Raw genomic sequence first — 114,588 nt, 5'->3', positions numbered from 1 at the left:
AGCAGGTCTTCATCGCGGAAGCCACGGATATCCTCGCGCGGCCGGCCGAACAGCTCGGCACAGGCTTGGTTGACGCCGACATAGCGGCCCTCGGTGTCCTTGAACCAGATCGGGTCGGGAATCGCGTTGATCAGCGCCTCAAGGGTGCTTCGCTGGCGCTGTGCCTCGGCCTCTGCGCGCTGGCGCTCGGCGATCTGTACCGCCAGGCGGCGATTCCACAGCAGTACGAAAGTGATCAGCGCCAGCAGACCAAGCAGGTACGGCCAGCCCACCTCGAGCAGACGCCGCCAGTTGAAGGCGGTGAGCGGCGGCAACCAACGCTCCTGGATCGCCTCCTGCTCCTGGCCGCTCAGGTCGAGCAGTGCAGCATTCAGCAGGTCGACCAGCTGCGCCTCGTCGCGGCGGACGGCAAAGTGGAATTCGCTGTTGGCCAGGCCTGTTTCACCGCGCAATTCCAGGTTGGTCAGGTTGAGTTCACGGATCAGGTAGCTGGCCACGATCATGTCGCCGACATAGGCATCGGCGCGCCCGGAAGATACCGCGCGCAACGCCGCCTCGGTGTCGCGCACCTCCAGCAGGCGCACATCCGGTACCTTCTCGCGCAGCGCCTGCTGGAGCACGTAACCGCGCTCGATGGCCACCCTCTTGCCCGCCAGGTCTCCCGGACGCTGCACTGACACATCGGCGCGGGTGAAGATCAGGCTGCTACTGACCAGGTATGGGTCGCTGAACGCCATGGTCGTCTCACGCTCGGCCGTACGCGCCACAGAGGGCAGCAAGTCGACTCTGCCTTCATGCAAGGCGAGCAGTGCAGTGTTCCAATCATCTAGCAGCACCGGCTCGAGCCGCAGGCCGAGGCGCTGGGCCAATAGCCCCAGATAGTCTCCGCTGAGCCCCCGGTGTTGACCTTGCTCGTCGATCACGTCGAACGGCGGCCAGCCGTTGCGCTCGACACCCACTCGCAGCACCGGGTGCTCGCGCAGCCATTGCCGATCGGCGTCGCTCAGGCGCAGGTCTGCCAATGCGTGCAGCGACAACAGGCAGAGCAGGAGCAGGCTGCACAGGCGCAACATGGAGGCGTCTTCCGTGGCGGGTGGACTTTCAGCATAGGCTTTGAAAGTCAGATGCGGATTGGCAGCGCCGCCACGGGGATCGACAATCGACGCATGCACATTTTCAGGACCGCCCTGTCGGGAGATCTGTCATGTTCGACCAGGACCAATGCTGGCAAGCCGTATGCGACCGAGATGCCGAGCAGGACGGCCAGTTCGTCTTCGCCGTGCGCAGCACTGGCATCTACTGCCGTCCCAGTTGCCCGGCGCGTCGGCCGCGCCGTGACAACGTCAGCTTCCATGTCGACCCGGTCAGCGCCGAAGCCGCTGGCTATCGCCCATGCAAACGCTGCTCGCCACAAGGCAAGAGCACGGCCGAACAGCTCGACGAACTGGTGGTGGCCGCCTGCCGTATGCTGGAAAACAGCGAGCGAGCGCCGACGTTGGATCAGTTGGCCGCCCGCATCGGCCTGTCCGCCTCGCACCTGGCCCGAGCCTTCAAGGTTCGCACCGGCATGACGCCCAAGGCCTGGTTCGAAGCCCACCGCCGCCAGCGTCTGGACAGCGCCCTACCCCGCTCAGACTCGGTGCTGCAGGCGGCGCTCGACGCCGGCTACTCCGGCACCCGCGCCCTGTACGAACAGCCCGCCGCGTTGAGCCCGGCACAACGGCGACAGAAAGGCGCCGGAGAGGTGCTGCGCTACGCCATCACCCTCTGCCCGCTCGGCTTGCTGCTGCTCGCCGCCAGCGACAGGGGCGCCTGCGCCGTGCTGTTCGGTGACGACGAGTACGAACTGGAGACCGAACTGCAGCAGCGCTTCGCCGCCGCAGAGCTGCGCCGCGACCAACGCGGGCTCCGCGACTGGCTGCGCGAAGTGGTCGTACAGATCGAGGAACCGGCGCGCGCCGCCCATCTACCGTTGGACATGCGTGGCACTGCCTTCCAGCAGCAGGTCTGGCAGGCCCTGCGCGAGATTCCACCGGGGCAGACGCGGCGCTATGGCGAGTTGGCCGAACATCTCGGCAGCCACGCCCGCGCCGTGGCCCGCGCCTGTGCCAGCAATCCGCTGGGCCTGCTGGTGCCATGTCATCGGGTGATAGGGGCCAGCGGTGCGCTCACCGGCTATCGTTGGGGCGTGCCGCGCAAACAGGCGTTGCTGCAGAAGGAAGGCGTCATAGTCGAGTAACGGGCTTGCGACGCGGCGCCTTCGGGCTGAAGCTATGCGGCCCGAAGGAGAGCCCATGGATATCGTCGAACTCACCCGCCGCCTGCACGCCATCCGCGACCACAATGACTGGCGCCGTTTCCACAGCCCGAAGAACCTGGCCATGGCTGCCAGCGTCGAGATGGCCGAACTGGTGGAAATCTTCCAGTGGCAGACCGAGGACGAGTCGCGTCAGCTCTCCGACGAACAACGCGAACACGCCGGCCAGGAGGTCGGCGACATCGTGCTCTACCTCCTGCTGCTGTGCGCCGAGGCCGGCATCAACATGGAACAGGCGGTACGCGCCAAGCTGGCCGACAGCGAGAGGCGCTTCAAGTGACCGACAGACACTTTGACGAATTGGCGACCCGCTTCGCCGAAAAGATCTACGGCGGCGCCAAGGGTGCCATCCGCCTGGCCGTGCTGCAGGCCGATCTCAAGGAAGCGCTGCCGGAACGCCCGTTGCGTGTACTCGATGTCGGTGCCGGCCTTGGCCACATGAGCCTGTGGCTGGCCCAGCGTGGCCACAGCGTGACCCTGGCCGAACCGGCCGAACCGATGCTCGAAGGCGCGCGCCAGCGCTTTGCCGAAGCGGGAGTGGAGGCGCGCTTCATCCAGGCGCCCTGGCAGGATCTGCTCGGCCAGCTGACAGAGCCCTACGACCTGGTGCTGTGCCACGCGGTGCTGGAGTGGCTGGCAGAACCGCATGCGATTCTGCCGGTGCTGCACCAACTGGTCGCACCCGACGGCTGGCTGTCGCTGGCCTTTTACAACAAGGATGCGCTGGTCTATCGCAACCTACTCAAGGGCCACTTCCGCAAGCTGCGCAAGGAACGCTTCGCCGGCGAAGGGCAGAGCCTGACCCCGCAAAAGCCGCTCGATCCGCGCGAGCTGGCGGCGCAACTCGACAACCACTGGCGGGTCGAAAGCCAGAGCGGCGTGCGGGTGTTCCACGACTACATGCCGAGTGACTTCCAGGCCAAGGCCGAACTAGCCGATCTGCTGGAGATGGAGCTGGCACACCGCCGCCACCCGACCTTCGGCGGCCTTGGTCGCTACCTGCATTGGCTGTGCCGGCCGCTCTAGATCGCCTATCCGAGCTATGCTGAGGAGAATGCCGAACGCATTCCACGGACCGTCATGAAACGCCTTTCGCTCCTATCCGCCCTGATCCTGCTGAGCGCCTGCCAGGGCAGCAATCCCTACATCGCCGATGGCAAGCCGCTGCCAGCTGCGCCACCGGACGCCGCTGGGCATTTCGACAGCAGCGCCTATCCGGCACCCCCACGCGACTACGGCCGCTACCGCGACTGGCGCTGGCGCCAACAACCGGCCGGCAGCGCCTGGGCAGACGGCGCCCTGGTGGCCGAAGCGGTAGGCGGAGGCCTGGACCAGCGCGGCCTGCGGCCTGTGCGTGAGGGCAAGGCGGCCGATCTGGAAGTGAGCGCCGCACTGCACCTGGAAAAGCGCCAGTACCAGGTGCGCGACGACTACGGCAGCTACTACGGCAATGGCCCCTACGGCGACCACTACGGCATGTACGGCAGCGTGCCGCTGGTGCGCACCTACGAGGTGGAGGTCGCAGTGGTGCAGATTGAGATGTTCGACGGTGTCAGCGGCCAGGCGGTCTGGAGCGGCAGCGCCGAGGCGCGCAGCCAGGGCAGCCAGAGCGAGCGCGCCGATGCCCTGCGCCGGGCGGTGACGGATGCCCTCGGCGCCTATCCGCCAGAATGACATGAGCTTGCCGAACCACTCGGCATGCAGTTCGATACGGGTTCAACCCTTGGAGGTTTTCATCATGTTCCCCCGCCTGCTGCTGATACCGCTGATGCTGTTCCTGGCTGCTTGCCAGAGCGTCAACGTCGAACGCGATTTCGACGCCAGCCGCGACTTCGGCGCCTACCGCAGCTGGAGTTGGCAGGAGCCGGCACTGCAGTACCGCCCGGATGATCCTCGGATCAAGAGCGACCTCACCGAGCAGCGCATTCGCGACGCCATCACTCAACAGCTCGACCAACGGGGCCTGCGTCCGGCCGCAGCCGGCGGCGCCGGGGACCTCAAGGTACAGGCCTGGCTGATCATCGACGAGCGCCAGGATCAGGTCAGCACCAACTATGGCGGCTACTGGGGTGGTTATTGGGGAGGCGGCTGGGGCGGCCCGGCGTACACCGAGACCCGCAATGTGGACTACAAGGTGGCCACCATCCAGGTCGACCTGTTCGACGGTAAGGACGGCAAGCTGGTCTGGCGCGGCAGCGCCGAGCAGGTCATGCGCCAGTCGCCGCCGACACCCCGCGAGCGCGAAGCCGCCATCCACACCACAGTAGCCAAGGTGCTGGGACAATACCCACCGCAATGAGCGACCAACTGCTTAGCCACCATCCAGCCAGCGACACCGATCTCGACGCCGTCGTGCGTTTCGTGCGCAACGCCGACGAGCTGTTCTATGCCTTTCCCAAGGCCCACTGGCCGCTGACCCGCGAACAGCTGGCGACCGCCTGCGCCGAACGCCGCGGCAGCACCCTGGCCCTGCTCGACGGGCGACCAGCCGGTTTCGCCAATTTCTATCAGAGCGAACCCGGCAAGTACTGCGCGCTGGGCAATCTGATGATCGCGCCCTGGGCCCGAAGCCAAGGCGTGGCGCGCTACCTGATCGGGGTGATGGAGCAGCTCGCGCGACGCGACTTTGCCGCTCGAGAACTGAAGGTCTCCTGTTTCAACGACAACACTGCCGGACTGCTGCTCTATGCGCGCCTGGGCTATCGCCTGATCGACCTGGTCGAACGCCCTCGGGGCGAACAGCGCGTGGCGCTGGTTCAGTTCTCCAAGGCACTTGGAAGCTGACCATCAGGACAGCAAGGCGCATACTACCCAGCCCATTTTTCGGAGACATCCATGCCCAACTGGTGGCTGCTCGCCCTGCCCCTGCTCGCCGGCGCCGTGATGCCGCTGCAGGCCGGTATCAACGGCCAACTGGCCAAGCACCTGTCCAGCGTCATGGCCGCCGCCCTGGTGTCTTTCCTGGTCGGCACCCTGGCCCTATTGATCATTGTCCTGTCGCAACGTGAAGTCTCCGGACTCGCGGCGTTCAAGGGGTTGTCCTGGTGGCACTGGAGTGGTGGCCTGATGGGCGCCTTCTTCATCGCCACTGCCGCCTTCGCCGGGCCGCGCATCGGCGCCCTGCTGTTCATGGTGCTGGTACTGGCCGGCCAGCTGGGCATGGCCCTGCTGCTCGACCACAACGGCTGGGCAGGCTTCCGTGAAGCTCCCATTACTGCCGGTAAGGCCGCGGGCCTTGCCCTGATCGTTGGCGGTGTCTGGCTCATTCGTCGCGGCTGACGACGAAATGCTGGCACTTTGCTTTCTTTGCCCGATTGCCAACGCTATGCTGCTGATATGCCGCATTTGTGATCACATCAGCACATGGCTCCCGACTCCCAGTTCCTCCGCAACACCTCCTTCATCCTTCTCCGGGAAAGCCAGGACACCCGCGTTCGCACGCGCCTGGGCGGTATCTACTACCTGCTCGCCTGGGTCCTGACCTGGAGTTTCAGCAGCGCACCGGGCGACATGCAAACCCTCGGGCTGACCGGCACCCTGTTCTTCGCCTTGATGATGGCCCTGCGCTGGCTGCACCGCCTGCCGGCCCAGCAGAGCGACGGCTGCCTGCGCCAATGGATCGACCGCCATTGGACACTGATTCTGATCACCAGCCTGGGCTGGGGCTTGGCCCATGCCTGGGCACTGCTGCGCCCCGAGTTCGAACCCTCGCGGATGATCGCCACCCTCAGCACCGTGGCCTTCAGCACTGCCATGGCCTTCAACTTCCCCATGCGCAAGGCCCGCTGCGTAGTGGCCATCCTGCTGCTGTACGCCCCAGGGCTGATTGCGCTGGCTACCCAGTGGGCCAGCCAGGAGGCGCTGGCGGTAACGCTTGGTTTCTACCTCAGCTACCTGCTGCTGGCGCTGAACCGCAGCCACCGCGAATACCATGCGACCCTGACCATGGAGCAGCAACTGGTCGACCAGCGTGAGCGCTACGATCAGCTCAGCCGTACCGACAGCCTGACCCAGTTGGGCAACCGTCTGCAGTTCAACAGCCTGTTCCCGGCCATGGTCGCCAACGCCCGGCGCCAAGGCTCACCGCTGTCACTGGTGTTGCTGGATATCGACTTCTTCAAGCGCATCAATGACGAACATGGCCACAGTAGCGGCGACGCCTGCCTGAGTGACTTTGCCGAGCACATGCGCCAGGTATTCCGCCGCGACAGTGATGCCCTGCTGCGCCTGGGCGGCGAGGAGTTCGGGGTATTGATGCCCGATACTTCCCTGGAAGAAGCCAGCAGTCTGGCCGAGCGCTTCCGCGTCGAACTGGCCACCGCTGGCTTCGAACTGAACGGGCAGTCCCTGCCGCTGACCACCAGCCTGGGTGCCGGCATCTTCGACCCGACCCGCGACGAGACCGCCGAAGCCTTCTTCAAGCGCGTCGACGACGCCCTCTACCGGGCCAAGGCCGAAGGCCGCGACCGCCTGGCGCTGGCCGACGTTTAGAGTCTGCCGCCCCGACTCATTCGCCGACCTGGAACTCCACCCGTGCCGTCGCCCCACTCTGGTCGAGCAGACTGAGCTGATACAGGCCGGCCGCCGACAGCTTCTGCTCGATACTTTCCCCCGGCTCGCTCTCGCCCACTGGCACGCCGTTGAGGAACCACCAACGCGTGCCGCTACCGCCCAGCGCCGAAAGCTTCAGCTGCAACGGCCCGACGCTGCTGGCCGGGCGGCGCAGACGATCACCCTCGCGCACCCCGACGATGGACAGCGGCGCCGTCGGCAACGGCAGTGCCGGCGGGCACTCGGCCGAGGCCACCGGCAGGCGTGCGGCACGCCGCTCGCGTCTTGGCAACCAGGGTTCCAGCGGTGCGGGCCATAAGGCGATCTGGGTCTCCCGCGCCCCCTCGCAGCTGGCCGCCACCTGACTGCCGCGCTCATCCAGCCAGACTCGCTGGCTCAATCCCAGCCCCAGCGGCTGGTCGGATGCCTGCAAGGTCGGCGGCGTGGTGCCATCCAGGGTCCAAGCGAAGCGCTGGCGCCGGCAGTTGGGGTCATTGCGTGGCAGTTCCTGGCCCAGCGGCCAGCAGATGGCCGCCACGCCGAGGCTCACCGGCACTTCCTGCACGGGCGGTACCAGGCCCCGCTGGCGGTCACGGTTGACCAGCAGATCGTGCACCTGCAGCAGCAACGGCGCGGCCGAAGCCAGGCCGAACTGGCCGGGCACCGGCGTGCCATCCGGCCGACCGATCCACACGCCGATCAGGTGCCGCGGGCCAACACCGATGGCCCAGGCATCACGGAAGCCATAGCTGGTGCCGGTCTTCCAGGCCAGCACCGGGCGCTGCACCAGTTCGGCCCGTGGGTCGCGATCCGGGCGCGCTTGCCCGGCGAGGATGCGCCGCACTATCCAGGCCGATCCCGGCGACAGCAGGCGCCGCTCATGCAAGGCGTCCTGCGGCTGCAACCGAGGCCGCGCAGCCAGACCAGCGCGAGCGAAGGCACTGTAGCCGGCCACCAGCTCCTCTAGCCGGCTGCCGGCGCCGCCGAGGATCAGTGCCAGGTTCGGCTCGGCGCCGACCGGCAGCGCCAGCGGCACGCCTGCTCCACGCAACTCGCCGGCGAAGCGCTTCGGCCCGTAGATCTCCAGCAGTTGCACCGCAGGCAGATTGAGCGAGGTGGCCAGCGCCTCACTGGCCGACACCGGGCCGATGAAGCCGGCGGCGAAGTTGCCCGGCCGGTAATCGCCATAGCGGCGCGGCACGTCCTGCAGCAGCGACTCGGAATGGATCAGCCCGGCGTCCATGGCCAGGCCGTAGAGGAACGGTTTGAGGGTGGAACCGGGCGAGCGCTGGGCGCGGATCATGTCGACATGGCCGAATCGGCGCTCGTCGCCGACATCCAGCGAGCCCAGGTAGGCGCGCACCGCCATGCTCTCGCTGTCCACCACCAGGATGGCCGCCGAGGTGCGCTCCGGCAGGCGCGCGCGCCAACCCAGCAGCAGATATTCCAAGCGTCGCTGCAGGTTGGCGTCGATTGTGGTGCGGATCAACGGCGGGCTGCCCGCCACGTTCAGCCGCCGCGCCAGCAGCGGCGCCAGATCGGGCTCGCGGCGCGGCGCCAACAGCACCGGCTCCTGCAGCGCCTCGTCCACCGCCGACTGCGGCCATTGCTGGAACTGCGCCAAGCGTCGCAGCACTTTGTCCCGTGCGGCCTGGGCGCGCTCGGGGTGGCGGTCCGGGCGCAGCCGACTGGGCGCCTGTGGCAGCACCGCGAGCAGCGCGGCCTCGGCGCGGGTCAGCTGGCTCGGCGACTTGCCCAGGTAGGCCCAGCTGGCCGCCGCCACACCCTGCAGCGTGCCGCCGAAGGGTGCGCGGTTCAGGTACAGGGCGAGAATCTCGTCCTTGGACAGGTGCCACTCCAGCTGCAGGGTGCGCCACAGTTGCTTGAGCTTGCCAGCCAGGGTCCGCTCGTGCGGATCGAGCAGGCGCGCCACCTGCATCGACAAGGTGCTGCCGCCGGACAGCACGCGCCCGCCACTGAGGTTCTGCCAGGCAGCGCGGCCCAGGGCCAGCGGGTTGACCCCGGGGTGCTCGTAGAACCAGCGGTCCTCGTAGGTCAGCAGCGCCTGCAGGTAATAGGGCGAGACCTGGTCCGGCGCCACCGGGTAGCGCCACACCCCATCGGCATCGGCGAAGCGCCACAGCGGCGTGCCGTCTTCGGCCAGCACCACACGGGCTAGGCCATCTTCCGGCAGCGGCAGGGGAAACAGCCAGTCGGCCGTCCACAACACTAGCAGCAGGGCGAGCGGCAACCCTAGCCAGGGTCGGCGCAGGAGCCACCAGAGGCGCGGAAGGGACGACATGTTCATCGGCTCGGGTACTTCGCCATGGACGGGCTCGGACGCAACGGGGGGAACTCGGCTCGGGCCCATGCAGCCCAAGCTTGAGGATCACCAGCAGAGTGTAAGGAAGGATCGATGGGAACCGAGAGCTTCTTCGAGCGACTGGGCGAGATACTGGGCAACTTCATTCGTGTCCTGGTCGAGGCTCTGACCGGCTTCTTCCGCATGATCGGTCAGGCCGGGGCCAACTTCATCGACGGGCTGTCCCGCTCGCTGGGCATGGACCCGAACTGGATCAGCATCCTGGTGCTGATCATCGGCCTGCTGTTGCTGGTCAGCGCGGTACGCGCCTTCCTGCGCGGCTCGATCATCTGGGGCCTGATCGTCCTGTTGCTGGCGCTCTGGGTGTTGAGCCTGCTGATCGGCTGAGTCTGCTGCTGGATTGGCGGCCCCGGCGCGTGCCGGGGCTGCCATCACTCAGCGCTCGCGCACCACCAGCTGCGCCGGTGCGGCGCCCACCGCGTTCCAGGCCGGGCGATACATCGACTCCACCTGGGGCGGCGGCACCCGGTAGGTGCCGGGGGTGACGGCGCGGGCCAGGTACAGCAGGTGGGTGGTGTCATAGCCGTTCACGTCCAGGGCGGCGACGAAGCGGTCATCGCGGAATTCCTGGTGCTTGATCGCGGCGTTCTGCATCGACTTCTGCCACTCCTTCACCGCACTGCTGGCGTCGTCCAGGCTGGCGGCGCTCTGCGCCAGATTCTGGTTCTCCAGCTCCAAGCCGGCCGGCAGCAGGTCCACCACCAGGGCGTCGGGCACCCGCTCCTCGGCGCGAACGGCCAAGTGCACCAGCACCAGCTGGCCGCTGGCCAGGTTGCCCAGGTCCAGCGGGCGACCGTCCAGGCCGTAGAAACCACGCTCGATGCTTAGGTTGTTGCCACGCGCGGCCGGTGCCGAAGTCGGATAACCGGAGATGGTCAGCTGCTGGTAGAGCTTGTCGGCGAAGCCGGTGCTCAGGCTCAGCGGCTCGCTCAGGCTGGCGCCCTCCAGCTTCAGCGCCGGCTGGCCGTTGCTCAGCTCACGCACCTGACCACCGGCTTCGAGCACGGCGTTCCAGCTCTTCTCCGGGGTCTTGATCAGGCCACGGCCGGCGAGGAACAGGGCGTTGCGCTCCTGGGTCGACAGGTAAGTCTGCAGGGCACGCTCCTCGGCCAGGCTGAACAACAGCTGGTCGCGGCTGCTGGCGCCCAGATCGTTCTCCTCCAGCAGGGCGTAGATCAACGCCTGGTCGCGCAGCGGGCTGCCGTAGTCGGCCAGCCACTCCTGGCGCTGGCGGCCGAGTCCCAGACCGAGGGCCAGGACTTCGTCGGCGCGCGGCTTGTCGCCCATCTTCTGCAGGGCCACGGCCAGCTGCACCAGCGGAAGGCCGGACTTGGCGTCGCCACGGCGGTCGTACAGCGCACGCAGGCTGCCCAGCGGCGCCTGCTGACTGCGCGCCAGCACCAGGCCGGCGTAGGCCTGCACGGCGAAGCGGGTGTGGTCGAGGTTGTCGCTGTAGCCGACGTCGACCAGCTGGCGATCCTGCAGGTAGCGCAGCAGGCGCTCGCTGGCCTTTTCCAGCGCCTCCGGCGGTACGGCGAAGCCTTGCTCGCGGGCGCGTAGGAGGAAGTCGGTGACGTAGGCGGTCAGCCAGAATTCCTCGTCGCTGTCCGAACCCCACAGGCCGAAGCTGCCGTTGTAGCGCTGCATGCCGAGCAGGCGCTCGATACCGATCTCAATGGAGTTGCGCCGTTTCTCTTCCGGCTCGCCTTCCAGACCAAGCTTCTTCAGCGTCGCGCCGTCCGCATAGAGCGACGGATACAGGCCGCTGGTGGTCTGCTCCAGACAACCGTAGGGGTAAGCCCTGAGCGCCTGAATCTGCTCGGCCAGGTTCAGCGGCGGACGGCTGGAGACGCTGAGCAGAGCCTCGCGCCCGGCCGGTTCGAAGGCCGCCAGGGTGCCGGCCGGCAGCTGCCAGCTGTCGCCCTGCAGCACGCTGCGCAGGTGCTTCTGCTGCGCCGGCCAGGCCGAACGCACGCCGATGCGCCACTCGCGGCTGAAGGCCGGCAGGTTCTCGCCCGGCAGGCTCAGGCCGTTGACCTTGACCCGCAGCACGCCGGTGCCATAACCGCCCACCGCACGCACCGGAATGCGCAGGGTGTGGCGCTGGGCCTGGTCGAGAGCCAGTGGCGCGCTGTGGCCGGCAGGGTCCGCCAGGCTGAGCTGGCCTTCGGCCTCGATCTGTACCTCGAGTTTCTGTGCGGCGCCGGACAGGTTGGTCAGGTCCAGGGCCACGCTGGTCTCATCGCCACCGGCGAGGAAGCGTGGCGCCGACAGCTCGGCCACCAGCGGCGCGGCAACCACCGTCTTGCCCTCGCCCATGCCATAGACCTCGTCGGTCCAGGCCTGAGCCATCAGGCGCAGTTCGCCGTTGAAGTCGGGGATGTCCAGGCTGACGTCGCCCTCGCCCTGGGCATTCAGCTCGATCGGCACGCTCTGCAAGGCGACTATGGTGACGCTGGTATCCGGGCGCTTGCCGCCCTTGGCCAGCGCCGCGTCGCCACCGAAGGCCAGCTTGGCCAGGCGGCCCTGGCCGGCCTCGATCAGCTGGCCGTAGACGTCGAGCTGGTCGACACCATAGGCCTTGCGACCGAACAGCTCGGCAAATGGATCAGGCGTCTTGTATTCGGTGATGTTGAGGATGCCGACGTCCGCCGCCGCCACCAGCACGTTGACCTTCTGCGGCACGCTGCCGTCGGCGTTCTTCGCCTGCACCTTGACCTTCAGCGGCTGCTGCGGGCGCATCTTCTCCGGCGCCGTCAGGCTGACCTGCAGCTGACGCGGCGCACGGTCGAACGGCAGGTGCAGCAGGCCCACGGCACGCTTGGGCGTGGCATTGGCCTTGCGCTCGCCGGGGCGGATGACCAGGGCGCTGACGTACAGGTCGTGCCGCGCCCAGTCCTTGGCCAGGGGGATGTCGAAGCTCTTGCCCTCGGCGGGCACCTCGATCTCTTCCCACCACAACGGACCATCGCTGGACTCGACCATCAGGTAGCCGCTGCCACCGGACGGCGGCGTGACGGTGACCTTGGCCGTGTCGCCGGCAGCATAGGCGGGCTTGTCCAGCGCCAACTTGACCTGGTCCGGGCGCACCGCGCCGCCTTCGGTGTTGTCCTGCCAGGAGTAACCGGCCCAGAAGCGCAGGCTGCTGGTGAGATCGGTCTCGGGGTCGGTCACTTCCACGCGGTATGGGCCCCACTCCACCGGGAAGCTGACCTTGGCGGTGCCGCCGGCGGCGACCTTGATGCCCTCCTCGCCCAGGTTGAGGAACTTCTCGTTGTAGTGGTAGTTCCAGCCCTCGCTCTCCGAGAAGCTCCAGTAGTAGTCGCGCCGCTCACGGATCAGGCGCACCTGCAGGTTGTCGCTGGCCAGCTTGTTGCCGGCCGGGTCGGCCAGCAGCACTTCGAATTCGGCCAGGCCGTCGCCATCCACGTTCTCGCCGTCGAACAGGCCGCGCAGGCCCGGCAGGCGCTCGGCCGGCCACACCGGCTGCACCAGGCGGCGGGTGATCGGGCGACCACCGGATTCCTGCAGGCTGGCCTGGAGGATCAGCTGCAGCGGCGACTTGGCCTCGGCCCAGCGGTTTTCCACTTTGAGCGTGGCCTTGCCCTGGGCGTCCAGGGTGGTCTCTTCCAATTCCAGGTCCTGGCTCAGCTCCTCCTCGGTGACCGAGCCGAACTGGTAGCCGGGCAGCGCCTTGACCGCCTCGCGCAGCGGGCGCACGTAGACCTGGCCGGTGAGGCGATTGCCGGAAGCCGGCGCGCCGTAGAGGTAGCGGCCTTCGACCTGGAAGCGTGCCTCGTCGCTCGGCTTGATCGGGTTGTCGCTGCCTTTCAGTTCCAGGGCCAGGCGCTCGGGGAGGAAGTCCTCGACGAGGAATTCATAGATCTGCTGGCGACCGCCGCCGAAGTCGAACAGCAGCTGCCAGCGCCCGGTCGGTGCCTCGCCGGCCAGTTGCAGTTTGTACTGGTACAGACCGTTGTCACCGGGCTCCCAGACGAACTTGCGGCTGACCTGCTCGTCCGGCCGGCGCACTTCCACGTTGACCGGCTGCGGCTTCACCGCGCGACCGTCGGCATCACGCAGCAGGGCGTTGAGCAGCACCAGCTCACCCGGGCGATACAGGTCGCGCGGGCCGAACACGAAGAACTGCAGCGGGTTGGCCACCGCACCGGCGATGTCGAACTCGGCCAGGTCCAGGGCTGGGCTGCCAAGGTTGAGCAGACTGGTCTGCTCGCCCTGGCGGGCGATCAGCACGGCGGCCTTGTCCGGCAGCGGCAGTTCGGCATGGCCGGCGCCGTCGGTCTTGGCGCTGGCCAGCACCTGGCCGTTACCGCCGAGCAGTTCGACCTCCACGTCGGCCAACGCCTTGCCGCCCTCCAGGGCCTGGGCAAAGGCGTCCAGGCGACCGTGGTAGCGGTGCACGGACAGGCCGATGTCGCTGAGGGTGAACAGGCTCGCCGGTTGCGAATAGTTGTAGGTGCCCGCCTGGCGCATCACCGCCAGGTACACGCCGGGCTGCTTGAACGGCTCCAGGCCGGCAATCGGCAGCAGCAGGGTCTCACGGGTGTTGCGCGCCGGGTTGAGGTCGAAGCGGCCGCTATAGACCAGCTCGGCCATCGGCAGCAGCTCGCGCGACTGCCAGGTGTCCAGGTTGGAGCTGCGGCCCCACTGGGCGAGGAAATTGGGCAGCGACTCCTGCTTGATGCGGAAGAACTCGACGTTGACCTTGTCGACGTTCAGCGCGATCACCGGCAGGCCTTCGGCCAGGCGAGTCGGCAACAGCGAGCCGCGGCTGGCGAAGCCGACGGTGGGCTGCAGGTCGCGGGTGTCGAGGGTGGCGCTGTACTCGGCGGCCAGTTCGCTGCCGTTGATCGCGCGCAGGCCGCGGTCAACCGACAGCACCAGGCTGCGCTGTGGCTCCAGGTGGCGTAGGCGCAGCTCCATCAGGTTGTCAGACAGCTCCCAGGCGCCGTCGACCTTGCCGGTCTTTTTATCCACCAGATGCAGCTTGGCAGCGAAGTCCTGCTCCGGGTCCAGCGGCACGCTGAAACTCACCGACAGGGTGCTGGCGCCGTCCAGCTGGATTTCCGAGGCATCCGCCACGCTCAGCTCGCGGCCGGCGTAGCGCTTGCTCAACTCGGCCTTGTCCAGCGCCGGGCGGGCGGCATCCTGCTGGGCGGCAGGTTTGTCAGGCTGAGGAGCGGCAGGAGTATCGGGGGTGGAGGAATCGCAGGCGCTCAACAGAGCAAATGCGGCGGCCAGAAACAATCCTTTGTACGACATGGCAGACTCTCGGAAGAGTGGCGAGGGAGGTTCAGCACTATAGCCGAGCAGCCCGCCCCCTTCGAGGAACGGGCACGCAGTTCGCCGCCGCTCGGCGACAGACCGGACGCCACCTATAATTCGGCCTTTTGCCGGGAGCGCCCATGTCCGCACTGCTCGACGCCTGGCGCCATGCACCGACCCATCGACGGGTCTGGGCGATGGCCGCGCCGATGATCCTGTCCAATCTCTCGGTGCCGCTGGTAACGCTGGTGGATACGGCAGTGATCGGCCACCTACCGCAGACCCAGCAGCTCGGCGCGGTGGTGGTCGGCGGCAGCCTGTACGCCATGCTGGTCGGCGTATTCGGCATCCTGCGCATGAGCGCCACCGGTTTCGCCGCCCAGGCGGTCGGCCGGGGCGACGGCGGTGCGTTGCGCCTGGTGCTGCTGCAGAGCCTGGTGCTAGCCGCCTTCATCGCCCTGATGATCGGAGCGCTGGCGATTCCGCTGAGCGACCTGGCGTTGCAACTGATGCGTCCTTCGGCCGAGCTGGACGCGCTGACCCGTGACTTCTTCCACGCCCGCCTGTTCGGCCTGCCCGCCACGCTGGCCTGCTCTGCCCTGGTCGGCTGGCTGCTCGGCACGCAGAACGCTCGCGCAGCGTTGGCCGTGATGCTGGCCACCAACCTGCTCAATATCGTGCTCAACCTGTGGTTCGTCCTTGGCTTGGAGTGGGGCGTGCTCGGCTCGGCGCGCGCCTCGGTGCTGGCCGAATGGTGCGGCGCACTGCTGGGCCTGCTGCTGGCCTGGCGCACTCTCGGCCGCCATCCGGGGCGGATGCAGATCGAGGCACTATGCCAATGGCGCGGCTGGCAAGCACTGCTGGCGGTGAACCGCGACATCCTGATCCGCACCCTGGCCCTGCATCTGGTGTTCTTCCTGATCACCGTGCAGGGCACGCGCCTGGGCGATGCCACCGTGGCTGCCAACGCCCTGCTGCTCAATGGCCTGCTGGTCGCCGCCTTCGCCCTGGATGGTCTGGCCCATGCGGTGGAGGCATTGTGCGGCCACGCCATCGGCGCCCGGGACCGCGTCACCCTGCGCCGCTCCCTGGTGGTGGCCGGTGGCTGGTCGTTGTTCGGCAGCCTGCTGTTCGCCCTGCTGTTTCTGATCGGCGGACGACTGTTTGTCGACCTGCAGAGTGACATCGCCGAAGTGCGCAGCGCCGCCTACCCTTATCTACCTTACTTGGCATTGTTGCCGCTGATCGCGGTGTGGAGCTACCTGCTCGACGGGCTGTTCATCGGCGCGACGCGAGCCAGGGAAATGCGCAATGCCATGCTGGTCAGCGTGGCCCTTGGCCTGCTGCTTGGCTGGCAGCTGCAGGGGTTGGGCAACCACGGCCTGTGGCTGGCTTTCCTATGCTTCATGTTGATGCGCAGTTTGACCCTGGCCATCCAGGCTTGGCATCTGCGCAGACGCGATGCCTGGTTCGGCACCGATCACTGAGCGGAGACGGATATGCTGCCTGCCCCCTGCCCTGTCGATGAAAGCCAGCGCCAGCAGGCGCTGGACAACCTGGATGTGCTCGACACTCCCGCCGAGATACATCTGGACACGCTAGTGCGCCTGACCCGCGAGCTGTTCGAGGTGGAAAGCGTGCTGATCAGCCTGGTCGACCACGATCGACAATGGTTCAAGGCACGCATCGGCCTGGATGCGGCGGAAACGCCACGCGATATCTCCTTCTGCGGCCACGCCGTGGCGGCTCGCAATCCGCTGATCGTGGAGGACGCATTGAAGGACCCGCGCTTCGCCGACAACCCGCTGGTCATCGGCGCTCCCTTTATCCGTTTTTACGCCGGCCAACCGCTGTACAGCAGCGACAACCAGCCCATCGGCACCCTGTGCATGCTGCACGCAGAACCCCGCAAGCTGAGCCAGTTGGAGCGCTTCCGCCTGCGCGACCTGGCCACCCTGGCGGAGGGCTACCTGCAGCTGCGCAGCGTCAGCCAGCAGGCCCACAAGCTGCGCCAGGCCGTCAACCGCGAACAGCGCAAGGCGCTGATCGACCCACTGACCCAGCTGTGGAACCGTACCGCCCTCAGCCAGCTCTTCCCACGCGAGCTCACCACTGCCCAGAGTGCCGGGCTGACGCTCGGCCTGATTTATGGCGACCTCGACCATTTCAAGCTGATCAACGATCAGTTCGGCCACGCTGGCGGCGATCAGGTGTTGTGGGAGAGCTCCCGGCGCATGAGCGCCGCACTGCGTCCGGACGATCTGCTGGTGCGTCTGGGTGGCGAGGAATTCGTCGCCCTGGTGTCGGTGCACCATGCCAAGGAGCTGGGCCACATCGCCGAACGCATGCGCAAGGCCATCGGCGATGCCCCCATGGCGGTGGCCAAACAGACGAAGCAGATGACCATCAGCCTGGGCACTGCCCTGCTGCTGGCCGGAGAGAGTCAGAGCGAACTGCTGGATCGCGCTGACCGCGCGCTATACCTTGCCAAGAACCAGGGCCGCAACAGAACGGTCCACGCCGAACCAGCCACCTGAGGAAAACCCATGGCCGATGCCATCGCCGCCAGCCTGCACTACCTGTCGATCTTCGTCCTGTTCTCCCTGCTCACCTGCGAGCACGTACTGTTCAAGGCCGACCTGGACCATGCCACGGCACAGCGCCTGCTGCGCATCGACATGATCTACGGCGTCACCGCCGGCCTGGTATTGGCCACTGGCGCGGCGCGGGTGATCTGCTTCGGCAAGGGGCTGGACTACTACCTGCACAACTGGATGTTCCATGCCAAGGTCAGCCTGTTCATCCTGATCGGCCTGCTGTCGATCCTGCCGACTCTGACCTTCTTCAACTGGCGCAACGACCTGTTGGCCGGCAAGGCGCCAACCATCACTCCGGCCCAGGCCAGTCGCACCATCTGGGTGATCCGCCTTGAGCTACTGCTGCTCGTCTGCCTCCCCTTCCTGGCCAGCCTGATGGCACGCGGGGTCGGCTTTTTCAGCTGATTCGCCGCCCATGAAAAAGCCCGGCGATTGCCGGGCTTTTTTGTTGCTCGGGCCAGTGAGAGGCGGCCACGCACTGCCTGCGTGCCCCTCACCCCAGCCCTAGAGCGCACCTCAGCGACCAGCCCTCAGGTCGCCAGGTACGAGGAGCGCGTCAGCCCCAAACGCAGCGCATCCAGGTACTGCGAACGCTCGTTGGCGGTGAGCTTGGCGCCGGCCACCTTGTCGCGGTAGTAGGTCATCAGCTCCTCCGGGGACAGGTGTACGTAGCGCAGCATGTCCTCGATGGTGTCGTGAGTCTCGATGCCGGTGTGGAACACACTGCCGTCCGGGCGCTGATAGATATTCACAGAATCGGTGTCGCCGAACAGGTTGTGCATGTCGCCGAGAATCTCCTGGTAGGCGCCGACCAGGAACACACCAAGCACGTAGTCCTCACCCTCGCGCACCTCGTGTACCGGCAGGCTGGTCTCGATCGACTGCTCGTCGACGTACTGGCGGATCTTGCCGTCGGAGTCGCAGGTCAGGTCCTGCAGCACGGCACGGCGCAGTGGCTCTTCTTCCAGGCGGGTCAGCGGCAGAATCGGCAGGATCTGGCCGATGGCCCAGGTGTCCGGCAGGCTCTGGAACACCGAGAAGTTGCAGATGTACTTGTCGGCCAGCTTGTCATTGAGCTCGTCGAGCACCGCGCGGTGCGAGCGCTGGCGCGCCTTGAGCTGATTGTGCAGGCGACGGCAGATGGCGAAGTAGCACTGCTCGGCCAGGGCCTTCTCGGTCAGATTGAGTTTGCCGGCGGAATACTGCGCAGCCACCTCTTCAATGTAATGAGTGGCACGCCAGTAGCTCTCGGCAACCATTTCCGGGTCACTGTCGGCCAGCAGGTCGATGAGGTTCTGCAGCACTTCCGGCTGCTCGATGGCCGGATCGATCTCCGGCACGTCGTCGTTGTGGCGTTCGACGTCGGTCACCTGCACCACCAGCACGGCGTGGTGCGCGGTCATGGCCCGGCCGCTCTCGGAGAAGATGTGCGGGTGCGGGATGTCCTGGCGGTCGCAGAATTCCTTGAGCATGTCGACCACAGTGGAGGCGTAGTCGTCCATGTCGTAGTTGATCGAGCTGGCGTTACGCGAATGGGTGCCGTCGTAGTCGACGCCCAGACCGCCACCAACGTCGATGTGGTCGACCGGCAGGCCCAGACCGCGCAGCTCGCCGTAGTAGCGGATGGCCTCGCGGAAGCCCTTGCGGTAGTCGGCGATGTTGGCGATCTGCGAACCCATGTGGAAGTGCAGCAGGCGGATACCCTGGTCCAGCTTGGCCGCCTTGAAGCGTTCGACCACCGAGAGGATCTGCGCGGCAGACAAACCGAACTTGGACTTCTCGCCGCCGGTGTCGGCCCACTTGGAGGACGCCAGCGAAGACAGGCGCACGCGCAGGCCGACCTGTGGAGTGACCTTGATCTTGGCCGCCTCCTCGATGACGAACTGCACCTCGGATTCCTTCTCGATCACGATGAACACGTTGTGGCCGAGCTTCTGGCCCATCAGCGCCAGGCGGATGAACTCGCGATCCTTGTAGCCGTTGCAGACGATGGTGCCGCCCTTCGGCGCCAGTGCCAGCACGGCCATCAGCTCAGGCTTGGAGCCCGCTTCCAGACCGATGGAAACGTCTTGGGTAGCGATGATGTTCTCCACCACCGCTTCCTGCTGGTTGACTTTGATCGGGTACAGGGCGGTGTAGCGGCTGCCGTATTCGAGGCGCTCGATGGCCGCGTCGAAGGCGCTGGTCAGCTGGCGCACGCGCGATTGCAGGATGTCCGGGAAGCGCACCAGCAACGGCAGCGACAGGCCGCTCTCACGCAGACCGTCAAGCTGGGCATACAGGTCGATCGGCGCGCTTTCCGGGCCGTTGGGACGCACTTCGACACGACCGGCATCGTTGATCGAGAAGAATCCGGCGCCCCAGTGGCGAATGCCATACACGCTGCGGCTATCCGCGACTGTCCATTGGCTGCCATCGTCTTTGCGGGTGCGTCTTGCGGCCATCGAGGTCTCCTGTAGGCGAGAAAAAGGGCTGCCGCCCGGCAGCTCTTGTACGGTACGAATATGAAGGTTGCAGGAGAGTGGACTCCCCCTCCTGCATGGAAGTTTAGGAAGTGGTGCGTCAGCCGCCGGACTTCTTGGCCTTGAATCCGCGCTTGGTCAGCTCTTCGAGCAGCAGCTCGACCATGTCGCCCTGGATTTCGATGACGCCATCTTTCAGGCCGCCGCCGCATCCACAGCGCTTCTTCAGCGCGCTGGCCAGCTCTTTCAGCTCGGCCTCGGCCAGCGGCACGCCAGTGACGGTGGTGACGGTCTTGCCGCCACGCCCCTTGGTCTCGCGACGTACGCGGGCGATGCCATCGCCTTCGGGGATCTGGCTCTGCTTGCAGATGCAGGCGGCCACGGGCTGACCACAGTCGGGACAGTGCCGACCGGCATCGGTGGAATAGACGAGACCGCTCAGGGCGGAGAACGACGAAGCTTTCTTGACCACCGGCTTTTCCTCATAGGGGTCAGGATAGCGACTGGCCGGCGAGTGCCGACCGCGGGGCCCCACTCAGGCAGGGGCAGCGCAACCAGGCATGGCGCCTGGCTTTGAAGGTGGCGCAGTGTAAGGGCAAAAGGCCGGGTTGCTAAGTGCGAAATTGCGCCATTGATCGACGGATTGGCGACCCTGTGCGGCATCATGCACAGTGCGCCGGGAAATACTGCACGAAACCACGTCCGGCGTGGCTTGCAGGGGGGCTCTCATTCGCGGCGATGGTAGGGAAAACTCGCCAAAGGCAATACACCGAACGAAGGTGGACTACCGCTGCGCGGCGAGGCCGCTCCAGCCGACTCAGACGCTGGCCAGGTAAAGCCGCAGGGCCTCCAGCGAGTCCGGGCAGCAGGGCTTCTCCAACGCATCGGCCAGGGCCTGGGCAGGAGGAACGAAGTGCGCCTCCATCACCTCCTCCGGCTGCAGCACCAGCGGTGCATCGGATACCGCGGAAAACACCGCGCCCCACAGGCGATTGCCCGGCTCATCGAAGTAGAAGCGGCCATGCTCGCGCAAACGCACGTCGGCGATGCCCAGTTCCTCGAACAACTCACGGGCGGCGGAATCGGCGTAGCTCTCGCCCTCACCAACCATGCCGCCAGCTGCCACGTCCCAGTAACCGGGGTACACGGCCTTGCTCAGGGTTCGGCGGTGCACGCACAGCTCGCCACGAGAGTTGAATAGCAGGATAAAGGTGCCACGACCGATCAATCCTTGCTCGCGCAACTCCGCTCGGGGCAAGCCGCCGAGCGGACAATCCTGCTCATCCACCCATGCGACCCGCTCTGCGTCTGAGGCAGCACGATGGGCCGCCTCACGCGGTGAAACCGCCATCAACCCTGGCTCAGCAAGGTACGCAGGTCGATGATCGCCGCGTTAGCGCGAGAGATGTAGTTGGCCATCACCAGTGAATGGTTGGCCAGCACGCCGTAGCCGCTGCCGTTGAGCACCATCGGACTCCACAGTGGCTCCTGGGCCGCCTCGAGCTCACGGATGATCTGGCGCACGCTGACAGTGGCATTCTTCTTCGCCAGCACGTCGGCGAAATCCACCTCGATGGCACGCAGCATGTGCGACAGTGCCCAGGCTTGACCGCGGGCCTCATAGAACACGTTGTCGATCTGCAGCCAGGGCGTTTTCACCTCTTCCTCACGCACCGGCACCACCTGACCCGCGGGCACAGGCTGGTTGGCCTCGACATCGGTGTCCAGACGCACCCGACCTACGCTGGCCGAGAGGCGCTGAGACAGCGAGCCCAGACGAGTGGCGACATCGCCCAGCCAGTTGTTCAGGTTGTCGGCGCGAGCATAGAACTGGGCCTTTGGCTGGCTCGGGTCGGACAGCGCCGCCAGGTAGCGGTCCAGCGACTTGATGCCCTCAGCATATTCCGCCTCCGAGGCTGGCAGTGCCCAACTCTTGTTGTCGAAGTTGAAGCGCGGCTCGGCCTTGGCCAGGTTGGGGTCCTCGGTGGACTGCGACTGGGAGCGGGCGAAGTCCTTGCGTAGCGCGCGCGACAGATCACGCACCTGCACCAGCACGCCGTATTCCCAAGCAGGCATGTTGTCCAGCCACAGGCCGGGCGGAGCAAGATCATTGGACAGGTAGCCACCTGGTTTGCTCAGCAGGGTCTCGGAGACCTGCTTGAGGGTCTCCACCGTGGTGTAGCCATTGACGATCTTGCGCTGCGCCTGTTCTGCCGCTGATTGCGCATGCTGTTGCACGGGGAACAGGTCCGGCTCCTGGCTCCAGTACCAGCCCACCAGCATGGCGCCCAGTAGGTAGAGACCGAGCAGGGTGCCGATGGTCTTGCCGAGCCAGCCACCACGAGCATAGCTGCGCACACCGTCCACCGAATCGTCGACATTGCCACGCAGCTCACCTGCGCGATTCTTCCAATCCAGCATGATCTTGGTCCTTGATTGCGTCTTCGCTTGATCCGACCCTAACCTTGGTCGATCCGTTCTGCACTATAAGTGAAGCGCAGGACCATGGCAGTGACATATTGGCCTCCAAGCCGCTGATTCGGCCAAAAGCTGGAAAATTGGCGTCAAATGATTAAAGGTTAACCTCGAACGCCCACTCCAGTGGTAGCATCAGGCCATCATGCAGCCCACGAGGCTGACTATCATCAGATGCGAATCATGATCGAGCACGAAGACCCTAGCCGCGACCGCCTCAAGCAACACTTCGCCAAGCGTGTGATCCACCAGGCGAGACAAGTGCTGGAGGTGTGGCAGCGACTGCAGCAGGAAGAGTGGAATGCCACCTCGCTGGCCGAACTGGTGGAGGCGAACCTCGGTCTGCTGCGCTACGCCGAGCGCTTCGAACAGGACCTGCATGTCAGCCTCGCACGCTCGATCAGCCATTGCCTTGAGGCCGTAGAGACCAATCGAGGCCGCCTGACCAGCCAGCTGATCATGGAGCTGAATCAACTGATGCAGCGCCTGTCTCGCACCGGGCTGCGCCATGGCGATCAATACGAACAGACTTACCTGCCACCGCTGCGCAAGCCGGTGTACCTGGCTCTGCAGGATCAGGACCGTGCCCAACGCCTGGCGCAGCAGTTGGAATTTTTCGGCCTGCACGCCCAGTCATTGGATACGGCCAGCGCGTTTCGCACCGCCATGGGTGAGCGTCACCCCGCGGCGATCCTGATGGAAGTGGATTTCTCCGGCCCCGACCAGGGCCTGATTCTGGCTGCAGAAGCACAGGAGGGACTCGAACATAAACTGCCGCTGCTGTTCTTCAGCCATGATGACGTCGACACCCCTACGCGACTGGCCGCAGTGCGCGCCGGCGGACAGGAGTTTTTCACTGGTACCCTCGACGCCTCCAGCCTGATCGAGCGCATCGAAATCCTCACCAATGTGGTGCAGTACGACCCCTACAAGGTTCTGATCATCGATGACTCACGAGCCCAGGCAATCCATACGGAGCGGGTCCTCAACAGCGCAAGCATCATCACCCGGACGCTGACCGAACCGATCCAGGCCATGGCTGAGCTGGCCGACTTCCAGCCCGACCTGATCATCCTCGACATGTACATGCCCGACTGCAACGGAACGGAACTGGCCAAGGTGATCCGCCACAATGATCGCTATGTCAGCGTGCCGATCATCTATCTATCCGCCGAGGACGACCTGGACAAGCAGCTCGACGCCATGAGCGAGGGCGGCGATGACTTCCTGACCAAGCCCATCAAGCCACGCCACCTGATATCCACGGTGCGCAACCGTGCCGCGCGGGCGCGCAACCTCAAGGCGCGCATGGTGCGCGACAGCCTCACCGGGCTCTTCAATCACACCCACATCCTGCAGTTGCTGGAAGATGCGCGCTTCCGTGCCCGTCGCGACGAACAGCCGCTGACCTTCGCCATGCTCGACATCGACCACTTCAAACGGGTCAACGACACCTACGGCCACCCCATGGGCGACCGGGTGATCAAGAGCCTGGCCCTCTTCCTCAAGCAGCGCCTGCGCAAGACCGACCATATCGGCCGCTACGGCGGCGAGGAATTCGCCGTGGTCCTGCCGGATACCGACGCCGTCACCGCCGCCAAGGTGCTCGACGAGATTCGCCAGCGCTTCTCCGAAATCCATTACCCGGCCCAACCCCACGACCTGACCTGCACCTTCAGCTGCGGCATCGCCGAGATGAGTGGAGGCATGGACATCAACACTCTCTCCAAGCAAGCCGACGAGGCGCTTTACGTCGCCAAGCGTGGTGGCCGCAACCGGGTCGAGATCTACCTGGACGAACAAGCGTGATCTGCATCACAGAGTCATAAAGCCGTAACCCAATCGCAATAACCTATGGGCATCGCCAGCTTTTCCGGTGCCCATCATGCGTCTCAAGCAGATTACCAACCTCTCTACCCTCCTCCTGATCACTTCGTGCCTGGCCCTGGGTGGCACGCTCTGGTGGTCCGAGCGAGCGCTGGAGCAGCCCTATCTGCTGATGCAGCGCTACCTCAATCTGTCCCAACAGTTCCAGCACCAGGTTGCCGAGAACGTCCAGGCCTACCTGGCCAGCGGCGACGCCGTACGCCACAGCCAGGCGACCCAGGCCATCAGCGAGCTGCAGAATCGCCTGGACGAGCTGCCCAGCGCACTGGCCAGCGCCCTGCGCCCGAGCCTGGAAGACCTCAACAGCTTTGCTTCGACCGACCTGCTCGCCGCTGGCAAGCTGGCAGGTGATCCTCAAGGGTTGCTGCTGCAGGCCGAACGAGAGATGGCCGGTGCGCTCGACCAGCTGACCCGTTACGCCGATGACAGCGGTAGTCCGCAGGCTCACAGCTACGCACCACCACTTTTCCGTGCCTCCCAACACCTGATCCGCCTAGCCCATGCGCGTGACAAGCTGGTCAGCAGCGGTCGCAGCGAGCTGGCCGCCGATGTGGAACGCGAACTGGCGGCGCTCAACCAGCAAGCCACGGCACTGGATGCTCTGCCCCTGCTTGGAGTGACCGACAGCACCGACGCCGGCAACAGCTTCGCCGACATGCTCGGCCTGGCCGGCGATACCGATCAGAAACAGGCGGAAGACAAGGGTGTCGCGCTAAAACGCGATTTCGCCAGCCTGGTCAAGCGCTACCCAGCCGAACTGACACGAACCCGCGCGCTGATCCAGCAGCGGGGCGAACTGGTCAGCACCAGCACCGCCAAGATCGATCACCTACAGACTGCCCTGGCCGGACTGGAGCCTCTGGTGAAGGCCGAGCACGGTCGTATCCAGGGGGAAGCTCGCCTTATCCAGGGCCTGGTGATCGGCCTGATCCTGCTGATCGCTCTCGGCCTGGACCGCATCCAGCGCCGCCTGAGCAACCTGCTCAGCCGTCTGGCACCCGAGCTCTCTACCTGGGCCGCCGGCGACTTCTCCCGCGACGTGCACCTCGACTCACGCACCCGTGAGTTGCGTGACATCGAGGAATCGCTCAACCACCTGCGCCGCTATCTGGTGGAGCTGGTCGGCACTATCCACCAGCATGCAGGCGAAGTAGCTGGCAGCAGCCGCACCCTTGCAGAGCTGAGCCACGGCCTGCATGGTGGCGCCGAGCGCCAGCTGGCTGATACCGCACAGATCCGCGATGCCTTGGGCGAACTGGAGGGAACCATCGCCCGGGTCGCCGACGACGCCAGCCATGCCGCCGATGCCAGTCGCGATGCCAGTCGGGCCGTGGAACAAGGCCAGCGGGTGATCGAGCAGAGCCTGACCGGGCTGCACGCATTGGTCAGTGAGGTGCAGGGCAACGCCCAGTCCATCGAGCAATTGGCCGACGAGACCGCGACCATCGGCCAGGTGCTGACCGTGATCCGCGGGGTCGCCGAGCAGACCAACCTGCTGGCGCTAAATGCAGCCATCGAGGCAGCCCGCGCCGGCGAAGCCGGACGTGGATTTGCCGTGGTGGCCGACGAGGTACGCTCGCTGGCCCAGCGCACTAGCGGTGCTACCGAGGAAATCCAGCAGTTGATCGCACGCTTGCAAGGCGCAGCGCAGCAGTCGGTGACCGCCATGCGTGCCCAGGTCGAACATGCCGAGGCCACTGCCGGCCAGGCCGAGCAGGCCGACGGTGCGCTGGACGAGGTGGTGGTGGCCATCCGCACCATCGCCAGCATGGCCGAACGTATCGCCGAGGCTACTGCCCAGCAGGGTGGAGCCGCCAGCGAAATCCGTGATCGCAGCGAACGCATCCACCACCTGGGCGGGGACAACCTCACCCGCATCGGTGAAGGTCGCGCCCAGGGAGAACAGCTGCTGCAACTGGGTGGGCGCCTGCACACAGCAGTACAGGCCTTCCGCGTGTAACCACACATCGCTCCGGCAATATCCACTGACACCCTGCGCCAGTGGGTCGCCTAGGGTCGGCCGGTCGACTTGGGTATGATGCCGGCACGTCTCTCGTGCGAGCCCGTCATGCGCCGTCTGCTCCCCCTGTTCCTGATGTTGTTCACCCTGCCCGCCCTGGCAGGCCTGTTTGATGATCCCGCCCCGCGTGGTGTGATCGGCGATGCGCCGCTGAACAATAGCGGCGACTTCCTGCCGGTGCGCGAAGCCTTCCGCCTGAGCCTGGTGGAAAGCACGGCAAAATCGGTGAAGCTGCGCTTCGTCAATGCGGAGGGCTACTACCTCTATCGCCATCGTTTCCAGTTCCGTATCGAGCCCAGCGACCTGGCCAAGGGCGAGCCCGTGCTCCCGGCGGGCGAGCCGAAACACGATGAGTTCTTCGGCGATGTCGAGGTGTATTACGGCGTCACCGACATCGAATTGCCGATCAACAACCCAGTCGACCTACCCTTCACCGTCCATGCCAGCTACCAGGGCTGTGCCGACAAGGGCCTGTGCTACCCACCGGAGAACGAGCGCATCGAGGTCGACGGCAAGGGAGCCGCGCAGACCATCAAATCCGACGAAGCTCCAAATTCTGCACCGACCCAGGCAGGCTGGAGCTGGAGAGAGCTGGCGCTGTTCTTCCTCGGGGGCCTGGCCCTGACCTTCACACCCTGCGTGCTGCCGATGCTGCCGATTCTCACCGGCGTGGTCCTGCGCGGCCAGCCGGGCGGCGCGCGCAGCCTGGTGCTGTCGCTGGCCTACGTGCTGCCGATGGCGCTCAGCTTCGCCATCCTCGGCGCGCTGATGGGCCTGTTCGGCGCCGAACTCAACCTGCAGGCACGCCTGCAGTCACCCTGGGTTCTGGTGCCGTTCGCCATCTTCTTCGCTCTGTTCGGTGCCGCCAGCCTGGGGTTCCTCGAACTGCGCCTGCCGGCCGCTATCGATGGCCCGCTGCAGCGTTTGAGCCAGCGCCTGCAGGGCGGCACCGTCCTCAGCGCCGCCGCCCTCGGCGTGCTCTCCAGCCTGCTGGTCTCACCCTGCGTGTCGGCGCCGCTGGCCGGCGCCCTGCTCTATATCAGCGCCAGTGGCGACGCCCTTGGCGGCGGCCTCAAGTTGCTCGCACTGGGTCTGGGCATGGGCGCACCGCTGGTGCTGTTCGCCGTGGGCGGTGGCGCGCTGCTGCCGAAATCCGGCCCCTGGATGCTCGCCGTACGCAACGCCTTCGGCGCCCTGCTCATGGCCGTTGCCGTATGGCTGTTGGAACGTGTGGTTCCCGGCCCTGTCGCCCTGGCCCTGTGGGGCCTGCTGGCGGCAGGCGTAGCGCTATGGCTTGGCGTGCTGGAACTGACGCCCAAGACCCATCACCAGAAGCTGGCTCAACTGATCGGTCTGCCTCTGCTGGTCTATGGCGTGATCGCCTGGATCGGTGCCCTGCAGGGGCAAAGCGACCCGTTGCGCCCATTGGGTCACGCCGAGGCAGCCGTCATGGCCTCTGCATCAGGCGTGCAAAAGAGCGAATGGCAGACCATCACCATTCCAGCCGAACTGGATGCCGCCCTGGCATCAGCCAGGAGCGCCGGTCAGCCGCTGCTGCTGGACTGGTACGCGGACTGGTGCATCAGCTGCAAGGTGATCGAACGCGAAGTACTGACCGCACCGGCCGTAACATCGCAACTAGGCGGTTATCGACTGGTACGCTTCGACATCACCGAGAGCCGGGCGGACCAGCGCGAATTGCTGGACCGCTATCAGCTGTTCGGCCCGCCGGCGATTCTGTTCTTCGGCGAAAAGGGTGACGAATGGTCGGATTTGCGTGTCGTAGGTGAAATCAGCGCCGCCGACTTCGCCGATCGCCTGACCCGCGCCGCCGCCCGCCAGAACTGACGACGTCATATTTCTGCCGCAAATTTCGTCCATCTTGCCGACTACTCCCGGCAACTGGACAGCCCGCAGCGCTTTCGGCATAGTCCCGGCCATTCCACGGTCAGAACAACAAGGAAGCGCCCATGGCCACCCTCCTGGTGCTGCACGGCCCCAACCTCAACCTGCTGGGCACCCGCGAGCCCGACAAATACGGTGCCACCACCCTGGCCGAGATCAATCAGGATCTGGAGCAGCGTGCCCGCGCCGCAAGCCATCACCTGATGTACCTGCAGAGCAACGCCGAGTATGAGCTGATCGACCGCATCCATGCGGCGAAAGGTGAAGGAGTCGACTTCATCCTGATCAATCCGGCCGCTTTCACTCACACCAGCGTCGCATTACGTGACGCATTGCTGGCGGTGAGCATCCCATTCATCGAAGTGCACCTCTCCAACGTGCACAAGCGCGAACCATTCCGCCATCACTCCTACTTCTCCGATGTAGCGGTGGGAGTGATCTGCGGCCTTGGCGCCAGCGGCTACCGACTGGCCCTGGAGGCCGCCCTGGAACAATTAGAACGCCCCTGACCTCACCCTTGGGAGTTGCAAAACTATGGATATCCGTAAAGTCAAAAAACTGATCGAGCTGCTGGAAGAGTCCGGTATCGACGAGCTGGAGATCCGCGAGGGCGAAGAGTCCGTGCGCATCAGCCGCCACAGCAAGCAACCGGCCTACGCCCCGCAACCGGTATACGCAGCAGCACCGGCTCCGGCCGCAGCACCTGTTGCAGCCGCCGCTCCGGCCGAAGCCGGTGCCCCGGCCGCCGCCAAGCTGAACGGCCACGTGGTCCGTTCGCCGATGGTCGGCACCTTCTACCGCGCCGCCTCGCCAACCTCCGGCAACTTCGCCGAAGTCGGTCAGACCGTGAAGAAAGGCGACATCCTGTGCATCGTCGAAGCCATGAAGATGATGAACCACATCGAGGCCGAGGCCAGCGGCGTGATCGAATCGATCCTCGTCGAAAACGGCCAGCCGGTTGAGTACGACCAGCCCCTGTTCACCATCGTCTGATGACGGGGAGCCCGTAATGCAGAAGCTGGAAAAAGTCCTGATCGCCAACCGCGGCGAAATTGCCCTGCGCATCCTGCGCGCATGCAAGGAACTGGATATCAAGACGGTGGCGGTCTATTCCACCGCCGACCGCGAACTGATGCACCTTGGCCTGGCCGACGAGACTGTCTGCATTGGTCCGGCGCCGGGCGCGCAGTCCTACCTGAGCATTCCGGCGATCATCAGCGCCGCCGAAGTCACCGGCGCCACTGCGATCCACCCGGGCTACGGCTTCCTCGCCGAGAACGCCGACTTCGCCGAACAGGTGGAAAAATCCGGCTTCGCCTTCATCGGCCCGACCGCCGACGTGATCCGCCTGATGGGCGACAAGGTTTCCGCCAAGGACGCCATGATCAAGTCCGGCGTGCCCGTGGTGCCTGGCTCCGCCGGCCCGCTGCCGGAAGACGAAGAAGCCGCGCTGAAGATTGCCCGTGAAGTCGGTTACCCGGTGATCATCAAGGCCGCTGGCGGCGGCGGTGGTCGCGGCATGCGCGTGGTGCACAAGGAAGAAGACCTGATCAAGTCGGCCAAACTGACCCGCACCGAGGCTGGCGCCGCGTTCGGCAACTCGATGGTCTACCTGGAGAAGTTCCTCGGCAATCCGCGTCATGTAGAGGTCCAGGTACTGTCCGACGGCCAGGGCAACGCCATCCATCTTTTCGACCGCGACTGCTCGCTGCAGCGCCGTCACCAGAAGGTTCTGGAAGAAGCTCCTGCCCCACTGCTCGACGAGAAGGCCCGCGCCGAAGTCCTGCAACGCTGCGTCGATGCCTGCGTCGAGATCGGTTACCGCGGCGCCGGCACCTTCGAGTTCCTCTATGAAGACGGCCGTTTCTACTTCATCGAGATGAACACCCGCGTACAGGTCGAGCACCCGGTCACCGAAATGGTCACCGGCGTCGACATCGTCAAGGAGATGCTCAGCATCGCCGCGGGCAACAAGCTGTCGATCAAGCAGGAAGACGTGAAGATCCTCGGCCACGCCCTGGAGTGCCGGATCAATGCCGAAGACCCGGACAACTTCATGCCCTGCCCCGGCAAGGTGAAGCACTTCCATGCCCCGGGCGGCAACGGCATTCGCGTCGATTCGCACCTGTACAGCGGCTACTCGGTTCCGCCGAACTACGATTCGCTGATCGGCAAGCTGATCAGCTACGGTCGTACCCGCGACGAAGCCATGGCGCGCATGCGCAACGCTCTGGAAGAGATCGTGGTCGACGGGATCAAGACCAACATCCCGCTGCACCGCGACCTCACTCGCGACAAGGGTTTCATCAAGGGTGGTGTGAACATCCACTACCTCGAGAAGAAGCTGGGCATGGACAAGCACTGAGCCGTCCTGCCAAACAAAGGCCGCCTTCGGGCGGCCTTTGTCGTTTCCCTCCCCAGAGTCCGCTCAAGATCTCGCGAGCTAGAGCAAAACGGTGGCGGGAATGGCCGAGGACGCGCAGTTTACGGATGGTAAATGAGCAGTCCGAGACCGTTTCCAACGCCGTTTAGCCGACGCGCAGCAGATTTTGAGCGGGCTCTCAAGTAAGCTGCGCGCCCACGCAACACCACACGAGGTTCGCCATGCCCTGGTTACAAGTCCGTCTCGCCATCACCCCGGAACAGGCGGAGACTTACGAAGACGCCCTGCTCGGCGTCGGCGCCGTGTCGGTAACCTTCATGGATGCCGAGGATCAGCCGATCTTCGAGCCGGACCTGGGTACCACCCCGCTGTGGTCCAACACCCACCTGCTGGCCCTGTTCGAGGCCGACACCGATCCGGCCAATCTGGTCGCGCACCTGCAGTTGCTCACCGGTGGCGAGCTGCCGGCCCACGAGATCGAGCACATCGCCGACCAGGACTGGGAACGCAGCTGGATGGACAACTTCCAGCCCATGCGCTTCGGTCGACGCCTGTGGATCGTGCCGAGCTGGCACGCCGCGCCGGAGCCGGAGGCGGTCAACCTGCTGCTCGACCCGGGCCTGGCCTTCGGTACCGGCACCCACCCGACCACTGCGCTGTGCCTGGAATGGCTGGACGGCCAGGACCTGGCCGACTGCAACGTGATCGACTTCGGCTGCGGCTCGGGCATCCTGGCCATCGCCGCTCTGCTGCTTGGCGCACCACAGGCCATCGGCACCGATATCGACCCGCAGGCACTGGAGGCCTCGCGCGACAATGCCGGACGCAACGGCATCGATCCGGCACGGTTCCCGGTCTACCTGCCCACCGACATGCCACAACAACCGGCAGAAGTGGTGGTGGCCAACATCCTGGCCGGCCCGCTGGTCTCGCTGGCACCGCAGATCACCAGCCTGGTCAAGGCCGGTGGCCGACTGGCGCTGTCCGGCATCCTCGCCGAGCAGGCCGAGGAAGTGCGCGCCGCCTACGAGGGCGCCTTCGACCTCGACCCGACCGCGATCAAGGACGGCTGGGTACGCATCAGCGGGGTGAAGCGCTAGCAACGCTTGTATTCCCAGGCCCCTGCTTGGGTAAACTAGCGCCCTGTTTCGCACGGACCGCCGCATGACCGACAGCTTCGTCACTCAATGCCCTCACTGCCGTACCAGCTTCCGCATCAGTCGTGCGCAGCTGGGCGCAGCCCATGGTGCAGTCCGCTGCGGGGCCTGCATGCGCGTGTTCAATGCTGCCCAGCAATTGCTGGTGGATCAAAACAGAGCCAGCAAACCAGCTGCCCTGCCCTCCACCCCGACACCGCCCGCGACCAGATCAGCAGCTCCTGCCGAACAACCGATCACTACACAACCACCGCGCCCTGCACCTGCGCCAGTGGCCACAACAGTGCCGCCCGCGGCCATGCCGCCGGCTCCTCCTGCCAAGCCGAGCCAGGCACCGGCACCGGAAAAGAAGTCCGTCGACACGCTATGGATTCACGACGACCTGGACCTCGACAGCCTCGACCTGGACGAAGAGCTAGCCAAGCTTGAGGAACAGGAGATGCAGCTGTCTCGCGAGTTTCTCGCGATGGAGAGTGCGCCCAAGCCCGGTGAACACCGGCCGCATACCGATGACGAAGACCCCCGTCACGACGAGAGCTGGGCCGAGTCGCTGATCAAGGACGAGCCGCCGAGCAAGATCGAAACCCAGCAAACAGCTCGTCCAAGGCCGCTATCGGAGCCCGAACTCAAGTCCGAGCATCGCCCACAACCTGCGACGCCGACTGGCAAAACCGAATCACCGGGCCTACCCAAGCCCGTCGATAAGCCACCACGCGAGCGCGATGAACCAGAACTGGGCGACTTCAATGAGCAGGATGACAATGCCGAGGCAATCGACGACGGTGATTACGGCATCGCCGAACCAGCAGCCAAGCCCGCTCGTAGCGAGCCGGCCCTGCGCAACAACAACCTGCTCGACCTCAGTGACGACCCGTTGCAGCTGGACTGGCAGCAACCGAAGAAGCCCTGGGGCCGCTGGATCGGCTGGGGCCTGCTGAACCTGATCGCCGCCGGCGCCCTGGCCAGCCAGTACGTGATCTACCACTTCGAAGAACTGGCGCGTCAGGACCAGTACCGCCCCTGGTTCGAGACCATCTGTCCGGAAATCGGCTGCACCCTACCGTCCAAGGTCGATATCTCCCAGATCCGCAGCACCAACCTGGTAGTGCGCAGCCACCCGCAATACATGGACGCGCTGATGGTCGACGCCATCCTCTACAACCGCGCACCCTTCGCCCAGCCGTTCCCACTGCTGGAACTGCGCTTCGCCGACCTCAACGGCCAGCTGATCGCCAGCAGCCGTTTCCGCCCCAGCGAGTACCTCAGCGGCGAGCTGGCCGGCCGCGACGAGATGCCGCCGCAGACGCCGATCCACATCTCCCTGGAGATCAAGGACCCAGGCTCCAGAGCGGTCAACTACAGCCTCAGCTTCCACTCCCCCGAATAGGTCGAAAACGCCTGATTCCCGGCGTTTTCGCCACTTCACCTAGCCAACGGCGATAACCCGATGGCTGCTCATAATTTGTTCAAAACAGCCTTTATCCGGTCACCGAGAGCGGGTATCATGCCCTCCCTTTTTCGCACTCCCCCGATCGCCGTTCCGCACTTTGGCAGGCTACGCCATTGCCCGAAACGACCCTCGAGACAACAGGGATGACCATGTCGGTGGTACGCATCGGCCCTTACACACTGCCCAATCAGCTGATCCTCGCCCCCATGGCGGGCGTCACCGATCAGCCGTTCCGACAGCTGTGCCGGCGCCTTGGCGCCGGGCTGGTAGTCTCGGAAATGGTCACCAGCGACGTGCGTCTGTGGAACAGCCGTAAATCCAGCCTGCGTATGATCCATACCGGTGATCTCGAGCCACGCTCGGTGCAGATCGCCGGTGGCGATCCCGAGATGCTGGCCGAAGCCGCCCGTCGCAATGTGGAGATGGGCGCGCAGATCATCGACATCAACATGGGCTGCCCGGCCAAGAAGGTCTGCAACAAGGCCGCCGGTTCGGCGCTGATGAAAGATGAAGAATTGGTGACGGCAATCCTCGACGCCGTGGTCAAGGCGGTCGACGTGCCGGTGACCCTGAAGATCCGCACCGGCTGGGATCGCGCGAACAAGAACGGCATCAACGTGGCCAAGATCGCCGAGCAGGCTGGCATCGCCGCCCTCGCCGTGCATGGCCGCACCCGCGCCGACCTGTACACCGGCGAGGCCGAGTACGACACCATCGCCGCCATCAAGCAGGCGATCTCGATTCCGGTGTTCGCCAATGGCGACATCGATTCGCCGCACAAGGCCAAGGCCGTGCTCGACGCCACCGGCGCCGACGCCCTGCTGATCGGCCGTGCGGCGCAAGGGCGGCCGTGGATCTTCCGCGAGATCGCTCATTACCTGGCGACCGGCAAGGAGCTGCCGGCGCCAACGCTGTACGAAGTAGAACGAATCCTGCTGGAGCACCTGGCCGCGCTGCACGCCTTCTATGGCGATCTGATGGGCGCCCGCATCGCCCGCAAGCATGTCGGCTGGTACCTGGCAACGCTACCCGGCGCCCGCGAGTTCCGCGCCGAGTTCAATCGTCTGGAAAGTACGGACGCGCAGTACACCGCCGCTCGGCAGTTCTTCGCCGAGCAGAACAATAAAGGAGAAGGGGTGGCCGCATGACGAGGATGACCGAGCCTTTTTTTGAGCAATCAGTTTTTGATGGGGCAGTACCCGTGAGCGACAACGCCAACCTGAAGCAGCACCTGAACACTCCGTTCGAGCAGGGCCAGACCCTGCGCGACAGCGTGGAGAAGGCCCTGCACAACTACTTCGCCCATCTCGAAGGGGCCGACGTCACCGACGTCTACAACCTGGTCCTGACCGAGGTCGAAGCGCCGCTGCTGGAAACCGTGATGAACTACGTCAAGGGCAACCAGACCAAGGCCTCCGAGCTGCTCGGCCTGAATCGCGGCACCCTGCGCAAGAAGCTCAAGCAATACGATCTGCTGTAAGCCTCGAATACATGGAAAAGGGCGGCCCTGGGGTCGCCTTTTTTACTGAATCTCCAGCTCCGATGGACTTTGCAATGACCGACCAGACCACCCGCCTCCCCGTTCGCCGCGCCCTGATCAGCGTCTCCGACAAGACCGGCATCCTCGAGTTCGCCCGTGAACTCGTCAGCCTGGGCGTGGAAATCCTCTCCACCGGCGGCACCTACAAGCTGCTCAAGGACAACGGCGTCGCGGCCGTGGAAGTGGCCGACTACACCGGCTTCCCGGAAATGATGGACGGTCGCGTGAAGACCCTGCACCCGAAGATCCACGGTGGCATCCTCGGTCGTCGCGCCCTCGACGGCGCAGTGATGGAGCAGCACGGCATCAAGCCGATCGACCTGGTCGCGGTCAACCTCTACCCCTTCGCCGCCACCGTGGCCAAGCCGGGCTGTGACCTGGCCGACGCCATCGAGAACATCGACATCGGCGGCCCGACCATGGTTCGCTCCGCCGCTAAGAACCACAAAGACGTGGCCATCGTGGTCAACGCCAGCGACTACGCCGGCATAGTCGATAGCCTCAAGGCCGGTGGCCTGAGCTACGCCCAGCGCTTCGACCTGGCCCTCAAGGCCTTCGAGCACACCGCTGCCTACGACGGCATGATCGCCAACTACCTGGGCACCATCGACCAGAGCCGCGACACCCTGAGCACCGAAGAGCGCGGCGCCTTCCCGCGCACCTTCAACAGCCAGTTCATCAAGGCCCAGGAAATGCGCTACGGCGAGAACCCGCACCAGAGCGCGGCGTTCTACGTGGAAGCACAGAAAGGCGAGGCCAGCGTGGCCACCGCCATCCAGCTGCAGGGCAAGGAACTGTCGTTCAACAACGTGGCCGACACCGACGCCGCGCTGGAATGCGTGAAGAGCTTCGTCAAACCGGCCTGCGTCATCGTCAAGCACGCCAACCCGTGCGGCGTGGCCGTTGCCACCGACGCCGAAGGCGGCATCCGCAAGGCCTACGACCTGGCCTACGCCACCGACACCGAGTCGGCCTTCGGCGGCATCATCGCCTTCAACCGCGAGCTGGACGGCGAAACCGCCAAGGCCATCGTCGACCGTCAATTCGTCGAAGTGATCATCGCCCCGAAAATCTCCCAGGCCGCCCGCGACGTGGTTGCCGCCAAGGCCAACGTACGCCTGCTCGAATGCGGCGAATGGCCGGCCGAGCGCAGCGCCGGTTGGGACTTCAAACGCGTCAACGGTGGCCTGCTGGTACAGAGCCGCGACATCGGCATGATCAAGGCCGAAGACCTCAAGGTGGTCACCAAGCGCGCGCCGACCGAACAGGAAATCCACGACCTGGTGTTCGCCTGGAAAGTGGCCAAGTTCGTCAAATCCAACGCCATCGTCTATGCCAAAGGCCGCCAGACCATCGGCGTCGGCGCCGGCCAGATGAGCCGCGTCAACTCCGCACGCATCGCCGCGATCAAGGCCGAGCACGCCGGCCTGCAGGTCGCCGGTTCGGTGATGGCCTCCGACGCCTTCTTCCCGTTCCGCGACGGTCTGGACAATGCGGCCAAGGTCGGCATCACCGCGGTGATCCAGCCGGGCGGTTCGATGCGCGATGCCGAAGTCATCGCCGCAGCCGATGAAGCCGGCATCGCCATGGTATTCACCGGCATGCGCCACTTCCGCCACTGACCGTGGCGCGGCCGCGCTGTAGCAGGCGTCTGCGTTGTTGCGGACGACTTCGCTAATGCTCATTGCCAGTTGGCAACTGCGCTTATCGAAGCCATCCGCGCCTAGCATCCACCAGCTCCATCGCGGCCCGATAGATTGCTAGAAGCAAAGTTTTCGTAGGGTGGATAACGCTCTGTTTATCCACCGAACGGGCCCAGAGCCCGCCTCCACTGGGAGAGAGACATGAACGTATTGATCATTGGCAGCGGCGGTCGTGAACACGCCCTGGCCTGGAAAGTGGCGCAGGACAAGCGCGTCGAGAAAGTCTTCGTCGCCCCGGGCAACGCCGGCACCGCCACCGAAGCCAAGTGCGAGAACGTCGCCATCGACGTGCTGGCCATCGAGCAACTGGCCGACTTCGCCGCCCAGAACGTGCAACTGACCATCGTCGGCCCGGAAGCGCCGCTGGTGAAGGGCGTGGTCGACCTGTTCCGCACCCGCAAGCTGGACATCTTCGGCCCCACCGCCGCCGCCGCCCAGCTGGAAGGCTCCAAGGCCTTCACCAAGGACTTCCTGGCGCGCCACAACATCCCCACCGCCGACTACCAGAACTTCACCGAAGTCGAGCCGGCGCTGGCCTACCTGCGTGAGAAAGGCGCACCGATCGTGGTCAAGGCCGACGGCCTGGCCGCCGGTAAAGGCGTGATCGTTGCCATGACCCTGGCCGAGGCAGAGGAAGCCGTGCGCGACATGCTGTCGGGCAACGCCTTCGGCGACGCCGGCGCGCGCGTAGTAATCGAGGAGTTCCTCGACGGCGAAGAAGCCAGCTTCATCGTTATGGTCGACGGCGAGAACGTGCTGCCAATGGCCACCAGCCAGGACCACAAACGTGTTGGCGACGCCGACACCGGCCCGAACACCGGCGGTATGGGCGCCTACTCGCCCGCTCCAGTGGTCACCGCCGACGTGCACAAGCGCGTGATGGACGAAGTGATCTACCCGACCGTGCGCGGCATGGCCAGCGAAGGCAACGTCTACACCGGCTTCCTCTACGCCGGCCTGATGATCGACAAGGCTGGCAAGCCGAAGGTCATCGAGTTCAACTGCCGCTTCGGCGACCCGGAAACCCAGCCGATCATGGTCCGCCTGGAATCGTCCCTGGTGCTGCTGGTCGAGGCCGCCCTGGCCAAGGCGCTGGACAAAGTTGAAGCGACCTGGGACCCGCGTCCGACCGTGGGTGTGGTGATCGCCGCTGGCGGCTACCCGACCGACTATGCCAAGGGCGACGTGATCGAAGGCCTGGACGCCGCTGCCAAGATCGACGGCAAGGTGTTCCACGCCGGTACCGCGCTGAACGCAGCCGGTGAAATCGTCACCGCGGGCGGCCGCGTGCTGTGCGCCACCGCCATCGGCAAGAGCGTGTCCGACGCCCAGCAACAGGCCTACCGCCTGGCCGAGCAGATCCGCTGGAACGGCAGCTTCTACCGCAGCGACATCGGCTACCGCGCTATCGCCCGCGAGAACGGCGAAGGCTGAAAAACCTGCTCACGGCCCTCTGCGCGTCGGCCCTACTGCGTTAAAAACAGGTTCGGAATGCTCATGTACAAAAGTACATTCCGCTTCCTCGCCTGTTTTTGCCTTGTATGGCTCTAGCTCGATAACCGTGAACACGTTTTTGCCCCTTTCAATGAAAAGGCCCCGCACTGCGGGGCCTTTTCATTTGCGGATGGAGGTCAGTGCCAGTCGCGCAGGTCGCGGTCCTTGGTCTCCGGCATCAGGAACAGGCCGATGATGAAGGTCATCACCGCCACCACGATCGGGTACCACAGCCCGTAGTAGATGTTGCCGGTAGCGGCGACCATGGCGAAGGCAGTGGTCGGCAGGAAGCCACCGAACCAGCCGTTGCCGATGTGGTACGGCAGCGACATCGCGGTGTAGCGGATGCGCGTCGGGAACAGCTCTACCAGCAGCGCCGCAATGGGCCCGTACACCATGGTCACGAACAGCACCAGGATGGTCAGCAGCAGCACCAGCATCGGCGTATTGATCTGCGCAGGGTCGGCCTTGGCCGGATAGCCCGCACTGCGAATCACCTCGGTCACCCTGGCATTGAAGGCATCGGACTCGGCCTTGAACTGCTCGGCCGGCATGCCGGCGCCGGAGAACGAGGCGATGGTCTGCTCGCCGATACGGATGCTGGCGTTGGTCCCGACCGACGCCGCCTCGTTGGCGTAGTTCACCGAGTTGCGGGCGAGGAAGCCCTTGGCGATATCGCATGAGGTGACGAACTTCGCGGTGCCCACCGGGTTGAACTGGAAGGAGCACTCGTTGGGATCGGCCACCACCGTCACCGGCGCCGAGACCTGGGCTTGCTCCAGCGCCGGGTTGGCGTAGTGGGTGATCAGGCCGAACAGCGGGAAATAGGTCAGCGCGGCGATCAGGCAGCCGCCTAGGATGATCGGCTTACGCCCGATCTTGTCCGACAGCCAGCCGAACACGATGAAGAACGGCGTACCGATGAGCAGAGACAAGGCGATCAGGATGTTCGCCGTGGCACCGTCCACCTTGAGCGTCTGGGTCAGGAAGAACAGCGCGTAGAACTGCCCGGTGTACCAGACGACCGCCTGACCGGCGGTACCACCGAACAGGGCGATCAGCGCCACCTTGGCGTTTTCCCAACGGCCAAAGGCCTCGGTCAGCGGCGCCTTGGAGGTCTTGCCCTCCTCCTTCATCTTCTTGAAGGCCGGGCTCTCGCTCAGGGTCAGGCGAATCCACACCGAGATGCCTAGCAGCACGATGGAGAGCAGGAAGGGGATACGCCAGCCCCAGTCAGCGAAGGCTTCCTCACCCAGCCAGGTACGAGTACCAAGGATCACCAGCAGCGACAGGAACAAGCCCAGGGTCGCGGTGGTCTGGATCCATGACGTGTAGAAGCCGCGCCGACCATGTGGCGCATGCTCGGCCACATAGGTCGCTGCGCCACCGTACTCGCCGCCCAGCGCCAGGCCCTGGAACAGCCGTAATACGATGAGAATGATCGGCGCCGCGATGCCCCAGCTGGCATACGAGGGCAGGATGCCGACGATGAAGGTCGACAACCCCATGATCAGGATGGTGATGAGGAAGGTGTATTTACGCCCAACCAGATCGCCCAGGCGCCCGAAGAAGATCGCGCCGAACGGCCGTACCGCGAAACCGGCGGCGAAGGCCATGAGGGCGAAGATAAAGGCTGCGGTGGGGTTTACCCCGGAGAAGAACTGCGCCGCGATGATTGCCGAGAGGGAACCGTATAAATAGAAGTCGTACCATTCGAAGACGGTGCCGAGGGAAGATGCGAAGATGACCTTGCGCTCTTCCGACGTCATGGGACGGGCCGGCGCATGGCCGGGTTCTGCGGTTGACACGCTCATATAGGCTGCCTCCGACGACCAGTCGGCAAAGAGCGAGATCGCCCTTCGCCCGGACGTCTTTCTTGTGATTGTTCTAACGAGGAAGGCTAGACCCACTACAAACAAGAGGCATTAGACTTTAGTCTAAAGTACTTGAAGTCTTATCGAATAAATGGCAAGAGCGCTTTCGATTGACATGATTCCCTGCAAAATTGCCAATCTGGAAGCGATTTCGCGGCGAACTTGCGGCGCCGTCATAGATGAACTCGGCCGGCAAGGCTGCCTTTTAAACCCTGCCCAAATATAATTCCTGGATCAACGAAAGAAGGGATTCCACTTGCGTCGGCTCTGGATCGCCACAGGATTCATCGTCAGCCTGCTTCTCGGTCTGTCGGTATCGACCTCTTCCGCTGCCGCAGGCACGGACGAGAGCTGGTCGATTCTGCTGGACAAGTCGGCCCAGCTGACATTTGACGAGGTGCTGGCGCAAAGCTCGCGCTTCCAGCCGCTGGACCGGCAGGCCTTCAATCTCCCCGCCTCTCCGCAGGCTGTCTGGCTAAGAGTCGATACCAAGGCGCTGGCTTCTCCGCACTGGCTTTGGCTGTTTGCCCCGCGCATCCAGCATCTGGACTTCTATCTGGTCCGCGATGGCCAGCTGGAGCAGCAACAGGGAACAGGCGAAGCGCTGAAGGCCAACTCACGTCCCCTGCCTTCGCGGGCCTATTTGTTCAGCCTGCCCAATGACAACCAGCCACGGGTCGCCTACCTGCGCATGACCTCCAATCACGCGCTAATGATGTGGTTCAAGGTCATCGACGACTCAGAACTGGTGGCGCAGGAGCGTCCGGCATATCTGTTCGGAGCCCTTCTCGGCGGCCTGCTGCTGATGGCGCTGTTCAATCTGTTGCGCATGACCTACTCGCCGACTGCCAGCAACCTCTGGCTATCCGGCATGCACGCCGCTCTGGCACTGAGCGCGGCAGCCAATATCGGTCTGCTCGCCATCTTCCTGCCCAACAGCAACCTCAATCCTTCACTGATCGCCGACCTGGCTGCGCTCTCCGCCGTGCTCTGCCTGCTCGGCTATACACGCTTCTTTTTCTGCGAGACCTCCGTCGAGCGAAGCCCGCTGCGCCACCTGCTGCACCTGGAGTTTGCATTGATCGCGCTGGCCATGGCGTTGATCGGCATCAGCGAGCTGTTCTGGAAGGGATGGCTGGTATATGCCCTGGTAGCACTGGCCTCCCTTAGCGTATCCGCCATCGCATTCGTCCACTGGCGCGGAGGCTATCGGCCAGCACGCCTGATCTTCGCTGGCGTTCTGGTGTTCGATCTGGGCTTCGCCGCCCTGGCACCTATGCTGCTCGGCTTCGAACAGTTCAATCCGGGCTGGCTGTCGATCAGTCTGTTCAGCATTGCAATGATCGGCGGCCTGATACTCAGCATCGCGCTCTCCGAGCGCCAACGGCAGTTCCAGAGCGACACTCTGTCCCGGCGCACCAGCGAGGCCGCGACCAGCGCCGAGCTGAAGACCAAGGCCGAGTTCCTGGCCAAGATCAGCCACGAGATCCGCACCCCCATGAACGGCGTGCTGGGCATGACCGAGCTGCTACTGGGCACGCCGCTGTCGGCCAAGCAGAGAGACTACGTGCAGACCATCCACAGCTCCGGCAACGAGCTACTGACGCTGATCAACGAGATTCTCGACATCTCCAAATTGGAGTCCGGGCAGATCGAACTGGACGACGTGCAGTTCGACCTCAATGCCCTGATCGACGACTGTCTGGATATTTTCCGTACCAAGGCCGAGCAACAGAAGGTCGAGTTGATCAGCTTCACCCAACCCCAGGTACCTCGCGTCATCAGCGGCGATCCAACACGCCTGCGCCAGACCCTGATGAGCCTGCTGGACAACGCCTTCCGCCAGACCGACGAGGGCGAGATTTTGCTGGTGGTGGCCCTGGACACTGAAGGCAAGGAGCCACGTCTGCGCATTGCCGTGCAGGATAGCGGGCGCCCTCTGGAGCCCGGCGAGCGCGATGCTCTGCTCAATACCCAGCTGCATAGCAGAGACTTCCTCTCCGCCAGCAAGCTAGGCGGACGACTCGGTCTGATCATCGCTCGCCAACTGGTGCGTCTGATGGACGGTGAGTTCGGCGTGCAGAGTGGTGGCAGCGCCGGCAGCACCCTGTGGCTGACGCTGCCGCTCGATCCACAGCGTCTCGAGCAACCGACCACCGATCTCGACAGCCCATTGCAAGGCGCCCGCATCCTTGTAGTCGACGACAACGAGACCTGCCGCAAGGTGCTCCAGCAGCAATGCAGCGCCTGGGGCCTGCAAGCCAGCGCCGTCGCCTCCGGCAAGGAGGCGCTGGCTCTTCTGCGCACCAAGGCGCATCTGCGCGAGTATTTCGATGCCGTATTGCTGGATCAGGAGATGCCCGGCATGACCGGTATGCAACTGGCGGCCCGGATCAAGGAAGACCCCAATCTCAACCATGACATCCTGCTGATCATGCTCACCGGCATCAGCAATGCACCCAGCAAGATCATCGCCCGCAACGCCGGAATCAAGCGCATCCTGGCCAAGCCGGTGGCCGGCTACACGCTGAAGACCACCCTAGCCGATGAGCTGGCACAGAGGGATGCAGGTACCCCACGCCCCCTGCACATCGACAGTGCGCCCGTGCAGGTACCGGAAGACTTCCGCATTCTCGTCGCCGAAGACAACAGCATCTCCACCAAGGTTATTCGCGGCATGCTGAACAAGCTCAACCTGAGCCCGGACACCGCCAGCAACGGCGAAGAGGCACTGCGCGCCATGCAGCAGCAGCACTACGATCTGGTGCTGATGGACTGCGAAATGCCCGTATTGGATGGTTTCTCCGCCACCGAACAGCTCCGTTCCTGGGAGCAACGCGAACGACGCGAGCGCACACCGGTCGTGGCGCTGACCGCGCATATTCTCGCCGAACACAAGGAGCGTGCCCGCCAGGCAGGCATGGACGGACACATGTCCAAACCGGTGGAGATGTCGCAACTGCGTGATCTGGTGGCCTTCTGGGTCAGCGAACGCGAACGCCGCCAGCGTAACGCCCTGCCGTCCTGATCCAGGGGGTGGCAACGCCGCCCCAAGCCCCTCTATGCTTCCCCCATCGCCCCTCTGACGAGCCCTGCCTCATGCTTTCCGTGCTGTTCAGCCTGTACCTGAAAATGCTGGTCCTCTACAGCCCGTTCTTCGTACTGTCCTGCTTCCTCGGCCTGACCCCTGGCTACAGCGTCAAGGAGCGCAAGAAGCTGGCCTGGAAAGTCGCCTTTGGCACCTTGGTGGCCAGCGTGTTGCTATACCTGTTCGGCCAGACCATCTTCGAGATCTTCGGCATCACCGCCGACGCCTTCCGTATCGGCGCAGGCAGCGTGCTGTTCATCTCGGCCCTGGGCATGGCCCAGGGCAAATCCGCGGTACAGGCGGACAACGTACAGCAGGACGTCACCATCGTGCCGCTGACCATCCCGCTGACCGTCGGCCCAGGCACCATCGGTGCCCTGCTGGTAATGGGCATCAGCCAACCGGAGTGGGATGACAAGCTGCTGGCCATCCTCGCCATCGGCATCGCCAGCGCCACGGTCGGCGCCGTGCTCTACCTGTCCGACCGTGTCGAACGCCTGATCGGCCAGCAGGGCCTGCAGATTCTAAGCCGCCTGATGGGCTTGTTCGTCTGCGCCCTGGCTGCGCAGATCATCTTTACCGGCGTGCGCGGCTACCTCGCACCCTGACGCCCTTCCCGCTCCGTCCTGGCGCACCACACCCGCTCGCCGGCCCCCAAACGGGGCGGCGATGTCTCTTTGCTCACCAAAATAATCATAAAAATACATATAAAACAATGAGTTAATAAACTGGCACGACATCTGCTCTAGAAACACCAACTTGGATACAAGAAGGAATCTAGGAAGATGTCCCATCGCGGATTCGGCTGGACCCTGAGCGAATGGCAACAGGCCTATCGCACCGAGAACCTGCAACCCGAGGCACTCGCCGAGCTGCTCGCCGAGCTGAGCTCCGATGATCCGGCCTGGATCAGCCTGGCCACCCCGGCCCAACTGCAAACCCAGTTGGACTACTTGGCCGAACGCCAGGCTGCCGCCGAAGGTGATCTGAGCAGGTTGCCGCTGTACGGCGTGCCCTTCGCCATCAAGGACAACATCGACGCTGCCGGCTGGCCCACCACCGCCGCCTGCCCCGAGTTCGCTTACACGGCCAAGGCCGATGCCACCGTGGTTGCCCGACTGCGCGCTGCTGGCGCCATCCTGATCGGCAAGACCAATCTCGACCAGTTCGCCACCGGCCTGGTCGGCACCCGCTCGCCCTATGGCGCGGTGCCCAACAGCTTCGATCCAGCCTATGTCAGCGGCGGCTCCAGCTCCGGCTCGGCCAGCACCGTGGCGCGCGGCCTGGTGGTGTTTTCCCTGGGCACCGACACCGCCGGCTCCGGCCGCGTACCGGCAGGTTTCAACAACATCGTCGGGCTCAAGCCGACCAAGGGCTGGCTGTCCAATACCGGTCTGGTTCCGGCCTGCCGTACCCTGGACTGCATCTCGATCTTCGCCCTGACCGTGGCCGACGCCCAGGCCGTGGCCAGCATCGCAGGCGGCTATGACGCCAGCGATGCCTACAGCCGCAAGAACCCCGTCAGCGCCAAGGTCGGTATGCCGGCCAAGCCGCGCCTGGCCGTACCAACCGCCCCCGAGTTCTTCGGTGATGCCGGCAACCAGCAGGTGTTCGAGCAGGCGCTGGGCAAGCTGCGCGAGCTGGGCGCGGAGCTGGTGGAAATCGACTTCACGCCCTTCCAGCAACTGGCCGAGCAGCTCTACTACGGCTCCTGGGTCGCCGAACGCACGGTAGCCCTGGAAGGTGTCGAGCCCGCGCACATCAACCCGGTGGTACGCGGCATCGTCGACAACGGCAACAAGTACAGCGCTTGCGACGCCTACAAGGCCGAGTACACCCGCGCCGAACTGAGCCGTACCATCAACGATGCCCTGGCCGGTTTCGACGCCCTGGTGGTGCCGACCTCGCCGACCATCCGCACCCTGGCCGAAATGGAAGCCGAGCCCGTGCTGTTCAACAGCCAGTTCGGCACCTACACCAACTTCACCAACCTGGCCGATCTAGCCGCCCTGGCATTACCGGCAGGCTTCCGCGACGACGGCCTGCCCGCCGGCATCACCCTGATCGCCCCGGCCTGGCACGATCAGGCCCTGGCCGCCTTCGGCCAACGCTGGCAGCAAGCCCTGGCGTTGCCGCTGGGCGCCACCCAGCGCGCCCTGCCTGCCCAGCCGAGCATCGGCCAGGCACCGGGCAGCGTACGGGTCGCCGTGGTTGGTGCACACCTCACCGGCATGCCGCTGAACTTCCAGCTCGCCACCCGCGACGCCGTACTGGTCGAGCAGACCACCAGCTCGGCCGACTACCGCCTCTACGCCCTGCCCGGCACCGTGCCACCTAAACCAGGCCTGGCGCGGGTCGCCGAGGATGGCGCCGAGATCATCGTCGAGCTGTGGGATGTGCCGCAGGCGCGCTTCGGCGAGTTCGTCGCCGAGATCCCGCCGCCGCTGGGCATCGGAAACCTGCAGCTGGCCGATGGGCGCTGGGTCAAGGGCTTCATCTGCGAACCCTACGCCCTGGCAGGCGCCCGCGACATCACCAGCTTCGGCGGCTGGCGCGCCTTCATCGCCAGCCTGGCGAAACCCTAGACAGCGACCAACGAACCGTAGGGTGGATCGGGGTGCGCAGCTGACACCTTCATCCATCCGATGAACGAGTTGGTGGAAAACGCTTCGCGGCTTTCCACCCTACGAAGAGGGATCGACCGTGTTCCATACCGTACTCATCGCCAACCGTGGTGACCAGCCGCAACGCGACGCAGCGACGCAGTCAAAGTGCCGGGCGGGCGTAGCCCGCTGCGGCGATCTCGCCACGGAGGCCACCCATGTTTAATACCGTACTGATTGCCAACCGTGGCGAGATCGCCGTCCGCGCCATCCGCACCCTCAAGCGCCTGGGCGTGAAGAGCGTCGCCGTTTACTCCGACGCCGACCGCAATGCCCAGCACGTACGCGATGCCGATATCGCCATCGCCCTGGGCGGCGACAAGCCGGCCGACAGCTACCTGCGCATCGACAAGATCCTCGCCGCCGCGCAGGAAACCGGCGCCCAGGCGATCTACCCCGGCTACGGCTTCCTCTCCGAGAGCGCCGAATTCGCCGATGCCTGCGAGGCTGCCGGCATCGCCTTCGTCGGCCCCACCGGCGAGCAAATCCGCGAGTTCGGCCTCAAGCACCGCGCCCGTGAACTGGCCGGCGAAGCCCAGGTGCCGATGGCGCCGGGCACCGGCCTGCTGCAGAGCCTGGAAGAAGCCCTCGCCGCTGCCGAAGGCATCGGCTACCCGGTGATGCTCAAGACCACCGCCGGCGGTGGTGGCATCGGCCTGACCCGCTGCGCCGACGCCGAAGCACTGGTAAGTGCCTACGACAGCGTCAAGCGCATGGGCGAGCAGTTCTTCAGCGATGCTGGCGTGTTCCTCGAACGCTTCGTCGACCAGGCGCGCCACGTCGAGGTGCAGATCTTCGGCGACGGTATGGGCCGCGTGGCCGCCCTCGGCGAGCGTGATTGCTCGCTGCAGCGGCGCAACCAGAAGGTGGTCGAGGAGACCCCGGCACCCAACCTGCCGCAGGCCACCCGCGAACGCTTGCACGCCGCTGCTGTGCAGCTCGGCGAGTCGGTCAGCTATCGCAGCGCCGGCACCGTGGAGTTCATCTACGACGCCGCTCGCGACGACTTCTACTTCCTCGAAGTGAACACCCGCCTGCAGGTCGAACACCCGGTCACCGAGATGGTCACCGGCCTCGACCTGATCGAATGCATGCTGCGCGTGGCCGCCGGTGACGCCCTGGACTGGGCCGCCCTCAACCGCGCCCCGCAGGGTGCCGCCATCGAGGTGCGCATCTACGCCGAGGACCCGCTGAAGAACTTCCAGCCCAGCCCCGGCGTGCTCACCGAAGTGCATTTCCCCGAAGACGCGCGCGTCGACGGCTGGGTCAGCACCGGCAGCGAGGTTTCCGCCTTCTACGACCCGATGATCGCCAAGCTGATCGTCCACGGCGCCAGTCGCGACGAAGCCATCGCCAAGATGCGTGCGGCTCTCGGTGAAACCCGCCTGCATGGCATCGCCAGCAATATCGACTACCTGCGCCAGGTAGTGGCCGATCCGCGCTTCGCCGCTGGCCAGGTGTGGACCCGTCTGCTCGACAGCTTCGAATTCAACGCCAGCGTGATTGAAGTACTGGAACCCGGCACTTACTCCAGCGTGCAGGACTACCCTGGCCGCCTCGGCTACTGGGACATCGGCGTGCCGCCATCCGGGCCGATGGACGACTTCGCCTTCCGCCTGGCCAACCGCATCGTCGGCAACCACGCCGACGCTGCCGGCCTGGAATTCACGCTGCAGGGCCCAACCCTGCGTTTCCATTGCGATGCGCTGATCGCCCTGACCGGCGCCGACTACCCAGCCACGCTGGATGGCGAGGCTGTAGCCTACTGGCAACCGATCCCGATCAAGGCCGGCCAGGTGCTCAAGCTCGGCCGCGCCAGCAGCGGCTGCCGAACCTACCTCGCAGTGCGCAATGGCTTCGACGTACCGCAGTACCTCGGCAGTCGCTCGACCTTCGCCCTCGGCCAGTTCGGCGGCCACGCCGGCCGCACCCTGCGCCCGGCCGACATGCTGGCCATCTCGCAACCAGCGCTGCCGGCCTGCACCACGCCAGCCCCGGTCGCCGCACCGCAGGCCGTGCACCCGAGCCTGATCCCGAGCTACGGCACCACCTGGAACATCGGCGTGCTCTACGGCCCGCATGGCGCGCCGGACTTCTTCACCCCCGAAGCCATCGAGGAATTCTTCGCCGCCGAGTGGGAAGTGCACTACAACTCCAACCGCCTCGGCGTGCGCCTGTCCGGGCCGAAGCCGAGCTGGACCCGCGCCGACGGCGGCGAGGCCGGCCTGCACCCGTCCAACGTGCATGACTGCGAATACGCCATCGGTGCGATCAACTTCACCGGCGACTTCCCGGTGATCCTGACCAAGGACGGCCCGAGCCTCGGCGGCTTCGTTTGCCCGGTGACCATCGCCAAGGCCGAGCTGTGGAAAGTCGGCCAGGTCAAACCCGGCGACAAGCTGCGCTTCCACCCCATCGGCTTCCAGCAGGCGCAGAGCCTGGAGCAGGCCCAACTGGGTAGCCTCGAAGCCCTGGCCGCGATCAGCGCCGTGACTCTGCCGGCGCCTTCGCTGCAGCCAGGCGACACCACATCAGCCACCGTGCTGGCCGAGCTGCCGGCCAAGGATAGCCGCCCACGGGTGGTCTATCGCCAGGCCGGCGACGCCTACATCCTCATGGAATACGGCGACAACGTGCTCGACCTGGCCCTGCGCCTGCGCGTGCATCTGCTGATGGAAGCGCTGAAGGCCGAGCCGCTGCGCGGCCTGGAAGAACTGGCGCCGGGCGTGCGCTCACTGCAACTGCGCTACGACAGCCGCGTGCTGCACCAGCAGGCGCTGATTGAGCACCTGCTCAAGCTGGAACAGCGCCTCGGCGACGTCGCCAGCCTCAAGGTGCCGACCCGCATCGTCCACCTGCCGATGGCCTTCGAAGACAGCGCCACCCTCGGCGCCGTCACCCGCTACCGCGAGACCGTGCGCAGCGAGGCGCCCTGGCTGCCGAACAACGTCGACTTCCTGCAGCGCATCAACGGCCTGGCCAGTCGCGACGAGGTGAAGGACATCCTGTTCGACGCCAGCTACCTGATCCTCGGCCTCGGTGACGTTTACCTCGACGCACCCTGCGCCGTCCCGCTGGACCCGCGCCACCGTCTGCTCAGCTCCAAGTACAACCCGGCACGCACCTACACCGCCGAAGGCACGGTAGGCATCGGTGGCATGTACATGTGCATCTACGGCATGGACTCGCCCGGCGGCTACCAGTTGGTCGGTCGTACCCTGCCGATCTGGAACAAGTACGTGAAGAACGCCCAGTTCGAGAACGGCGAGCCGTGGCTACTGCGCTTCTTCGACCAGGTGCGTTTCTACCCGGTCAGCGAAGCCGAGCTGGACGACTTCCGCGAAGCCTTCCGCGAGGGCCGCGCGCAGATCCGCATCGAGCACAGCGAGTTCGACTTCGCCGAGTACCAGCGCTTCCTCGCCGATAACCAGGATGGTATCGCCACCTTCCAGGCCAAGCAGAAGGCTGCGTTCGATGCAGAAGTACCGCTGTGGCGCGACGATGAGGCGGCGGCCACCGCACCGCTGGCCGCCGCGCAGGAAGACGACGGCGATCTCGACGGTCACCTGGTCAGCGCCGAGATGAGCGGCAGCGTGTGGAAGGTCCTGGTCGAGCCCGGCCAGCACGTCGAGGCCGGCACGCCGCTGCTGGTGGTCGAGGCGATGAAAATGGAGCTGGCGGTTACCGCGCCGGTGTCTGGCATCGTCAAGTCGGTGCGCTGCCAGCCGGGCAAGGCGGTAACGCCGGGCGATGCACTGCTCCTGCTCGATGTGGTCGAGGTCGCCTGAGATGCAACTGGTCAGCCCTGACAAGCGCGGCAAGGAGCGCCCGGAGAACCTCGCCGAACGCATCTATGCCCAGCTCAAGGACGACATCTTCGAGTTCCGCCTGCTGCCCGGCGACCGCTTCTCCGAAGGGGAAGTCGCCGAGCGTATGCAAGTCAGCCGTACCCCGGTGCGCCAGGCCCTGTACCGGCTGGAGCGCGAGGGCTACCTGGAGGTGTATTTCCGCAGCGGCTGGCAGGTACGCCCCTTCGACTTCCATTATTTCGAAGAGCTGTACGAGGTGCGCATCGTCCTCGAACTGGAAGCGGTCAAGCGCCTGTGCGATCGCCCGGCCGGCGAACTGCCGGTGCCACTGGAAGAACTGCGTGCCACCTGGATGGTGAGCCCGGAAGACCGTCTGCAGAACGGTCGGGCCGTGTCGCTGCTCGATGAGCGCTTCCACTGCCAGTTGGTCGAGGCCACCGGCAACCGCGAGATGGCCCGCATGCACGCGGAAGTCAGCGAGAAGATCCGCATCATCCGGCGCCTGGATTTCACCCAGGGGCCTCGCGTGGAGGCGACCTACGCCGAACACGCCCAGATCCTCGGCGCGATCCTGTCGCGCCGTTGTGAAGAAGCACAGCTGCTGCTCAGAACCCACATCGAACTGAGCAAGGCCGAAGTGCGCAAGATCACCCTGCACATGCTGCACAGCGCCCGGCAACGGGCAATGGCCGGGCAAGGGTGACGCGATGACCTTTTGGACGACTGCCAACCCGAATAACCAGAAATCAGCAGTACACACACTAGCTCGAATGGAGATCGCACTATGCAACGTCGCAGCCTGATCAAGGCCTTCACCCTTTCCGCATCCATCGCCGCCATGGGCATGACCTGGACCGTACAGGCAGCCGAGACCATCAAGGTCGGCATCCTGCACTCGCTGTCCGGCACCATGGCGATCTCCGAGACCTCGCTGAAAGACATGGCGCTGATGACCATCGACGAGATCAACGCCAAGGGCGGCGTCAACGGCAAACAGCTGGAAGCCGTGGTGGTCGACCCGGCCTCCAACTGGCCGCTGTTCGCCGAGAAGGGCCGCCAATTGCTGACCCAGGACAAGGTCGACGTGGTGTTCGGCTGCTGGACCTCGGTATCGCGCAAATCCGTGCTGCCGGTGTTCGAGGAGCTCAACGGTCTGCTGTTCTACCCGGTGCAGTACGAAGGTGAAGAGATGTCGCCGAACGTGTTCTACACCGGCGCGGCGCCAAACCAGCAGGCGATTCCGGCCGTGGAATACCTGATGAGCGAAGACGGCGGCGGCGCCAAGCGCTACTTCCTGCTGGGCACCGACTACGTCTACCCGCGCACCACCAACAAGATCCTGCGCAGCTTCCTGCACAGCAAAGGTGTGGCCGACAAGGACATCGAAGAGGTCTACACCCCCTTCGGTCATAGCGACTATCAAACCATCGTCGCCAACATCAAGAAGTTCTCCGCCGGCGGCAAGACCGCGGTGATCTCCACCGTCAACGGCGACTCCAACGTGCCGTTCTACAAGGAACTGGCCAACCAGGGCATCGAGGCTACCGACATCCCGGTAGTCGCCTTCTCGGTCGGCGAGGAAGAACTGCGCGGCATCGACACCAAGCCGCTGGTAGGCCAGCTGGCCGCCTGGAACTACTTCCAGTCGGTGGACAACCCGGTCAACACCGCCTTCGTCGACAAGTGGAAGGCCTACGCCAAGGCCAAGAACCTGCCGAACTACCAGACCGCGGTGACCAACGACCCGATGGAAGCCACCTACGTCGGCATCAACATGTGGGCCCAGGCCGTCGAGAAAGCCGGCACCACCGACGTCGACAAGGTCCGCGAAGCCCTGGCCGGCCAGACCTTCGCCGCGCCGAGCGGCTACACCCTGACCATGGACAAGACCAACCACCACCTGCACAAGCCGGTGATGATCGGCGAAGTCCAGGAAGACGGTCAGTTCTCCATCGTCTGGCAGACCGAAGGCCCGCTGCGCGCCCAACCGTGGAGCCCCTTCATCCCCGGCAACGACAAGAAGCCGGACTACGCGGTGAAGTCCAACTGACAGCTCGCGTGGCCCGCACTCAGTCACCCCGCTCTTCCAGGGGTGACTGAGTGCAACCACACCTTCCCCTCTCCTTCCGGGAGAGGGGCCAGGGGAGAGGGTGCGCCAGCCGGCACCGATCTCTCGGGCTCGTAGCCCGGATGCAATCCGGGAACGGCAATCCAAGGACTGTTCCAACATGCCCACTGCCCTTTACCGAATCCTGCTGTCACTGGCGCTGCTGCTGCCACTGACCACCCAGGCGGGCGACGCCAATGATTTCGTCGCCGCCAACCCGGCCAAGCAGGCCAAGCTCCTCGAGAGCTGGGCCGCCCACCCCGATGCCGCTCGCCAGCCGCTACTCGATGCCCTGCAGCAGGGCCGCGTCGGCGTCGATGCGAGCAAGGCCGCCTTCTATGAAGTCGATGGCGCCTGGCAGGCCGCCGAAGCGGCCGCTACTGCCGAAGGCACGCCGAAGAAGCTGCGTCTGAACAACCGCCTGCGCGGCCTGCTGGCCAACGTGCAGGCCAGCCAGCAGCTGCTCGCCGCAGAGCCGACCACGCGCCTGGCCGCCGCCCAGCAGCTGCAGAAGAGCGCCAAGCCGGCGCAGCTGGAACTGCTCAACGCCCGCGTCGCCAGCGAACAGGACGACGGCGTACGCGCCGCCCTGGCCCTGGCCCTGGCCAACCTGCAACTGGTCGACCCCGATCCGGCCGTACGCCTGAGCGCCGTACGCCTGCTCGGCGAAAGCGGCGACCCGCTGGCCCGCACCCGCCTGGAAGGCCTGCTGGCCGAAGGTGTGGAGACTGACGCTGCAGTACGCACCGCCGCTGAGACCAGCCTGGTGCAGGTCGAGCGCCGCCTGCTGGTCGGCGAGCTGCTCGGCCAGGCCTTCAGCGGCCTGTCGCTTGGCTCGATCCTGCTGCTCGCTGCCCTCGGCCTGGCCATCACCTTCGGCCTGCTGGGGGTGATCAACATGGCCCACGGCGAGATGCTGATGCTCGGCGCCTACACCACCTACATGGTGCAGATCGCCTTCCAGAAGTTCGCCCCCGGCTACCTCGCCCTCTACCCGCTGGCCGCCCTGCCGGTGGCCTTCTTCGTCACCGCCGCCATCGGCATGGCGCTGGAGCGCACGGTGATCCGCCACCTCTACGGCCGCCCGCTGGAAACCCTGCTGGCCACCTGGGGCATCAGCCTGATACTGATCCAGGCGGTGCGGGTGATCTTCGGCGCGCAGAACGTCGAGGTTGCCAACCCCGGCTGGCTGTCCGGCGGCGTACAGGTGCTGCCCAACCTGGTACTGCCCTACAGCCGCATGGTGATCATCGGCTTCGCACTCTTTGTTGTTGCCTTGACGTGGTTACTGCTGAACAAGACCCGCCTCGGCCTCAACGTCCGCGCCGTCACCCAGAACCGCAATATGGCTGCCTGCTGCGGCGTGCCGACCGGCCGGGTGGACATGATGGCCTTCGGCTTGGGTTCAGGGATCGCCGGCCTCGGCGGCGTGGCCCTATCGCAGATCGGTAACGTCGGCCCGGACCTGGGCCAGAGCTACATCATCGACTCCTTCCTGGTGGTGGTGCTCGGCGGCGTCGGCCAACTGGCCGGCAGTGTGCTGGCGGCCTTCGGCCTCGGTATCGCCAACAAGCTGCTGGAGCCGCAGATCGGCGCCGTGCTCGGCAAGATCCTGATCCTCGCGTTGATCATTCTGTTCATCCAGAAACGTCCGCAAGGCCTCTTCGCTCTCAAGGGACGGGTGATCGACTGATGACCATGCCACTCAATCAAACGTTGCTGGCCCGCGCCGGCAATGCCCTGGGCCCGAAAGCCTCGCTGGCCGTGCTCGGCCTGGTTCTGCTCGCCCTGCTGGCCATGCCGCTGCTGCACCTGCTGCCGGCGGACAACGCCCTGCACGTCTCGGCCTATGGCCTGACCCTGGTCGGCAAGATCCTCTGCTACGCCATCGTCGCCCTGGCGCTGGATCTGGTCTGGGGCTATGCCGGTCTGCTGTCGCTTGGCCACGGCCTGTTCTTCGCCCTCGGCGGCTACGCCATGGGCATGTACCTGATGCGTCAGTCGGCCGGTGACGGCCTGCCCGCCTTCATGAGCTTCCTCGCCTGGAGTGAGCTGCCCTGGTACTGGTACGGCACCAGCAACTTCCTCTGGGCCCTGTGCCTGGTGGTGCTGGCTCCCGGCCTGCTGGCCCTGGTGTTCGGCTTCTTCGCCTTCCGCTCGCGGATCAAGGGCGTGTACTTCTCGATCATGACCCAGGCGCTGACCTTCGCCGGCATGCTGCTGTTCTTCCGCAACGAGACTGGCTTCGGCGGCAACAACGGCTTCACCAACTTCCGCACGATTCTCGGCTTCGATATCACCGCGCCGGGCACCCGTGCCTTCCTGTTCTTCTGCACCGTACTGCTGCTGGTCGGCAGCCTGGCGCTGGGCTTCGCCCTCGCGCGCAGCAAGTTCGGCAGGGTGCTCACCGCCCTGCGCGACGCGGAGAACCGCCTGATGTTCTGCGGCTACGACCCGCGCGGCTACAAGCTGTTCATCTGGGTGCTGAGCGCAGTGTTGTGCGGCCTGGCCGGCGCGCTGTACGTGCCGCAGGTGGGCATCATCAACCCCAGCGAGATGTCGCCGACCAACTCCATCGAGGCCGCCATCTGGGTCGCCCTCGGCGGTCGCGGCACCCTGATCGGCCCGCTGCTCGGCGCCGGCTTGGTCAACGGCATGAAGAGCTGGTTCACCGTGGCCTTCCCCGAGTACTGGCTGTTCGCCCTCGGCGCACTGTTTATCGTGATTACGCTCTTTCTTCCGAAAGGCGTGATCGGCCTGATCAAGAAGGAGAAGGACCAATGAGAGCCGCTCCGGTACCCGAATTCATGCTCGAACCCGCCTTCGACCCGGCCGGCAGCGGCCGCGACGCGGTCGGCCTCGGCAGCGCCGCGGCCAAGGGCCTGGATGTGCGCCACGGCACCATCCTCACCCTGGAAGGCATCAACGTCAGCTTCGACGGCTTCCGCGCCATCACCGACCTCAACCTGTACATCGGCGTCGGCGAACTGCGCTGCATCATCGGCCCCAACGGCGCCGGCAAGACCACCATGATGGACGTGATCACCGGCAAGACCCGCCCGGACAACGGCATCGCCTACTTCGGCGACACCCTCGATCTGACACAGATGAGCGAGGTTGAGATCGCCCAGGCCGGCATCGGTCGCAAGTTCCAGAAACCCACGGTGTTCGAGGCGCTGTCCGTTTTCGAAAACCTGGAGCTGGCGTTGAAGACCGACAAATCGGTGTGGGCCAGTCTGCGCGCCAAGCTCTCCGGTGCGCAGAAGGAGCGTATCGAGGAAGTGCTGACCACCATCCGCCTGGAGGGCTCGCGTCATCGCCCCGCCGGGCTGCTGTCGCACGGCCAGAAGCAGTTCCTCGAGATCGGCATGCTGCTGGTCCAGGACCCGCAACTGCTGCTGCTCGACGAGCCTGTGGCGGGCATGACCGACGCCGAAACCGAGTTCACCGCCGAGCTGTTCAAGTCGCTGGCGCGCAAACACTCGCTGATGGTGGTGGAGCACGACATGGGCTTCGTCGGCACCATCGCCGACCACGTCACCGTACTGCACCAAGGCAGCGTGCTGGCCGAAGGTTCGCTGGAACAGGTACAGGCCAACGAGCGGGTGATCGAGGTTTATCTCGGGCGCTGAGCGGGGTTCGGTGCGCACGCCGCACCCTACACGCACCGTGCCGTAGGGTGCGCCGCGCGCACCGGGGAAAACGCAGAACGCTCAATGGCTCCTGCGGGGGCACGATCAGACAACGTAGGGTGGATGGCGCTTTTCTCATCCACCGCAGGCACTGCACGGTGGATCGAAAACGCGCGAGCGGCGCGCCGTACTCCACCCTGCGTATGAACAAGGACACCGACATGCTGCAAGTCCAACAGCTCCACCAGTACTACGGCGGTAGCCACATCCTGCGGGGCCTGTCCTTCGAAGCGAAGATCGGCGAGGTCACCTGCCTGCTTGGGCGTAACGGCGTGGGCAAGACCACCCTGCTGAAATGTCTGATGGGCCTGATCCCGGCCAAGGAAGGCAGCATCAATTGGGAAGGCCAGACCATCAACGGCCACAAGCCGCACCAGCGCGTGCATGCGGGCATCGCTTATGTGCCGCAGGGCAGGGAAATTTTCCCCAGGCTCACGGTCGAGGAAAACCTGCTGATGGGGCTTTCTCGTTTTGGCACCAGCGAAGCCAAGACCGTACCCGAGTTCATCTACGAGTTGTTCCCGGTGCTGCGCGAGATGAAGCAGCGCCGTGGCGGCGACCTCTCCGGCGGCCAGCAGCAACAGCTGGCCATCGGCCGCGCGCTGGCCAGCAAACCGCGCCTGCTGATCCTCGACGAGCCCACCGAAGGCATCCAGCCCTCGGTGATCAAGGAGATCGGCGTGGTCATCCGCAAGCTCGCCGAGCGCGGCGACATGGCCATCCTGCTGGTCGAGCAGTTCTACGACTTCGCCGCCGAGCTGGCAGACCAGTACCTGGTGATGAGCCGCGGCGAGATCGTTCAGCAGGGCCGTGGCGAGACCATGGAGGCCGACGGCGTGCGCGGCCTGGTGGCGATCTAGACCAAGGTCGCTCTACTCGCGGGTAGGCATAGCCCGACCACGCCCTTACCATTGCGCGCTCAGGCGCCGGCCATGCCGTGCGCGCCCATTTCAGACGGGTTCGTCGCCTGCGACGCCCGCTTCCTGCGCCATGCGCGCAGTGCCATGACCATCAGGGGATCGACTCATGAGCAATGTGGTTTTCATCACCGGCGCCACCTCCGGCTTCGGCCGCGCCACCGCCCGCCGTTTTGCCGAGGCTGGCTGGTCGCTGGTGCTCTCCGGCCGCCGCCTCGAGCGCCTGCAGGAGCTGCAGGCCGAACTGGGCGCCAAGGTGCCGGTGCATATCGCCACCCTCGACGTGCGTGACGCTGCTGCCGTGCAGCAGGTGGTCGCCGAGCTGCCACCGGCCTTCCGCCGCATCACCGTGCTGGTCAACAACGCCGGCCTGGCGCTGGCGCCCGAGCCGGCACAGAAGGTGGCGCTGGAGGACTGGCACACCATGATCGACACCAACATCACCGGCCTGGTCAACGTCACCCACGCGTTGCTGCCAACCCTGGTGGAGATCGGCAAGGGCACCAGCATCATCAACATCGGTTCGGTGGCCGGCGAGTGGCCCTATCCGGGCGGCCACGTGTATGGCGCGACAAAAGCCTTCGTCAAACAGTTCAGCTTCAACCTGCGCTGCGACCTGGTGTCCACCGGCGTGCGCGTCACCGACATCGCCCCGGGCATGGCCGAGACCGAGTTCACCCTGGTGCGCACCAAGGGCAACCAGGCCGCCTCCGACGCGCTGTACTCGACCACCACGCCGCTGAGCGCCGAGGACATCGCCGAGCAGATCTTCTACGTCGCCACCCTACCGGCGCACATCAACATCAACCGCCTGGAGATCATGCCGTCACGTCAGGCCTGGTCGTCCTTCGCCGTCGACCGCGACTGATCCGTTCAGGGAGGCGCATTTTCGACTCTGGCCAATACGGGCTAACCGCCGCGGCTCATCCGCCCCAGGCGCTCGGACAGGGCATGCATGCCCTGCCCGAGCTCGCGCAGGGTACCGGCGTCGCGAGCACCCTCCTCGCTCGCAGCGTGGATGCGCACTGCCAGCTCGTTGATCTCCTGCGCCACGTGGCTCTGCTCCTGCGCCGCGACGGCGATCTGCTGTGCGCGCTGGACGATGTCATCGAAGCTAGTCACCGTATCCCCCAGCGTCAGCGCCACGCTGCCAGCCTGCTGCACCGCCTCGCGAGTACGCTCGGCGCCGCCCTGCATGGTTACCACCGCTTGGGTAGACGCCTGACGCAGCGTTCCGATCATGTCCTGGATCTCGTTCGCCGAAGACTGCGTGCGCCCGGCCAGGGTACGCACCTCGTCGGCCACCACAGCGAAGCCACGACCCTGTTCGCCGGCGCGCGCCGCCTCGATTGCCGCGTTGAGCGCGAGCAGATTGGTCTGCTCGGAGATCGATTTGATCACCGCCAGCACTCCACCAACCCGTTCAATGTCGTCGCCCAACTGGGTAATGGCCCCGGCGGCGCCATCGATTTCACCAGATAGCGCCTGGATGGACTGACTGTTGTGCTGCACCCGCTGCTGCCCCTGGCGCGCCGCATCCAGGGAATGACGTGCAGTATCCGAACAGTCGGTGGTATTGCTCGCCACCTCCTGGGCGCTGGCGGACATCTGGGTGATGGCGGTAGCCAGCAGGGTGTTGTCCTCACGCTGCGCCTCGGCCCGCTCGGCAATACCGTGGGACAGCCTTGCCAGTTCACCCGCCTGGCGCTCCAGGGTTGCCGACTCGCCGGCAATGGCCCGCAACATGTCGCGCAACGAACCGGCGTACTGGTTCACCGCGCTGCGCAGCTCACCGATCTCATCCGGGCGGCGAATCTCCAGCTCGCTGGCGCGGCCACCCTGACCTAGGGTACGGATCTGCCCTGCGGTTTCCTCGATCTGCGCCAGCAGCCGCTTGCCGGCCAGCCACGCAAGGCCGAGCAGCACCACCAGGAGCGGCAGAAGGAACAACAGAATCTCCCCGGTCAGACGGTCGGCCAACCCGGTGACCTGCGCCTCAGGGGTGACCAGCCCCACCCGCCAGCCGGTGGCGGCCATAGGCTCCAGGCTGACATAGGCTGGGCCATCGAGGCGCCCATCATGGTCGAGTAGCAGGGTTCTGGCCTCCCCACCCTGCCCCAGTGCATCGGCCACCGGAGCGAACCAGGGCAGCTCGCGGCGCAGTTGATCCAGAGTCGGCAGCCCCTTGTCGGAACGGGCATCGGGGAAGAACAGCATATTGCCGGCACGGTCTACCGCGAACGCGTAGCCACCGGTGACATCACCCTCACGCTGGAGGAACTCGGCGAGCCCATCGAGCTTGAGGTCGATGGTGGCCACGCCCGCGAATCGCCCCCCGGCGCGATACGGCACACTGCAGGTGGTCATGGCCACGCCGGTGACCGGGTCCTGATAGGCATCCGACCATACGCAACGACCAAGAGGTGAATTGCGTGCACCGCTGTACCAAGACTCGCCATGGTAAGCGGCAATATCGGGCGCATTGTAATCGTCGGAATAATCCAGCCCGCCCTGGGCATTGCGCGCCCAGAAGAAACTGCGTCGATCCACTCCAGCCACGAAGGCGCTGGGCTCAGGCCAGAGACCACCACCGGCGATGGCCATGTCACCCTGGCTATCGATCACGTTGGGCAACTGCGCCTTCACCAACGCCTCATCGTGCGGCAGCGTCTCGGCCAGGTGCGCCATGGCCGCGGTGGTGCCCTCGATCAGGTTGAGCTGCAGCGCCAGCTGGCGAGACATGGCCACTGCCGACTGTTCGGCGGCGGCGCTACCGACCTCGACCAGCTGTGGCTTGCCGCGCAGGGTCATTACGGAATAGATCGCCAACGCGGTCAGCGCCAGCAACAGCAGAATACCCAGGGTCATGCGCTGGGCGACGCGAGCGGGCATGAAAAACATAGGCCGGAACTCCACAAATGCACGTAGGTGGATGGAGAGCGGCGCGCCGGCGCCGCCCATGGCGGATCAGCCGGAAATCAGGAAGTTGTCAGGGGAGGAAGGCGTCCCGCCTTCGAGGGTGACCATCTCCGCTTCATCCTTGAGATTGACCCCCGACAGCTTGCGCCGGCATGCCTCACGCATTAGGTATAGCAATTTGTGCGCTGCCAGGCCGTAGCTGAGGCCCTCCAAGCGCACGTTGGAAATGCAGTTGCGGAATGCATCGGTCAGGCCAACCTTGGGCGCATAGGTGAAGTACAGGCCGAGGCTGTCCGGCGAGCTCAGCCCCGGACGCTCGCCGATCAGGATCACCACCATCTTCGCGCCGAGCAGCTCGGCCACCTCGTCGGCCGCCGCCACCCGCCCCTGGCGCACTAGGCAGATCGGCGCCAGGGTCCAGCCATCCTCGCTGGCCTGCTGCTGCCAGCGGTCGAGAAAGGCCAGGCTGTGGCGTTGCACGGCCAGAGCCGAGAGGCCATCGGCAATCACCACGGCCAAGTCGTAACCGCCCGGATGGGCGTGGGGATAGTCGCGCAGGGTCTGCACCGAGGCGGCGTCCAGGCGCCGACCAAGATCAGGCCGTTGCAGGTAAGTATTCCGGTCCGCCGCCGCGCTGTGTAACTGCAGCACCTGGTGGCCACGCTCGGTCAGGCCTGTGGCCAGCTCATCGGCATCCAGCGGCAGATGCACGGCATCGCGCGCCTGGGCGTGGGCGAACTGGAAGTCCAGCTGCGCGCCGGTGGGCAGACTGGTGCCGGCACGGCCGAGGGCGATGCGCGCCGGGGTCAGGCGGCGTAGCGCGGCCCAGGGATTGCTGGCGGGGGTGTCGTCGAAATCGCTCATGCGGACCTGCGAGGAAAACTAGGCAAGAGGAAAACTAGGCGAGCTGCGCCAGGGCATTGCGGAAGGCCGGCGGCACCGGGTCGCCGAGACGCAGGCGGCCGCCCTGCTGGTGCAGGATGTTCATGCGCTCCAGCCACACCTCGAACTCCGGCGCCGGGCGCAGGCCGAGCAGCTGGCGGGCGTACAGCGCATCGTGGAACGAGGTGGTCTGGTAGTTGAGCATCACGTCGTCGGAACCGGGGATGCCCATGATGAAGTTGATGCCGGCCGCACCGAGCAGGGTCAGCAGGGTGTCCATGTCGTCCTGATCGGCCTCGGCATGGTTGGTGTAACAGATGTCGCAGCCCATCGGCACGCCGAGCAGCTTGCCGCAGAAGTGGTCTTCCAGGCCGGCGCGGATAATCTGCTTGCCGTTGTACAGGTACTCGGGGCCGATAAAGCCGACCACGGTATTCACCAGAAACGGCTTGTAGTGGCGCGCCACCGCGTAGGCACGCACCTCGCAGGTCTGCTGGTCGACACCGTGGTGGGCGTTGGCCGACAGCGCGCTGCCCTGGCCGGTTTCGAAATACATCAGGTTGTCGCCCAGCGTTCCGCGTTTCTGCGACAGACCCGCCTCGTAACCCTCCTGCAGCACCTGCAGGGTGATGCCGAAGCCGGCGTTGGCCGCCTCGGTGCCGGCGATGGACTGGAACACCAGGTCCACCGGCGCGCCGCGCTCGATGGCGGCGATGGAACTGGTGACATGGGTCAGCACGCAGGCCTGGGTGGGAATCTCGTAACGCTGGATGATCGCATCGAGCATCTTCAGCAGATCAGTCAGCGCACCCAGGCTGTCGGTGGCCGGGTTGATGCCGAACATGGCATCACCGTTGCCGTACAACAGACCATCGAGAATGCTGGCGGCAATGCCGGACGGATCGTCGGTTGGGTGGTTGGGCTGCAAGCGCGTCGACATGCGGCCGCGCAGGCCCATGGTGTTGCGAAAACGAGTAACCACGCGAATCTTCTGCGCCACCAGGATCAGGTCCTGCACGCGCATGATCTTCGACACCGCCGCCACCATCTCCGGCGTCAGCCCCGGCGCCAGGGCGCGCAGGCTGGCCTCGTCGGCGCGTTCGCCGAGCAGCCAGTCGCGGAAGCCACCGACGCTGAGATGGGCGACCGGGGCGAAAGCCACCGCGTCATGAGTGTCGATGATCAGCCGGGTGATCTCGTCGTCTTCGTAGGGAATCAGTGCCTCACTCAGAAAATGCTTGAGCGGGATATTGGCCAACGCCATCTGTGCGGCGACACGCTCGGCATCGCTGCTGGCGGCCACGCCGGCCAGGTAGTCGCCGGAACGTGCCGGACTGGCCTTGGCCATGACCTCGCGCAGGCTGTCGAAGCGCCAGGTGTGATGGCCGACGGTATGGCTGAAACTGGCCATGGGTACCTCCTGAAACAAGCGCCCGCCGTTGCCGGCGGGCGTGGATCCATTACGGTTGCAGCAGAACGTCGGCCGGCACGGCGTCGCGCTGAGCGCCGGTCAGCAGGAAGTACACCATGCCGATGCTCATCAGGCCGAGGAACAGCAGCGCGATGGTGCCGTTGAACCAGATCATCGCGGCCAGGCACACCAGCGCCAAGCCCAAAGCGATGCCCGGCACCACGGGATAGCCCGGCGCCTTGAAGGTACGCTCCAGGTGCGGCTCGCTCTTACGCAGCTTGAACAGGCTGAGCATGCTCATGATGTACATGACGATGGCGCCGAACACGCTCATGGTGATCATCGCCGCGGTCAGGCTCATGCCCTGCAGGTTGATCAGGCCGTCGCTGAAGATTGCCGCAATGCCGACCAGGCCGCCGGCGATGATCGCCCGGTGCGGGGTGTGGAAGCGCGACAGCTTGGCCAGAGCCGGCGGCAGGTAACCTGCGCGAGCCAGGGCGAAGAACTGGCGGGAGTAGCCGAGGATGATGCCGTGGAAGCTGGCCACCAAACCGAACAGGCCGATCCACACCAGCATGTGCAGCCAGCCGGAGTTCTCGCCGACCACGGTTTTCATCGCCTGCGGCAGCGGGTCGTTGATGCCGGACAGGGCCTTCCAGTCGCCCACGCCACCAGCCATCACCATCACACCCAGTGCCAGGCTGACCAAGGTCAGGATACCGGCGATATAGGCACGCGGAATGGTGCGTTTCGGGTCCTTGGCTTCCTCGGCGGCCATGGCCGCCCCCTCGATGGCGAGGAAGAACCAGATGGCGAACGGAATCGCGGCGAAGATGCCGGCGATGGCAGGCATGCCGAACACGTTGCTACCGGCCCAGCCGTCGAGCACGAAGTTGCTGAAGCTGAAGCCCGGCGCCACCACGCCCATGAACACCAGCAACTCGAGCACGGCCAGCACAGTCACCACCAGTTCGAAGGTGGCGGCGATGCTGACGCCGAGGATGTTGAGGGTCATGAAGATGAAATAGGCACCGACCGCCGCCAGTTTCGGGTCGAGCCCGGGGAACTGCACGTTGAGATAGGCACCGATGGCCATGGCGATGGCCGGCGGAGCGAAGACGAATTCGATCAGGGTGGCCATGCCGGCGATCATCCCACCGGCGGGGCCAAACGCACGGCGGCTATAGGCGAAGGGCCCGCCCGCATGCGGTATTGCGGTCGTCAGCTCGGTGAAGCTGAAGATGAAGCAGCTGTACATCGTCGCCACCATCAGCGTGGTGACCAGGAAGCCCAGCGTGCCCGCTACGCCCCAGCCATAGCTCCAGCCAAAATATTCCCCGGAAATCACCAGACCCACGGCGATGCCCCACAGGTGCAGGGTGCCGAGCGTCGGTTTCAGTTTCGTTGTTGTCATTGCCAATTCCTCGATGTGAGAGCCACGTCAGACGTCGATCGCTTGGCGAGGATATCCAGCCAACCCCGGCCGAGACTTGACCTTGCAAAGTCCGCGCGCAGCTGCAGAGTCAAGTCGCATCAAGGCCTGCAGACCGCTCTGCGGCGGGCTTTGCGCCACATGAGTGCATTTCGCCGAGGGCCCGCCCCAAGGCAATGCACAACCATTCTGAGCAGGCGATCCACTTGCTCATCTAGAGCCTTCGCCGAGGGGGCATGAGTATTGCTAAACGTTACCTATCTCTCTGATGCGCACCGCCCATGTCGCTGAACATCCCCCATCCGCTGGCCATGACCGACGCCCCGAGCAATCTCGGCGTGCTGTCGGCCGCCGCCAGCGGACTGGATCGCTTCATCGGCCTGCAGGGTGGCGATGCCGAGCGGGTCTTCGGCATCGCCGGCATCGACCCCGACCTGCTGCTGCACCCGACCCTGAGCCTGAGCCTGAGCAACTACTGCAAGGTGCTGGAGGAAGCCGCCACGCAATCGGGCTGCGACAACTTCGGCCTGCGCTACGGCCAGCAGTTCCAGCCGCGCGCCCTCGGCCTGCTCGGCTATGTCGGGCTGTGCTCGGATAGCCTGGAACAGGCGCTGCAGAACTTCGCCCGCGCTTTTCCCTATCACCAGCACGACACGCTGATCCGCCTGGTGGATATCGGCGAGTGCTACCGCTTCGACTATCAGGTGCGCCATCCGGCGATCCTCGACAAGCGCCAGGACGCCGAGCTGACCATGGGCATGGCGTTGAACCTGGTGCGCCATGTACTGGGCCCGACCTGGGCACCGCGCGCGGTGCTGTTCGAGCACGGCAAGCCGGAGGGCTGGCGCGAGCACCAGACGGTGTTCGATGCGCCGATCCTGTTCGACCAGCCGTGCAATGCCCTGCTGATTCCCAAGCGCGACATCGTCGGCCGGCTGATGCCCGAGCGCGACCCGGTACTGCTGATGCTGGTGCAGGACGCCATCGCCCGCCTCGGCGGCCAACAGCACCAGCAGTGCCTGGTTGATCAGGCCCGCGGCCTGGTGCGTGACGCTCTGCCGCTGGGCGAGCCGGCGCTGGAACAGATCGCCGCGCACCTCGGCCTGACCCCGGCGGCATTCCAGCGCCGCCTGCGCGAACAGAACCTGTGCTTTTCTGCGCTGATCGACCAGGTGCGCCGCGAACTGGCCCTGCACTACCTGCGCCGGCGCCTGCCGGTCAGCGAACTGGCGCCGCTGCTCGGCTACTCCGAGACCAGCGCCTTCTCCCGCGCCTTCCGCCGCTGGTTCGATACCAGCCCGAGGCAATGGCTACAGATGAGTACGGCCTAACCCCATGCTCGCACGCTACACTGGCGCCCCGCTCCACAATGACCACCCTTTGAGCCGTATATGTCCTACCTGATTCGTGATGCCGCCGACGCCGATCTCGCCGGCATCCTGCCCATCTACAACGACGCCGTTCAGAACAGCACCGCCATCTGGAACGAAACCCTGGTGGACCTGGCAAACCGCCGTACCTGGCTGACGGATCGCAATGCCGCTGGCTTCCCGGTGCTGGTGGCAGTGGACGAAGAAGGCAATGTGCTCGGCTATTCCAGCTACGGCCCTTGGCGCAACTTCGACGGCTTCCGCCACACGGTCGAGCATTCGGTCTATGTGCGCGGCGACCAGCAAGGCAAGGGTCTGGGCAAGGCACTGTTGCGAGCACTGATTCAGCGTGCCTGCCAAGCCAACCTGCATGTGATAGTGGCCGCCATCGAGCGCGAAAACGCCGCCTCCATCGCCCTGCATGAGCGCCTCGGCTTCGTCATCACTGGCCAGATGCCTCAGGTAGGGCGCAAGTTTGATCGATGGCTCGACCTCACCTTCATGCAGCTCAATCTTGAGCAGCTAGTCGGGCAACTGCCGAATTCGGTCTAACCGAAACAAATGGGAATATTGCCTGTGCCCACATGGACGTGAACAACGTCACAGTACTTCTGACACGACGTCACTACCCTGAAACAAATAAAAATTGGACGACAGGAGCTCGATCCACATGGCCTCGACCTCTTTTTCCCGCCCCAAGCCCAAAGGCATGCCGTTTACCCTGATAGGTGCGCTGCTTCTGCTTGCAGCCGTCCACACCTTCTCCGAGCGACTCGATTTCCTGCAGACGGCCAAGTTCGCCTCCGGACAGGTAAGCTCACTCGAGGCCAGCGGCTCACAGCCGCGCATCAACTTTACCGATGACCGAGGTAACGCCGTTTCCTACGCGCAGGATGGATTCGTCTTCGGTTATCAGCGTGGCATGCCGGTTGGCGTGCACTATCGCCCTGAGGCCCCTGTCAGCAGCGCCGTCATCGATGATGCAGGCGCGATCTGGGGCAGCACACTGCTGCTGGGGCTGCTCGGTGCCAGCATGACGCTGGCGGGTATGCCCACTCTGCGCGTTCGCCGCTGGGCCTGATATTTTCTTGCATCGGGCACTCGCCCCGCTATCACGACTCGATCCAGTCATCGACCCCGAACGGTCACTACCTCCGTCTCAACGGCCAATGCCGCCATCCGAAGACAGTCTTCATCTCCCCCCCTATCTATAGGCTTCACGCACCATGACTGGTGCAGCTCTCGCCGCCAGACCAACGGCAGCGATGGTCACCGGGCATCCCTCCCTCTCGCCGCTACGCTTGAAAGAGCCGTACCGCTAGATGGTCCATCAAGGAGAGACCGCCATGACCGCCACACCCTTTTCCATCACCGCCCTGACTTGCGCAGTTCTGCTGAGCCCTCTTGCCAGTGCAGAAACGCTGGTGCCACTCAACGGCCAGAGCCAGCAGCAGATTCAGAGCGACATCGCCAGCTGCCAGAGCCAACCAGCGAGCAGTTCGGACAATAGCGGCGGCGGTGGTCGCCTGAGGGGAGCTGCAGTGGGAGCCGCCGCAGGAGCAGCGGCCGCAGAAGTCCGGGGCCAGCGCCACGAAGAGGCATACGATCGGGTGGATGACGATGTGAAGCAGGAGTATCGACAAAACCAGGCACGCGAAGCCGCGGCGGCCGGCGTGGTGGTAGGAGGCTCCCGGCAACGCCGCGACAGGCGCGAGGAGCGGCGCGACGAACAGGCCACGCAGAGCGGGTCCAGCCAGGCCTATGTCAGCTGCATGAGCGCTCGCGGTTACTCGATTACCCCGTAATCAGCGCAACTGGCTGTCCTTGCTAGCACGTCTGTTGTAGCCGCTGAACGCCTGCTCGCGGTCACGCTCGGCTTGGCAGCTCACGCACAGGTGTACACCAGGCACCGCCTGACGACGGGCCTCGGGAATAGGCGCGTCACACTCCTCGCAGTGACTCAGACTCTCGCCACGCGGCAGCTGGCTGCGGGCGCGAGCTATCGCATCCTCGATACTGCTGTCGATCTGCTCCTGTACCGCACCATCGTTGGTCCATCCCCCGGCCATGAAGCACCTCCGAGCACTTGTCTCCACACAGATATGCGCCCGCCATCGTGCGAATGCAAGCGCAGCGCGGGCGTCGGCTGACTATGCTTGTACCAGTAGCGGAGGAACCTGCGATGTCCTGCTCACGTCTGCTAACGGTCGTTCTGCTGAGCTGCGCTGCCCTGCTGGCAAGAGCCGAGACAATGGTGGCCATCGACAACGCCAACCCACCCTTCATGTTCCAGCTGGACGGCCAGGCCCAAGGCCTCTATCCACAGTTGCTGCAGGCAATCTTCGCCAGGCTGGGCGAGCCGCTGACCATCCAGCCGATGCCATGGAAACGCGCCATGCTTCGAGGCGCCGCCGGTGAGCTGGGCATCGGCGGCATCTATCGCAATAGTGAGCGCCTGAAGATCTTCGACTACTCCGAGCCAATATTCGAAGAGCGCCTGCTCCTCTATGTACAGCGCGCGCGAGGGTTCCCATTCGACCGAATCGAGGACCTGCGCGGAAAGCGCATCGGCGTCATTCGCGGCTGGAGCTATACCGATAGCTTCGACCGAGCAGTGCGCGACGGTCGAATACATGCCCAGGAGGGCAGCTCCGACGAGGCCAACCTGCGCAAGCTGGCCTCGGGCAGGCTGGATGCGGTAGTGGCCATCGAACTGGCCGGCCAGCGCCTGCTGCAACTACCGGGGCTGGAGGACCTGGAGCCACTGCCCCAGCCGCTCAGCATCAATCCCACCTTTCTCGTGTTCGCCAAACGCGCCCAGCAGGGTGAGCTGCTGCAGCGCTTCAACCGTACCCTGGACGACATGCGTCAGGACGGTTCGCTGCAGCGCCTGGTGAACGAGGCGACTGCTACTCCTTGACGTTCATGTACTCGCGCGCCCAGACAATGTAGTCCTCGGGCTGTGTGTACTTGTGCGTCAACTCAGTGGCGTTGAGGTCACTGGCCGCAATGCCGCGCTGCTCACGCAGGCAGTCGTAGGTCGCCTTGATGGCCGCGAAGTAGGCGGCGTGACCGTCGACCACAATGCGTACGCCGAGGCTGGCCAGACGAGCATCGTCACGCAACGACGGGTTGCCGTAGCTGACCAGCATCAGCGGGACGCTGAGATTCTCCGCAATTGCCTCCAGGTGCTCGAAGTCGCGTATGCCAACCATGCAGATGCCATCCGCCCCGGCGCTCTGATAGGCCTTGGTACGTCGGATTACTTCGTCCACCTCGAGCACCCCGGCGTTGGTCCGGGCGATGATCGCCAGGTCCGAATCGACCCGAGCCTCCAGTGCCGCACGGATCTTGCCGACGCCTTCGTCGATGCCGATCAGGTCAGTCGACTTACGGCCAAACTGTGCCGGCAACAGTGTGTCCTCGATAGTCAGCGCAGCGATGCCCGCACGCTCCAGTTCGACGACGGTGCGCATCACGTTGAGTGCATTTCCGTAGCCATGATCGGCATCGGCAATCACCGGCAAACGTGCCACTCGACCAATACGTGAGGCCTGCTCGACAAACTCGCTGAGAGTAATCAAGGCGAAGTCCGGCGCAGCCAAAACTTGTAGTGAAGCTACAGAACCACCCAGGATTCCCACCTCGAAACCGAGGTCGGAGGCGATTCGCGCAGACATGGGGTCGAACACCGAAGCCGTGTGGTAACAGGCATTCGAGTTAAGCAGCGCGCGGAATTGCGCGCGAAGATCATGGTGCGAGGTTCTCTGCATGGAAGGCGCTACGGCTATGTCGTTTGTATTTTTGGTCGGACCAATTATGTAGCAAAACTACAAAAACAACCAAGCTCTGCCAACAGAAGTTGGCAAATCAGTTATGCGCTGCCCCTCCCAGAGACGCAATCCGGGCTCTATTCGCACAGCAAAACTTCCGACAGCGAGTAGATTCGAACACGTCAATATTGTTATGTTATTTCATCTATATAAGGAAATAGCATGAAAAAAGTGAAAAAAATTGGATTGATAGGCATATCATCCACCCTGCTCAGCGGCGCGGCCTGGGCGGAAAAAGCCATCCTGCTGGATAGCGTGACAATTACTGAAAGCCCCTACGAAAGCGCTAACAGCCCGGTTGAAGGCTACCGCGCCACTCGCTCCAGCACCGCCACACGCAGCGATGTGGATATCCGCGACACGCCGCAGAGCATCGAAGTGGTGCCGACCCAGGTGCTGGAAGACCTCAACACCACACGCATCGACCGTGCCCTGGACTTCGCCGGCGGCGTGTCGCGACAGAACAACTTCGGAGGCCTGACCTTCCTCAACTACAGCGTGCGCGGTTTCACCACCGGCGAGCTGTACCGCAACGGTTTCGCCATCAACCGCGGCAGCTACAGCTCGCCGGATGCCTCGGGTATCGAGCGCATCGAAGTACTGAAGGGCCCCTCGGCCAGCCTCTATGGCCGTGGCGACCCGGGCGGCCTGGTCAACATCGTCAGCAAGCGCCCGCAGGCGGAGGCGTTCAGCAAGCTCAACCTCAGCGCCGGCAGCTGGGATCGCTACCGCACCAGCTTGGACGCCAACACCCCGCTCAACGAGGACGGCACTCTGCTGTCGCGCATCAACCTGGCGGTGGAGGACAACGGCAGCTTCCGCGATTACGTCGGCAACAGCCGCCAGGTGGTCACCCCCTCGCTCAGCTGGCAGCTGGATGAAGACACCCTGCTGATGCTCGACGCCGAGTTCTCGCGCACCGAATCGGTGTTCGATCGCGGCATCCCGGCGGTGAACGGCGAGATGGGGGCAGTGCAACGATCATCCTTCTTCGGCGAGCCGAATGACGGCGAGATCCGCAACGACAACCAGACCCTCGACCTAGCGCTGGAGCGCTACCTCAACGACGACTGGAAGCTGCGCCTGGCCAATCACTACACCCAGGGCACCCTGCGCGGCGACAGCTCGGAGCCGCAGAAATTGGTCGGCGACACCATCACCCGCTTCTACCGCCAGCGCGACTTCGAGTGGAACGACAACATCACCCAGGCCGAGCTGCACGGCAGCTTCGAGCTGGGCGGCTGGCAGCACCAGAGCCTGATCGGCCTGGAGTACGAGAACTACCGCAACAGCCAGAAGTACCCGCAGAGCGAGACCCTGGCCAGCTATGGGCTGGATATCTACAAGCCTGTATACGGTGCGCCCAAACCGCCGATCACCAAGCCCAACGACTTCCACGAGCACACCGAGAGCTACGCGCTCAACCTGCAGGACCAGATCGCCTTCAGCGAACGCCTGCGCGGCCTGGTCGGAGTACGCCTGGAACGGGTCGAGCAGACCTCGCTGAACCGCACCACCCGCGTCAGCAATGAGCAGGAGAAGGACGTCGCCACGCCGCGGGTCGGCCTGCTCTATCAGCTCACTCCCGAAGTGGGCGTGTTCGCCAACGCCGGCACCTCGTTCAAGCCCAACACCATCGGCAGCCAGGGCCAGGTGTACAAACCGGAGAAGGGCCTGGGCTACGAAAGCGGCCTCAAGCTGGACCTGTTCGACGGCCGCCTGGGCGGCACCATCGCGCTGTTCCACATCGACAAGGAGAACGTCGTCACCACCGACGCCCTGGGCGACAGCGTGGCCGCCGGCAAGGCGCGCAGCCAGGGCCTGGACATGCAGTTCAGCGGCCAGCTCAGCGACGCCGTGCGCTTGATCGGCGCCTACGCCTATATCGATGCCGAAGTGACCAAGGGCGACGCCGCCATTCCCACCGGCAGCGACCTGCTCGGCATCCCGCAGCACAGCGGCAGCCTGCTGGCGGTGTACGAGTTCCAGAGCGGCGCCCTGCACGGATCGGATATCGGCGCGGCCGTCACCTATGTCGGCGAACGCTCCGGCCAGGCCGGCAGCGACTTCCGCCTGGCCGCCTACGAGACGCTGGACCTGCTCGGCCACTACAAGGTCAGCGAGGACCTGACCCTGGGCGTGAACCTCAACAACGTCTTCGACCGCAAGTACTACGAGCGCGCCTACAACAGCGTCTGGGTGCTGCCCGGCGAGCCCCGCAACCTCAGCTTCAGCCTGAGCCTCAACCTCTGATCACAAGGAAACTCCCGATGCGTACCACCCTCCCCCTGCTGCTCGCCGGCCTGTTCGTCTGCGGCCAGGCTGCCGCCCATGGCCTGTGGACCGAACAACGCCGTGGCAACCACGAAGTGATTTACGGCCACGGCGCCGAAGACGACGCCTTCAAGGCGCAGAAGATCAGCGGCGCCTGGTCCTGGGACGCGGGCGGCAAGATGATCCCGGTCAGCGTGCAACGCCTGGATGACCACGCCCGCCTTCAACCCATTCGCAAGCCGGCCGTACTGGCCGTGGCACTGGATAACGGCGCCTGGTCGCAGACGCCGGACAAGCAGTGGGTCAACCAGGGGCGTAGCCAGGTGCCGAATTCGACCCACTCCCTGCACACCTACAAGTACAGCCTGGCGATCCTCCGGAACGGTGCCGAGCTGCCCGCGCTGGACAAACTGCGACTGGCCATCGTGCCGCAAAGCGACCCACTCACGGTCGGTCCGGGCAAGACACTGCGCGTACGGGTGCTGGTGGACGGCAAGCCGGCCAAAGACGTGCAACTTATCGGCGACTATCGCGGCATGCCTCACGACATCAGTGCCACCACCGATGCCGAGGGCGATGCCGACGTGCCGGTACGCAACGACGGCCTGAACGTAATCGCCGCATCGCTGTACGTACCGGTGAAAGGTGACAAGAACATCGAGGAGCTTGGTCTGTTCAGCTCGCTGACCTTCCTCGGCAGCGAACACCACGAGTAATCGTCAGAGGTGCTCCGCCTGCGGCAACCAGCGCTGGCGGATGCGGCGCAGGCTGCCATCGGCACGCATCGCCTCCAGATGACGCTGCCAGTTGGCGACCTGTTCGGGCGGCGTGTGCGGCGAGAAGGCGATGTAGTAGTCGGATTGCATGAACGCCAGATGCCCCTGGACGTCATCCACCGTTAGCCCGCCCATCGCCAGCTCCTCGCGCAGGGTCAGATCCTCGGTGGCAATCAGCTTGACCCTCCCGTGCTTGAGCATGCTCACCATCTGCCTGGGACCTGGAACACCGTGCAGATTGGTGAAGCCCATGCGTTCAAGGGTTTCGTAGGTATACCACTGTTTCGGCAGAGCCAACGTACCCGCGCGGGCGGCGGCGTCCAGGCTTTCGATACGCAGGCCGCTGTCCTTGAGCGAATAGAAGCGAGTGGTGCCCTGCAGGATAGGACCGACCCAACGGAACATCGATTCGCGCTCAGGAGTGCGCACTACCATGAACAGGGCCGTGTGCGGATCGTGACGAGCCAGATAGTAACCACGCGTCCAGGGCATTATCTCGATCTGCGCGGGGCTGCCCGTGCGCCGGACCAACTCGCGCACCACCTCGACCGCGTAGCCATCCGGCTCGCCATCACGCAGGAAGCTGGTCGGCGGAGCCTGTTCGGTAAGCAGGCGTAACTCACCCGCCGCCACGAGAGGCAACAGGGCCAACACCAGCCAAGCGATCAGCCGGCTACGCATCGCATTTTCCATCGAGCCATTGCTTCATCCTAGCGCAGCTAAGCCGATCTGCGGCATGCACGGATTGACGCACTCGCATAGAATGCGCGGCCGTTTTTTCGGAACACCCGCACCATGAACCATTCAGCTCCTGCCAACGCCCTGGGCATCGACTTCGGCACCTCCAACTCCACCGTCGGCTGGTGGCGACCAGGCGTGGAGCCCCTGCTGGAGCTGGAAGACGGCAAGATCACCCTGCCCTCGGTGATCTTCTTCAACACCGAGGAACGCCGCCCGGTCTACGGTCGCCAGGCGCTCGCCGAATACCTGGATGGCTACGAAGGCCGTCTGATGCGTGCTCTCAAGAGTCTACTCGGCTCCAAGCTGCTGAAGAGCGAGACCACCGTGCTGGGCAGCGCCCTGCCGTTCCGCGATCTGCTTGGCTTCTTCATTGGCGAGCTGAAACGCCGCGCCGAGACCCAGGCCGGCCGTGAATTCGAGCAGGTGGTGCTGGGCCGCCCAGTGTTCTTCGTCGACGACGACCCGCAGGCCGATGCCGAGGCCGCCAACACCCTGCTGGCGGTGGCGCATAAGCTCGGCTTCAAGGAAGTGTCGTTCCAGTTCGAACCAATAGCCGCAGCCTTCGACTATGAGCGCAGCGTGACGCGCGAGGAACTGGTGCTGATCGTCGACATCGGCGGCGGCACCTCGGACTTCTCCCTGGTGCGCCTGGCGCCGGAGCGCCGCGAGAAAGCCGAGCGCCAGGACGACATCCTGGCCACCGGAGGCGTCCACATCGGCGGCACCGACTTCGACAAGCAGCTCAGCCTCGACGGCATCATGCCACTGTTCGGCTACGGCAGCCGGATGAAGAGCGACGCGCTGATGCCCACCAGCCACCATCTCAACCTGGCCACCTGGCACACCATCAACGCCGTGTATGCGCAGAAGGCCCAGCTGGCACTGAAGAACATGCGCTACGACATCGTCGACCCCACCGGTATTGACCGCCTGCTACGCCTCACCGAGCAGCGCGCCGGCCACTGGCTGGCGATGCAGGTGGAAGAAGCGAAGATCGCCTTGACCGAGCGGGACGCTCACCGCATCGACCTGGCGCGGATCGAGGACAGCCTCGAGGCGAACCTCGACCGGCCGATGTTCGAGCAGGCCATCGACGGGCTGTTGGAGCGCATTCGCGCTGGCGTCGACGAACTGCTGGTCCGCGCCGGCGTGAGCCGCGAGCAAGTCGACACCCTGTTCTTCACCGGCGGCTCCAGCGGTGTGCCGGCCCTGCGCCGCTGCGTCTCCGAACTGCTGCCCAACGCCCGCATCGCCGAGGGCGACACCTTCGGCAGCATCGGCAGCGGCCTGGCCATCGAGGCCGCGCGCCGCTACGGCGGATAAGGCCAGTCAGGCGCCTACGCCAGTCCTGACCCTCGACCATATGCCCCAGCCCAACCACGCCATGAATAGAGGGAAGACGAAGAATCCAGCCGCTACGGCCACCATCCAGCCACTTTCCATCGACTTGGGATGGCTTAACCAGTGCCATCCCTTTTGAACATCGATGGCAAATAAAAGCGCGTAAAAGCCGCTGCTCAACAACATGGACAAAAAACGTGGCCTCCATAGAACACCAAAAACCACTCCACAGAGAAAACTGCCGAGTGTTGCGTAAGTCAGCGCCCTCTCCACTCCACTGAGGCGAATAAGGGAGAAAATGATCAAAACTGTCAGAAGATATGCCAGAGCGTAACCAATAGAACTCCTCATAGCCTTACCTCCAGCACTAGATCACGCTGCCCGCTGGATATCGCCTGTACCAGCTTCCTGGCTCCCTCATTCCCCTTGAAGCCTCCGCCAACGTCGATACAGCCAACTGAACCTTTCCACATCCCACCGTGAAGGAAGAAACCGCCGCAACTGTAGTCACCATTGATGTGTCGGGATGCAGGGATACTCGGAAACTCCCCCAATCCGCCCTGTAAGCTGCCAATCGCCCCAGATTGACAAGAGCCCCGGCGGCATCCAACTCCTGAGGGGAGATATCGTAGATTCACACGGGTATAGGGCCCGTATCCTTGATCAACTGGCACAAAAGTGCGGCACTGTTCATACATGAGTCCAGCCGCCCACTCGTAGCCTGTAATACGCCCTCAAACCACGCAGATGAATACTCAGCAACCGCTCTGAGATAACGAACGCAATATCCACTCGATGCTCAATTGCAGGCTTGAATAAAGTCTCTTCGCTCTTTGCTGGGAGGAAATCCTCTATCCCTGAAGGTCCTGGCCTTCTGTTGAATCCCATAGCAGTGTCACTGCTAATATCATGCACTCCTAACGGCCCAGGCATCCTGCCCATTGCACCCTCTCCAACAGCCGGCGCTGCTACAAATCATGCTTTCGGAACATCCAGAAGCAGGTGAAAGTAGTTGAAGATCGAGCGGAGTAGAAGCTGCCTTTAAGTTCAAGCGCCCAAAGTGCGCTATGGTCAGCGAAATCCTTCCACGGAGACCACCATGCGCAATGCCCTGCTTCTCGCCAGCCTGTTCGCCCTCGCCGCCTGTGATGGCGGTGCGGCCACCGCCACGGCCAAACTGCAGGCCGACAAGGCGCAGCAGGCTCAGCAACAAATGGAGCAGCTCAAGCAGCAGATCGATCAGGCGAACATGCAGAACCAGCAGCGCCTACAGCAGATGGAACAGCAGAGCCAATAGCGCATGAAAAAGGCCGGGGAAATGCCCGGCCTTTTCGTTTACCTCGATGAATCAGGCCGCCCGGCGCAACAACAGTACGCCGGCCGCGGCGCAGATCGCCGCCGGCACCGCCACCGCCAACAGTGGCGAGAAGCCGAATACCAGGCTGGAAGGACCGAGCAGGTCCTGGGCGATGCGGAACACGAAGCCTACCAGCACACCGGTGAACACGCGCTGACCGAGCGTCACCGAGCGCAGCGGGCCGAAGATGAAGGAAATCGCCATCAGCACTAGCGCGGCGGTCACCAGCGGTTGCAGCACCTTGGTCCAGAACGCCAGCCAATAACTGCCGTTGTTCAATCCCTGGTCCGCCAGGTAGTGGATGTAGCGCCATAGACCGGTCACCGACAAGGCCTCCGGCTCCAGCACCACGGTCCCGAGCAGTTGAGGGTTCAGCTCGATATCCCAACGCTCCGAGGGGATATCCACAACCTCGGTGCTTTTCTCGTGGAAACGGGTGGTCTTGACGTCCTCCAGCTGCCAGTGGTCGACCTGGTACTGACCACGCCGGGCGAAGCTGGCGGACTGCAGCCTGCGCTCAGCATCGAACTGGTAACGGGTCACACCAACCAACTTGCCGTTGGGCTGCACGGCGTTGATGTGCACATACTCCTGCCCCTGGCGGTGCCAGAGGCCATGCTTGGAGCTCTGCGCCTCACCACCACCCTGGGCCAGCGAGCGATGGGCCTGGGCCATGTTCTCGCTCCAGGGCGCCAGATACTCACCGACCAGCACACCGGCCAGCATCAGCACCAGCATCGGCTTCATCACCGCCCAGACGATACGACCAACCGATACGCCGGCGGCACGCATGATGGTCAGCTCACTGTTGCTGGCCAGGCTGCCGAGGCCGATCAAACAGCCGATCAGTGCCGCCATCGGCAGCATTTCGTATGCCCGACGCGGCAGCGTAAGCACGACATACACCAGCGCTTCCAGCGTGCCGTAGTTGTCACTCAGGTCGCCCAGTTCATCGATGAAGGCAAACAGCAGAGCCAGGCCCACGATAATGCCAAGCACCGAGAGGATGGCGAAGAACACGCTGGTACCGATATATCGGTCGAGCTTATGCATGAGCCATCTCCTTGACTGCACGGCGACTGGCCAGCTTGAGCTTCATCGGCTGCCAGAGGAACAGCACCGCGCCGATCAGCAGGAACAGCAGGTGTACCCACCACAGGCCGAGCTCCACCGGAATCTTGCCTTTGTCCAGCTGGCCGCGCGCGCCGATCAGCAACGCCAGGTAGGCCATGTACAGGAGGATCGCCGGCAGCAGCTTGAGGAAGCGCCCCTGCCGCGGATTGACCTTGGCCAGCGGCACCGCCAGCAAGGTGACGATGAATACCAGCAATGGGATGGACAGGCGCCATTGCAACTCGGCCTGATGGCGAGGCTCATCGCTACCGATCAGCTCGCGGGTAGGAATGGCCTCGCGCTCGCCGATCTCGCTGCTGACGCTGGGCTTCGGCAGTAGAACGCCATGGATGTCATACCGGGTTTCACGATAGTCGGCTTCCCCCGGATTACCGTCGTAGCGGTAGCCATTCTCCAGTATCAGATATCGGCTACCGTCGGCCTGAATGACCTGGCTGCCTTTCTCGGCTACCAGCACGGTGATGCCGCGCTCACTCTCGCCCTTTGCGCTCGGGCGTTTCTCGGTGATGAATACGCCCTCGAGCTGACCCCGATCTTCCGAAAGCCCCTCGGTGTAGGTCACCCGAGAGCCATCTTTCATCGCCTGGAAACGGCCAGGCACCAGGGTGTCGAACTCGGTCAACGCGTCTTGCTGGTTGAAGATGCGCGCCACCTCGGCCACGCCCTGAGGAGCCAGGCCAAGGCTCAACCAGGCTACGATCACCGCTATGATGGCGGCCGGCGCCATGCTGTAGCCGAGCAGGCGGCGATTGCTCATGCCAGTCGCGGACAGCACGGTCATCTCGCTATCCAGATACAGACGACCGTAGGCCAGCAGGATGCCGAGAAACAGCCCCAGAGGCAGGATCAGCTGGAGAAACCCGGGCATGCGATAGCCCATGATCATGAACAGCACACCCGGATCCAGCACACCCTGGGCGGCCTGGGCGAGGTACTTGATGAAACGCCCGCTCATGATGATCACCAACAGCACGGCACTTACCGCACCGAGGGTCACCAGCACTTCGCGGGACAGATAACGGAAGACAATCAAACCGGACGCTCCAGGGTTGTCAGGCTCAGGCGGCAACGCTCACACTAGCCGCTCTCGATAGCATGGGCCGCCTTGGCAGGCCTCGAAAAAATAGCGGGCATTATCCGCAAAACCCGACTCTTTGTCTTGGGGACAGCTCATGGAATTCCTCGTCAAAAGCACCCGTCCGGAAACCCTGAAGACCGCTACGCTGGTCATCGCGCTCGGCGAAGGCCGCAAGCTCGGCGCTACCGCAAAGGCGGTGGACGACGCCAGCGGTGGCGCCCTCTCCACGTTGCTCAAGCGCGGCGACATCGCCGGCAAGCAAGGCCAGACCCTGCTCCTGCACAGCCTGCCAGGCCTGAAGGCCGAGCGCGTGCTGCTGGTAGGCAGCGGCAAGGGTGAGCTATCGGACCGCCAGTTCCGCAAATTGGTTGCAACCGTCCATGGCGTGTTGAAGAACCTCGGTGGCGCCGATGCGGTGCTGGCCCTAGGAGAGCTCCAGGTCAAAGGTCGCGATGCCTATGGCAAGACCCGTCTGCTGGTGGAAACCCTAGCCGACGGCGGTTATGTCTTCGACCAGTTCAAGAGCAAGAAGGCCGAACCCAAGGCTCTGAAGAAGATCATCCTGATCGCCGACAAGGCCGAGCAGGACGAGGTCGAGCGCGGCAGCCTGCACGCCCAGGCCATCGCCACCGGCATGGCCTTCACCAAGGACCTCGGCAACCTGCCGCCGAACCTGTGCCACCCGAGCTACCTGGCCGAAGAGGCCAAGGCCCTGGCCAAGGCACACAAGAACCTCAAGGTCGACATCCTCGACGAGAAGAAACTCAAGGAGCTGGGCGCTGGCGCCTTCCTCGCCGTAGCCCAGGGCAGCGAGCAGCCGCCGCGGATGATCGTGCTCCACTACCAGGGCGGCAAGAAGGACGAGAAACCCTTCGCACTGGTCGGCAAGGGCATCACCTTCGACACCGGCGGCATCAGCATCAAGCCAGCCGCCGGCATGGACGAGATGAAGTACGACATGTGCGGTGCCGCCAGCGTGCTCGGCACCCTGCGTGCCGTGCTAGAGCTGCAGTTGCCGATCAACCTGGTGTGCCTGCTGGCCTGCGCCGAGAACATGCCGAGCGGCCGCGCCACCCGCCCCGGTGACATCGTCACCACCATGAGCGGGCAGACCGTGGAGATCCTCAACACCGACGCCGAAGGCCGCCTGGTGCTGTGCGATACCCTCACCTATGCCGAGCGCTTCAAGCCGCAGGCGGTGATCGATATCGCCACTCTCACCGGCGCCTGCATCGTCGCCCTGGGCAGCAATGCCTCCGGTCTGATGGGCAATGACGACACCCTGGTGAAGCAGATCCTCAAGGCCGGCGAGCATGCCGACGACCGCGCCTGGCAACTGCCGCTGTTCGACGAGTACCAGGAACAGCTTGACAGTCCGTTCGCCGATATCGCCAACATCGGCGGGCCGAAGGCAGGCACCATCACCGCCGGCTGCTTCCTGTCACGCTTCACCAAGAGCTACCACTGGGCGCACCTGGACATCGCCGGCACCGCATGGATCAGCGGCGGCAAAGACAAGGGCGCCACTGGCCGCCCGGTGCCGCTACTGACCCAGTACCTGCTGGACCGGGTCAAGTGAGAGTCGAGTTCTACGTACTCTCCTCCGCCACACCGGAAGGCCGCCTCCGTGCGGCCTGCCAGTTGGCCGGCAAGGCCTGGAAGGCCGGGTTGCCGGTCTTTCTGCGCGCCAGCGACGAGTCGCAATGCGCCGAACTGGATCAGTTGTTGTGGAGCTTTCGCCTGGAGTCCTTCATTCCGCATAACCTGCACGAAGAAGCCCCACATAGCCCGGTGGTGATCGGAGTGGACCAGGTTCCTGAGCATAGCGGTGGCGTACTGCTCAACCTGCACCCGCAGCTGTCGCCGCACCTGTCGCGTTTCAACCGGGTGATCGAGATCGTCAACCAGGAGCCGGCACTGCTCGCTCAATGTCGTGACAACTTCCGCCAGTATCGCCAGCTCGGCCACGACCCACAGCGCGTGGAACTCTGAGAATCCCCCGGCGATCTATTACGCATCCGTCCGGCGTTATTGAAAGAGCTCCGAGTGCTCCATGCGTGCTGCCTTTCACTCGGCCGGTCCAGTTCGTGGGAATCAAGACACATTCGCTACAGCGGTCGAAATAGGCTTCCGCTCGGCGTAGAATCCCACGCCTCGTCTACTTTCCACTGCCCGCGACGCCCCATGGACAGCTCCAAACCACCGAAGCCCGATCTCCTGCTGGATGATCTGGAAGCCATCCGCCAGTTGCTGGAGAAGGATCAGCTGGAGCCGCCGCTGCTGACCGAAAGCCTCGACGACGACCTGCAGATCCCACTGCTCTCGGACATCATTCAGCCTGGCCCCACCGACTCGAGCTCGCCTGCAACCCCTGCTGCCCCCTTCCCACCAGCCACCAGTACCCCACTCGCCTATCCGGCCCGACCGGCCATCAACCCAGGCATGGATGGGGTATCTCCTCCCCCGAGCACAGGGTCCTCCGCAGCCATCGTCAGCAGCATGCAGCAGCGCCTGGCAAGCACGAGCAAGCTGGATGCCGAGCTGCGCGCCGCCGCACAGCTGATTCTGCAGGACGTGATCGATGATTTCGTGCCACAGATAGAGGCTGAGCTCAAACGTCGGCTCGACGCTCGGCTGGATCGCCTGCTCAAACAGCCCGGAAGCTGACACGCACGTGACTTAGCGCGTCAGGACCGCAGAGAGCGACGTGCAAGACACCGCTCCCCTATTGAGAAAGCGGCGTCGGTGAACGGCGAGTCAGCCGATCATCAGGCGGCACCCATCTTGGCCCGCATCTTCTCGCACATCTTGGTCATCTCGTCGTAGATGATCTGAGGGTTCTGCCGTTTGATCGCCCAGGCCATGCGCCCCTGCTCGTGCGGCAGGATCATGAACTCACCCTTCGCCACCTCGTCGTAGATGTAGCCGGCAATGTCGGCTGCACTGATCGGACTGCCTTCCAGCAGCTTGCCGACCTGCTGCTTCATCTCCGGGGTCGGACCACGGAAGGAGTCCAGCAGATTGGTCTGGAAGAACGACGGGCAGACCACGTGCACGCCGACACCCTCAGGCTTGAGCTCAATCAGCAGGCTCTCGGAGAGCGCAACCACACCGGCTTTGGCCACGTTGTAGTTGCTCATCGCCGGCCCCTGCATCAGCGCCGCCATGGAGGCAATGTTGATGACCTTGCCCTTGCTGGCGCGCAGCAACGGCAGGAAGGCCTTGCAACCCTTGATCACACCCATCAGGTTGATCGACAGCTGCCAATCCCAGTCTTCCAGGCTGAGGTCGGCGAACATGCCGCCCGCTGCCACGCCGGCGTTGTTGACCAGTACATCGAGACCACCGAAACGCTCCTCGCAGGCCTGAGCCACGGCAGTCAGCTGGCTGTAGTCACGCACGTCGCATCGCAGGGTGAAACCCTCGCCACCAGCCTCGCGCACCAGTTTCAGGGTCTCCGCCAGGCCCTGCTCATTCACGTCGCACAGCGCCAGGCGCCAGCCCTCACGGGCCCAACGCAGGGCAATTTCGCGTCCCAGACCGGAACCTGCGCCGGTGATCATCATGCGGTTCTGCATACTGCTTGCCTTGTTATGTAGTGAGGTTGTGGCGAGTGTAGCCAAGGCATCCCTCTCGGCGGCGCAGCATCAGGCGGCTGAATGACGGCTCACAAGTACTCTGTGCCGACTCAACGCCGCACCAATCGCCACAACAACCACAGATAAACCGGCACGTTGATTGCCAGCACCACACCCCCCAGCCAAAGCTGGATATGCGGAGTCAGACCGGCGGGGTAGATCAGAGGGATGAGGTAATGCTCGACGAAGCCACCTTCATAACCGGCCTGCCCCGCCGCCTGACGCAGGTGATTCTCCAGTGGAGTGAGGGGGCAATAGAGATGCAGAAACTCCACCGCCGCGCCCCAAGCCGCGGCAGGCAGATGCAGTAGCACCAGCTTTGGCCACCGCAGCACCAACAATCCACCGCCCAGCACGAAGAGGATAAAAAGCAGGTGCGTCAGAACGACCGTATCGGCAGCCAATCGAAGAATCATTTTCAATTAACTCCACGAACACCGTTCACGCCCGTCGAATTATTTTCAGGCAACCGATCCATCCTTAAATTGCACCGCAAGGCTTTATCTTCATATATCAATGATTTAGCGACATAACGAGGAAGCTAAACATTCTTATTTATATTAATTTTTATATATAATTCAACAACTTATATTTGACCAAGTGCAACTTCCAGAGCAAACTTCGCCCTTAACAACCACTACTCAGGGCGGGGCCCATCATGAAAGGCGACAAGAAGGTCATCCAGCACCTGAACAAGATCCTCGGCAATGAGCTGGTAGCGATCAACCAGTATTTCCTGCATGCCCGTATGTACGAAGACTGGGGCCTGAACAAACTCGGCGAACACGAGTACAAGGAATCCATCGACGAGATGAAACATGCCGACAAATTGGTCAAGCGCATTCTCTTCCTCGAAGGTATCCCGAACCTGCAGGACCTCGGCAAGCTGATGATCGGTGAAAACACCAAAGAGATGTTGGCCAGCGACCTGCGCCTGGAGTTGCAGGCCGTGCCGGATCTTAAAGCCGCTATCGCCTACTGCGAGAGCGTTGGCGACTACGGCAGTCGCGAACTGCTGGAAGACATCCTCGAGTCCGAAGAAGAACACATCGACTGGCTGGAAACTCAAGTCGGCCTGATTGACAAGGTTGGCCTGGAAAACTACCTGCAGTCGCAGATGGACGAGTAATTCCGCAACCGGAACCGTCTAACGTTCAAACTAAGACGCCGTGAACATCATTGATGTCGCGGCGTTTGCGTTCCTGCTCTAGCGGTCCACCAGCGACCTCAGCAGCGCCTGCCCCTCACCCCACTCGCCCAAGCCGCTGTCACTATTTATATGCCCGCAGGCACCGATATTGTGCCATCGGCTGCCCCACCGAGTAGCGGCCCCGCGAGCGTGCTCGAGACTGCTGTAGGGGTCATTACTGCTGGCAACGACCAAACTGGGAAAAGCCAACGGAAGGTCCGGCACCGGGACGAAGCCCTGTATGTTCAGCTCGGCGGCCGGCCCTTCAGGATCGGGAGGAGCCACCAACATGGCCGCACGGATGCGGAGACGGGTATGTGCGGCCCAGTGGGCTACCAAGCCACACCCCAGACTGTGCGCCACCAGCACCGTGCGCGGCCCACTGGAGGCCACCGCCTGCTCGAGAGTCGCCATCCACTCCTCGCATACCGGATTCCACCAGTCGCGCTGCTCAACTCGACGGAAATGAGGATCACGAAGCTGCCAGCGGCTCTGCCAGTGATCAGGCCCCGAACCGCCGTAGCCTGGAATGATCAGGTAGGTGTGATCCACGATATCTCAACTCGTCAGCAGGATGAGCGCCAACCTTGCATCAGGCAAGCGCGCGGCTCAAGTATCAGCCTGCTGTCGACTGGAAGCTGTGCACGCGCCAGCGCCCCATGTCATCCAGACGCAGCTCCACGCTGATCAGGCAATCTCCTTCGAAGCGCGCAGTGAGACTTTCCATCTCCAGCTGGCGGCCGTGTAGCCAACGGCGCAGGCGATTGCCATTGGACTGCGGTGGATGAAACCAGGCCAGCCTCATCGGCGAACGTGTACACAGCTGGCGCTTGGCAAAATCTCGGAACTCGCTCAGCTCACCCTGGCGCTTGAACGTCAAGTCGTAGGCCTGCTCCATCCGCTCCTGCTGGAGCAGAGACATGAATGCCAGGGCAACCACGCTGGCTTCGTTCTGGGCATAGGGAGCCTTTAGCCAGAGGTATCCGGCCATGCCAGCCAATAGCATGAACGCCATACCTACCAGCCACCGGGTCCGCCGCATCACAGGTCGACACCATCCACATCGCGAAACAGCCGACCGAGCAGGCGCAGCAACCAGAGGACAGTGCTCACCGGCAACTCGATGACCAGCTCCAGCACGTCAAGCCAGGGGGAGTCCCACTCACGGTTGCGAGGCCATAACCAATAAGCCAGTACCCAGCAGACGACCATGCCGATCAGGCATGGCCACAGAGGCCCTTGGGAGAAGCCCTGCACCAGGCAAGCGATGCCCGCCAGCAGGAGCAGCGTCGCCAGAACCATGCGCAGGACTTCCACCCAAGGGCTCATTCGCGAATGACGAACAGCTTGATCACGAACCATTCCGCGCCCTTGTACAGATAGCCCAGCGGGCCGTAGATGGTACGGGGCTTCGGTGGTACGGGAGGCTCCTTCTGGACCAGCTTCAGGCGAATGGTGGACATACGGATCTGATCCTTGAGCGCGCGTGAACTGGCCTCCATCACGTCGATTTCAGCCTGGACACGAGCGAGCTCCTGCTCGATCAGGAGGACTTCCTTGACGTCCTTGGCCTTGGCCAGCAACTCGCGGTAACGGTCACGCAAGGCCAGATTGCTCTTGAGCCGGGTCTCCAGATCCACGTACTGCTCGGTGACATCCCTGCCCTTGACGCTCCGCGACATCACCTCGCCGCTGTCTTCTATTTCTCTCAAAGCCCGGTTGAACGCTTCGTCGGGCACACGGTAGACCAGGCTGTGGCTGCTGCCGTTATAGCTGAACTGGCTCTTCTCTTCTGCATAACCGCCCAGTTCGGCGATGTGCGCATCCAACTCGGCCACAGCCTTGTCGACATCCGCCACCTGCACCGAAAGCTCGGCAGTCCAGACAATCTGGCGGCCTTGGGGCTTCACTGCAGGAGTTGCTACTTCGGATCGAGAGGAATCAGACGCGGGAGAAGCGGGGGTAGCCTCAATCGGTCTGGCGTATCCATTGCCGGCGCAGCCGGCCAGAAGGCTCAGACAGAACAACAGGGCAATGGTGCAGCAGCGGAAAATACAGGTATTCATCCGTGAATATCCTCGGTTCATCCATGGGTGAGGGAGGCAGATCATACAACCTCCCCTGCAAAAAAAAAGGGCAGCCCGAAGGCTGCCCAGTCACACGTACATCAGTGCCTTCAGTGAGCGGATGCGCCGCTGGCGCCAAGGCCGGTCTGCGAGCGCACGAACTGCGGGTAGAAGCGCGCGCGCTCCTCGTCCGCGGCGGTGGACTTGTCGGTGATGGAGAAGAACCAGATACCGACGAAGGCAACCAGGATCGAGAACAGCGCCGGGTACTCGTAAGGGTAGATCGGAGTCGCATTGCCGAGGATCTGCACCCAGATGGTCGGGCCGAGGATCATCAGGCCAACCGCGGTGATCAGACCCATCCAACCGCCGATCATGGCGCCACGGGTGGTCAGCTTCTTCCAGTACATCGAGAGGATCAGTACCGGGAAGTTGCAGCTGGCGGCGATGGAGAAGGCCAGACCAACCATGAAGGCAATGTTCTGCTTCTCGAACGCGATACCCAGGCCGATGGCCAGTACACCGAGGATCACGGTGGTGATCTTCGATACACGCAGCTCATCCTTCTCGTTGGCTTTGCCCTTCTTGATCACACTGGCGTACAGGTCGTGGGACACCGCAGAGGCGCCGGACAGAGTCAGACCGGCAACAACTGCCAGGATGGTGGCGAAGGCCACGGCCGAGATGAAGCCGAGGAACAGGCTGCCGCCCACGGCATCGGCTAGGTGTACCGCCGCCATGTTGTTACCGCCGATCAGGGCACCGGTAGCGTCCTTGAAGTCTGGATTGGTGCCGACCAGCAGGATCGCGCCGAAGCCGATGATGAAGGTCAGGATGTAGAAGTAACCGATGAAGCCGGTGGCGTAGAACACCGATTTGCGGGCTTCCTTGGCGTCAGAGACGGTGAAGAAGCGCATCAGGATATGCGGCAGGCCGGCGGTACCGAACATCAGAGCCAGGCCGAGGGAGATCGCCGAGATCGGGTCTTTCACCAGGCCGCCGGGGCTCATGATGGCCTCGCCTTTCGGGTGCGCCTTAACGGCTTCGCTGAACAGGGCGCCGAAGTCGAAGCCGACATGTTTCATCACCATCAGGGCCATGAAGGAGGCACCGGACAGCAGCAGCACGGCCTTGATGATCTGTACCCAGGTGGTGGCCAGCATGCCGCCGAACAGCACGTAGCAGACCATCAGGATGCCGACCAGGATCACCGCGACGTGGTAGTCCAGGCCGAACAGCAGCTCGATCAGCTTGCCGGCACCGACCATCTGCGCGATCAGGTAGAAGGCTACCACCACCAGCGAGCCGCAGGCGGACAGGGTGCGGATTTCCTTCTGCTTGAGACGGAACGAGGCCACATCGGCAAAGGTGTACTTGCCGAGGTTGCGTAGGCGCTCTGCGATCAGGAAGAGGATGATCGGCCAACCCACGAGGAAGCCGATCGAGTAGATCAGTCCGTCGTAGCCAGAGGCGAATACCAGGGCGGAAATACCCAGGAAGGACGCCGCCGACATGTAGTCACCGGCGATCGCCAAGCCGTTCTGGAAGCCGGTGATTCCGCCACCGGCGGTGTAGAAGTCGGCGGCCGACTTGCTGCGCTTGGACGCCCAGTAGGTGATGCACAGGGTGGCACCGACGAAGACAACGAACATGACGATGGCGGCTACGTTCAGCGGCTGGCGCTGGACATCGCCTTCGAGAGCACCAGCAGCCCAGAGTGCCGGGGCGGCGGCCATCAAACCAATGGCAGTGAGCAGACGCGCGATCATTTCTGCACCTCGTCCAGGATTTCCTGGGTCATGCGGTCGAATTCGCCATTGGCACGCTTGACGTAGATGCCTGTCAGCACGAAGGCCGAGAGGATCAGGCCAACGCCCAGAGGGATACCCAGGGTCATCGGCGAGTTATCGCTGATGCGGGTACCGAGCAGTTGCGGATCGAAGGCGATCAGCAAGATGAAGGCTACATAAAGGCCTAGCATGATGGCGGATAGGGTCCAGGCGAACCGGTCGCGCTTGGCGACCAACTCTTGGAAGCGCGGACTTTGCTCAATCCGCTTGTAGACGCTGTCGTTCATTGTTGTTGTCCTCCACAGCACGAGTTACGGGTGGAGCCACTCTGCGAGCGCCGGCCATGGCAAGACAGACGACCTTAGTCGTAGCACCCAGCCCTTCTCGACCAAAGTCTTAGCCCCGTGGAGCGCCACTCCTGGCCATCTGGCACGAGCGTCTATACTCAATCACTCCTGAGCCTGTAGTCCCTCCTTGCATCCCCCTTCCTTGAGGTCGCCTGCTATGGATTGGCTGGGTCTGCGCTTTCTCACCTCAAAGCCCGATGGGGCACAGATTCTGCTGGACTGCAGCCATGCGATGGAGCTGGTGGTGCTGTCCTATCTACTCGCTTGCGTCGCCGGCTACGCCACCCTCAGCTTCGCCGAGCGCGCAGGCCACGCGGAGCGTGCCGAGGCGCGGCGCAACTGGTGCGCAGTCGGTGCGCTGAGCCTGGGCGGGGGCGTGTGGGGCATGCACTTCATCGCCATGCTCGCCTTCCAGGTACCGGTACCGGTGAGCTATGACCTGCCAACCACGGTGTTCTCGCTGCTGGTGGTGATACTCGCCGCGCTGCTGGCCATGCCCGGGCTCAGCCAGTCGAATCCGTCCCTGCGCCAACGGCTGCAGGCGGCACTGTGCATAGGCATCGGCATCGGTCTGATGCACTACAGCGGCATGGCCGCCATGCGCTCGGAAGCACAGCTGTACTACCGCCCCAGTCTCTTTGCCCTGTCATTGGTCATCGCCATTGTCGCCAGCCTCGCGGCACTGCAGCTGTCGCTGTTCTTCCGCGGCCGTGAAGGCCTGCTGCACCAGCTGTTGCGGATCGCCGCCAGCCTGGTGATGGGCGGCGCAATCGTCTCCATGCGCTTCACCGGCATGTGGGCGCTGGAGATGGTGGTGCCGCTGGGTACGCCACTGCAGCTGCAGAGCACGACCAACACGCTGCAACTGGGCCTGAGCATCGCCTTGATCGCTCTCCTCGCCATCGGCGGCGGCCTCGGCGCGGCCTGGGCCGACCGCAAGCTGCAGCGCAAGGAACGTGATCTGTTACGGGTCAACTCGCTGCTCAGTCAGCTCAACCAGGCCCGCGCCTCGCTGCAGCAGGCCGCCCACTACGACCCGCTGACCAACCTGCTCAACCGCCGCTCGTTCAACGAGGTGTTCGCCGAGAAACTGCGCAGCCATGCTCTGCAGGGCCAGGCCATGGCCCTGATGTTCCTCGACATCGACCACTTCAAGCGGATCAACGACAGCCTCGGCCATGACGCCGGCGACCAGTTGCTCAAGGAAGTGGCCGAACGCATACGTCACACCCTGCGTGATCAGGACGTGGTAGCGCGCTTTGGCGGCGACGAGTTCTGCATCCTGGTAAGCCTCGGCAGGATCGAAGAGGCCCGCACCCTGGCACGCCGGATCATGGCGCGAATGAAGAAGCCGATCACCCTCGCTCGCCGCCAGATGGTAATGACCACCAGCGTCGGCATCGCCATCTACCCTCGCGACGGCGAGACCTGCGAGGAGCTGCTCAAGCATGCCGACCTTGCGCTCTACCAGTCCAAGGGCAGCGGCCGCAACGCCGTTCACTTCTTCAGCGAACACCTGCGCAACAAGGCAAGCATGGAACTTGAGCTGGAGGAGGAGCTACGCCAAGCCCTGAAGAAGGACCACGGTCTGCTCCTGTACTACCAGCCGATCCTCGATCTCGGCAGCGGGCGTATCGGCAAGCTGGAAGCTCTGGTTCGCTGGGAGCATCCACGTCTGGGCCTGTTAAGCCCCGACCGCTTTATCGGCATCGCCGAGGCCAACGGCTTCATCGGCGAGCTGGATGCCTGGGTACTGCGGCGTGCCTGTCACGATCTGCGCCAGCTCGGCCAGAAACACGCAAACCACGACCTGCGCGTAGCGGTGAACTGCTCGGCACTCAACCTCAGCCATGACGACCTGCCGGACGAGGTCGCCCGCGCACTCAAAGCCTCCGACCTTCGTGCCCAGCGCCTGGAACTGGAAGTCACCGAGAATGCCCTGATGAGCAACGTCAATCAGGCCCTCACCCTGCTGCAACGCATCCGCGATCTTGGCGTGGGTATCTCCATCGACGACTTCGGCACCGGCTACTCGTCCCTTGCCTATCTCAAGCGCCTGCCGCTCGACACGCTGAAGATCGACCGATCCTTCATGCTCGACCTGCCCAGTGACAATGCCGACCGTCAGATCGTCCAGGCCATCGTCGGCATGGCCCACACCCTCAACCTACAGGTGGTTGCGGAAGGCGTGGAGAATGCCGAGCAACTGGCCTTCCTGCGTCAGCTGGGTTGCGACTACATGCAGGGCTATTTGCTCAGCAAGCCGCTGCCACTGGATGTCCTGGCTCAATTCCTGACGGACTTCGAGAAAGGCCTCGTCGCCAGTGCCTTGCTGCCGACGGAACACTATCCAGATAAAATCGATTACCTAAAATCGATATAGCATAACTATCGAAACCATGGGCAGGGCCGATTTCACGACCTTGGCGGCCAGCGCTAATGTGCACAGCAAGAAAGAACAATTCTCATTCATCGAGGTGCGCCATGCTCAAGACAGTGACTTTCACCCTCATGCACTTCTGCATCGCCTTCAGCGTCACCTACGCCCTTACCGGCAGCATCGCCGTGGGCGGGCTGGTCGCAGCCGTGGAGCCGCTGTGCAACTCGGTAGGTTTTTACTTCCACGAAAAGATCTGGAAGCGCTTCGAGGAGCCGGGCAAAGTCCATCAAGAAATCCCCAAACACGCCTGGTTGCATCATCACGCCTGAGCAGCCCTTAACCCGGCTGTCCGCCGGCGCCCGGCTCCGCTAAGATGCCCGGCCCTGCCCTCTCGCATCCGCAACCGACATGACCTCTAGCCCGCGCGCCGTTGCTCTGCCCTACCTGTTTGCCCTCCTGATCGCGCTCTCGGCACTCAGCGCTGCCTGGTATGGCGTCGGTCGCCCTGTTGAGCTGAGCGACGTGGCCAGCGCTACGCACAAGCTGCAGTGCGCTTCCTACACGCCATTCGGCAAGGACCAGTCGCCCTTCGACCAGCCGCTACAGATCCGTCGCGAGCAGGTGGAAATCGACTTTGCACAACTGGCCACACGCTTCGAATGCGTCCGCACTTACTCGCAGATCGGACTGGAAGCACTGCCCGAACTGGCTCGCAAGCATGGGCTGAAGCTGCTCGCCGGCGCCTGGGTCAGCAGCAACCCGGTGGATACCGAACGAGAGATCGCAGCGCTGATCGCCAATGCCAAAGCCAACCCGGACGTGATCGAAGCCGTGATCGTCGGCAACGAGGCCCTGCTGCGCAAGGAGGTCACCGGCGGCCAGCTGGTCAAGCTGATCGAACGGGTCAAGGCCGAAGTCGAGCAGCCAGTCACCTACGCTGACGTCTGGGAGTTCTGGCTGCAGTACCCGGAAGTGGCGCCGGCGGTGGACTTCATCACCATCCACCTGCTGCCTTACTGGGAAGACGACCCCACCGGCATCGACGCCGCACTGAACCAGGTCGCCAACGTGCGCCGCACCTTCGGCAACGCCTACGCCCCCAAGGATATCCTGATCGGCGAAACCGGCTGGCCCAGCGAAGGGCGCCAACGCGAGACGGCACTGCCGAGCCGGGTCAACGAGGCACTGTTCATTCGCGGCTTCGTCAAGATGGCGGAGGAGAATGACTGGCACTACAACCTGATCGAGGCTTTCGACCAGCCATGGAAGCGCGACAGCGAAGGTGCCGTCGGCGGCTACTGGGGCCTGTTCGACGCCGACCGCCAGGACAAGGGCATACTCGCCGGCCCGGTTTCCAACCTGCCGCACTGGCCACTGTGGCTGGGTGCCAGCGGCCTGTTGCTGCTCGCCGCACTGATCCTCGCCGGCCGCCCGGCATCGACCCGCGCCGCCCTGCTGCTGCCCTTTACCGCCACCTTCGGTGCCGCCTGCACGCTGGGCTGGAGCGAGTTGGCACTGATAACCAGCCGCTACTGGAGCGAATGGCTGTGGGCCGCAGTCCTGCTTGGCCTCAACCTGCTGGTGCTGGCCCATGCCGTGCTGGCCCTGTCGGCCCGTGTTGGCTGGCGCGAACGCGTCTTCGCCTGGCTGGAAACCCGTGGCGGCTGGTGGCTGGCCGCGGCAGGCTTCGCCGGCGCGGTGCTGATGCTCGGTCTGGTATTCGACTCGCGCTATCGCAGCTTCCCGAGTCTGGCTCTGCTGCTGCCGGCACTGGTCTACCTGTGCCGCCCGGTACGTGCCCCACGCCGCGAGATAGCCCTGTTGACCATCATCATCGGTGCCGGTATTGCCCCGCAGTTGTATCAGGAAGGACTGCACAACCTGCAGGCAGTCGGCTGGGCGCTGACCTGTTCCCTGCTGGTCGTCGCCCTGTGGCGCAGCCTGCGTCTTTCGCGCACCTGAACCGAGGGGCAAGGATGCCCAAGCGGCTGCTTGTGGCGCTCACGGCCCTTGGTCTGAGCACCTGCGTGCCTTACCCCGCCTATCGCACCATCCAGCCCGAAGCAGAGTTGAGGGTGCTGGACGAACAAGGCCTACCCCTGACCGGCGCCAGTGTGACGCTGATCGGCCGCGCCCATCCGACGCCAATCGAGCAATCGCACGCGACTCAGATGACAGATACCAATGGGATTGCCCGCTTCGCCAGCCGGCATGAGTGGCAGACCGAGGTGCTGTTCATGCACGGCCGCCTGGTTTACTACTGGGAAAGGTGCGTGACCGCACCGGGCAAGAGTACCGAGCTCACGCCTTACCAGACACCTCAGCAGATCGTGCGCCTGCAACCGGGAGCGGCGGTGCCTTGCCCGGCTACCCGGTGCTAAGAAATCAGACCGCGCGCGGAGCCCGCACCAAGCGCAAGCCGGCCAGCACCAGAGCAAATACCGCCAGACTGGCGCTGTACAACACCAGTGCCGGAATGGCGAAGAACAGCGCCAGTCCCGCCAGCACCTTGCCCACCTTGCCCGGTGCGACGAATCCGACCAAGGCCAGCGCCAGAGCGACCCCGGCGATCACCCGAAAGTGAATCAGGTAACCCAGTCCCGCGCGTACCTGGCATTCCCAGCGCGTTGCCTGCTCCACGCAGGCCCCCACCCACTGGCCATCCTCCATCAGGGCGAAGCGCACGCCATAGCTGGCTGCAAGCCACAATGGCAGCGCCAACAGCAACAGCAGAAGGGGAAAATGGCGGGACATCTCATCGCTCCGGTGGTCCGAAAAAGGCGCTCAGCTTAATCCGCTCGCGCCCGAGCGCAAGACCGGGGTCCTAGAATTCACTCATGAACACTCACCGCCTCTTAGCCACTGCGTGCATGCTGATCGTCCTGGCGTTCGGCTGGCAATGGCTACATCCACCAGCCGAAACGCCACGGCAGACGATGCCGGGCGGCATCATCCAGTTGAACGGCCACGCCATCACCCCACTCGAACCGTTCGAGCTCGAGGCTCTGGTGCTGAGCCGCGAGGACTATCGCTTCGATCGCGGCGCCCGCGTATCTCCCACCGACCTGGCTCTGGGCTGGGGACCGATGGCCGACCCGCAGGTACTGGCGCGCATCGACATCAGCCAATCCAATCGCTGGTACCGCTGGCGCGCCGAAGAATTCCCGATTCCACGCCGCGAGATCGAGACCCACAGCGCCAACATGCACCTGATCCCTGCCAACGACACTGTGGCCAGAGCCCTGAAACAGGTCGAGCCCGGCCAGCGTATCGTCCTGAGCGGGCAACTGGTGCGAGTGGATGGCGACGATGGCTTCCGCTGGCAGAGCTCGCTAAGCCGCGAGGATACTGGCGAAGGGGCTTGTGAACTGATCTGGGTAGAAGGCCTCAGTTCGGTCGAGTAAACGAAACGGCACTCCCAACGCTTGCACTTGTCAGAACCCCAGTATTCACTTCAGCAGTCCTTCGCCAAGGAATTCGGCCATGTCTCGCCTTTCCCTTTTTGCTGCCTTGCTCAGCGGCCTGGTGCTCGGTGCGCCAGCGCTGGCCGCCGACATCGATGTCGCCAGCTACGGCTACCCGCTGGCCAACCCATTCGAGGCGACCATCGCCACCACGCCGCCGGAACTACGCCCTCAAGTACCAACCGACGACGATATCGACCAGGCCGACTATGACCTCAAGCTGCGCCCCGAGCGCGAGTTCGAGCTACCGGACAACTTCTGGCCGGTGAAGAAGCTGCGCTATCGCCTGGCCCGCCAGAGCGAGCGAGCACCGCTGATCTTCATCATTTCCGGCACCGGTGCCAGCTTTGCCAGCGGCAAGACAGAAGACCTCAAGCGTCTGTTCTATGGTGCCGGCTACCATGTGGTGCAGCTGTCCTCGCCGACCAGCTACGACTTCATGAGCGCCGCATCGCGTACCGCCACACCGGGGCTCTCCAAGCACGACGCCGAAGACCTGTACCGGGTGATGATGGCTGTGCGAGCCCAGCACCCGGAACTGGACATCAGCGAGTTCCACCTCACCGGCTACAGCCTCGGCGCGCTCAATGCCGCCTTCGTCAGCGAACTGGACGAGCGCCTGCGCAGCTTCAACTTCAAACGCGTGCTGCTACTCAACCCACCGGTCAACCTGTACACCTCGGTAACCAACCTGGACCGCCTGGTGCAGACCCGGGTAGCCGGTATCGACGACAGCACTACCTACTTCGAACTGATCCTCACCAAGCTGACCCGTTACTTCGAGGAACAGGGCCACATCGATCTGAACGACGCCCTGCTCTATGACTTCCAGCAATCCGGACAGAAGCTCAGCAACGAGCAACTGGCCATGTTGATCGGCAGTTCGTTCCGCTTCTCCGTGTCAGACATGGCCTTCACCGCCGACCTGATCAACCGCCGCGGCCTGATCACCCCACCGCGCTACCCGATCACGGAAGGCACCAGCCTCACACCCTTCTTCAAGCGCGCTCTGCAGTGCGACTTCGACTGCTACATCGTCGAGCAACTGATGCCCTACTGGCGCGAGAAATACGACGGCGGCAGCCTACTGCAGCTGGTTGACGAGGTCAGCCTGTACGCGCTGGAGAACTACCTGAAGAAGAGCCCCAAGGTCGCGGTGATGCACAACGCCGACGACCTGATTCTCGGGCCCGGAGACCTGGGCTTCCTGCGGCGCACCTTCGGCGAGCGCCTGACTCTGTATCCGCGTGGTGGGCACTGCGGCAACCTCAACTACCGCGTCAACAGCGACGCCATGCTGGAGTTCTTCCGTGGCTAGAAAATGGACTCTCTCGCTCGCCCTGTTACTCGCCTCTGTCGTGGCGCATGCCGATACGACACCCGATGCGGACGGCTTCACCAATCCGCTGGAACAGCTGCAGTTCAACCCCTACCTGGACCAGCGCGAGTTCGAGCGCTCGACTCTCGGTGCGCTGCACGTCTACGACCCCTGGGAGTCTTGGAATCGCCGGGTCTATCACTTCAACTACCGCTTCGACGAATGGGTGTTCCTGCCGGTGGTACGTGGCTATCGCTACGTGACGCCGAGCTTGGTGCGCAGCGGAGTAAGCAACTTCTTCGGCAACCTGGGCGACGTGCCCAACCTGCTCAACAGTCTGCTGCAGTTCAAGGGTAAGCGCTCGCTGCAAACCACTGGACGCCTGCTGGTCAACACCACGGTCGGCGTCGCCGGATTGTGGGACCCGGCCAGCCGCATCGGCTTGCTCAAGCAGAACGAAGACTTCGGTCAGACCCTAGGCTTCTACGGTGTGCCGGACGGCCCTTACGTCATGCTGCCGCTGCTCGGCCCATCCAACCTACGCGACACAGGCGGCCGGGTGTTCGACTTCGTCGCCGAGAATCAGATCAACTACCTCAATGTGGCCGAAGTCAGCAACGACCATCCGGAAATCACCCTGTTGCGGGCGATCGATACCCGTAACACCACCAACTTCCGCTATGGCCAGCTGAACAGCCCGTTCGAATACGAGAAAGTGCGTTACGTATACCGCGAGGCCCGCAAGTTACAAATCGCCGAATAATCTGTTTAGTCGATATATAAGCAGCAAATTTCGCAACCATTTATTCAATTTATAGCGATAGCATGGGCACATTCCACATACGGAGGTGCCCCATGACCCAGTTTCGCCAAGTGATCGCCCAACACATAGGCCAACCCGCCTCTGACGGCGCCGGCGTACGCCTCACCCGCGTCATCGGTGGCGCCGGCATCGAGCGCTTCGATCCCTTCCTGATGCTCGACGAATTCGGCTCGGAGAACCCGGACGACTATATCGCCGGCTTCCCGCCGCACCCGCACCGCGGTTTCGAGACCATCACCTACATGCTCGAAGGCCGCATGCGCCACGAGGACCACCTGGGCAACGTCGGCTTGCTGGAAAGCGGCGGAGTGCAATGGATGACCGCAGCCCGCGGCATCATCCACAGTGAGATGCCGGAACAGGAAGAAGGTGTGATGCGCGGTTTTCAGCTGTGGCTCAACCTGCCTGCCAAGGACAAGCTGGGCGATGCCGGCTACCGCGACTATGCCCCGGAAGAGATCCCGCGCCTGACCACCGCTGGCGGTGTGGGCGTGACGGTGATCGCCGGCCGCTTCGACGACGGCCAGCTGCAGCAGGATGGCGCCGTGCAGCGCCCGCATACCGCGCCGCAACTGTTCGACCTGCACCTGCCGGCAGGCAGTCGCCTCTCGCCGCGCCTGGCCGATGGCCAGCGGGTGATGCTCTACGTCTACGAGGGCGAGCTGGCGGTCAACGGCCACACCGTCGACCAGAGCCGCCTGGCGCGTCTGTCCGACGTCGGCGCCATCGAGATGGGTAGCTCCAGTGGTGCGCGAGTGCTGCTGATCGCAGGCACGCCTCTGAACGAGCCGATCGTGCAGTACGGTCCTTTTGTGATGAACAGCCGCGAGGAGATCGAGCAGGCACTACGCGACTTTCGTGATGACCGCCTGACCGCCTGAGCCTCAGCGCGCGGACAGTACCGGGGCATCCTCCGCCGCCTCTTCGGCATGACCGAGGAAGCGGCACAGGGCGCCCTTCTGCGCCATGGCATCCTGGTAGCCCAGTTCGATCAGCTCATTGCAGTATCCCGGCTCGAACAGTAGATAGCTGAGCACCCCTGCCCCGCTGGCGCGCGTCGCGCCCGGACCGCGCAGAAAGAAGCGCATGGCCCTGGGCATCTGGTGTCGATGGCGAGCGGCGATCTGGTCCAATGGCTGGCTCGGCGAAATCACCAGCACATCCACCGGTTTCAGGCCCAAACCACGCGGGTGAAGCCCGGAGGGCACCAGACGACTCATGTGGTTGAGCCGCTCGAGGGTCTCGATATCACCTTCCAGACTGTCGATGAAGGTGCTGTTGAGCATATGCCCGCTGATCTGCGCCAGTGTCGGCGGCAGACCACTGCGCGGTCGCACCACCTGCTGATTGGCACCTTTGCCCAACGGATTACCACTCACCCCTACCACCAGAATACGACTGGCGCCCAAGTGCAGAGCCGGACTGATCGGTGCCGACTGGCGCACCGCGCCATCACCGAAATACTCGCGATTGATCTTCACCGGCGGGAAAATCAGTGGAATCGCCGCGCTGGCCAGCAGATGTTCCAGGCTCAGGCTCGTGGGCACGCCGACACGGCGGTGGCGGAACCAGGGGTCGATAGTCGCGCGCCCCTGATAGAAAGTCACCGCCTGCCCACTCTCATAGCCAAAGGCGGTTACCGCCACCGCTCGCAGCTGGCGCATACGCACCGCCGCCGCAATGCCGGAGAAATCCAGTTCGCGGGCGAGCAGACCGCCCAGCGGCGAGCTGTCGAGCAGCGCCACTGGAAGATCCTTGCCCATGCCGAGTAGGCTGTGGCCGAAGAAGCGGCTGGCCTGGCGCAGTACGCCTGACCAGTCGCTGCGATACACGTCACCGCAGTGGAAGGCCTGCCAGACCTCGGTCAGCCGACGCACTGCACTGGCAAAGTGCAGTGCACCGCAGGCCAGGCCGACAGCATTGATGGCACCAGCCGACGTGCCGACTATGACGGGAAAGGGATTGCGGCAGGACTCGCCGAGCAGATCGGCGATGGCAGCCAGGACACCGACCTGATAGGCCGCTCGTGCTCCGCCACCAGAAAGGATCAACCCGGTGACAGGCCTGGCAACTTCAACAGCTTCGGTCATGGGCGCCTTCCGCATTTTTTCAGCGAGTATAGGGGGGCACTACTTCCTGCGCTTGCGGTATAGCCGCGGCTCGCCCTCAGGCCTGGTCTTGAAACGCCGGTGCGCCCACAGGTACTGCTCAGGGTGCTGGCTGACAGCCAGCTCAATCCACTGGTTGATACGCAGGCAATCGGCCTCCTCGCTCTCCCCGGGGAAATCCGATAGAGGCGGGTGGATCACCAGGCGATAGCCCGAGCCATCGGCCAGACGCTCCTGGGTGAAGGGCACCACCCGCGCTTTGCCCAGGCGAGCGAACTTGGTGGTAGCGGTAACGGTGGCGGCGGAAACGCCAAATAAAGGCACGAAGATGCTCTGCTTGCGGCCATAGTCCTGATCGGGTGCATACCAGATCGCGCGGCCGGCGCGCAGCACCTTGAGCATGGCACGAATATCCTCACGCTCGATGGCAGTGGCGTCTGGGTTATGACGCTCGCGACCGCGGCGCTGAACGTAGTCGAACAGCGGATTCTTGTGCTCACGGTACATGCCGTCGATGGTGTGGTGCTGCCCGAGCAATGCAGCACCGATCTCCAGCGTGGTGAAGTGCAGAGCCATGAGAATCACACCTTGCCCCTCCTGCTGTGCCTGCTGCAGATGCTCCAGCCCCTCGATATGCGCCAGCCTGGCCAATCGAGATCTGGGCCACCACCAGCTCATGGCCATCTCGAAGAAGGCGATACCGGTGGATGCGAAGTTCTCCCGTAGCAGTCGCTCACGCTCGGCCGCACTCATCTGCGGAAAGCACAGTTCCAGGTTACGCGCCGCGATGGCCGGACGCGCTCCAGCCGTGCGATACATCAGCGCGCCCAGGCCCCGTCCGAGCACCAGTTGCACCCGGTACGGCAACTGCACTACCAGCCAAAGCAGCCCCAGGCCCAGCCACAACAGCCAGAAGCGCGGGTGAAGGAAGTAGGCGCGAAATTGCGGGCGATCCATGGTGATTCCGGGCAGACGAGAAAGCCCGGCATTCTACAGAACTCCTCGCGGCTTGCGGCGCTGCGGCCTTCTCGTTATAAGTCGTGCCCATTCAACGCAGTGGGCAGACCATGAGCCAAGCCGACCTCCTCGACCAAGACCCCGTGTTCCAGCTCAAAGGCAGCATGCTCGCCATCACCGTGCTGGAACTGGCGCACAACGACCTGGAGCGCCTGGACCGGCAACTGGCCGAGAAAGTCGCCCAGGCCCCCAACTTCTTCCAGAACATCCCGCTGGTGCTCGCTCTGGACAAACTGCCGGAGGGCGAAGGCGAACTCGACCTGGGCAAGCTGATGGAAGTCTGCCGCGAGCACGGCCTGCGCACCCTGGCCATTCGCGCTAGCCGCGCAGACGATATCGCCGCCGCCGAGGCTCTGGACATCCCCGTGCTGCCGCCCTCGGGGGCGCGCGAAAAGCTGGTCGAGCCTGTGGAGGCGCGCAAGAAGGAAGTGAAACCGGTCGAGCCGCAGTACAAGCCGACCAGGATCATCACCTCGCCAGTACGCGGTGGCCAGCAGATATACGCCCAGGGCGGAGATCTGGTAGTGATGGCTCCGGTCAGTGCCGGTGCGGAACTTCTCGCCGATGGCAATATCCATGTGTACGGCCCGCTGCGCGGACGCGCGCTGGCCGGCGTCAGGGGAGATGCCAAGGCGCGGATCTTCTGCCAGCAGATGGGAGCGGAAATGCTCTCGGTAGCCGGCCAGTACAAGACCGCCGAGGACCTGCGCCGCGACCCTCTGTGGGGCCAGTCGGTACAGGTCAGCCTGTCGGGTGACGTGTTGAACATCACCCGCCTTTAACGGATACTGCGGCCAATTTTCAGGGACCAAAAAAGGCATCCGGAAGCCAGCAGTGCGGCTCGGGAATGCCCGATTTTTCATATATTTGGGGTGAATCACCTTGGCCAAGATCCTCGTAGTCACTTCCGGCAAGGGCGGCGTGGGTAAAACCACCACCAGCGCCGCTATCGGCACCGGCCTCGCTCTGCGTGGCCACAAGACCGTCATCGTCGATTTCGACGTGGGCCTGCGTAACCTGGACCTGATCATGGGTTGCGAGCGCCGCGTGGTGTATGACTTCGTCAACGTGATCAACGGCGAAGCGACCCTGACCCAGGCCCTGATCAAGGACAAACGCCTGGAGAACCTCTACGTACTGGCCGCCAGCCAGACCCGCGACAAGGACGCCCTGACCAAGGAAGGCGTCGGTCGTGTGATCGACGAGCTGGCCCAGAACTTCGAATACGTCATCTGCGACTCCCCGGCCGGCATTGAGACCGGTGCCCACCTGGCCATGTATTTCGCCGATGAGGCGATCGTCGTGACCAACCCGGAAGTTTCCTCGGTACGCGACTCCGACCGCATGCTCGGCCTACTGGCCAGCAAGTCGCGCCGCGCCGAGCAAGGCCAAGAGCCGATCAAGGAACGCCTGCTGCTGACCCGCTACAACCCGGAGCGCGTGACCAAGGGCGAAATGCTGGGCGTGGAAGACGTCGAGGAAATCCTCGCCATCAACCTGCTGGGGGTCATCCCGGAGTCCCAGGCCGTACTGAAGGCCTCCAACCAGGGCGTACCGGTCATCCTCGACGATCAGAGCGACGCAGGCCAGGCCTACGGTGATGCCGTCGACCGCCTGTTGGGCAAGGACGTCCCCCACCGCTTCCTCGATGTGCAGAAGAAAGGACTCATGCAACGCCTGTTTGGAGCGCGCTAATGAACATTTTCGACTTCTTTCGTGAACGCAAGAAAGAAACCCCTGCGTCGATCGCGAAAGAGCGTCTGTCGATCATCGTCGCCCATGAGCGCGGCCAGCGCAGCCAGCCGGATTACCTGCCGGCCCTGCAGAAGGAACTGGTCGAGGTGATCCGCAAGTACGTCAAGATCGAGCAGGATCAGGTGCAGGTCGCGCTGGAAAACCAGGGCAGCTGCTCCATTCTGGAACTCAACATCACCCTGCCGGATCGCTGATCCATCCGTGGTGAGCGACGGCGGCCCTGGCCGCCGTTGTCATTTGTGGAACGCCCATGCCGCTGTCGAACATCGAGATTCTCCACCAGGACGCCGCCCTGCTGGTGATCAACAAGCCCACCCTGCTGCTCTCGGTGCCCGGCCGTGCGGAAGACAATCGCGACTGCCTGGTGACCCGCCTGCAGGAAAACGGCTACCCGGAAGCGCGCATCGTCCACCGCCTGGACTGGGAAACCAGCGGCATCATCGTCCTGGCCCGCGACGCCGACAGCCACCGCGAGCTGTCCCGCCAGTTCCACGACCGCGAGACCGAGAAGGCCTACACCGCGCTGTGCTGGGGCCAGCCGGAACTGGACAGCGGAAGCATCGACCTGCCCCTGCGTTATGACCCGCCGACCAAGCCGCGCCACGTGGTCGACCATGAACAGGGCAAGCACGCCCTGACCTTCTGGAAAGTGCTGGAGCGCTGTGGTGACTGGGCCCGCGTGGAACTGACACCTATCACCGGCCGCTCGCACCAACTGCGCGTCCACATGCTGTCCATCGGCCACCCGCTGCTCGGCGACGGCCTGTACGCCCACGAACAGGCCCTGGTCGCCTGGCCACGCCTGTGCCTGCATGCCAGCATGCTCAGCCTGACGCATCCACAGACCGGTGAGCGCCTACGCTTCGAGTGCCCGGCGCCATTCTGACGTGACCGTAGGGTGGATGGCGCCTATCCTTGGCAGCCTCCTGCCAATCCGCCAGCCGAATCCGATAAACTCGGCCATCGCTGTCTGGAGTCCGTTATGCGCGCTGAGTTGAATCAAGGCCTGATCGAGTTCCTCAAGGCCTCACCCACCCCCTTCCACGCCACCCGCAGCCTGACCCAACGCCTGCAAGCTGCCGGCTACAAGGCCCTGGACGAGCGTGAGCCCTGGCACACCGAGCCGGGCGGGCGTTACTACGTGACGCGCAACGACTCCTCGACCATCGCCTTCCGCCTCGGCCATCGAGCGCCACTGGACGGCGGCCTGCGCCTGGTCGGCGCGCATACCGATAGCCCCTGCCTGCGTGTCAAGCCGCAGCCGGAGCTGCAGCGCCAGGGCTTCTTCCAGCTCGGCGTGGAAGTCTACGGCGGCGCCCTGCTCGCCCCCTGGTTCGACCGCGATCTGTCGCTGGCCGGACGTGTGACCTTCCGCGAGGGTGGCAAGGTACAGAGCCAGCTGGTCGACTTCGAACAGCCGATCGCCGTGATTCCCAATCTGGCCATCCACCTCAACCGCGAGGCCAACCAGGGCTGGCCGATCAACCAGCAGAACGAGCTGCCGCCGATCCTCGCCCAGCTCTCCGGCGAAGAACGCGCCGACTTCCGCGCCCTGCTCGCCGACCGCCTGGCCAGCGAACACGGCATCGCTGCCGACGCGGTGCTGGACTACGAACTGAGCTTCTACGACACCCAGAGCGCCGCGGTAATCGGCCTCAACCAGGACTTCATCGCCGGCGCCCGTCTGGACAACCTGCTGTCCTGCTACGCCGGCCTGCAGGCGCTGCTGGAATCCGAGGGCGACGAGAGCTGCGTGCTGGTGTGCACCGACCACGAGGAAATCGGCTCCTGCTCGGCCTGCGGCGCCGATGGCCCATTCCTCGAACAAGTGCTGCGCCGTGTGCTGCCAGAGGGCGACGCATTCGTCCGCACCATCCAGAAGTCGCTCCTGATATCGGCCGACAACGCCCACGGCGTGCACCCCAACTATGCCGACAAGCACGACGCCAACCACGGCCCGAAGCTCAATGCTGGCCCGGTGATCAAGGTCAACAGCAACCAGCGCTACGCCACCAACAGCGAGACCGCCGGCTTCTTCCGCCATCTCTGTCTGGCTGAGGAAGTACCGGTACAGAGCTTCGTGGTGCGCAGCGACATGGGCTGCGGCTCGACCATCGGCCCGATCACCGCGAGCCAACTCGGGGTGCGTACCGTGGACATCGGTCTGCCGACCTTCGCCATGCACTCCATCCGCGAGCTGGCAGGCAGCCATGACCTGACGCACCTGGTAAAAGTGCTGAGTGCATTCTTCGCAAGCAGGGAACTAGCCTGATGGCCCTGGCAATTTTCGATCTCGACGAGACGCTGATCCACGGCGACTGCGCCTCGCTCTGGGCGAGGCACATGGCCGATATCCAGTGGGTAGACCGCGATTCCTTCGTGCCCCGCGAGCAGGAGCTGATGAGCCTCTACTCCCAGGGCGAGCTGGCAATGGAGGACTACATGGCTTTCACCCTGTCGCCCCTGGTAGGGCGCACCCAGGAAGAGGTCGAGTTCGTCGTCGCGCCCTTCGTCGAGGACGTGATCGAACCGATCATCTTCAGCGACGCGATGCGTTGCCTGGCCGCCCATCGCGCCGCTGGCGACCGGTTGCTGGTGGTCTCCGCGTCGGCTCACTTCCTGGTCAGCGCGATCGCCGATCGCCTGGGCATCGAGGAAGTACTGGCCATCGATTGTGAACAACAACACGGCTGTTACAGCGGCAACACCGTTGGCGTGCTGACATACCGCGAAGGCAAGGTCACTCGCCTGCAAAGCTGGCTGGAAGCCGAGGGCGAAACCCTGACCGGCGCGCACTTCTATTCGGACTCGTGCAACGACCTGCCGTTGTTGCTGCAAGTGCCCCATGCCCATGCGGTGAACCCCGACACTACTCTGCGCGCCCACGCCGAGCAGGCCAACTGGGAAATTCTGCACTGGCGCTGAGAATGCGGCATTCCAGCCGATTAAGCTGAGGCTCCACCTCCTGCTGGAATTCGCCGATGAGAGCCTTGCTGTTCAGTGCCTGCCTACTGTCGACCATGCCTCTGCTGGCACAGGACTTCGCCTGCCCCGCCAGCCCGCAAGCGGCCGGTGCTGGCTGGCATGCCTTCCCCGCAGGCTATGCCGATTCACCAACCCGCGAACGGGCCGAACGCATCGAGCTCTATGACGGCGATCCGCGCCAGGGCGCAACGTCGATTCCGGACGACCATAGCGGGCAGATCGGCGTGGCGCCGGTGGCCTGGACGCTCGCTGGTCAACCGCTGTTCATGGTCTGCACCTATGCCGGGATAGAGCAGCGCATGCTGCGTTCGCTGCCCGCAGGACTGACTCATTGCCAGGCCAACAACGAGTTCGAGGATATGCGCCTGCTGCTGGAGTGCCGCTAGCCGATCAGCTCAGGCTCTCATCAATCAGCAGCACCAGCTTGCCGGCCACCTGATTACTGGCCAGCTCGGCAAAGGCTGTCTCCGCATCCTTGCTCGCAAAACTACGCTCCAGCTGTGGTTTCAGCCGCCCCTCGGCGAACAGCGGCCACACATGATGTTGCAGCTCGGCCATCAGCTCCGCCTTGAAGCGATCATCGCGATTGCGCAGCGTCGAACCGGTCAGCTGGATGCGCTTGCCCAACAACAGCGCCATGTCCAACTGCGCCTTGCTGCCCCCCATCAGACCGATGCATACCCAGCGCCCGTCGCGCGCCAGCAACTGCAGGTTGAGCTCGGCATAGCTGGCTCCCACCGGATCGAGAATCGCGTCGAACGGGCCGAAATCACGCAGGCTCTCCAGAGCCTCGCCACGAATGGCGCCACCTTGGGCCCCCAGCCCCTCGCAATAGGCCAGGCGCTCGGCCGAACCGACACTGACCCAGCAGGGATTGCCAAAGGCCTTGCACAGCTGGATCGCCGCAGAACCCACACCGCTGGCGCCGGCATGTAACAACACCTTCTCGCCAGGTTTGAGTGCGGCCAACTGAAACAGATTGAGCCAGGCAGTGGCGTACACTTCGGGCAACGCCGCAGCCTCGGCCAGCGACAGACCATCGGGCACTGGTAGCGCATGACGCGCATCCACCACCACCTCCTCGGCCATGCCACCACCGGCCAGCAGCGCGCAGACGCGCTCGCCGACCTGCCACGAGCTACCGGCCCCCACTTCGGTGATCACTCCGGAACACTCCAGGCCGAGGATGTCGCTAGCCCCCGGAGGCGGCGGATAGTGCCCGGCCCGCTGCAGCAGATCGGCGCGGTTCAGTCCCGCTGCAGCCACGCGAATGCGGACCTGGCCCACATCGCAGGCGGGGGAAGGCCGCTCACCCCATTCCAACTGCCCTTCGATGCCTTGCAATGCCTTCATGCTGCCTCCATAGTGAGTGAGACCCCGGCATAGACAGCACGCGGCTTTGCGCCTGATGCCGGGCTTTTGCATTTTGCCGCCGGGATATGATGGAACCCGGCGCTCTACCAGACGGCCTAATATGCGTTATCACCTGCCTTCGCGTCGAACCAACATGCAGCGTTTCCTCCCCGCTACCGCCCTGGCCCTGCTTCTCGGCCTGAACGCCCTTCCTGCCGCCGCCAAGGCTGCCGCCGAGAACTGGGCATACCTGCAACCGGATCGTGAGCAGGTGATCGCCAGCCTCAATGTGGTCGAGTTGCTCAAGCGCCACCACTATAACAAGCCCCCACTCAACGACGAGCGCTCGGCGAAGATCTACGAGGGCTACCTGAAGATGCTCGACCCGGCACGCAGCTACTTCACCGCCGCCGACATCGCGCAGTTCGATCGTTGGAAGACCAAGTTCGACGACCTGCTCAAAGGTGGAGATCTGGAACCGGGCTTCATCATCTATCGCACCTACCTGCAACGCGCCGAAGAACGCCTGGACCAGGTAGAAGCCATGCTTGAGGGCGGTGTCGACAAAATCGACTTCAGCCTCGACGAGAGCCTGCTGGTGGACCGCGAGAAGGCAGCATGGGCCAAGGATCGGAACGAACTGGATGACCTCTGGCGCAAGCGCGTGAAAGACGAAGTGCTGCGCCTTAAGATCGCCGGTAAGGAACCGAAGGATATTCAGGAGCTGCTGCTCAAGCGCTACAAGAATCAGCGCAAGCGCCTCGAACAGACTCGTGGCGAGGATGTCTTCCAGGCCTACATCAATGCTTTCGCCCAGACCTACGATCCGCATACCAATTATCTCTCCCCGGATAACGCGGAGAACTTCGACATCAACATGAGCCTGTCGCTGGAAGGCATCGGCGCCGTGCTGCAGACCGATAGCGAATACGTCAAGGTGGTACGCCTGGTGCCGGCCGGACCAGCCGAGAAGAGCAAGCAGATCTCTCCTGCCGACAAGATTGTCGGCGTGGCCCAGGGCGACAAGGAAATGGTCGACGTGATCGGCTGGCGCCTGGACGAAGTGGTCAAGCTGATCCGCGGTCCCAAGGGCTCCAAGGTACGCCTGGAAGTGATCCCGGCCGCCAACGCGCCCAGCGATCAGACCAGCAAGGTGGTCACCATCGTTCGCGAAGCCGTGAAGCTGGAGGAGCAGGCCGCGCAGAAATCCGTGCTCAAGCTGCAGCACGAAGGCCGCGAGTACAAGCTCGGAGTGATCAAGGTTCCAGCCTTCTATCTGGACTTCAAGGCCTACCGCGCTCAAGACCCCAACTACAAGAGCACTACTCGCGATGTGAAGCGCCTGCTGGGAGAGCTGAAGAACGAGAAGGTCGACGGCGTGGTCATCGACCTGCGCGACAACGGCGGCGGCTCGCTGCAAGAGGCTACCGAACTGACCGGTCTGTTCATCGACCGGGGGCCAACCGTGCTGGTACGCAACAGCGACGGTCGTGTCGACATCCTGGCCGACGAAGAGCCGGGAGTGTTCTACGACGGCCCCATGGCCGTTCTGGTGGATCGCCTCTCGGCTTCCGCCTCGGAGATCTTCGCCGGCGCCATGCAGGACTACCACCGCGCACTGATCCTCGGCGGACAGACCTTCGGCAAGGGTACTGTGCAGACCATCCAGCCGCTCAACCATGGCGAGCTGAAGCTGACCCTGGCCAAGTTCTATCGCGTCTCCGGGCAGAGCACCCAGCACCAGGGCGTGCTGCCGGATATCGCCTACCCGGACATCGTCGATACCAAGCAGATTGGCGAAAGCGCTTTGCCTGAAGCCATGCCTTGGGACAGCATCAAGCCGGCGGTGAATCCTGACAGCAATCCCTACAAGCCCTTCCTGGCCGAGCTGAAATCCCGCCACGAATCGCGCACGGCGGAAAACCCCGACTTTGTCTTCACGCGTGAGCGCCTGGCCCTGGCTCAGAAGCTGATGGCCGAGACCAGTGTCAGCCTCAATGAGCAGGCACGTCGCGCTCAGCATGCCGACATCGAGGCCAAGCAGCTGGCGCTGGAAAATGCCAAGCGCAAGGCCAAGGGCGAGGAACTGCTTAAGGAGATCAAGGATGAAGAGGAAGATGCACCGGCAGTCGAGCCGGAGAAAACCAAGCCGGAAGACGACGCCTATCTGACGGAGAGCGGCCACATCCTGCTCGACTACCTTGGCCTGGAATCCACGGTGGCCAAGCAGTAACGCCGGCATGTAATCAAACAGTCACTGTTCTGTCGTGAAATAAGGGGCCGGTAGCAATACCGGCCCTTTTCTTTATGGCAACCCGAGACACCCCCATGACCGTCACCGAGCAGTTGAGCGCGCTGGAATCCATCCTTGCTCACGGCGACCTTCACAGCCTGTTCCAGCCTATCGTCAGCCTTTCGGAACGACGTATCCTCGGCTACGAGGCGCTGACCAGAGGCCCGTCCAACAGCTCGCTACACGCCCCCATCGCCCTGTTCACGGTAGCGCGCAATGTCGGCCGCCTGAGCGAGCTGGAACTGCTGGCACGCAAGAGTGCCTGTCGCCGCTTCAGCAACCTGCAACTGGGCGGCAAACTATTCCTCAACGTGTCACCGGAGTCGCTGCTGGAATCCAGTCATCAGCCAGGACGCACCCTGCGACTGCTGCAGGAATTTGGCATCGCGCCGGACAGGGTGGTGATCGAGCTGACCGAACAGGCACCGATCGACGACTTCCAGCTACTCGACACCGCACTGCACCACTATCGTGCCATGGGTTTTTCCATCGCTCTGGACGATCTCGGCGCCGGTTACTCCAGCCTGCGACTGTGGTCCGAACTGCGTCCAGACTACGTGAAGATCGACCGCCACTTCATCGACGGCATCCACCAGGACGCGGTAAAGCGTGAATTCGTCGACTCCATCCTGAAGATGGCCAAGGCCTCGCGGGCCCAGGTCATCGCCGAGGGTATCGAGCTGGTGGAAGAACTGGCGACCCTGACCGAGATGGGCGTCGATCTGGTCCAGGGCTACCTGCTCTGCCGTCCACAGGAGCAGCCGCCGCGGGATGCCCAGAAACTGCTACCACGCCTGGATAGCCTCGCACCCGCATTAGGGGAAGACAGCGGCGACCTCTCGGCACTGCTCAACGAACAGCCGGCTGTCGATCAGCACATCCCAATCGCCGAGGTACTGGAGGCCTTCCGCGCCCAAGCCAACCTCAACTCGCTGGCGGTATTGGACGAACAGCAGCAACCGGTTGGTATCGTCCACCGCCACTCGCTGTCCGACGCGCTGCTCAAGCCCTTCGCTACCGACCTGTTTGCACGTAAGCCGATCAGTCGCCTGATGATCAGTGACTTCCTCGCCGTCGACATCGGCCAGTCGCTGCAGCAGGTCAGCCGGCTGCTGACCAGCCGCGCACGCCAACGCATGGAAGAAGACTTCATCATCACCCAGCAGGGCCGCTACCGAGGACTGGGCCGGGTGATCGACGTACTCAAGCTGATCACCGAACTGAAGATCCAGCAGGCCCGGCACGCCAACCCTCTGACCCTGCTGCCAGGTAACGTCCCCATCCAGCAGTGCCTGGGCCGTCTGCTGCAACAGAGCCGCGAGGCAGTGGTGTGCTATGTGGATATCGACAGCTTCAAGCCGTTCAACGACCTGTACGGTTATGCCCGAGGCGACGAGGTATTGCTGTGCCTGGCCCAGTGTCTGAATGAGCGCGTCGATCCCAGCCGCGACTTCGTTGGCCACATCGGTGGCGACGACTTCCTGCTGGTACTGGGTCCGGGCAACTGGCGCGAGCGACTCAACCAATTATTGGAAGACTTTCAGGCCCAATGCCGACGCTTCTACCGCGAGGAGCACCTGCAGGCCGGCTGTTTCGTCAGCCACAATCGCCAGGGCAATCGCGAGGAGTTTCCACTGCTGTCATTGTCCATCGGCGTGGTGCACCTGCATCCACAGAGTTGCTCGAACCTGGACGCCAGCCAGCTCGCCGGCCTGGCCTCAGAGGCCAAGCGCCACGCCAAGGCCGTCCCCGGTTACAGCCTGCACATCCTCGACACCCTCAGCCTTTCGGCCTGAAGCCGAGGGTCTCAGCACTTCTGAAGAAGCGCTCGGCCAAAGAGGCATCTGGCGTCAGGTTGGGGCCTCCGTCGAGATAGAGCTGGCCAAGACGTTGCGCCGCCAGCGGATGGCCCAGCTCGGCGGCCCTCACCCACCAACGCGCCGCCGCAGATGCATCGGCCGGATGACGGCTATCGCCAGCCAGGCATTGCACACCGACCTGATAGGCGGCCTTGCCATCACCACCCTCGGCAGCCAGGCGCAGCAGGCGCAGGCCCTCCTCACGTGCACCGAAGCCCTGGCCGCGAAACAGCAGGATATGGCCGTAGAAGCTTTGCGCCGGCACATGGTCCTGCGCAGCCATACGGGAGAACTGACCTTCCATCCACGCCCAGGCGCGTGGCTGTCGCATCACCCAGCGCCAGTGAAACAGACGACGCGCTATCCAGTATCCGATGCCCGCCCTCAGGCGCCAGAGAATCACCTCAGGGCTCCTCGGGGTAACTGAATTCGAAGACGCGTGCTACTTCGGCGGCGTGCCAGGAAGCGGCGGCAATACCATCGGATGGGCCGGAGAACCTTCCCAGCCGCGCCACACATTCGAAGAAGCCGGTGCGAGGTAGGCGACTGGCACCCTGGCTGATAACCAGAGCACTACGCAGTGGCCGGTCGGCACGGGCGTCGAGGGCAGCCAGATGCTCCAGTGCGGCGGTCAGGGTCTGCATGGCTGGCGTCGGCAGTTGCAGACGCTCAACCAGAGCGCGATACGTCAGCAGGTGGCGTTGACGGCGGGCTTCCTCCAACTCGCCAAGCAAGGCCTGCCAGTGTTGCCGGTGGATACGCACGCTCAAGACGACTTCTCCCAGTCGCCCACTTCCAGCACACGCGCCAGAGAGCGCAGGATCGCCCCATCGGGCTCACGCTCACCGGTTTCAATCAGGTTCAGGTAATGCGGGCTGATGCCCACTGCACGCGCCAGGTCGGCCTGGGAGAGCGCCTTGGCCTCGCGCAGATTGGCAATCTGGTCGAGCCGGAGATCGGCTACTGGCGCCTCTAGCGCCGGGGCGACGCTGCCTTGGCCAGCGGCCGTCAGCAGGGCCTGGTATTCGGCCCAGGGCAGCACGGCGTACTCCGCTTCGCCGTCGCGCATGATCACTTGCACACTCATTACAGCTCTCCGTGGAAAGCAGTGCCGAAACGCTCGGCACTTCCCTTGCAGGCGCCCATATTAACAGCCCGGCTACGCCAAGAGCGTGACCCATACTGACCTGGCAGACAAGAGTCCGAGGAGACAAGCCGAGCATTGATCATGTCGCCAATGCGTCAAATCCGATAGACGAAGCAGGAGTAGCACAGCACTCCAGATAGGCCGCTGATACGCCACCAGAGCTCATGCTGCTCAGACAGGTCGCCGCTCATGCGCAGGCGGCAGTGCCTCCACCCGCTGCAGCACCTCCGGTACCTGTGCATCGCGCCATACGCGATAGGCCTGCAGCTCGTCCTCCCAGGTTCGCAGTACCCAGGCCAGCACCGCCAGATCATCCAGCAGCCCTACTCCCAGCAGCCAGTCCGGCACCATATCCAACGGCATCAGGAAGTACACCAGTGCGGCAACCACGGCGACCAGCGCCTGGCTACCGATGGCACGGTACTCGCCACGCCACCAGGCCGCGCACAGCCCCTGCAGCAAGCGCAGATCACCTCGCAACCGAGTGAAACGTGCACCACTTTCGCCCTTTCGGGTCACTGCCAGCAGCAAGGCAGGCAGCCGACCACGAGCCAAGACACGCTGAGCCAGTCTGAAGTAACGCGCAGAATTGAAGGGTGGATTCATGACCAATCTCCGCGATGTCGCGCGCCTACTGGGCTGCGCCTGGTTATCCACCGGATCTGTGGATAACCCTGTGAACAGATGTTTGATGATTCCTTCAAACGCCCGCACCACGGGCCCTCTCCACAGATCGGGCAAAATTTGCTCACGACCAAAAATCAATATAAATCATGCAGTTACGATATGAGCATTGCTCGTGAAACACGTAACGCGACTTACTGGGCCGGTAACCGGCGCAATGTGCATAACCGTAACACCACTATCGCCTGCACTTCCCTTTCAGACCGGTAGGTCGATCGCCGGTTCTACAAATGAAAACGCCCCGGCTAGCGGGGCGTTCTCTCGAAGCGGAACTGTTACTGGGCAGCACCAGCAGCAGCCGGATCCTTGATGGCGAGCAGTTCCAGCTCGAACACCAGTACCGAGTTGGCCGGGATGGCCGGGCTCGGGCTCTGAGCGCCATAGGCCAGTTCGCTGGGGATGTACAGCTTGTACTTCTCGCCCACGTGCATCAGTTGCAGACCTTCGACCCAACCCGGGATCACGCCGCTGACTGGCAGATCGATGGGGCTGCCACGCTCGATGGAGCTGTCGAACACGCTGCCGTCGGTCAGCTTGCCTTCGTAGTGAACAGTGACCACGTCGGAGGCTTTCGGTTGAGCGCCTTCGGCTTTCTTGATCACTTCGTATTGCAGGCCGGAAGCAGTGGTGACCACGCCTTCCTTCTTGCCGTTGTCCTCAAGGAATTTCTTGCCGGCCTGAGCCGACTCTTCGTTGAGCTTGGCCATACGCTCTTCAGCGCGCTTCTGCAGGAAGGCGAAGGCTTCTGCCAACTCCTCGTCTTTCAGTTTCTGCTCTTTCTTGCCAATGGCGTCCTCGATACCCATGGCCACAGCCTGGGAATCCAGATCGGCCAGACCTTCCTGAGACAGGCTCTTGCCCATGTTCAGGCCAATGCCGTAGGAGGCCTTCTGCGCCGGAGTCTTGAGTTCCACTTCGCTGCTGGTCTGAGCGTCGCAACCAGCCAGTACCAGACCGACCAGGGCAACCGCCGCAGCAAGACGATGTTGTTTCATGCTTGTTCCTTGTAGAGGCCACGAGGGGCAGAAAGAGAGCGCCGAGCTTAGCAGCCCGCACCGAACACTGGCTACGGCACAGTAGGAACGGGAAAAAGCGGATAAGTTCATCGACCACGGACTGGGTCGAGCAGCTTCATACGGGCGCCAACGAAATCGCGGGCAAAAAAAAACGACCTTTCGGTCGTTTTCTTCAAGTCTCGGTCTTCAGTCTAACCAAGGCTTTATATATGGCGCAGCGGACGGGACTCGAACCCGCGACCCCCGGCGTGACAGGCCGGTATTCTAACCGACTGAACTACCGCTGCGCGTAACCTCTTGAGCGAGATGGTGGGTGATGACGGGATCGAACCGCCGACCCTCTGCTTGTAAGGCAGATGCTCTCCCGGCTGAGCTAATCACCCTTCACTCTCGAAGTGGTGCGCATTCTAGGGATGCCCCTTTACCTTGGCAAGCCTTTTTTGAAAAAAATTTTCGAGCAGTTCCAAAGGCTTAGCTTCGGGTTGGCCAATCGAGGCCGGCAGAGAATAATGCGTGCTTCGTGTTCAAGGAGTGTCTCCCCCATGTGGTTCCGCAACCTGCTTGTTTATCGCCTGACCCAGGACGTGCCCTTCGACGCCGAAGCCCTGGAAGCGGCACTGGCCGCCAAGGCTGCGCGCCCCTGCGCCAGTCAGGAGCTGACCACCTACGGTTTCATGGCGCCGTTCGGCAAGGGTGGCGATGCACCGCTGGTGCACCTCAGCGGTGACTTCCTGCTGATCTCCGCGCGCAAGGAAGAGCGCATCCTGCCCGGCAGCGTGGTACGCGATGCCCTGAAGGACAAGGTCGACGAGATCGAGGCGCAGCAGATGCGCAAGGTCTACAAGAAGGAACGCGACCAGCTCAAGGACGAGATCGTCATGAGCTTCCTGCCGCGCGCCTTCATCCGTCGTTCCACCACCTTCGCCGCCATCGCGCCCAAGCTCGGACTGATCCTGGTCGATAGCGCCAGCGCGAAGAAGGCCGAAGACCTGCTCTCCACCCTGCGCGAGGCCATCGGCTCGCTGCCGGTACGCCCGCTCAATGTGAAGATGGCACCGACTGCCACCCTCACCGACTGGGTCAAGACCCAGGCCGCGGCGCCAGACTTCTTCGTGCTCGACGAGTGCGAGCTGCGTGACACCAGCGAAGACGGTGGCGTAGTCCGCTGCAAGCGCCAGGATCTGACCAGCGAAGAAATTCAGCTGCACCTGTCCTCCGGCAAGCTGGTTACCCAGCTGTCTCTGGCCTGGCAGGACAAGCTGTCGTTCGTGCTGGACGACAAGCTGACGGTCAAGCGCCTGCGCTTCGAGGACCTGCTGCAGGACCAGGCAGCCCAGGATGGCGGTGAAGATGCACTGGGCCAGCTGGATGCCAGCTTCACCCTGATGATGCTGACCTTCACCGACTTCCTGCCGGCACTGTTCGAAGCTCTCGGCGGCGAAGAGATTCCGGAAGGCATCTGACCCTTCGGACAACTGTCGCAACAACTGCACAAGGCCCGCCCGTCCTCTCGGGCTTGCCCTGTGCAGGCCACTGTGCAAAATAGCGAACGACGCGAGGACGACCTCGCGACTCCTTTTGAGTGACCATCCGGGACGGCCCGTCGCCTTTTCAGCAGTACGGAGCTACCACCATGTCCTGGATCATCCTGTTCTTCGCCGGCCTGTTCGAGGTCTGCTGGGCCATCGGCCTCAAGTACACCGACGGCTTCACTCGTCCACTTCCCACCGTGCTTACCGTTGGTGCCATGATCGTCAGCCTGACGCTGCTCGGCCTAGCCATGAAGGAGTTGCCGCTCGGCACCGCCTATGCCATCTGGACCGGCGTCGGCGCAGTCGGCACGGTGATCGCCGGCATCCTGCTGTTCGGTGAATCCATGGCGCTGATGCGCCTGGGCAGCGTGGCGCTGATCGTCATCGGCCTGGTCGGCCTCAAGCTCAGCCACTGAGCCGCCCCCATGAAAAAGCCCGCCAATCGGCGGGCTTTTTTGTTGGCATCGAGCTTAGCGCTGATCGCCGCGCAGCAGAGATACCTGTTCCTGCAGCACCAGCCGCCCGGTGTCCGCCGGCAGCGCCGCACCGGCGACTATGTTGACCCGCGACCAGAAGCGCTTGAACAGGCCCTTGTGTGGCGCACGGCTGAAGAAGCTGCCCCACAGCCCCTGCAGCGCCAGCGGAATCACCGGCACCGGGTTGGCGGCAAGGATGCGCTCGACCCCGGCCTTGAACTCGTCGATATCGCCGCTGGTGGTCAGTTTGCCCTCGGGGAAGATGCACACCACCTCGCCCTCGGCCAGGTACTGGGCGATACGGGCGAAGGCCCGCTCGAACACTTCCGGGTCCTCGTTGCGCCCGGCAATCGGCACGGTGCCGGCGGTGCGGAAGATGAAGTTGAGCACCGGCAGATTGTAGATCTTGTAGTACATGACGAAGCGCACCGGCCGCCGCACCGCGCCACCGATCAGCAGCGCATCGACGAAGGACACGTGGTTGCACACCAGCACCGCCGCGCCCTCCTCCGGGATCACCTGCAGGTTCTGATGCTGCACCCGGTACATCGAGTGGCTGAGCATCCAGATAAGGAAGCGCATGGTGAACTCGGGGACGATCTTGAAGATGTAGGCGTTGACCGCCAGGTTCATCAGCGAGATGGCCAGGAACAGCTGCGGGATGCTCAGCTTGGCCACGCTGAGGAAGAGGATCGACACCAGCGCCGCCGCCACCATGAACAGCGCGTTGAGGATGTTGTTGGCGGCGATCACCCGCGCCCGCTCATGCTCCTCGGTGCGCGACTGGATCAGCGCATACAGTGGCACTATGTAGAAGCCACCGAACACACCCAGACCAAGGATCGAGGCCAGCACCCACCAGGCCTCGCTCATCTGCAGCAGACCCAGCCAATCGTGCGCCGTGGCCGCCTGCGGGAAGCTGCTGGAGGTGGCCCACAGCAGGATGCCGAACAGCGACAGGCCGAACGACCCGAACGGCACCAGGCCGATCTCCACCTTGTGCCCACTCATGCGCTCGCAGAGCATCGAACCGAGCGCGATGCCGACCGAGAACACGGTGAGGATCAACGTCACTACGCTCTCGTCGCCGTGCAGCAGATCCTTGGCGAAATTGGGGATCTGCGTCAGGTAGATCGCACCGAGGAACCAGAACCAGGAACTGCCGATCAGCGAGCGCGACACCGCCGGGCGCTGACCAAGGCCCAGGCGCATGATCTGCCAGGACTGACGGAAGATGTTCCAGTCCAGTTGCAACTGCGGCAGCACTGCGGCGAAGCGCGGAATACTGCGGCTGGCCAGATAACCGGCCACGGCGGTGGCAACGATGGCGACGCCCACCGCCACACGGTAGCCCTCACCGGACATCAGCAGGCCCGCACCGATGGTGCCGGCGAGGATGGCGAGGAAGGTGCCCATCTCCACCAGCGCGTTGCCGCCCACCAACTCCTGCTCGCGCAGGGCGGCAGGCAGGATCGAGTACTTCACCGGGCCGAACAGCGCCGAGTGGGTGCCCATGGCGAACAGCGCCAATAGCATCAGGTAGAGGTTGTCGAGCAGGAAGCCGGTGGCGCCGACTGCCATGATCACGATCTCGGCCAACTTGATCGCACGTATCAGCGCGTCCTTGGCGAACTTCTCGCCGAACTGGCCACCAAGGGCGGAGAACAGGAAGAACGGCAGGATGAACAGCAGCGCGCAGAGGTTGACCAGCAGATCGCGGTCGGCGCTGACGCTGAGCTTGAACAGGATGGCGAGGATCAGCGACTGCTTGAAGATGTTGTCGTTGAACGCGCCGAGCAGCTGGGTCACGAAGAACGGCAGGAAACGCCGGGTGCTGAGCAGGGCGAATTGCGAATTCTGGGTCATCGTCCTTGTACCTGTGAGAGGCCGAGTGGGCCGTCCTGCATTTGACAGCATCCTACCCCGACAAAGCCACACCCCACGTCGCACTCCGCTCTCTCCCTCCGGGAGAGGGGAATCAGATCGGCATCTGCCCCAGCCACCAGCGCAGCAGGAAGAACACCAGCAGGCCACCGCCGATGGTCGCCAGCAGATGGCGAGTCGCCGCCGCGATGGCGATGGTCACCAGACCTGCCAGCAGGTAGGCGTTGTCCAGGCTCAGCGCCCAGGTCTTGCCGTCCGGCAGCAGCATGCCGGGCACCACGATGGCGGTGAGCACCGCGGTGGGCACGTAGTGCAGGCCCTGGCGCACCAGCGGCGGGAAACGCAGATCGGGGAAGGCGAACAGGCTGTAGCGGGTGGCGAAGGTGATCGCCAGCATGCCGAGAATCAGGATCCAGTTTTCCATCAGAACACCTCGTCCTGCAGCAGGCGGTAGCGCCGTTCCAGCACCACGCCGACGACGATGCCGGCGAAGGCGGCGGCCATCAGGCCGAGTTTGTAGGGCAGCCCGTGGCAAGCCACTGCCACCCCGGCGGCGACCAGCGCCGCTGCTACCTGCGGCCGGTTGCTCAGCATGGGCACGACAATGCCGATGAAGGTGGCGAGCATGGCGAAGTCCAGGCCCCAGGCCGCGATGTTGGGCACCGCCTGGCCGAATACCAAGCCGATCAGGGTGCAGGCCAGCCAGTTGCTGTACATGGCCAGGCCGGCGCCGAGGAAGTACCAGTGCTTGTGCGGCGAAGCATCCGTCTCGGCATAGCGGTGCTGGACCACGGCGAAAGCCTCGTCGGTCAGCCAGAACGCCAGCGGCACGCGCCAGCGCTTGGGCAGATGACGGACGAAGGGCTGCAGCGTGGCGCTGTACAGGGCATGGCGCAGATTGACCACCAGAGTGGTCAGCCAGACCACGGCCAGGGTCGCGCCGCCGCCGAGCAGGCTGATGGCGATGAACTGCGCCGAGCCGGCGAACACCAGCACCGACATGCCGATGGTCTGCCAGGGCGTGAGGCCGGCGGCGCCGGCCAGGCTGCCATAGATGATGCCGAACGGCATGGCGCCGAGCAGCATCGGCAGCATGTCGCGAGCGCCCTGCAGGAATTCGTTATGACGGGACATGGTCTCTCCTAGAACCGTGCAG

102 protein-coding genes, 2 tRNA genes and 3 pseudogenes (1 of these 107 cut by a window edge) are annotated in these 114,588 nt (G+C 64.0%); 67 read left to right on the top strand and 40 right to left on the bottom strand.

Features of this window, described 5'->3' with window-relative positions; all coding sequences use genetic code 11:
• Positions 1-1,073: the beginning of a response regulator gene (locus IB234_RS22580; RefSeq protein ID WP_192322092.1), read on the bottom strand. Its footprint begins 2,419 nt before the window's first position; the window shows 1,073 of its 3,492 coding nt (coding positions 1-1,073); the start codon lies at positions 1,071-1,073; the stop codon falls past the left edge of the window.
• A 131-nt stretch (positions 1,074-1,204) separates the two neighbouring features.
• Between IB234_RS22580 and ada the strand changes: the two genes are divergently transcribed.
• From ada to IB234_RS22540, 8 genes are all read left to right on the top strand, one after another.
• Positions 1,205-2,239 carry a bifunctional DNA-binding transcriptional regulator/O6-methylguanine-DNA methyltransferase Ada gene (gene ada, locus IB234_RS22575; protein WP_192322091.1) on the top strand — a complete coding sequence of 345 codons (1,035 nt, stop codon included), beginning with the start codon at positions 1,205-1,207 and terminating at the stop codon, positions 2,237-2,239.
• A gap of 55 nt (positions 2,240-2,294) precedes the next feature.
• Positions 2,295-2,597, top strand: a complete 303-nt coding sequence (locus tag IB234_RS22570) for a nucleotide pyrophosphohydrolase (RefSeq protein WP_192322090.1) — start codon at positions 2,295-2,297, stop codon at positions 2,595-2,597.
• Positions 2,594-3,343 carry a methyltransferase domain-containing protein gene (locus IB234_RS22565; protein ID WP_192322089.1) on the top strand — a complete coding sequence of 250 codons (750 nt, stop codon included), beginning with the start codon at positions 2,594-2,596 and terminating at the stop codon, positions 3,341-3,343. Before IB234_RS22570 ends, IB234_RS22565 begins: the two co-directional genes overlap by 4 nt.
• A gap of 54 nt (positions 3,344-3,397) precedes the next feature.
• Complete coding sequence (locus IB234_RS22560) at positions 3,398-3,991, top strand: DUF4136 domain-containing protein (protein WP_192322088.1); 594 nt, start codon at positions 3,398-3,400, stop codon at positions 3,989-3,991.
• Between the two features lie 64 nt (positions 3,992-4,055).
• Positions 4,056-4,616, top strand: a complete 561-nt coding sequence (locus tag IB234_RS22555) for a DUF4136 domain-containing protein (RefSeq protein ID WP_192322087.1) — start codon at positions 4,056-4,058, stop codon at positions 4,614-4,616.
• Complete coding sequence (locus IB234_RS22550) at positions 4,613-5,101, top strand: GNAT family N-acetyltransferase (RefSeq protein ID WP_192322086.1); 489 nt, start codon at positions 4,613-4,615, stop codon at positions 5,099-5,101. Before IB234_RS22555 ends, IB234_RS22550 begins: the two co-directional genes overlap by 4 nt.
• 51 nt (positions 5,102-5,152) lie before the next feature.
• Positions 5,153-5,596: a DMT family transporter gene (locus tag IB234_RS22545; RefSeq protein ID WP_192322085.1), complete on the top strand. Its 444-nt coding sequence runs from the start codon at positions 5,153-5,155 to the stop codon at positions 5,594-5,596.
• Positions 5,597-5,680: 84 nt separating this feature from the next.
• Complete coding sequence (locus tag IB234_RS22540; RefSeq protein ID WP_192322084.1) at positions 5,681-6,808, top strand: GGDEF domain-containing protein; 1,128 nt, start codon at positions 5,681-5,683, stop codon at positions 6,806-6,808.
• A gap of 16 nt (positions 6,809-6,824) precedes the next feature.
• On the opposite strand, the gene pbpC is transcribed toward IB234_RS22540, so the two are convergent.
• Positions 6,825-9,170, bottom strand: coding sequence for a peptidoglycan glycosyltransferase PbpC (pbpC, locus tag IB234_RS22535; protein WP_225580756.1), 2,346 nt, complete (start codon positions 9,168-9,170; stop codon positions 6,825-6,827).
• Positions 9,171-9,284: 114 nt separating this feature from the next.
• Here pbpC and IB234_RS22530 point away from each other — a divergent pair, with 114 nt between their 5' ends.
• Entirely contained in the window at positions 9,285-9,578 is a 294-nt protein-coding gene (locus IB234_RS22530) for a hypothetical protein (RefSeq protein WP_192322082.1), read from the top strand.
• A 48-nt stretch (positions 9,579-9,626) separates the two neighbouring features.
• On the opposite strand, the gene IB234_RS22525 is transcribed toward IB234_RS22530, so the two are convergent.
• The gene (locus tag IB234_RS22525) at positions 9,627-14,534 is read right to left on the bottom strand and encodes an alpha-2-macroglobulin family protein (RefSeq protein ID WP_192322081.1); all 4,908 of its coding nucleotides are present in this window, start codon (positions 14,532-14,534) and stop codon (positions 9,627-9,629) included.
• A gap of 143 nt (positions 14,535-14,677) precedes the next feature.
• On the opposite strand from IB234_RS22525, the gene IB234_RS22520 reads away from it, so the two are divergent.
• From IB234_RS22520 to IB234_RS22510, 3 genes are read left to right on the top strand one after another with little or no spacing between them, the layout of a single operon-like run.
• Positions 14,678-16,024 (top strand): MATE family efflux transporter, encoded by a 1,347-nt coding sequence (locus tag IB234_RS22520; protein ID WP_192322080.1) that lies wholly within the window; start codon positions 14,678-14,680, stop codon positions 16,022-16,024.
• A 12-nt stretch (positions 16,025-16,036) separates the two neighbouring features.
• The gene (locus IB234_RS22515) at positions 16,037-17,074 is read left to right on the top strand and encodes a sensor domain-containing diguanylate cyclase (RefSeq protein ID WP_192322079.1); all 1,038 of its coding nucleotides are present in this window, start codon (positions 16,037-16,039) and stop codon (positions 17,072-17,074) included.
• A 9-nt stretch (positions 17,075-17,083) separates the two neighbouring features.
• Positions 17,084-17,539 (top strand): DUF2214 family protein, encoded by a 456-nt coding sequence (locus IB234_RS22510; RefSeq protein WP_192322078.1) that lies wholly within the window; start codon positions 17,084-17,086, stop codon positions 17,537-17,539.
• Positions 17,540-17,664: 125 nt separating this feature from the next.
• Here IB234_RS22510 and speA read toward each other — a convergent pair whose 3' ends face one another.
• From speA to IB234_RS22490, 4 genes are all read right to left on the bottom strand, one after another.
• Positions 17,665-19,578: an arginine decarboxylase gene (gene speA, locus IB234_RS22505; protein ID WP_192322077.1), complete on the bottom strand. Its 1,914-nt coding sequence runs from the start codon at positions 19,576-19,578 to the stop codon at positions 17,665-17,667.
• Between the two features lie 118 nt (positions 19,579-19,696).
• Positions 19,697-20,068: a translation initiation factor Sui1 gene (locus IB234_RS22500; protein WP_192322076.1), complete on the bottom strand. Its 372-nt coding sequence runs from the start codon at positions 20,066-20,068 to the stop codon at positions 19,697-19,699.
• Positions 20,069-20,413: 345 nt separating this feature from the next.
• Complete coding sequence (locus IB234_RS22495; protein ID WP_192322075.1) at positions 20,414-20,947, bottom strand: NUDIX hydrolase; 534 nt, start codon at positions 20,945-20,947, stop codon at positions 20,414-20,416.
• Positions 20,947-22,017, bottom strand: a complete 1,071-nt coding sequence (locus tag IB234_RS22490; RefSeq protein WP_192322074.1) for a DUF2333 family protein — start codon at positions 22,015-22,017, stop codon at positions 20,947-20,949. The genes IB234_RS22495 and IB234_RS22490 overlap by 1 nt, the downstream gene beginning before the upstream one ends.
• Positions 22,018-22,251: 234 nt before the next feature.
• On the opposite strand from IB234_RS22490, the gene IB234_RS22485 reads away from it, so the two are divergent.
• The 12 genes and pseudogenes from IB234_RS22485 to purD all read left to right on the top strand — a co-directional run bounded on the left by IB234_RS22485 (position 22,252) and on the right by purD (position 37,550).
• Positions 22,252-23,880 carry a diguanylate cyclase gene (locus tag IB234_RS22485; RefSeq protein WP_192322129.1) on the top strand — a complete coding sequence of 543 codons (1,629 nt, stop codon included), beginning with the start codon at positions 22,252-22,254 and terminating at the stop codon, positions 23,878-23,880.
• Between the two features lie 1,522 nt (positions 23,881-25,402).
• Positions 25,403-25,918: pseudogene (locus tag IB234_RS24505) on the top strand (methyl-accepting chemotaxis protein); the annotation flags it as partial.
• A 108-nt stretch (positions 25,919-26,026) separates the two neighbouring features.
• Positions 26,027-27,826, top strand: a complete 1,800-nt coding sequence (locus IB234_RS22475; RefSeq protein WP_192322072.1) for a protein-disulfide reductase DsbD — start codon at positions 26,027-26,029, stop codon at positions 27,824-27,826.
• A 122-nt stretch (positions 27,827-27,948) separates the two neighbouring features.
• Entirely contained in the window at positions 27,949-28,392 is a 444-nt protein-coding gene (gene aroQ, locus IB234_RS22470; protein ID WP_192322071.1) for a type II 3-dehydroquinate dehydratase, read from the top strand.
• Between the two features lie 25 nt (positions 28,393-28,417).
• Positions 28,418-28,876 (top strand): acetyl-CoA carboxylase biotin carboxyl carrier protein, encoded by a 459-nt coding sequence (accB, locus tag IB234_RS22465; protein WP_192322070.1) that lies wholly within the window; start codon positions 28,418-28,420, stop codon positions 28,874-28,876.
• Positions 28,877-28,892: 16 nt separating this feature from the next.
• Positions 28,893-30,248, top strand: coding sequence for an acetyl-CoA carboxylase biotin carboxylase subunit (accC, locus tag IB234_RS22460; protein ID WP_192322069.1), 1,356 nt, complete (start codon positions 28,893-28,895; stop codon positions 30,246-30,248).
• Between the two features lie 239 nt (positions 30,249-30,487).
• Positions 30,488-31,366: a 50S ribosomal protein L11 methyltransferase gene (gene prmA, locus IB234_RS22455; protein WP_192322068.1), complete on the top strand. Its 879-nt coding sequence runs from the start codon at positions 30,488-30,490 to the stop codon at positions 31,364-31,366.
• Between the two features lie 64 nt (positions 31,367-31,430).
• Positions 31,431-32,810: a DUF3426 domain-containing protein gene (locus IB234_RS22450; protein ID WP_192322067.1), complete on the top strand. Its 1,380-nt coding sequence runs from the start codon at positions 31,431-31,433 to the stop codon at positions 32,808-32,810.
• Positions 32,811-33,022: 212 nt separating this feature from the next.
• Positions 33,023-34,021 carry a tRNA dihydrouridine synthase DusB gene (dusB, locus tag IB234_RS22445; protein ID WP_192322066.1) on the top strand — a complete coding sequence of 333 codons (999 nt, stop codon included), beginning with the start codon at positions 33,023-33,025 and terminating at the stop codon, positions 34,019-34,021.
• A complete protein-coding gene (gene fis / locus IB234_RS22440; protein WP_043307105.1) occupies positions 34,018-34,353 on the top strand; it encodes a DNA-binding transcriptional regulator Fis in 336 nt (111 codons plus the stop codon). The genes dusB and fis overlap by 4 nt, the downstream gene beginning before the upstream one ends.
• A gap of 74 nt (positions 34,354-34,427) precedes the next feature.
• Positions 34,428-36,035: a bifunctional phosphoribosylaminoimidazolecarboxamide formyltransferase/IMP cyclohydrolase gene (purH, locus tag IB234_RS22435; protein ID WP_192322065.1), complete on the top strand. Its 1,608-nt coding sequence runs from the start codon at positions 34,428-34,430 to the stop codon at positions 36,033-36,035.
• A gap of 222 nt (positions 36,036-36,257) precedes the next feature.
• Positions 36,258-37,550, top strand: coding sequence for a phosphoribosylamine--glycine ligase (gene purD / locus IB234_RS22430; RefSeq protein ID WP_192322064.1), 1,293 nt, complete (start codon positions 36,258-36,260; stop codon positions 37,548-37,550).
• A 197-nt stretch (positions 37,551-37,747) separates the two neighbouring features.
• Here the strand turns inward: purD and IB234_RS22425 are convergent, their stop codons facing one another.
• Positions 37,748-39,424, bottom strand: a complete 1,677-nt coding sequence (locus tag IB234_RS22425; RefSeq protein ID WP_192322063.1) for an MFS transporter — start codon at positions 39,422-39,424, stop codon at positions 37,748-37,750.
• 316 nt (positions 39,425-39,740) lie between these two features.
• Between IB234_RS22425 and IB234_RS22420 the strand changes: the two genes are divergently transcribed.
• The 11 genes from IB234_RS22420 (at position 39,741) to IB234_RS22370 (ending at position 56,628) form a co-directional block, all read left to right on the top strand.
• Complete coding sequence (locus IB234_RS22420; RefSeq protein ID WP_192322062.1) at positions 39,741-42,512, top strand: hybrid sensor histidine kinase/response regulator; 2,772 nt, start codon at positions 39,741-39,743, stop codon at positions 42,510-42,512.
• 71 nt (positions 42,513-42,583) lie between these two features.
• Entirely contained in the window at positions 42,584-43,180 is a 597-nt protein-coding gene (locus IB234_RS22415; protein ID WP_192322061.1) for a MarC family protein, read from the top strand.
• Positions 43,181-43,357: 177 nt separating this feature from the next.
• Positions 43,358-45,157, top strand: a complete 1,800-nt coding sequence (gene atzF / locus IB234_RS22410) for an allophanate hydrolase (RefSeq protein ID WP_192322060.1) — start codon at positions 43,358-43,360, stop codon at positions 45,155-45,157.
• A gap of 236 nt (positions 45,158-45,393) precedes the next feature.
• Positions 45,394-49,023, top strand: coding sequence for an urea carboxylase (gene uca, locus IB234_RS22405; RefSeq protein ID WP_192322059.1), 3,630 nt, complete (start codon positions 45,394-45,396; stop codon positions 49,021-49,023).
• 1 nt (position 49,024) lies between these two features.
• Complete coding sequence (locus tag IB234_RS22400) at positions 49,025-49,747, top strand: GntR family transcriptional regulator (protein WP_192322058.1); 723 nt, start codon at positions 49,025-49,027, stop codon at positions 49,745-49,747.
• Between the two features lie 81 nt (positions 49,748-49,828).
• Positions 49,829-51,094 carry an urea ABC transporter substrate-binding protein gene (urtA, locus tag IB234_RS22395; RefSeq protein WP_192322057.1) on the top strand — a complete coding sequence of 422 codons (1,266 nt, stop codon included), beginning with the start codon at positions 49,829-49,831 and terminating at the stop codon, positions 51,092-51,094.
• A 178-nt stretch (positions 51,095-51,272) separates the two neighbouring features.
• Complete coding sequence (gene urtB / locus IB234_RS22390; RefSeq protein WP_192322056.1) at positions 51,273-52,844, top strand: urea ABC transporter permease subunit UrtB; 1,572 nt, start codon at positions 51,273-51,275, stop codon at positions 52,842-52,844.
• Positions 52,844-53,935: an urea ABC transporter permease subunit UrtC gene (urtC, locus tag IB234_RS22385; RefSeq protein WP_192322055.1), complete on the top strand. Its 1,092-nt coding sequence runs from the start codon at positions 52,844-52,846 to the stop codon at positions 53,933-53,935. Before urtB ends, urtC begins: the two co-directional genes overlap by 1 nt.
• Positions 53,932-54,783: an urea ABC transporter ATP-binding protein UrtD gene (gene urtD, locus IB234_RS22380; protein WP_192322054.1), complete on the top strand. Its 852-nt coding sequence runs from the start codon at positions 53,932-53,934 to the stop codon at positions 54,781-54,783. The genes urtC and urtD overlap by 4 nt, the downstream gene beginning before the upstream one ends.
• 221 nt (positions 54,784-55,004) lie before the next feature.
• Positions 55,005-55,703 carry an urea ABC transporter ATP-binding subunit UrtE gene (gene urtE / locus IB234_RS22375; RefSeq protein WP_192322128.1) on the top strand — a complete coding sequence of 233 codons (699 nt, stop codon included), beginning with the start codon at positions 55,005-55,007 and terminating at the stop codon, positions 55,701-55,703.
• A 166-nt stretch (positions 55,704-55,869) separates the two neighbouring features.
• Positions 55,870-56,628 (top strand): SDR family NAD(P)-dependent oxidoreductase, encoded by a 759-nt coding sequence (locus IB234_RS22370; protein ID WP_192322053.1) that lies wholly within the window; start codon positions 55,870-55,872, stop codon positions 56,626-56,628.
• A gap of 41 nt (positions 56,629-56,669) precedes the next feature.
• Here IB234_RS22370 and IB234_RS24500 read toward each other — a convergent pair.
• The 5 genes and pseudogenes from IB234_RS24500 to eat all read right to left on the bottom strand — a co-directional run.
• Positions 56,670-57,263 (bottom strand): annotated as a pseudogene (locus IB234_RS24500) (methyl-accepting chemotaxis protein); the annotation flags it as partial.
• A 255-nt stretch (positions 57,264-57,518) separates the two neighbouring features.
• A pseudogene (locus tag IB234_RS24495) lies at positions 57,519-58,364 on the bottom strand (cache domain-containing protein); the annotation flags it as partial.
• Positions 58,365-58,727: 363 nt separating this feature from the next.
• Positions 58,728-59,543 (bottom strand): ethanolamine ammonia-lyase subunit EutC, encoded by an 816-nt coding sequence (eutC, locus tag IB234_RS22360; RefSeq protein ID WP_192322051.1) that lies wholly within the window; start codon positions 59,541-59,543, stop codon positions 58,728-58,730.
• Positions 59,544-59,577: 34 nt separating this feature from the next.
• Positions 59,578-60,972, bottom strand: a complete 1,395-nt coding sequence (locus IB234_RS22355; protein ID WP_192322050.1) for an ethanolamine ammonia-lyase subunit EutB — start codon at positions 60,970-60,972, stop codon at positions 59,578-59,580.
• A 49-nt stretch (positions 60,973-61,021) separates the two neighbouring features.
• The gene (gene eat, locus IB234_RS22350; protein ID WP_192322049.1) at positions 61,022-62,386 is read right to left on the bottom strand and encodes an ethanolamine permease; all 1,365 of its coding nucleotides are present in this window, start codon (positions 62,384-62,386) and stop codon (positions 61,022-61,024) included.
• Between the two features lie 299 nt (positions 62,387-62,685).
• Between eat and IB234_RS22345 the strand changes: the two genes are divergently transcribed.
• The 4 genes from IB234_RS22345 (at position 62,686) to IB234_RS22330 (ending at position 65,579) form a co-directional block, all read left to right on the top strand.
• Entirely contained in the window at positions 62,686-63,735 is a 1,050-nt protein-coding gene (locus tag IB234_RS22345) for an AraC family transcriptional regulator (RefSeq protein ID WP_192322048.1), read from the top strand.
• A 60-nt stretch (positions 63,736-63,795) separates the two neighbouring features.
• Positions 63,796-64,326 carry a GNAT family N-acetyltransferase gene (locus tag IB234_RS22340; RefSeq protein WP_192322047.1) on the top strand — a complete coding sequence of 177 codons (531 nt, stop codon included), beginning with the start codon at positions 63,796-63,798 and terminating at the stop codon, positions 64,324-64,326.
• 118 nt (positions 64,327-64,444) lie between these two features.
• Positions 64,445-64,855 (top strand): DUF3592 domain-containing protein, encoded by a 411-nt coding sequence (locus IB234_RS22335; RefSeq protein WP_192322046.1) that lies wholly within the window; start codon positions 64,445-64,447, stop codon positions 64,853-64,855.
• 265 nt (positions 64,856-65,120) lie between these two features.
• Positions 65,121-65,579 carry a YMGG-like glycine zipper-containing protein gene (locus IB234_RS22330; protein ID WP_192322045.1) on the top strand — a complete coding sequence of 153 codons (459 nt, stop codon included), beginning with the start codon at positions 65,121-65,123 and terminating at the stop codon, positions 65,577-65,579.
• Here the strand turns inward: IB234_RS22330 and IB234_RS22325 are convergent, their stop codons facing one another.
• Positions 65,580-65,843, bottom strand: coding sequence for a DksA/TraR family C4-type zinc finger protein (locus IB234_RS22325; protein ID WP_192322044.1), 264 nt, complete (start codon positions 65,841-65,843; stop codon positions 65,580-65,582). It abuts the gene before it with no gap.
• A 113-nt stretch (positions 65,844-65,956) separates the two neighbouring features.
• Here IB234_RS22325 and IB234_RS22320 point away from each other — a divergent pair, with 113 nt between their 5' ends.
• Complete coding sequence (locus IB234_RS22320) at positions 65,957-66,694, top strand: substrate-binding periplasmic protein (RefSeq protein ID WP_192322043.1); 738 nt, start codon at positions 65,957-65,959, stop codon at positions 66,692-66,694.
• Here the strand turns inward: IB234_RS22320 and IB234_RS22315 are convergent.
• On the bottom strand, positions 66,684-67,547 hold the full coding sequence (locus IB234_RS22315; RefSeq protein ID WP_192322042.1) for an isocitrate lyase/PEP mutase family protein: 864 nt from the start codon (positions 67,545-67,547) through the stop codon (positions 66,684-66,686). The genes IB234_RS22320 and IB234_RS22315 overlap by 11 nt on opposite strands.
• 222 nt (positions 67,548-67,769) lie before the next feature.
• On the opposite strand from IB234_RS22315, the gene IB234_RS22310 reads away from it, so the two are divergent.
• Together IB234_RS22310 and IB234_RS22305 are read left to right on the top strand one after the other, a co-directional pair.
• Positions 67,770-69,860 carry a TonB-dependent siderophore receptor gene (locus tag IB234_RS22310; RefSeq protein ID WP_192322041.1) on the top strand — a complete coding sequence of 697 codons (2,091 nt, stop codon included), beginning with the start codon at positions 67,770-67,772 and terminating at the stop codon, positions 69,858-69,860.
• Between the two features lie 17 nt (positions 69,861-69,877).
• The gene (locus tag IB234_RS22305) at positions 69,878-70,597 is read left to right on the top strand and encodes a DUF4198 domain-containing protein (protein ID WP_192322040.1); all 720 of its coding nucleotides are present in this window, start codon (positions 69,878-69,880) and stop codon (positions 70,595-70,597) included.
• Positions 70,598-70,600: 3 nt separating this feature from the next.
• On the opposite strand, the gene IB234_RS22300 is transcribed toward IB234_RS22305, so the two are convergent.
• Complete coding sequence (locus IB234_RS22300; protein ID WP_192322039.1) at positions 70,601-71,338, bottom strand: substrate-binding periplasmic protein; 738 nt, start codon at positions 71,336-71,338, stop codon at positions 70,601-70,603.
• 114 nt (positions 71,339-71,452) lie between these two features.
• On the opposite strand from IB234_RS22300, the gene IB234_RS22295 reads away from it, so the two are divergent.
• Positions 71,453-72,721: an Hsp70 family protein gene (locus IB234_RS22295; protein ID WP_192322038.1), complete on the top strand. Its 1,269-nt coding sequence runs from the start codon at positions 71,453-71,455 to the stop codon at positions 72,719-72,721.
• Positions 72,722-73,838: 1,117 nt separating this feature from the next.
• Positions 73,839-74,036 (top strand): hypothetical protein, encoded by a 198-nt coding sequence (locus IB234_RS22290; protein WP_192322037.1) that lies wholly within the window; start codon positions 73,839-73,841, stop codon positions 74,034-74,036.
• A 51-nt stretch (positions 74,037-74,087) separates the two neighbouring features.
• Here the strand turns inward: IB234_RS22290 and lptG are convergent, their stop codons facing one another.
• Positions 74,088-75,149, bottom strand: a complete 1,062-nt coding sequence (gene lptG / locus IB234_RS22285) for an LPS export ABC transporter permease LptG (RefSeq protein WP_192322036.1) — start codon at positions 75,147-75,149, stop codon at positions 74,088-74,090.
• A complete protein-coding gene (lptF, locus tag IB234_RS22280; RefSeq protein WP_192322035.1) occupies positions 75,142-76,263 on the bottom strand; it encodes an LPS export ABC transporter permease LptF in 1,122 nt (373 codons plus the stop codon). Before lptF ends, lptG begins: the two co-directional genes overlap by 8 nt.
• Positions 76,264-76,402: 139 nt before the next feature.
• Here lptF and IB234_RS22275 point away from each other — a divergent pair, with 139 nt between their 5' ends.
• The 3 genes from IB234_RS22275 (at position 76,403) to IB234_RS22265 (ending at position 78,975) form a co-directional block, all read left to right on the top strand.
• A complete protein-coding gene (locus IB234_RS22275) occupies positions 76,403-77,887 on the top strand; it encodes a leucyl aminopeptidase (RefSeq protein WP_192322034.1) in 1,485 nt (494 codons plus the stop codon).
• A complete protein-coding gene (locus tag IB234_RS22270; protein WP_318652060.1) occupies positions 77,884-78,300 on the top strand; it encodes a DNA polymerase III subunit chi in 417 nt (138 codons plus the stop codon). The genes IB234_RS22275 and IB234_RS22270 overlap by 4 nt, the downstream gene beginning before the upstream one ends.
• 192 nt (positions 78,301-78,492) lie before the next feature.
• On the top strand, positions 78,493-78,975 hold the full coding sequence (locus IB234_RS22265; RefSeq protein ID WP_192322032.1) for a DNA polymerase III subunit chi: 483 nt from the start codon (positions 78,493-78,495) through the stop codon (positions 78,973-78,975).
• Positions 78,976-79,076: 101 nt separating this feature from the next.
• On the opposite strand, the gene IB234_RS22260 is transcribed toward IB234_RS22265, so the two are convergent.
• A complete protein-coding gene (locus IB234_RS22260) occupies positions 79,077-79,886 on the bottom strand; it encodes an SDR family oxidoreductase (protein WP_192322031.1) in 810 nt (269 codons plus the stop codon).
• A 110-nt stretch (positions 79,887-79,996) separates the two neighbouring features.
• Positions 79,997-80,362 carry a DUF2784 domain-containing protein gene (locus tag IB234_RS22255; RefSeq protein WP_192322127.1) on the bottom strand — a complete coding sequence of 122 codons (366 nt, stop codon included), beginning with the start codon at positions 80,360-80,362 and terminating at the stop codon, positions 79,997-79,999.
• A 242-nt stretch (positions 80,363-80,604) separates the two neighbouring features.
• Between IB234_RS22255 and bfr the strand changes: the two genes are divergently transcribed.
• Positions 80,605-81,075 (top strand): bacterioferritin, encoded by a 471-nt coding sequence (gene bfr / locus IB234_RS22250; RefSeq protein ID WP_192322030.1) that lies wholly within the window; start codon positions 80,605-80,607, stop codon positions 81,073-81,075.
• A 78-nt stretch (positions 81,076-81,153) separates the two neighbouring features.
• Here bfr and IB234_RS22245 read toward each other — a convergent pair whose 3' ends face one another.
• From IB234_RS22245 to IB234_RS22220, 6 genes are all read right to left on the bottom strand, one after another.
• Positions 81,154-81,687, bottom strand: coding sequence for an alpha/beta hydrolase (locus IB234_RS22245; RefSeq protein ID WP_318652059.1), 534 nt, complete (start codon positions 81,685-81,687; stop codon positions 81,154-81,156).
• Between the two features lie 64 nt (positions 81,688-81,751).
• Positions 81,752-82,150: a hypothetical protein gene (locus tag IB234_RS22240; RefSeq protein WP_192322029.1), complete on the bottom strand. Its 399-nt coding sequence runs from the start codon at positions 82,148-82,150 to the stop codon at positions 81,752-81,754.
• Positions 82,151-82,176: 26 nt separating this feature from the next.
• Positions 82,177-82,452 carry a hypothetical protein gene (locus tag IB234_RS22235; protein WP_192322028.1) on the bottom strand — a complete coding sequence of 92 codons (276 nt, stop codon included), beginning with the start codon at positions 82,450-82,452 and terminating at the stop codon, positions 82,177-82,179.
• 8 nt (positions 82,453-82,460) lie between these two features.
• Entirely contained in the window at positions 82,461-83,045 is a 585-nt protein-coding gene (locus IB234_RS22230; protein WP_192322027.1) for a DUF4349 domain-containing protein, read from the bottom strand.
• A gap of 266 nt (positions 83,046-83,311) precedes the next feature.
• Entirely contained in the window at positions 83,312-84,970 is a 1,659-nt protein-coding gene (locus IB234_RS22225; protein WP_192322026.1) for a cation acetate symporter, read from the bottom strand.
• Positions 84,967-85,278: a DUF485 domain-containing protein gene (locus IB234_RS22220; RefSeq protein ID WP_192322025.1), complete on the bottom strand. Its 312-nt coding sequence runs from the start codon at positions 85,276-85,278 to the stop codon at positions 84,967-84,969. The genes IB234_RS22225 and IB234_RS22220 overlap by 4 nt, the downstream gene beginning before the upstream one ends.
• 217 nt (positions 85,279-85,495) lie before the next feature.
• On the opposite strand from IB234_RS22220, the gene IB234_RS22215 reads away from it, so the two are divergent.
• The 4 genes from IB234_RS22215 to IB234_RS22200 all read left to right on the top strand — a co-directional run bounded on the left by IB234_RS22215 (position 85,496) and on the right by IB234_RS22200 (position 90,099).
• A complete protein-coding gene (locus tag IB234_RS22215; protein ID WP_192322024.1) occupies positions 85,496-87,721 on the top strand; it encodes a putative bifunctional diguanylate cyclase/phosphodiesterase in 2,226 nt (741 codons plus the stop codon).
• Positions 87,722-87,822: 101 nt separating this feature from the next.
• Positions 87,823-88,047 carry a DUF2061 domain-containing protein gene (locus IB234_RS22210; RefSeq protein WP_192322023.1) on the top strand — a complete coding sequence of 75 codons (225 nt, stop codon included), beginning with the start codon at positions 87,823-87,825 and terminating at the stop codon, positions 88,045-88,047.
• Between the two features lie 79 nt (positions 88,048-88,126).
• A complete protein-coding gene (locus IB234_RS22205; RefSeq protein ID WP_192322022.1) occupies positions 88,127-89,680 on the top strand; it encodes a beta (1-6) glucans synthase in 1,554 nt (517 codons plus the stop codon).
• Positions 89,681-89,745: 65 nt separating this feature from the next.
• A complete protein-coding gene (locus IB234_RS22200; RefSeq protein WP_192322021.1) occupies positions 89,746-90,099 on the top strand; it encodes a carboxypeptidase regulatory-like domain-containing protein in 354 nt (117 codons plus the stop codon).
• A gap of 4 nt (positions 90,100-90,103) precedes the next feature.
• Here the strand turns inward: IB234_RS22200 and IB234_RS22195 are convergent, their stop codons facing one another.
• Positions 90,104-90,472, bottom strand: a complete 369-nt coding sequence (locus IB234_RS22195; protein ID WP_192322020.1) for a hypothetical protein — start codon at positions 90,470-90,472, stop codon at positions 90,104-90,106.
• Positions 90,473-90,555: 83 nt separating this feature from the next.
• Between IB234_RS22195 and IB234_RS22190 the strand changes: the two genes are divergently transcribed.
• The 4 genes from IB234_RS22190 (at position 90,556) to IB234_RS22175 (ending at position 94,204) form a co-directional block, all read left to right on the top strand.
• Complete coding sequence (locus IB234_RS22190) at positions 90,556-91,122, top strand: hypothetical protein (RefSeq protein ID WP_192322019.1); 567 nt, start codon at positions 90,556-90,558, stop codon at positions 91,120-91,122.
• A gap of 79 nt (positions 91,123-91,201) precedes the next feature.
• The gene (locus tag IB234_RS22185) at positions 91,202-92,500 is read left to right on the top strand and encodes a serine/threonine protein kinase (protein ID WP_192322018.1); all 1,299 of its coding nucleotides are present in this window, start codon (positions 91,202-91,204) and stop codon (positions 92,498-92,500) included.
• Between the two features lie 22 nt (positions 92,501-92,522).
• Positions 92,523-93,263 (top strand): VacJ family lipoprotein, encoded by a 741-nt coding sequence (locus IB234_RS22180; RefSeq protein ID WP_225580763.1) that lies wholly within the window; start codon positions 92,523-92,525, stop codon positions 93,261-93,263.
• Positions 93,264-93,355: 92 nt separating this feature from the next.
• Positions 93,356-94,204, top strand: a complete 849-nt coding sequence (locus IB234_RS22175) for a pirin family protein (RefSeq protein WP_192322016.1) — start codon at positions 93,356-93,358, stop codon at positions 94,202-94,204.
• A gap of 3 nt (positions 94,205-94,207) precedes the next feature.
• Here IB234_RS22175 and IB234_RS22170 read toward each other — a convergent pair whose 3' ends face one another.
• Both IB234_RS22170 and IB234_RS22165 read right to left on the bottom strand, forming a co-directional pair.
• Positions 94,208-95,413 (bottom strand): patatin-like phospholipase family protein, encoded by a 1,206-nt coding sequence (locus IB234_RS22170; RefSeq protein WP_192322015.1) that lies wholly within the window; start codon positions 95,411-95,413, stop codon positions 94,208-94,210.
• Positions 95,414-95,452: 39 nt separating this feature from the next.
• Positions 95,453-96,388 (bottom strand): lipid A biosynthesis lauroyl acyltransferase, encoded by a 936-nt coding sequence (locus IB234_RS22165; protein WP_192322014.1) that lies wholly within the window; start codon positions 96,386-96,388, stop codon positions 95,453-95,455.
• 110 nt (positions 96,389-96,498) lie between these two features.
• Here IB234_RS22165 and minC point away from each other — a divergent pair, with 110 nt between their 5' ends.
• The 7 genes from minC (at position 96,499) to IB234_RS22130 (ending at position 101,574) form a co-directional block, all read left to right on the top strand.
• A complete protein-coding gene (minC, locus tag IB234_RS22160; RefSeq protein WP_192322013.1) occupies positions 96,499-97,230 on the top strand; it encodes a septum site-determining protein MinC in 732 nt (243 codons plus the stop codon).
• 100 nt (positions 97,231-97,330) lie between these two features.
• The gene (minD, locus tag IB234_RS22155; protein ID WP_192322012.1) at positions 97,331-98,143 is read left to right on the top strand and encodes a septum site-determining protein MinD; all 813 of its coding nucleotides are present in this window, start codon (positions 97,331-97,333) and stop codon (positions 98,141-98,143) included.
• Positions 98,143-98,397, top strand: a complete 255-nt coding sequence (gene minE / locus IB234_RS22150) for a cell division topological specificity factor MinE (protein ID WP_192322011.1) — start codon at positions 98,143-98,145, stop codon at positions 98,395-98,397. Before minD ends, minE begins: the two co-directional genes overlap by 1 nt.
• Before the next feature lie 56 nt (positions 98,398-98,453).
• Entirely contained in the window at positions 98,454-99,089 is a 636-nt protein-coding gene (locus tag IB234_RS22145) for an RluA family pseudouridine synthase (protein WP_192322010.1), read from the top strand.
• A 96-nt stretch (positions 99,090-99,185) separates the two neighbouring features.
• Entirely contained in the window at positions 99,186-100,475 is a 1,290-nt protein-coding gene (locus IB234_RS22140) for a M18 family aminopeptidase (protein WP_192322009.1), read from the top strand.
• On the top strand, positions 100,475-101,128 hold the full coding sequence (locus IB234_RS22135) for an HAD family hydrolase (protein ID WP_192322008.1): 654 nt from the start codon (positions 100,475-100,477) through the stop codon (positions 101,126-101,128). The genes IB234_RS22140 and IB234_RS22135 overlap by 1 nt, the downstream gene beginning before the upstream one ends.
• A gap of 56 nt (positions 101,129-101,184) precedes the next feature.
• Complete coding sequence (locus tag IB234_RS22130; protein WP_192322007.1) at positions 101,185-101,574, top strand: STY0301 family protein; 390 nt, start codon at positions 101,185-101,187, stop codon at positions 101,572-101,574.
• A gap of 4 nt (positions 101,575-101,578) precedes the next feature.
• On the opposite strand, the gene IB234_RS22125 is transcribed toward IB234_RS22130, so the two are convergent.
• The gene (locus IB234_RS22125) at positions 101,579-102,541 is read right to left on the bottom strand and encodes an NAD(P)H-quinone oxidoreductase (RefSeq protein ID WP_192322006.1); all 963 of its coding nucleotides are present in this window, start codon (positions 102,539-102,541) and stop codon (positions 101,579-101,581) included.
• A gap of 154 nt (positions 102,542-102,695) precedes the next feature.
• Between IB234_RS22125 and IB234_RS22120 the strand changes: the two genes are divergently transcribed.
• Positions 102,696-104,774, top strand: coding sequence for a carboxy terminal-processing peptidase (locus IB234_RS22120; RefSeq protein WP_192322005.1), 2,079 nt, complete (start codon positions 102,696-102,698; stop codon positions 104,772-104,774).
• Between the two features lie 95 nt (positions 104,775-104,869).
• The gene (locus IB234_RS22115; RefSeq protein ID WP_225580753.1) at positions 104,870-106,630 is read left to right on the top strand and encodes a bifunctional diguanylate cyclase/phosphodiesterase; all 1,761 of its coding nucleotides are present in this window, start codon (positions 104,870-104,872) and stop codon (positions 106,628-106,630) included.
• On the opposite strand, the gene IB234_RS22110 is transcribed toward IB234_RS22115, so the two are convergent.
• The 7 genes from IB234_RS22110 to IB234_RS22080 all read right to left on the bottom strand — a co-directional run bounded on the left by IB234_RS22110 (position 106,614) and on the right by IB234_RS22080 (position 109,923).
• Positions 106,614-107,093, bottom strand: a complete 480-nt coding sequence (locus IB234_RS22110; RefSeq protein WP_318652062.1) for a sel1 repeat family protein — start codon at positions 107,091-107,093, stop codon at positions 106,614-106,616. The two genes, IB234_RS22115 and IB234_RS22110, sit on opposite strands and share 17 nt — an antisense overlap.
• Positions 107,094-107,097: 4 nt before the next feature.
• On the bottom strand, positions 107,098-107,463 hold the full coding sequence (locus IB234_RS22105) for a hypothetical protein (RefSeq protein WP_192322003.1): 366 nt from the start codon (positions 107,461-107,463) through the stop codon (positions 107,098-107,100).
• Positions 107,460-107,780 (bottom strand): helix-turn-helix domain-containing protein, encoded by a 321-nt coding sequence (locus IB234_RS22100; RefSeq protein ID WP_192322002.1) that lies wholly within the window; start codon positions 107,778-107,780, stop codon positions 107,460-107,462. The genes IB234_RS22105 and IB234_RS22100 overlap by 4 nt, the downstream gene beginning before the upstream one ends.
• 231 nt (positions 107,781-108,011) lie before the next feature.
• Positions 108,012-108,446, bottom strand: coding sequence for a DUF1232 domain-containing protein (locus tag IB234_RS22095; RefSeq protein ID WP_192322001.1), 435 nt, complete (start codon positions 108,444-108,446; stop codon positions 108,012-108,014).
• Between the two features lie 353 nt (positions 108,447-108,799).
• Positions 108,800-109,519 (bottom strand): FKBP-type peptidyl-prolyl cis-trans isomerase, encoded by a 720-nt coding sequence (locus IB234_RS22090; RefSeq protein WP_192322000.1) that lies wholly within the window; start codon positions 109,517-109,519, stop codon positions 108,800-108,802.
• Positions 109,520-109,750: 231 nt separating this feature from the next.
• Positions 109,751-109,827: transfer RNA gene (locus IB234_RS22085), tRNA-Asp, on the bottom strand.
• Between the two features lie 20 nt (positions 109,828-109,847).
• Positions 109,848-109,923 (bottom strand) — tRNA-Val (locus IB234_RS22080).
• Between the two features lie 159 nt (positions 109,924-110,082).
• On the opposite strand from IB234_RS22080, the gene rdgC reads away from it, so the two are divergent.
• Together rdgC and sugE are read left to right on the top strand one after the other, a co-directional pair.
• Positions 110,083-111,003 (top strand): recombination-associated protein RdgC, encoded by a 921-nt coding sequence (gene rdgC / locus IB234_RS22075; RefSeq protein ID WP_192321999.1) that lies wholly within the window; start codon positions 110,083-110,085, stop codon positions 111,001-111,003.
• A gap of 170 nt (positions 111,004-111,173) precedes the next feature.
• Entirely contained in the window at positions 111,174-111,488 is a 315-nt protein-coding gene (gene sugE, locus IB234_RS22070; RefSeq protein WP_192321998.1) for a quaternary ammonium compound efflux SMR transporter SugE, read from the top strand.
• 54 nt (positions 111,489-111,542) lie between these two features.
• Here sugE and IB234_RS22065 read toward each other — a convergent pair whose 3' ends face one another.
• The 3 genes from IB234_RS22065 to IB234_RS22055 all read right to left on the bottom strand — a co-directional run bounded on the left by IB234_RS22065 (position 111,543) and on the right by IB234_RS22055 (position 114,566).
• Positions 111,543-113,414, bottom strand: a complete 1,872-nt coding sequence (locus tag IB234_RS22065) for an MFS transporter (RefSeq protein WP_192321997.1) — start codon at positions 113,412-113,414, stop codon at positions 111,543-111,545.
• 112 nt (positions 113,415-113,526) lie between these two features.
• Positions 113,527-113,856: an AzlD domain-containing protein gene (locus IB234_RS22060; protein WP_192321996.1), complete on the bottom strand. Its 330-nt coding sequence runs from the start codon at positions 113,854-113,856 to the stop codon at positions 113,527-113,529.
• Positions 113,856-114,566 (bottom strand): AzlC family ABC transporter permease, encoded by a 711-nt coding sequence (locus tag IB234_RS22055; protein WP_192321995.1) that lies wholly within the window; start codon positions 114,564-114,566, stop codon positions 113,856-113,858. Before IB234_RS22055 ends, IB234_RS22060 begins: the two co-directional genes overlap by 1 nt.
• Positions 114,567-114,588: the final 22 nt, after the last annotated feature.

The sequence above is a fragment of the Pseudomonas sp. PDM16 genome (assembly GCF_014851865.1).
Taxonomy (GTDB): Bacteria; Pseudomonadota; Gammaproteobacteria; order Pseudomonadales; family Pseudomonadaceae; genus Aquipseudomonas.
Note: the sequence above shows the minus strand (reverse complement) of the source record. Positions and strands in the feature narration are given on the sequence as shown.

What these genes read in the sequence shown, in the direction of transcription:
- IB234_RS22345 (WP_192322048.1), top strand. Translation starts at nt 62,686, where the DNA reads ATGTCGCTGAACATCCCCCATCCGCTGGCCATGACCGACGCCCCGAGC.
- IB234_RS22095 (WP_192322001.1), bottom strand. Translation starts at nt 108,446, where the DNA reads ATGAATCCACCCTTCAATTCTGCGCGTTACTTCAGACTGGCTCAGCGT.
- urtA (WP_192322057.1), top strand. Translation starts at nt 49,829, where the DNA reads ATGCAACGTCGCAGCCTGATCAAGGCCTTCACCCTTTCCGCATCCATC.
- IB234_RS22215 (WP_192322024.1), top strand. Translation starts at nt 85,496, where the DNA reads ATGGATTGGCTGGGTCTGCGCTTTCTCACCTCAAAGCCCGATGGGGCA.
- IB234_RS22475 (WP_192322072.1), top strand. Translation starts at nt 26,027, where the DNA reads ATGCGCCGTCTGCTCCCCCTGTTCCTGATGTTGTTCACCCTGCCCGCC.
- eutC (WP_192322051.1), bottom strand. Translation starts at nt 59,543, where the DNA reads ATGAGCGATTTCGACGACACCCCCGCCAGCAATCCCTGGGCCGCGCTA.
- dusB (WP_192322066.1), top strand. Translation starts at nt 33,023, where the DNA reads ATGTCGGTGGTACGCATCGGCCCTTACACACTGCCCAATCAGCTGATC.
- IB234_RS22550 (WP_192322086.1), top strand. Translation starts at nt 4,613, where the DNA reads ATGAGCGACCAACTGCTTAGCCACCATCCAGCCAGCGACACCGATCTC.
- IB234_RS22340 (WP_192322047.1), top strand. Translation starts at nt 63,796, where the DNA reads ATGTCCTACCTGATTCGTGATGCCGCCGACGCCGATCTCGCCGGCATC.
- IB234_RS22290 (WP_192322037.1), top strand. Translation starts at nt 73,839, where the DNA reads ATGCGCAATGCCCTGCTTCTCGCCAGCCTGTTCGCCCTCGCCGCCTGT.
- sugE (WP_192321998.1), top strand. Translation starts at nt 111,174, where the DNA reads ATGTCCTGGATCATCCTGTTCTTCGCCGGCCTGTTCGAGGTCTGCTGG.
- eat (WP_192322049.1), bottom strand. Translation starts at nt 62,386, where the DNA reads ATGACAACAACGAAACTGAAACCGACGCTCGGCACCCTGCACCTGTGG.
- IB234_RS22240 (WP_192322029.1), bottom strand. Translation starts at nt 82,150, where the DNA reads ATGGCGTTCATGCTATTGGCTGGCATGGCCGGATACCTCTGGCTAAAG.
- purH (WP_192322065.1), top strand. Translation starts at nt 34,428, where the DNA reads ATGACCGACCAGACCACCCGCCTCCCCGTTCGCCGCGCCCTGATCAGC.
- IB234_RS22190 (WP_192322019.1), top strand. Translation starts at nt 90,556, where the DNA reads ATGAACACTCACCGCCTCTTAGCCACTGCGTGCATGCTGATCGTCCTG.
- IB234_RS22205 (WP_192322022.1), top strand. Translation starts at nt 88,127, where the DNA reads ATGACCTCTAGCCCGCGCGCCGTTGCTCTGCCCTACCTGTTTGCCCTC.
- IB234_RS22225 (WP_192322026.1), bottom strand. Translation starts at nt 84,970, where the DNA reads ATGATCGCGCGTCTGCTCACTGCCATTGGTTTGATGGCCGCCGCCCCG.
- IB234_RS22060 (WP_192321996.1), bottom strand. Translation starts at nt 113,856, where the DNA reads ATGGAAAACTGGATCCTGATTCTCGGCATGCTGGCGATCACCTTCGCC.
- IB234_RS22490 (WP_192322074.1), bottom strand. Translation starts at nt 22,017, where the DNA reads ATGCTGGATTGGAAGAATCGCGCAGGTGAGCTGCGTGGCAATGTCGAC.
- urtE (WP_192322128.1), top strand. Translation starts at nt 55,005, where the DNA reads ATGCTGCAAGTCCAACAGCTCCACCAGTACTACGGCGGTAGCCACATC.
- IB234_RS22295 (WP_192322038.1), top strand. Translation starts at nt 71,453, where the DNA reads ATGAACCATTCAGCTCCTGCCAACGCCCTGGGCATCGACTTCGGCACC.
- IB234_RS22325 (WP_192322044.1), bottom strand. Translation starts at nt 65,843, where the DNA reads ATGGCCGGGGGATGGACCAACGATGGTGCGGTACAGGAGCAGATCGAC.
- IB234_RS22145 (WP_192322010.1), top strand. Translation starts at nt 98,454, where the DNA reads ATGCCGCTGTCGAACATCGAGATTCTCCACCAGGACGCCGCCCTGCTG.
- IB234_RS22525 (WP_192322081.1), bottom strand. Translation starts at nt 14,534, where the DNA reads ATGTCGTACAAAGGATTGTTTCTGGCCGCCGCATTTGCTCTGTTGAGC.
- minE (WP_192322011.1), top strand. Translation starts at nt 98,143, where the DNA reads ATGAACATTTTCGACTTCTTTCGTGAACGCAAGAAAGAAACCCCTGCG.
- IB234_RS22320 (WP_192322043.1), top strand. Translation starts at nt 65,957, where the DNA reads ATGTCCTGCTCACGTCTGCTAACGGTCGTTCTGCTGAGCTGCGCTGCC.
- IB234_RS22400 (WP_192322058.1), top strand. Translation starts at nt 49,025, where the DNA reads ATGCAACTGGTCAGCCCTGACAAGCGCGGCAAGGAGCGCCCGGAGAAC.
- urtD (WP_192322054.1), top strand. Translation starts at nt 53,932, where the DNA reads ATGAGAGCCGCTCCGGTACCCGAATTCATGCTCGAACCCGCCTTCGAC.
- IB234_RS22510 (WP_192322078.1), top strand. Translation starts at nt 17,084, where the DNA reads ATGGCCGATGCCATCGCCGCCAGCCTGCACTACCTGTCGATCTTCGTC.
- IB234_RS22335 (WP_192322046.1), top strand. Translation starts at nt 64,445, where the DNA reads ATGGCCTCGACCTCTTTTTCCCGCCCCAAGCCCAAAGGCATGCCGTTT.
- IB234_RS22330 (WP_192322045.1), top strand. Translation starts at nt 65,121, where the DNA reads ATGACCGCCACACCCTTTTCCATCACCGCCCTGACTTGCGCAGTTCTG.
- ada (WP_192322091.1), top strand. Translation starts at nt 1,205, where the DNA reads ATGTTCGACCAGGACCAATGCTGGCAAGCCGTATGCGACCGAGATGCC.
- atzF (WP_192322060.1), top strand. Translation starts at nt 43,358, where the DNA reads ATGTCCCATCGCGGATTCGGCTGGACCCTGAGCGAATGGCAACAGGCC.
- IB234_RS22260 (WP_192322031.1), bottom strand. Translation starts at nt 79,886, where the DNA reads ATGCAGAACCGCATGATGATCACCGGCGCAGGTTCCGGTCTGGGACGC.
- bfr (WP_192322030.1), top strand. Translation starts at nt 80,605, where the DNA reads ATGAAAGGCGACAAGAAGGTCATCCAGCACCTGAACAAGATCCTCGGC.
- IB234_RS22210 (WP_192322023.1), top strand. Translation starts at nt 87,823, where the DNA reads ATGCTCAAGACAGTGACTTTCACCCTCATGCACTTCTGCATCGCCTTC.
- IB234_RS22305 (WP_192322040.1), top strand. Translation starts at nt 69,878, where the DNA reads ATGCGTACCACCCTCCCCCTGCTGCTCGCCGGCCTGTTCGTCTGCGGC.
- urtB (WP_192322056.1), top strand. Translation starts at nt 51,273, where the DNA reads ATGCCCACTGCCCTTTACCGAATCCTGCTGTCACTGGCGCTGCTGCTG.
- IB234_RS22195 (WP_192322020.1), bottom strand. Translation starts at nt 90,472, where the DNA reads ATGTCCCGCCATTTTCCCCTTCTGCTGTTGCTGTTGGCGCTGCCATTG.
- IB234_RS22570 (WP_192322090.1), top strand. Translation starts at nt 2,295, where the DNA reads ATGGATATCGTCGAACTCACCCGCCGCCTGCACGCCATCCGCGACCAC.
- IB234_RS22130 (WP_192322007.1), top strand. Translation starts at nt 101,185, where the DNA reads ATGAGAGCCTTGCTGTTCAGTGCCTGCCTACTGTCGACCATGCCTCTG.
- IB234_RS22115 (WP_225580753.1), top strand. Translation starts at nt 104,870, where the DNA reads ATGACCGTCACCGAGCAGTTGAGCGCGCTGGAATCCATCCTTGCTCAC.
- minC (WP_192322013.1), top strand. Translation starts at nt 96,499, where the DNA reads ATGAGCCAAGCCGACCTCCTCGACCAAGACCCCGTGTTCCAGCTCAAA.
- IB234_RS22100 (WP_192322002.1), bottom strand. Translation starts at nt 107,780, where the DNA reads ATGAGTGTGCAAGTGATCATGCGCGACGGCGAAGCGGAGTACGCCGTG.
- purD (WP_192322064.1), top strand. Translation starts at nt 36,258, where the DNA reads ATGAACGTATTGATCATTGGCAGCGGCGGTCGTGAACACGCCCTGGCC.
- aroQ (WP_192322071.1), top strand. Translation starts at nt 27,949, where the DNA reads ATGGCCACCCTCCTGGTGCTGCACGGCCCCAACCTCAACCTGCTGGGC.
- IB234_RS22530 (WP_192322082.1), top strand. Translation starts at nt 9,285, where the DNA reads ATGGGAACCGAGAGCTTCTTCGAGCGACTGGGCGAGATACTGGGCAAC.
- IB234_RS22560 (WP_192322088.1), top strand. Translation starts at nt 3,398, where the DNA reads ATGAAACGCCTTTCGCTCCTATCCGCCCTGATCCTGCTGAGCGCCTGC.
- accC (WP_192322069.1), top strand. Translation starts at nt 28,893, where the DNA reads ATGCAGAAGCTGGAAAAAGTCCTGATCGCCAACCGCGGCGAAATTGCC.
- IB234_RS22255 (WP_192322127.1), bottom strand. Translation starts at nt 80,362, where the DNA reads ATGATTCTTCGATTGGCTGCCGATACGGTCGTTCTGACGCACCTGCTT.
- IB234_RS22545 (WP_192322085.1), top strand. Translation starts at nt 5,153, where the DNA reads ATGCCCAACTGGTGGCTGCTCGCCCTGCCCCTGCTCGCCGGCGCCGTG.
- IB234_RS22140 (WP_192322009.1), top strand. Translation starts at nt 99,186, where the DNA reads ATGCGCGCTGAGTTGAATCAAGGCCTGATCGAGTTCCTCAAGGCCTCA.
- IB234_RS22185 (WP_192322018.1), top strand. Translation starts at nt 91,202, where the DNA reads ATGTCTCGCCTTTCCCTTTTTGCTGCCTTGCTCAGCGGCCTGGTGCTC.
- IB234_RS22370 (WP_192322053.1), top strand. Translation starts at nt 55,870, where the DNA reads ATGAGCAATGTGGTTTTCATCACCGGCGCCACCTCCGGCTTCGGCCGC.
- IB234_RS22125 (WP_192322006.1), bottom strand. Translation starts at nt 102,541, where the DNA reads ATGAAGGCATTGCAAGGCATCGAAGGGCAGTTGGAATGGGGTGAGCGG.
- IB234_RS22415 (WP_192322061.1), top strand. Translation starts at nt 42,584, where the DNA reads ATGCTTTCCGTGCTGTTCAGCCTGTACCTGAAAATGCTGGTCCTCTAC.
- IB234_RS22450 (WP_192322067.1), top strand. Translation starts at nt 31,431, where the DNA reads ATGACCGACAGCTTCGTCACTCAATGCCCTCACTGCCGTACCAGCTTC.
- pbpC (WP_225580756.1), bottom strand. Translation starts at nt 9,170, where the DNA reads ATGTCGTCCCTTCCGCGCCTCTGGTGGCTCCTGCGCCGACCCTGGCTA.
- lptG (WP_192322036.1), bottom strand. Translation starts at nt 75,149, where the DNA reads ATGCATAAGCTCGACCGATATATCGGTACCAGCGTGTTCTTCGCCATC.
- IB234_RS22065 (WP_192321997.1), bottom strand. Translation starts at nt 113,414, where the DNA reads ATGACCCAGAATTCGCAATTCGCCCTGCTCAGCACCCGGCGTTTCCTG.
- IB234_RS22175 (WP_192322016.1), top strand. Translation starts at nt 93,356, where the DNA reads ATGACCCAGTTTCGCCAAGTGATCGCCCAACACATAGGCCAACCCGCC.
- IB234_RS22520 (WP_192322080.1), top strand. Translation starts at nt 14,678, where the DNA reads ATGTCCGCACTGCTCGACGCCTGGCGCCATGCACCGACCCATCGACGG.
- IB234_RS22515 (WP_192322079.1), top strand. Translation starts at nt 16,037, where the DNA reads ATGCTGCCTGCCCCCTGCCCTGTCGATGAAAGCCAGCGCCAGCAGGCG.
- IB234_RS22540 (WP_192322084.1), top strand. Translation starts at nt 5,681, where the DNA reads ATGGCTCCCGACTCCCAGTTCCTCCGCAACACCTCCTTCATCCTTCTC.
- IB234_RS22165 (WP_192322014.1), bottom strand. Translation starts at nt 96,388, where the DNA reads ATGGATCGCCCGCAATTTCGCGCCTACTTCCTTCACCCGCGCTTCTGG.
- IB234_RS22555 (WP_192322087.1), top strand. Translation starts at nt 4,056, where the DNA reads ATGTTCCCCCGCCTGCTGCTGATACCGCTGATGCTGTTCCTGGCTGCT.
- fis (WP_043307105.1), top strand. Translation starts at nt 34,018, where the DNA reads ATGACGAGGATGACCGAGCCTTTTTTTGAGCAATCAGTTTTTGATGGG.
- accB (WP_192322070.1), top strand. Translation starts at nt 28,418, where the DNA reads ATGGATATCCGTAAAGTCAAAAAACTGATCGAGCTGCTGGAAGAGTCC.
- IB234_RS22090 (WP_192322000.1), bottom strand. Translation starts at nt 109,519, where the DNA reads ATGAAACAACATCGTCTTGCTGCGGCGGTTGCCCTGGTCGGTCTGGTA.
- speA (WP_192322077.1), bottom strand. Translation starts at nt 19,578, where the DNA reads ATGGCCGCAAGACGCACCCGCAAAGACGATGGCAGCCAATGGACAGTC.
- IB234_RS22310 (WP_192322041.1), top strand. Translation starts at nt 67,770, where the DNA reads ATGAAAAAAGTGAAAAAAATTGGATTGATAGGCATATCATCCACCCTG.
- uca (WP_192322059.1), top strand. Translation starts at nt 45,394, where the DNA reads ATGTTTAATACCGTACTGATTGCCAACCGTGGCGAGATCGCCGTCCGC.
- IB234_RS22170 (WP_192322015.1), bottom strand. Translation starts at nt 95,413, where the DNA reads ATGACCGAAGCTGTTGAAGTTGCCAGGCCTGTCACCGGGTTGATCCTT.
- urtC (WP_192322055.1), top strand. Translation starts at nt 52,844, where the DNA reads ATGACCATGCCACTCAATCAAACGTTGCTGGCCCGCGCCGGCAATGCC.
- IB234_RS22315 (WP_192322042.1), bottom strand. Translation starts at nt 67,547, where the DNA reads ATGCAGAGAACCTCGCACCATGATCTTCGCGCGCAATTCCGCGCGCTG.
- IB234_RS22355 (WP_192322050.1), bottom strand. Translation starts at nt 60,972, where the DNA reads ATGGCCAGTTTCAGCCATACCGTCGGCCATCACACCTGGCGCTTCGAC.
- IB234_RS22495 (WP_192322075.1), bottom strand. Translation starts at nt 20,947, where the DNA reads ATGGCGGTTTCACCGCGTGAGGCGGCCCATCGTGCTGCCTCAGACGCA.
- prmA (WP_192322068.1), top strand. Translation starts at nt 30,488, where the DNA reads ATGCCCTGGTTACAAGTCCGTCTCGCCATCACCCCGGAACAGGCGGAG.
- IB234_RS22265 (WP_192322032.1), top strand. Translation starts at nt 78,493, where the DNA reads ATGGACAGCTCCAAACCACCGAAGCCCGATCTCCTGCTGGATGATCTG.
- IB234_RS22425 (WP_192322063.1), bottom strand. Translation starts at nt 39,424, where the DNA reads ATGAGCGTGTCAACCGCAGAACCCGGCCATGCGCCGGCCCGTCCCATG.
- IB234_RS22300 (WP_192322039.1), bottom strand. Translation starts at nt 71,338, where the DNA reads ATGCGTAGCCGGCTGATCGCTTGGCTGGTGTTGGCCCTGTTGCCTCTC.
- IB234_RS22120 (WP_192322005.1), top strand. Translation starts at nt 102,696, where the DNA reads ATGCAGCGTTTCCTCCCCGCTACCGCCCTGGCCCTGCTTCTCGGCCTG.
- IB234_RS22055 (WP_192321995.1), bottom strand. Translation starts at nt 114,566, where the DNA reads ATGTCCCGTCATAACGAATTCCTGCAGGGCGCTCGCGACATGCTGCCG.
- IB234_RS22220 (WP_192322025.1), bottom strand. Translation starts at nt 85,278, where the DNA reads ATGAACGACAGCGTCTACAAGCGGATTGAGCAAAGTCCGCGCTTCCAA.
- IB234_RS22275 (WP_192322034.1), top strand. Translation starts at nt 76,403, where the DNA reads ATGGAATTCCTCGTCAAAAGCACCCGTCCGGAAACCCTGAAGACCGCT.
- IB234_RS22135 (WP_192322008.1), top strand. Translation starts at nt 100,475, where the DNA reads ATGGCCCTGGCAATTTTCGATCTCGACGAGACGCTGATCCACGGCGAC.
- rdgC (WP_192321999.1), top strand. Translation starts at nt 110,083, where the DNA reads ATGTGGTTCCGCAACCTGCTTGTTTATCGCCTGACCCAGGACGTGCCC.